We start from the raw sequence: 115,343 nt of genomic DNA on the forward strand, positions 1-115,343 counted from the left end.
TCACCTTTTACATCCAACTCATAACTTTGTTTATTCTCATCAAAAGATAAATTCTCTTTATTGATTTCCGGATTTTCCGTAGTACTATGTATTTTATCTTGTGATCCTTTGTTTTCGTTAATTGACATGGTTATATCTCCTATTTTATTTATGATGATAACAAATGGTCTGGCAGATGGTTTTTGAGAGATTATGTATTTTAAAAGAATCTATCAACTAATATAAGTGAATTATCAGGGTATCTAATTCCAAAATACTCTTTATACTAGCATACCCATCCCTATAAATCAAGCATAATCAAATGATTTATATAGACAAATCACTTCACGCTATCATGAATGAAAAATATCAAAAACAATACAGAATTCCTTCTGCACGTTTACAAACTTGGGATTACGGCTGGGAAGGTAAATATTTTATAACCATTTGTACAAAAGATAAGTTACATTATTTCGGTAAAATTTTAAACGGAAAGATGATATTATCAAATATTGGTGTGATTGCCAATTTAATGTGGTACGAAATCAGAAATCACCAAAAAAATGTAGAATTAGGTGAATTTGTTGTGATGCCAAACCATGCGCATGGGATCTTGATTTTAAATAATATAAATCCTTTGTCTGTAGCTCCTGGACAACAACGCTTTCAAAATCAGGGAAAAAACACGATATCATCTATAAGTGGCTCTTACAAATCTGCGATGACTAAACATTGTAATCGATTAGACTTTGACTTTGGATGGCAGACCCGCTTTTACGACCGCATCATTCGTGATGAAACGTCTTTTCAAAATATTTCAAACTACATTATTAACAATCCCATGAACTGGGAAAAAGATAAATTTATTAAAGATGAATAGCATCTTTTAAATAAAAAATTAAGATATAGAAACAAAAAATCCCCAATTGAAAATTAATTCAATTGGGGATTTAAATTTATTTATGAAGCCTTACAATCCAGCCAAAGCTGCATTTAAAGTTGCACTCGGACGCATTGCTTTATTTGTCAATTCATCATTTGGATGATAATAACCACCAATATTTTGAGGCTTACCCTGAGCACCAATTAATTCTTCATTAATTTTCGATTCGTTCTCTGTTAAAGCTTTTGCCAATGGCGCAAATCTGGCCTGCAATTCAGCATCTTTCGTTTGAGCGGCTAATGCCTCCGCCCAATATAAAGCTAAATAAAAGTGCGATCCACGGTTATCAATAGAACCTAATTTTCTACCAGGAGATTTATCAGTAGCCAGGAACTTCGCATTTGCCTCATCCAATGCATCAGCCAAAACCTGTGCTTTAGCGTTATTCTGTGTTTGAGATAAATGCTCTAAAGATGCTTGAAGAGCTAAAAATTCACCTAATGAATCCCAACGCAAATAACCTTCTTCAATAAATTGCTCGATGTGCTTAGGAGCAGAACCTCCGGCACCTGTTTCAAACAAACCACCACCATTCATTAACGGAACGATCGACAACATTTTTGCAGAAGTTCCCAGTTCTAAAATCGGGAATAAATCCGTTAAATAATCACGCAATACATTACCGGTAACTGAGATGGTATCTTCACCTTTACGGATACGATCCAAGGTAAATTTGGTAGCTTCGATTGGTGCAAGAATGCGAAGGTCTAAACCAGTAGTATCGTGATCCTTCAAATAAGTATTTACTTTAGCAATAATTTCTCTGTCATGCGCCCTGTTTTCATCTAACCAGAAAACTGCCGGCGTTTCAGATAAGCGGGCTCTGTTTACCGCTAATTTAACCCAATCCTGAATAGGTGCATCTTTTGTTTGACACATGCGGAAAATATCACCTTGTTCCACTTTCTGATCAAAGAAAACTTTACCTTCTGCATCAGTTACCTGTATGGTTCCATTTGCTGTAGCTTGAAAAGTTTTATCGTGTGAACCGTATTCTTCAGCTTTTTGAGCCATTAAGCCAACATTAGGCACAGAGCCTATAGTAGTTACATCAAAAGCACCATGCGCCTTACAATCATCAATAGTTGCAGTATACACACCAGCATAACAACGATCTGGAATTAAGGCAATAGTATCCTGAGATTTACCTTCCTTGTTCCACATCTGACCGGAAGTACGAATCATTGCCGGCATCGAAGCATCAACAATTACATCACTAGGTACATGCAAGTTGGTAATTCCTTTATCTGAATTTACCATTGCCAAAGCCGGACCATTTTCTATTGCTGCTGCAATGGCTGCCTCTACTTCTGCTTGTTCCGGGCGGCCCGCGATCTTGGCATAAACATCACCTAAACCATTGCGTGTATCTACATTAATTTCTTTGAAAAGAGCGGCATATTTAGTGAAAACATCAGCAAAGTAAACTTCCACAATCGCACCGAAAATGATCGGGTCAGAAACCTTCATCATGGTCGCTTTTAAGTGTGCAGATAATAGAACACCTGCTGCTTTGGCTTCTTCAATCTCTTTGGCCACAAAAGATTTTAAAGCAGACAAGCTTAATGCGGAACTATCAATCACTTCACCGGCTTTTAGGGGCGATAAACCTTTTAATTCTGTAATAGCACCATCTTCTGCTACAAATTCAATTTTAAACTGACTGGCATCCTGAACAGTTACCGATTTTTCTGATCCGTAAAAATCACCTTCGGTCATGCTGGCTACCTTTGTTTGCGAATCAGCAGACCACTTACCCATTGAGTGCGGGTTTTGTTTGGCATAATTCTTAACTGCTTTAGGTGCGCGGCGATCGGAGTTACCTTCACGTAAAACCGGATTCACTGCAGAACCTAATACCTTTGCATATTTCGCTTTAATCGCTTTTTCTTCTTCGGTCTGCGCATTATCCGGGTAATTAGGAATGGCAAAACCCTGCGCCTGTAATTCCGTAATTGTACCTGCAAGTTGCGGAATAGATGCTGATATATTGGGTAATTTAATAATGTTGGCTTCTGGAGTGGTAGCCAATGCACCAAGCTCAGCCAAAGCATCACCAATTTTTTGATCGTCTTTTAAATACTCCGGAAAGTTTGCCAAAATCCTTCCCGCTAAAGAAATATCTCTGGTTTCTACATCAATACCCGCTGATGCGGTAAAAGCTTGTACGATAGGTAAAAGGGAGTAAGTTGCCAACATGGGCGCCTCATCGGTTTTGGTGTAGATAATTTTTGATGTATTTGACATGTTAATATTGATTTTGCTTTATAAAGGTTAACTATTTAATCGGTTAAAATTGTAAACCGACCTTTTCTTAAAATCGCCTAAAGATAAAATAATCGGATGAATTAAGGAACATCCTAATGTTATTTGTGTTTTCCTGGAACTTAAATATTGCGGATATTTTTTTAACTAAAATCTGATTGTATCTATTTCTCGCACTTAAAAATACGACTACTCTCATTGGCACGTTTTTATAAATGGATCAGGATTTGTTATTAAGAAGACAATTCATATGAGCAAATAAACATGGGAGAATGATCTCCCTGATTTAGCGCGTTACAACGCATAGCTCTTAAGTTAAACCTATATCATTTTCTATATGAGTGAACAGAATTTAGAACAACTTTTGATGCAGGGTCATTTTGATCAGGCGCTGCCATTATTACAATCAGGTGAAAAATTATCAAAAAATATTCCTGAACACCAAAAATCTCAAATTTTAGAGCGATTGTTCAGTAAGGAGCAATATGAGTTAATCGATCAACTGGTAGAAAGCAAATGGATTGAAACAGATGTGTACGAATTTGACAGTTTTGATAAAAGTATCTTCGGCAAGATCATCTGGAATTTAAAAAATGACGATCAAGCACTTGCTTTCTTTGAGAATTTCATTTCAAAATTTGAGAACCTCAACGATGAAGTTGAAGCAAAAACCTTGTTAGGTTATTTTCTGGAAAAAGGCGTAAGTGTAGAAAAGATTAAAATATTGATTGCTGCCGGATGCGATGTGAACTTCACCAATAATGCTGAAGAAAATTTCATTCATCAGGTCATTAGAACGAACCTGATGAAACCGCAGCTTTCCATCTCCTATCTGGAACTGTTAATTCATGAGGGCTTAGATGTAAACGCTACTAACATTGTAAAAAAAACGCCACTAATTGCAGCCATAGAATTTAACAAACCTGAATACCTGGATATCCTGCTGGAAAATGGCGCCAATCCTAATGAGCTGGACCAGGATGGAAATTCGGCATTTTACTACGCTGTTGCACATAAACAAGACTTAAATATGTATCTCAAATTAAGGGATTTTGGAAGTCCTGATTTTGATACTGTTAATAAAAGTGGCGTAACCACACTTTTTGAATTCTTGAGGATGATGTACGTAAGTGATAAAAATCTTGAACTTTTAAGTCACCTGATTACTGATGGTGCAGATATTTATCAGGCCAGCATTTATTACAGTAAGGAGAAAACCCCTGTAGATCTGATCGCTGAAAAACAACCCGAAGTGCTTCAGGCCATTTTATCATCCGGCAATCTTGATGTTAACAGACAAGATGATCACGGCAACACCCTTCTGCATAAAGTGTGCGCATACAATGTAAACTTTGAAGCAGAAAAAGCAAAAGAGACCTATAAAAAAGTAAAATTATTATTGGAAAACGGAGCGGATACGTCAATCAGTAATGATGAAGATAAGACACCGCTGATGCTTGCATCTGACGATAATCTTAAAATAAAAACAGTTGAACTATTAATGAAAAATTCTTAATCTGATCAAAGGAAAAATATGTCGATGTCATTTATAATTGCATGCGAAAGCGGCAAAAGAAAAATAGCCGAGCTCTTATTGGCAAATGGTGAAGTTGAAGTAGGTTATACAGATGAAAAAGGTAGAACAGCATTGCATTATGCTGCTCATCGCGGTTACTTAGATCTGGTTCAGCTTCTAATTGCTGCCGGAGCTGATCTAAATTATGAAGACCATGCAGGTGAAACACCGCTTTATTTCGCCTGTTTACAAAAACAAAAGCAAACAGCGCTTTACCTGCTCTCGCAGGATGCCAAAGCAGAAATTAAGGATTTAAAAGGAAACGGCTTACTTCACCTGACAGCACAAAGCGGCCAAATTGAAGTTTTAGAAAAATTGCTGGAGAAAGGACTTGAGGTAGATAGCGAAAATAATGAAGCTGAAACACCCCTTCTGATTGCTGCAAGCTGGAGAAATAAAGAAATTGTAAAGCTGTTGCTCAATCATGGTGCAAACATAAACACCACCAATAAAAATGGTGACTCACCTTTACTTTTTGCTGTAGCATCTAAAAATTTACCTGTAACAGAACTGCTTCTGGAAAACGGGGCAAGTATTAATCATGTTAACCATAACGGGGTAAGTGCCTTATTACAGGCTTGTTATGATAGCAATAGAATGCTGATTAAACTATTGATGGACAAAGGTGCAGATGTGTTCGCCTCTTCAAAAAACGGACAATCTCCGATTTGGTATGCCTGTTCAAACAATCAAAAAGAAATAGTTTCTTTATTCCTGGAGAATGGTGTGGATGTAAATTACTCAAAACCAGCTTCCGGAGATGAAGCATCCATGTATTCTTATCTCGACTGGGTGGAAACAGCAACCAACTTGTCTGCATCAAGTTCTTTTTCCTTAGATACAGATTACGGATATGGTGGCGAAAGTTTACTTCATGTAGCTGCCAAAAGCGGAAACTCAAGCATGGTAAAACTGCTGCTTGATAAAGCAGCCAACATCAATATACAGGATGAAAGTGGTAATACGGCCTTACACTATGCTGCCGCAAATGGTAAAAAAGATATTGTTAAAATGTTATTGGAGCAACAGGCCGATGGAAATGTGGTTAACGCGAAAGAACAAAAAGCGATAGATTATGCCAATATTAAAGGCTTTAATGAAATTACTGCTTTATTACTCCAGTTTAATCCATCTGCACAGGCCAGTTTTAGTAAGCCCGAAGAACCTGCAGCAGATGAAAAACCAAAGCCAGACCTGGCCAGCAAAAAGCAGGCTTTACTGGATTTAAAAGAGTTGCTGGATATGGGGATTCTCTCACAGGCAGAATTTGATGTGGAAAAAGGAAAGATTTTAAGCAGTTAAATTATCAGGTATAGTTATTCGTTTTAGTGATTTAAATAGAACTTATTTAACAAACATCTCTGCATATATAATGTTATCAGACTGAAGATCTCCTTATTCACGAAAAATTGAAAAACATGAAAAGATATTATTTTTACGCTTCCATGCTCTCTGCAGCTTTCCTGGCGAGTTGCCAGTCGAACTCAAAGTCAGGCCCGCAGGGTACGGATACCACTGTTACCACAAGTAGCGAATCCCTTACTTTACCTGCTCCGGATACCACAGCTTCAAAAAATAAATTCAGTAAAGTAATTGGCTGGCCGGAAAATAAAACGCCCGTAGCTCCTGAAGGTTTCGTAGTGACCAGATTTGCCAGTAACATCAAAAGTCCCCGGAATATGATTGTTGCGCCTAATGGTGATGTGCTGGTGGTATTGTCCAATTCAGAACGCAGCACAAAGGAGAAAGTAGCAAATGCAGTTACCGGAAAGTCAAAATCTGAAGTAGCCGGACAAAGTGCCAATACCATACTGCTCTACAGAGACGCAGATAAAGATGGCAAGCCAGAATTAACCACTACATTCTTAACTGGCTTAAACCAGCCTTATGGTATGCTGATTATTGGCAACGCATTTTATGTCGCCAATACAGATGGTATATGGCAATATCCATACAAAAGCGGAGATACAAAAATCACCAGTACCGGAAAAAAAATCATGAGTTTGCCTGCCGGGGGGTATAATAACCACTGGACCAGAAACCTGATTGCCAATGCTGATCAAAGCAAAATTTATGTAACCGTTGGATCGGGGAGTAATGTTGGTGAAAATGGTATGGAAAACGAAATCCGCAGGGCTAATATCTTAGAAGTTAATCCTGATGGGACAGGGGAAAAAATTTATGCTTCTGGTTTGCGTAATCCGGTAGGAGTTGATTGGGCACCTGGAACAAACATGCTTTGGACAGCTGTTAATGAACGTGATGGCTTGGGTGATGACTTAGTTCCCGATTATATTACGAGCGTAAAGGAAGGTGCATTTTATGGCTGGCCATATTCGTATTATGGTCAGAATGAAGATCCGAGATTGAAAGGTAAAAATCCTGATTTGGTTAAAAAAGCCATTGCACCTGATGTACCGGTAGGATCACATACCGCATCCTTAGGGTTAGCTTTTTACAAGGGAAATAAATATCCTGCCAAGTATCAGGGAGGCGCCTTCGTAGGTCAGCATGGTTCCTGGAACCGCTCTGCCATATCAGGCTATAAGGTGATTTTTGTGCCTTTTAAAGATGGAAAGCCTACCGGTAAACCTGAAGATTTCCTTACTGGATTTATTGCAGACACCGGTAAGGCAGAAGTATATGGAAGACCTGTTGGCGTAACCCTTGCTGCAGATGGTGCCTTATTGGTAGCGGATGATGTGAGTGGCGTAGTTTGGCGTGTAGCTTCGAAATAATTTATTTACACCTGATAAGGGAGTAATTGGCTGATGGTCATTTACTCCCTTATTTTTTAAAAATCGAACAATTGAAAATAACCTTTACTTGTATTTACCTGTTTCTCTCGGTTACAGCCTTTGCTCAAATGAGTAAAACTGATTCTGTTAAAAAATTAAAAGAAGTAGTTGTTCGTGGCTATTATAATAACCAAACACGATTAAGATCAGTTTCATCTGTTAACCTGATCGACACTAATCTCATACGCAACCAGCCCAATACCTCACTCACCAGTACTCTTAATACCATTCCTGGTTTGAGGATGGAAGAACGATCGCCCGGCAGCTACCGTTTATCCCTTCGGGGAAGTTTGCTCCGTTCACCATTTGGCATCAGAAATATTAAAATTTATATTGATGATTTCCCACTTACAGATGCCGGTGGAAATACTTATTTAAATGCAATTGATCCGGAAGCCCTCACCAGTATTGAAGTATACAAAGGTCCTGAGGCGAGTATTTTTGGTGCCAATACGGGCGGTACGATTTTAATTACGCCCCTATCTGCCAATCAAAATGCTATTTCGGCAACTGTTACCGCAGGCTCTTATGGCTTATTTCATCAAACAGCAAACATTCAGCAGAAGTTTAAAAACTATAGCTTCAATTTGATGGAAGGTTATCAAAAAAGCGACGGATTCCGAGAAAACAGTGCCATGGAAAGAAAGTACATACAAACCAATCATCAGTGGGACTATAGCAATAAAGGAAATTTGAAGCTCTATGCTTTTTACAGTGATTTAAATTATGAAACGCCAGGCGGTTTAACGTTAACACAGTTTGAAAACAACCCCAGATCGGCCCGACCTGCAACAGCAACCATTCCGGGGGCAATAACACAGCAGGCGGCCATTTATAATAAAACGTTATTTACTGGTATTGCTAATAATTATCAGATCAGCAAAAGCTTTAAACACGTAGTTGCCTTATTTGGGAGTTATACAGATTTCAAAAATCCGTTTATTACCAATTATGAGAAACGTTATGAGCAAACACTGGGGTTAAGAACTTTTGTTGATTTTCAGCAACTGAAAGACAAACTCAAGTTTAATGCACAGCTTGGATTGGAGAGTGGTGCAACTAAGACCCAGATCAAAAATTTTGATAATAACGCAGGAACTCCCGCTGCGATGCAGGCGTCTGATCACGTGAGAGCGAACCAGAATTTCGCTTTTTTACGCCTGAATTTAGACATTAATGATAAGCTTTTAATTGAGTTGGCTTCCAGCCTGAATTTTTATAGATACCACTATGAGCGCTTTTTTCCAACAGTAGTCGCTGAAAAAGAAAGGAAGTTTGATGTAGAATTGATGCCTAAGTTAGCTGCATCTTATCTGATCACTAATGAACTTTCCATCAGAGGAACCATTAGTAAAGGTTATTCCCCTCCTACTATTGCGGAGGTAAGGGCTTCTGATAATAATATTAACAATAACCTACAGGCCGAATCAGGATGGAATTATGAAGGTGGCATCAGGTATAGTCTACCAAACAATCGGCTTTATCTGGCAGCAAATGTATTTCAATTCAATTTAAATGATGCTATTGTGAGGCGTTTGAATACAAATGACGCAGAGTTTTTCATCAATGCAGGCGGAACTTCACAGCGGGGCCTAGAAGTGGAAACTTCCTTCTGGCTGATCAGAAATCATCGTTCCTTTCTACATGCAATTGAAATCAGCGGTAGTTATACTTACAATCATTTTAGATTTAAAGAATTTTCAACAGGTAATTTAAATTTCGACGGCAATAAACTAACTGGTGTTCCATCAAATGTTGCAGTCTCCAGTTTGGATTTTCAATTTAGCAAAGGTTTGTATTTCTTTGCCCAGCATAATTATACTTCCTCAATTCCGCTGAATGATGGCAATACGGTATTTGCAAAGCACTATCATCTCGTTGAACTTAAAACAGGCATGCGTCATATCCATCTTAAAAAGGTTAACCTGGAGGTTTTTGGCGGGATAAATAATTTACTTGATCAAACCTATAGTTTAGGAAATGACTTAAATGCAATGGCTGGCAGATATTACAATGCTGCCCCAGGCATTAACTTTTACCTTGGCACATCTGTTAAACTCTAAAGGCATAAAGTAATTGAGATTTAGCCAACTCAATTACTTTATGCTACAGTTGCCTAATTTGACAAATCGATCTCTTTAATGGCAACTTCACTCACCACAATGTCTGTTGTAAACTTTTTAGATCCGTCTTTCGCCACGTATGATCCTGATAATAATTTACCTTCAATGGTTAATCTGGTTCCTTTCTTGATCTGAGCAGAGGCAAGGTCGGCTTTATCATTCCAGAATGTTAGTGTAAACCAGTTTGTTTTTTTAACCTCTTCACCTGATGCATTCTTGTAATATTCATTTACGGCTAGATTTACTTTCGCCAATCTTTGATTTCCAGAAATGTTTCTTACCTCAGCGTCTGCTCCTGCAAAACCACTTAATACTACTTTGTTAATTGCACTTTCCATAATCTTTTAAATTTAAGTTTCTTAATCATTAATGAACAATAGCTTTCCTCGCTATCGACAGAACAAAGGTGCAGACAGTGAAAAAATTTATTCGGATGTTAAACAGTTATAGTCGTTTATAAACGTTTATAAACGGATTTAGCAGGCCATTACCCTTCAATTTGATTTATAAGCCTTATTTAATTTATGATGAAAGTAAACAGCGTAGGTATTTGTGTATGTTGTATTTCAATCATTATCAGATATTCAGATTCAGATAACTTTGTGGTAACGATCATTTCAAGCTTAAGCATCAATTAACTGTATGATATGCTGCTGAACATTTTTTTAAGATGACTGAGGTAACGGATTTAGTATGCAAACGGGAAAACAGAGGATTTATATTTCTTAAACCATTTCATATGCTTACATTTAGTGGTGAGATCACAAATTAACAGGCAAAAAAGTATTCAAAGAGGTCGATTAGTATTTCATTTAAATACTGGATTATTGATAAATAAAGTTTTTGAAAACCTCGTCTGGTTAATTTTCTTAGCCTTGCCTCTTTTGCCATTGATGAATAAGAGCAATAAACTAACATTTACTTCGCTTTGCCTCACTGTGGCTTTTGTTATCTTCATGCTCGTTAGTCTTTATTTAATGAATCATTTGATCCTGATCAAGGGATCAAACCCTACCTTAAACCGGTTAAAGATGGTTCAAATTTTAAAACATAGATATCCATCGCTTAAAATAGATGATTCGGGGCAAAACATTATAAAATTTAAAAAGGAAACAGGACTCTTTACCTGGGGAAAGGAAATTACAGTGCTCTTTGAAGAAAAGCAGGTTTACATCAATTCGACCACATTAGGACGTTACCACATGAAATCTCCTGTTCATTCTATCTTCAACACCATCTCTATGCTACAAATCAAGAAAGATTTTCAACAGGCAGAAGCCAAGGGTAAATCTACAGCCCCTAACTAAAAGGATGTAATGCGTCATGATCGCATTTTGTACAGAGATAAAATTTTATTATTTTTAATCATCATCCCATAATATAAACCTGATTATATATATGGAACGCTTGTGTTTAGATTGTGGCGAGGCTGTTAAAGGCCGAACTGATAAAAAATTTTGTGATGATAGTTGTCGTAATAATTACAATAATCGTTTAAAGAGTGAAAATGGTATTGTATTTAACAGGATTAATTCAATTCTTAAAAAAAACCGTACACTTCTATCTAAATTTAACCCTGATGGAAAAGTTAAAATATCAAGAAAGAAAATGCTAAACGCCGGCTTCAACTTTGATTACCATACCCACATTTATCAAACTCAAAACGGCAAGTGTTATCTCTTTTGCTATGAATTTGGTTACCTGGCATTAAATGATGATGACTTTCTTTTGGTAAAAAGAGAGGATAAGTTATAGTCAGATGCTGGTCATGCAATGGAACTTAGCAATTATCGGGTATCATCTACTTCATTTCTTTATTAGTTTTGCGGGTAAGAAATGAGGATATGAAAACACAAGAAGACATTAACTACCATAGAATTGCCGATGCGATTAAATATATCCAGTTAAACTTCAAAAAACAACCCAGTCTGGAAGAGATTGCTGAAAAGGCAAATTTAAGCCCATACCATTTTCAGCGGCTATTTAGCGAATGGGCAGGTACAAGTCCGAAGAGGTTTCTACAGTATATTAGCATTGGTTACGCGAAAAAATGCCTCAAAGAAAATCAGGCCTCGTTATTTGAAACGGCAATGGAAACCGGATTATCCGGAACCAGCAGGCTACATGATTTGTTTGTTAATATTGAAGGAATGACTCCCGGCGAATATAAAAACGGAGGTGCAAATTTAAATGTTAATTACAGCTTTGCTGAAACACCCTTTGGAAATATCATTGTGGCCGCAACACCAAAAGGCATTTGTCATCTGGTTTTTATAGAAAATGAGCAAATCGCACTGGCACAATTGATTTCCAAATTTCCAGCAGCAAATTTTCATCACCAGTTAGATCGCATGCAACAAAATGCGCTGTTTATTTTCCAGAATGACTGGTCCAAGTTACAGGAAATTAAACTCCATTTAAAAGGTACTGATTTTCAATTAAAAGTATGGGAAACCTTATTAAAAATTCCGATGGGTAAGTTGTCCACTTATGGCAGCATTGCCAGTAAACTTCAAAATCCAAAAGCATGCCGGGCAGTGGGCACAGCCATTGGTGATAATCCTGTAGCATTTTTAATTCCCTGCCATCGGGTAATCCAGGCCAGTGGTGCGTTAGGGGGTTACCACTGGGGCACTGAGCGTAAAATGGTCATGATTGGCTGGGAGGCCGCAAAAACAGCTGAACAGCAAAATTTAAAGCAGTAAAAATGGATTTGTTTAGTACAATACAAGATGTGAATCACAACTTCCTTCCCTATGATGGAACAGTACGGTATTTCGGGCAATTGTTTTCCATCGAAAAGGCGAATGCCTATTACGAAGCACTCCTGAATACCATTGAATGGAAAAATGATGAAGCTTACATCATGGGCAAACACATCATTACCAAAAGAAAGGTGGCCTGGTATGGCGATAAAAAATATGCTTATACCTATTCAAATGCGACTAAATATGCACTTCCGTGGACCATGGAATTAACTGAACTCAAACAAATTGCAGAGGAAAACACCAGATCAACCTACAATTCCTGCCTGTTAAACCTTTACCACAATGGAGATGAAGGCATGGCATACCACAGTGATGATGAAAAAGCCCTGGGCAAAAATACCAGTATTGCCTCAATGAGTTTTGGTGCCGAAAGAAAGTTTCTTTTTAAACATAAAACAACTAAAGAAACCATTGGCCTGTTTTTAGAAAATGGAAGTTTGCTGGAGATGAAAGATGCCACCCAAACGCATTGGCTACACCGTTTACCTCCAACAAAAAAGATCAGCACGCCAAGGATCAACCTTACCTTTCGATCAATGCTTGCCGGATAATGAACTACTTTTTAAATTCGCTGATGTCTACAATCCGGTCATCATCTGGATTTTGCTTTAGAAAAGATGCGCCTTTTGCATTGGTAGCCCAGCTATAACCCTTTCTGATTTCATTGGCCACATTGCCAGATTGCATCACATTGGCAGGAAGTTTAAGTGTAGCCGTTTCTCCTGTACGGTAATTAACCTGATAAAGCGCGTTGCCGGTTAAAAAAACCAGGGTTTGCTTATCTGATGAATTGAATAAAAAATCGCCTTGAATGCGTTCACTTTCATTTTGTCTTTTGATGGGATAAATCTTCCCATTCACCAAAGCAATGGCAAAATCATTATTCACAATAATATTGCTTAAACTCATCTCCTCTATTCCCTTGGTATATTTTTTATCACTTTTCCCTGCTGATGCCTTGTATAAACTGGTTACACCAACTTTGCCGTCCTTTAAAGAAATCACATAAAATGGAGAAACCAAGCCTGAACCATCTTCAACCTGAACCAATGCAGCAGTTTTCTGTGTATTGATAAACCTGGCTTGTTTAAACTGATTGGCTAAAGACTTAGGCTTATCCTGAATCGCTATAGTGGTATCTTTAAACTGAATGGTAAAAGTTTCCCTGTCTTCAGGTTTTGAGGGTTCAACAGTGACAATATTTAAGATTTCATTTTTAACCTTTGGAAATTCATTAAAATCCTCATTGGTGTAGGCTTTAGGAACATAAGTTTGTTCCAGCTTGCTTTGCTTACAGGCGAATAAACTGATGGAAAGCAGAATGGCGAATGCTGTAGTTTTCATAGATTTTATTGTCGCTTTTTTTTTGCTAATTTATTATCTTTATTTCTTACCTCCGATTAAAAATTTAGTTTTATATCATTTATCCTCAAATAAATTATTGGATTAATTTTTGTTGATCATCAGAAATCGCAATACTTATGAAAAATCTATTTATCCTTGGCATTAGCCTCTGTCTTTTTAGTGCCTGTCTGGAAAAAAACGATCCAAAGAAATTAGCACATACCAAATGGGAATTAACTGAATTGCCGGGACTTACCTTACCTGCGAATGCTAAAGCGACACTTAATTTTGGTGATAGCTTGAAAGTTAGCGGTAAATCTTTTTGTAATTCCTATGGAGGAAAAATTGAAAAAGCAGATCGCAGGATTAAATTGCAAGATGTCATCAGTACCAGGATGTTTTGCCAGGAAACAGATGCGGCCGAACGTGCATATGTACAGGCCATTAACCAGGTAAACCAGGCGAAAGTAACGGATGGGAAACTAACCCTGCTGAATGACGAAAAAGTGCTGCTCGTGTTTAAAAAGGCGGATTAAATAACAAAAACAGATACAAAGGATTACGAATAAAGTATTTTGAGTATTTTCGGGGCTTTAAGAATGAAACATGCTGTTAAAACTAAAGGATAAATTAAGCTTCTTTTTCTCTACTTCGAAAAATGCATTTATCTTATTTCAACAAAACGATCCATTAAGATTAGCTGGCGCAACGGCATTCTTTACCAATTTTGCACTTCCACCGATATTGATTATTCTCATCCGCTTATTTGGTATGTTTACCGACAGGCGTATTTTATTCACTAATATTTTTCAGCGTCTGGCCAACATCCTGGATGAAGACAGTATTAAACAGATCAAATTAACCCTTCGCAATATCAGGGGAATTGATCAGGCCTGGTATATTACTTTATTCAGTTTCGTATTTTTCCTGTTTGTTGCCACTACCCTATTTAACGTGATTAAGAACTCGCTTGAACAAATCTGGAATATTGGCAATAAGGATAAGAAAGGCATCATTAATACCCTTAAATCAAGAGCGATATCTGTTACGATAATCCTCTTTGCCGGAATCTTATTTTTTATCGGCTTACTGGCAGATAGTGTTCAGGCCATTATCGGTGCCTATTTAAAAAGCAGTTCACCGTCATTTAGTCTGATATTAACCTCCATACTGAATCAAATCATCTTTGTTATTATTGTTACTACCTGGTTTACGATGCTGTTCAGATACCTTACCAATGGCAGACCCACCTGGAAAGCAGCCATTTCAGGAGGCTTACTTACCGGCTGTCTTTTTACCGTGGGTAAATATATTTTAAGGATTTTGCTTCCACTGAGTAATATCAGCAACATTTATGGATCAGCCGGATCTATTATTGTGATTATGCTTTTTGTATTTTACTCTTCACTTATATTTTATTTTGGCGCTTCATTTATTAAAGCCTTAAGTGTAGGACGAGAAACGCCAATTGTTCCTAAAAATGGTTCTTATGCGTATGAGCTGACAGAGGTTGATCTCTAAATAAACATCATAAAAAAAGGGCAGATCAAATGTCTGCCCTCTCCTATACTGATTATTTAGTATCAGGTTAAAAAATTCTATATCCCAAACCAACGGTAAACAAATTCAGCTTTGTTCCAGGGTAACCATCTTTATTTAATTTAGACAAGCCCAATTCGTAACGCGCATCGATGCTTAATTTCTTAATATCAAGTGCTGCACCAAATTGCCATGCAAATGCCTGATTTTTAAAGTTTCCATTAAAAACATTTCCGGTAGCCTGACCAAAACTTTGTTTTTCGTCTAAAATAAATGAAACCATTGGTCCGGTGTTTAATCTAACGCCAACACCCAAAGCACCAATTTTAGTTCCAACCAATAACGGAACATCCAAACTGGTAAAACTCACTTTATTTACCTGACCTGTTGCATCACTAACCAGGTTCGTTTTCTTACCTGAGATGTAAAGCTCTGGTTGAAAATGAACGCCTGCCCCACCAATCCTCGCCCACAAACCGCCGTAAAAACCGGCACGATTATCACTACTGAAAGTATTATCGCTATCAAACTTTGAAAAATTTGCTCCGGCTTTTAAACCTAGCTGGAAGGTTGGTAATACCTGTGCGCTTGCAAAAAAACAAGCAAATAAACAGGCAATAGTTAATGATAAAGATTTCATATAAAATAGGGTTAAGTTAAATTAGCCAGTTACATTGTTGATGGCTTCTTGTTCTTTTAAGGCATCAACATTGTTCTTATCGCCAAAATTTTGTGTTTTGCCTGCAAAGTAATCTAAAATTCCTGATATAGTGTCTAAGTTATCTGCTAAATTTTGGTGGATATCCGGTAAATCCTTTTCTAACCTGCCATCGCCTAGTTCGATATTATCCACTTCAATTTTGCCAATTTTTTGGATCAGTGCTGTTTGCGAATTTTGTAAATCCTCTAACTCACGCACAATCTTTTCCATCAATTCGAATTTCTGTAAGGTATTCATAGGTTCTTTATTTAAATTTATACTAATATTCTTATAAACCCACACGCACCCAATTTGTTTTTATTTACCTCATCTTCCAGAAAAATTTGGAATCATCACTTATAACTAATAAATTAGTTTAAAATATTGAAGTGATGAAAAATATATTTTACTTCCTGCTGCTTATGGTATTTTCCCAACAGTGTGATGCTCAGTCTGCGCTTGTTGATAAGGAAAAATTATTCGATCTGTATCAAAATCAGAAATATGCAGATGCCGCTTTATATTTAAAAAGCATATTCACAGACAGTACAACCGATCAAAAAGTGCTCACCCAAATAGGTTATTGTTTTTTGATGGCGGGCAACAATGTAGAAGCCGAGAAATACTATAGCAAGGCATACCAGCTCCAACCGCAAAGTCTGCCTATTCTATTTAGTCTTGGGAGTATCAGCACCCGGCGGGGAAACCAACAAATGGCGAAAAAATACTATGGCGAAATCGTTCAAATAGACAGCAATAATTTTAGTGTTTATAAGCTTCTCGCTAATTTATATCCTTCAGTAAAAGACTCTATGAAGCTGGTTTACCTCCTTAAGGCAAACCGGCTTAATCCCAATGAAGCAGATATTGCGGTTGACCTGGCAGAAGTACACGGCGTGAGCCAGGAATATGAAAAAGCTTATCATGTGCTGGATGTCGCCATTAAGGCAGACAGTGAAAACCTGGCATTGCAAAAAGCAAAACTTCCCCTGGCCAATCAGCTAAAAAAATACCAGGAAGTGATTACTTCCGGCGAAATGTTATTAAAAGACGGAGATGATGCCAGCGTAATTAAAGACGTAGCAAAAGCCTACTATTACACTAAAAAATATAATCAGGCCATTAATTATTTTTCCAGACTTGAAAAACTTTTGATGCAAAATGAAAACACTTTATATTTTACCAGCTTAAGTTATCGATACCTTAAAAATTATAAAATGGCCGCAGTTTACGCCAGGAGAACAATTGAGGAGGCCATCTCCCCAAATACGGCAAGTTACTATGCATTATTAGGCTTAAGTTATGAAGAGAATAATCAATTTAAGTTAGCCAATGCAGCCTATAAAAAAGGATTACAGTTTAAGGTAATGCCAACACTTTACTATCGCCTGGCCACACTTTATGATACCAAACTGAAACAGACTAAACCTGCTCTAAATTATTATAAGCTTTACCTCGGCAGTAAACCTCATGCAGAAGATGATCATTCAGAAATTAAGTTTGCAAAAGAAAGAATAGCACAATTGCACCTGACTGATTAGACCAGATCTTCAAAAACCGGTTTCACATGATCCCAGAAATCATCCAGCGCAATAATTCTTGGCTTAAAAAATGAAATGAGTGCTGGCCAGTGTTGCTGGTTAAAAATGCTTACTCCAGGTAAAGTAATTGATATCTGACTGATCGTTTTTCCGTAATCATCCGTAAAATCTCTCCTCCAGTCCCACTCCTCTTCTAAGGTATTGGTGAGCATTAATTTGAATTCTTCAAACTGATCAAAAATGAGGTGGCGAATATCCTGATCTGAATGAGACAACTGAATAGCAATTGTTGCCTTTTTATTGTCAACATCCATTTTGAAGAAGATATTTTTTACGCCTGTTTTATAATTGATCCAATGAACCGTGCTGCCACTGGCCGAAGGTACAGGTTTCATGTACTGCCCAAAACTAATCCAGAACTGTTGCCTTAACCTGGCCGCTTCATCTTTACTGTACATCCCAATTGATTAAAAGGCAATTATTTATTCATTAATCTGGCCACGTACTTGCCAATAATATCAAACTCTAAATTAACGGTATCCCCAACATGTACTTCCTGCAGGTTAGTATGCTCAAAAGTGTATGGAATAATAAAGACCGAAAATTCGTTATCAGCAGAATTTACAACCGTTAAGCTAATCCCGTTTACACAGGCCGATCCTTTTTCTACAGTTACATTTCCTGTACCTGCATCATATTTAAAACGATATTCCCAGCTACCGTCCAGTTCTTCCCGTTTAACACAAACAGCTGTCTGGTCAACATGCCCCTGCACAATATGGCCATCCAAACGCGCATTCATTTGCATACACCTTTCCAGGTTTATCCGGCTACCTACCTTTAAATTAATTAAACTGCTTTTGCGCAATGTTTCGTCAATAGCCGTTACCGTGTGCGCCCCATCCTGAAGCGATACCACTGTAAGGCACACACCATTATGCGCCACACTCTGATCTATTTTGAGTTCGTGGCTAATGGCTGATGAAATGGTAAAATGAATATTGGTATGATCATTTTTAATGGCGGTAACTTCGCCCAGTGTTTCTATAATTCCGGTAAACATGTGTTATCAGTGTTGAGATTTCATTTTGCCATTGATAAAGTAACGGTTGATGAAACCTGAATTAATATTTTAATCTGTTTTTTCTCCAGTTGGATGATGGTGGAGACACCTGCACAGGCGCTTCCTTAAATACATCCTTTTTAAAGAATTTTGCAGCAATAATTGCAGCAATCATAGCTTCCTCTTCATTTATTGCTTTTAATTCATCTGGTCTGAAATAGTTAGCAACAAAATGGGTATCAAAATTTCCGCTTTTAAAGGCTTCATGCTGCATGACAAATTTACCAAAAGCCAGTGTAGTTTCTATCCCGGTAATCTCATATTCTGCTATTGCCCTCAACATTCTGGATATGGCTTCCTCCCGATCCTTTCCATAGGTAATCAGTTTGGCAATCATCGGGTCATAATAAATCGGGATTTCCATGCCTTGTTCAAAACCATCATCCACCCTTACACCATTGCCTTTTGGTATTTTATAGGTTTGAAGCGTTCCGATATCCGGAAGAAAGTTATGATTGGGATCTTCTGCATATACGCGAAGTTCAACTGCATGGCCATTAATTTTTAAATCATTCTGACTAAAACTTAGAGGCTTTCCTTCAGCAATTTTGATTTGCTCTTTTACCAAATCAACACCGGTAATAAATTCCGTAACAGGATGTTCCACCTGCAAGCGCGTATTCATTTCCAGAAAGAAAAAATCGTGATTTTCATCGAGGATAAATTCTACAGTTCCGGCACCGGTATAATGTACAGAGCGGGCTACATCAATTGCACATTTACCCATTTTTTCCCTGATTTCAGGTGAAAGAACAGATGAAGGGGCTTCTTCCACCACCTTCTGGTGCCGGCGCTGCACGGAACATTCCCGTTCAAACAGATGAACAATGTTGCCATGATGATCTCCAAGAATTTGAATTTCGATATGTCTTGGTGAAGTAACATAGCGTTCTATAAACACGGCCCCATCACCAAATGCAGATGTAGCCTCGCTCACGGCCAAATCCATCTGTTCTTCAAAATCAGACACACTTTCCACAATCCGCATACCTTTTCCACCACCACCTGCAGCAGCTTTGATCAGAATAGGAAAGCCTACTTCAACCGCCCTTTCTTTTGCTTCATTCACATTGGTAATGGCTTCTTCCGTTCCGGGAACCATGGGGATGTTATATTTCAATGCAGCTGCTTTTGCCGATAATTTATTGCCCATGATTTCCATGGCCACTGCAGATGGGCCAATCAAAATTAATCCGGCGTCTGCTACCATTTTCGCAAAGCCTGCATTTTCAGATAAAAAACCATAACCAGGATGAATGGCTTCAGCACCGGTTTTTTTACAGGCATCAATAATTTTTTCACCAACCAGATAACTCTGGTTAGATGGTGCCGGTCCGATAAATATGGCTTCATCGGCATAACGTACATGCAACGCATTGCGATCAGCTTCAGAAAAAACAGCTACCGTTTTAATCCCCATTTCTTTTGCCGAACGCATAATGCGCAGCGCAATTTCGCCCCGGTTGGCAATGAGGATTTTTGAAATCGATATCGGGAGGTTAGAATTTTCAGGCATTTGGCAATTTACTTTATTTAATACAATAATTGGTGAGCAAGCGATGCCATAACTACTGGCTGTCAACTTTACTACAAATGTAATATGATTTCAATGGCACGGTCAATCATTTCAGCGCTCAGATCCAAATGCGTTACCAGCCGCACTGTACTGGCACTCGTTGTACCGCACAGCAATCCTTTATCTTTGAGCTGATTTGCAATTTTCTCTGCCGTTCCCGCAGCCACCTCAAAAATAACAATATTGGTTTCAACCGGCATTACAGAAAGCACATATTTTGTACGTAACAGTGCTTCAGCTATTGCCCCGGCATGTTGATGATCCTCCTGAAGGCGCTCGATGTGATGATCCAGCGCATAAATCCCTGCTGCAGCCAAAAAGCCTGCCTGGCGCATTCCACCACCAAAGGCCTTTCTAATTTTACGGGCTTTCCTGATCATATCCTTATTGCCCAGTAATACCGATCCCACCGGCGCACCCAAACCTTTTGATAAACAAACCGACATCCCATCGAAATACTTGCCATACTCATGTGCCTTATCGCCTGTGGCCACCAAGGCATTAAAAATCCGGGCACCATCCAGGTGCAGTTTTAACCCTTTAATATTACAGAGATGATGAATAGGTGCAATCTGCTTCAGGTCATAACATTTTCCACCACCTTTATTTACCGTATTTTCCAGTACCACTAAACTGGAATCCGGATAATGGATATTATCTTCATTAATTTCAGGCTCAATTAATTCAGGCGTCAGAATGCCCCTATCGCCATACAGCAACCTAACGGAAGCACCAGAATGAAAGGCAATGCCACCAATTTCATAACGGTAAACATGTGCCGTTTGGTCGCAGATAACCTCATCCATGGGTTTCGTAAAACACTTGATCGCAATTTGGTTGGTCATGGTACCTGACGGACAAAACAATCCTGCTTCCATATTAAAAATCTGGCAGAGTTTTTCTTCCAATGCAGCAACTGTTTCATCTTCACCAAAAACATCATCACCTACCCGGGCAGTCATCATGGCATCCAGCATCCCTGGCGTTGGCCTGGTTACCGTATCGCTCCGAAAATCTAAAAAGTTATTATTCATTTGCACTTAAATTGTAAAATATTCTTGACGATTAAAAAAAAGCCTAATGCCTTTTCAAGTATAATAATAAGGTTTTAAGGCGATTAAAGCCCCTATATAGTGTATTTTTTACACACTTAAATTTCAACAACAATAAATTGTTAAAAAATTATTAAAAAAAAAGATACAAAATATAAGAGTTTTTATACTTTTATCGTGCTAAAACCAAAAAATAAATAAAATGATAGTAATTGCAGACGGTGGATCAACCAAAACAAATTGGTGTCTGATCAACGAAGCCGGCAGAAAAATCTACTTTAATACCGAGGGTTACAATCCATATTTTTCTAAGGGAGAATACATTGTAAAGTCTTTAAATGAAACCCTTCCAGACCACTTGGAAAGAGAAAAATTAACTGCTGTTTATTATTACGGTGCTGGATGCTCTACCCCTGGTAATGTAAAGATTGTGACTGATGCCATGAAGCAGATTTTCACCAATGCCGAAATTTTTGTTGGTCATGATCTTCTAGCTTCCTGCAGAGCACTTTTGGGTAACGAGCCCGGATTTGCAGCTATATTAGGAACCGGTACCAATTCCTGCCTGTATGACGGAAAAGATATTACCCTTAATATAGATTCATTAGGTTATTTCCTGGGTGATGAAGGTAGCGGTTCATTTATTGGGAAACGCATTTTAAGCGACTATATGAAAGGCTATATGCCAAAAGGCTTACGTGAAGCTTTTTATGATAATTATGCTTTAACAAACGAAGATATTTTTGATAATATTTACAATAAGCCTTTGCCAAACCGTTTCTGCGCCAGCTTCAGTAAATTCTTATATGACTTCAAAGATAACTATGAAGACTATGCTTTCAGCACTATAGATTATGCCTTTACCTCATTTTTTGAAGCTTTGGTGATTCACTATCCAAACTATAAAGACCACAAATTAAACTGTGTAGGTTCTGTAGGTTACAGCTTTCGCGACATTTTAAGTATTGTTGCTGACCGTTATGAAATGGGTGTTGGTAAAATTATCCGTTCACCTATAGATGATTTAGTTCATTACCATTTGGAAACAGCTAAGAAGGGGTAGTTTAGAGTACTGAGTTTGGAGTCTTTAGTCTGGAGTCATGAGTTTCAAGTAATTAGTCAAAGTTCTTAAAACCATAAAAAGGTCCCGATTGAAAATTCAACCGGGACCTTTTTCTTTTTATAGTAATGTGGTCTTTATCCTTTGCTCTTTAATCCTTCTCTTAAAAGGAAATTTCCTTGCCAAACAATTTGGCGTATTTGCGTTTATCAAAACGATAAAGCGTAGCTGCACGATAAGATACACCTTTTTGTTTTTCGTCGAGTTCTTTCAACACGCCAAAGCTTACAATCTTTTTTCTAAAGTTGCGCTTATCCAGTTTTTTACCGAGAATCAGTTCATATACATGTTGCAACTGGGTGAGGGTAAATTTTTCCGGCAGCAACTCAAACGCGATCGGCTGGTGTTTAATCCTTCGCTTGATTTTTTCCAGGCCCTTATCATAAATCTTCTGGTGATCGAAAGCCAGTTTAGGTAAATCCGTAATGGGTAACCATTTGGCACGTTTCGCATAGGTACTGATCGGACGGGGTTCTTTATCACCACCTAAACGGATAAGTGCATAATAGGCCAGGGTAATTACCCTACCCTGCGGGTGCCTGTTTGGATCACCAAAAGCATAATATTGCTCCATGTAAATTCCACGCAGACTGGTCAGCTCATATAATATACGCGATGCGGATTGATCTAAACTTTCATCTGCACCCACGATATTACCAGGCAAGGCCCACCAATCTTTAAACGGCTCTTCATTTCTTTCGATGAGTAAGATTTTAAGTTCCTTGCCATCAAACCCAAACAACACGCAATCTATCGAGAATACAGAATCTAAATGAGGTAAAATTTGTTCCAAAGTAAAATTTAATTATTTTAAACAGATAAAGGTATGACTTTCAATATTAAGTAAAAAAAATAAAAAAAATTACTTAGTGTAAAAATTACACACTATATTCGTATCATAGATGGAGCCAAATATTAAAAACATAGCTGTACTTACTTCCGGTGGCGATGCCCCGGGAATGAATGCAGCCATTAGAGCTGTTGTTCGAACCGGAATTTACCATGGCATCAACATGTTTGGTGTAATGCAGGGATACCAGGGTTTGATTAAGGACAATATAAAATCGATGGACGCCCGTTCTGTAAGTAATATTTTACACTTAGGGGGTACCATTTTAAAAACTGCACGCTGCCTGGAGTTTAAAACTGATGAAGGTCAGCAAATTGCCTACCAGAATTTAAAGAAAAATAACATTGACGGTTTAGTGGTTATTGGCGGTGATGGCACTTTTACCGGCGCAAAACGTTTCTCAGAAACTTTCGGCGTAAAGGTAATTGGTATACCTGGAACGATTGATAATGACCTTGCAGGTTCTGATTTTACATTGGGTTATGATACCGCAATCAATACTGTCATTGAAGCAATAGATAAAATCAGGGATACCGCAGATGCGCACGACAGGTTGTTTTTTATAGAAGTAATGGGCAGGGATTCGGGATGTATTGCACTAAGAAGTTCAATAGCCAGTGGTGCCGAAGCTGTTTTATTACCTGAAAGGGCAACCAGTGTGGATGAACTGATTACTAAACTTGCCCTGGGTGCGGCTACAAAAAAATCATCAAGCATAGTTATTGTTGCCGAAGGACATAAACAAGGCGGTGCTTATGATATTGCCAAGAAAGTAAAAGAAACTTTTGACCATTATGATACTAAAGTTACCATACTTGGACACCTTCAGCGCGGCGGCAGCCCGAGCAGCTTTGACCGTATTTTAGGAAGCAGACTTGGTTTTGCAGCCGTAAATGCACTCATTGCCGGAGAAAGCGGACAAATGGTAGGTTTACACGGCAATGCAGTTAAATTAACCAGCATCACAGAAGCGTTAACTGCACACAGCTTCAAGCTTGAGCCGGATTTAATGGAAATGACAGAAGTTTTATCAATTTAATATGGTGGCGGTTGTTTATAGTGGATCAAAAACTGCATTTTGGAAATTAACCCAAAATGGCAAAGTAGTGGCACACTGCAATACGACCGGAATTAATCCGACTTTTGTTGATGCCAAAATGATTTTGCAAATCCTGAACAAGAAAATTGTTCTGGTTAATCATGCAGAAAATATTAAAAAAATCTATTTCTTTGCAGCAGGAGCATCTTCAGCAGAAAGGAAAATAGAATTGGCAAATACTTTATCATCATTTTTCAGATACAGTAAGGTTTTTGTTGAAAACGATTTATTCGGCGCTGCAAAAGCCGCCTGTTACGAACAAACCGGGATAGTGGGCATGTTGGGAAGTGGTTCAAACTGTGCGTATTTTGATGGTAAAAAACTCCTCAACAATTGCTTTGGACTAGGCTATATTCTGGGAGATGAAGGGTCTTCAAACTATTTTGGCAAAGTACTTTTAAAAAGTTTTTTAAGTAAAACACTGCCCGAAGATCTTGAAACCAAATTTGTCAGAAACTTTAATCTTGATCGCCCTCAAATTTTGGAAAGAATATATAATAAGCCACAGGCCAATATATTTCTGACCTCTTTCTTTGACTTTTTTACACAAAATATAAAGCACGAGTATATCCTCAAATTAATTGATGAAGGCTTTGAGAAATATTTTCAGACTTATGTATTACCTATGGCAACTAAATATCAGGGTGAAGATATACACTTTGTTGGAAAAGTAGCTGCAGAACTGGAAGAACAGTTGCAACTGGTAGCAGACAGGCATCAGCTTAAAATTAAAACCATTATTAAAGAACCAATACTAAATTTATTAAAACATTACACTAATTAACAAAAACAATGAGCAAAATTGGAATAAACGGCTTTGGCCGTATCGGCAGACTGGTTTTCAGAGCTGCATTAAAAAGAGGATTGGATATCGTAGCAATTAATGACCTGATTGAGCCTGATTATATGGCTTATATGTTAAAATATGATACTACACATGGCAAATTTGACGGCACAATTGAGGTTGTAGATGGTAATTTAGTTGTTAATGGCAAAACAATTCGCGTAACAGCAGAAAGAAATCCTGCTGACCTGAAATGGGATGCAGTTGGTGTTGAAGTGGTTATTGAATCTACAGGTTTATTCTTAACCCGTGCGGATGCAGAAAAACACATCGCAGCAGGTGCTAAAAAAGTAGTTTTCTCTGCTCCGGCTAAAGATAGTGACATCCCTACTTACGTAATGGGTGTTAACCACCATAAATTAACTGCAGATCAAACAATTGTTTCTAATGCATCTTGTACAACAAACTGTTTAGCACCTATCGCTAAAGTTTTAAATGATAACTTCGGAATTGTTGAAGGCTTAATGAGTACCATTCATGCGGTTACTGCAACTCAAAAAACAGTAGATGGTCCTTCAGCTAAAGACTGGAGAGGTGGCCGTGGTGGTTTCTCTAACATCATCCCTTCATCAACCGGTGCTGCCAAAGCAGTAGGTATGGTATTACCAGAATTAAAAGGCAAATTAACCGGTATGTCATTCCGTGTTCCTGTGGCCGACGTTTCTGTTGTTGATTTAACTGCCCGTTTAGAAAAACCAGCAACTTATGAGCAAATTAAGGCAGCCATGAAAGCAGCATCAGAAGGTGAATTAAAAGGCGTATTGGCTTACACTGAAGATGAGGTTGTATCTTCTGATTTCATTGGCGATGACCATGCATCTATTTTTGATGCCAAAGCAGGTATTTCATTGAATGACAACTTTGTAAAGGTGGTTTCATGGTACGATAATGAGTGGGGATATTCATCTGCACTTGCTAAATTTGTAGAATATTACGCAAGTTTATAATACAAAATAGCCATAAGGCTAAATACTGTATTCAAAAAGCGACATTAACCTTTGGTTTTGTCGCTTTTTTATTTTAAACCTGAATTTCATTTATAAAGCCGATTTAAAATGAAAGGTAAAACTACTTAAGCGCATAAAAAAATGCTAATAAAAATACTTTATCTATAAATAAAGCTTAAAAAAGATTTAAAATGCACTTTTATTTTATAAATCATTCAAAAATTCAACTGACTATAACCATCCAAGCTAAAATTTAATACTATTTAACAATTACTTAACATATTTTGGATGTATATTTGCAATACGGTCATTTTAACAACGATTTACCAGTTAAAAGATAGTTGCAGATAAAAATGACAAAAAAAATATATAAAAATTTCTTAGTGTATTTTTTACACTATCATTTTTTTTACTATATTTGTAGAGTAATAAACGGAACGATGTTTATGCAGATTAAAAAAGATAAATCATTCTCCTTAAAAAATATTTTGACGGAGGATTAAAGACAAAGCCTGGCTCATAACAGGTTTATATTTGGTTAGAAAAAAAGGAGACGCTCGGATGAGGTCTCCTTTTTCTTTATATCAAAATTTAGCATTCACAAACTTTGAATCCATAAAACAAAATATGATGAATATTTAGGGTGAAATACAACCTACGGAAACATCAGCCGCCAAACACCGCTGATTTTTACAGTTGATGAAGATTGATCTGGCGATTGGTAATCTGATGCAACCAGGTAAAGATTTTGAATTTAGTTTCATCATATCCTGATATAGAATTCCAGAAATCTAAAAAGATTTTCTCAAGGATAATTTCTGCAGCATGTTCATCGGCAATCTTGCTGCGGATCATGCCGTATATTGCAGCTGCATATTGCTTATAAATGGTTTTAAAAGCTTCAGGATCACCAGATCTTAAATTATTAAGAAAAATTTCATGCTCAGAAAGCTGAATATTGAGGCCATAGCCTGCTTCCTGCTGATTAACTATCTTTAATAATTGCATTTTACTGATCTGTATAATTAGCTAACATTACATTTTTTTATTTGTTCGGTTTACCAACTAACTATCAAACAACCCAATGGAATATAAGTATAAAAGATACCACAGAACCACATTTTTATTCTTTTGCTAATCCCTTAATAAATTAAAATCATAACTGGTTTGGTTGCCAGAGGTTTTGTACATTTGACTGGCCAATGAAAATCTTAGTCTACTTTTTGAGTATCACCATTTTGCTTTTATCTTGCATTACCTGCGAAGACGTTATGGCGGTGGAAATCAATAGGCAAACCAATGAGGCTATTCTAACAATTTCAAATACGAACACTGTACCGGATAATGATCATTGTTCGCCGTTATGCACCTGCAATTGTTGCGGGCAGCCTATTGTAAATATATGTACCGAATTATTGACGCTTCAGTCAAAATCTTTATCTTCCAATCAGATAAAGCCTGGTTACCAAAGCAGAAATGTATCCGACTATATCCGAAACATCTGGCAACCGCCAAAGTTGAATAAAAATCCTATCGGTTAACCGATATCGTTAAGAACCTATCTCAAGGTTTAATTATTCAATTTATACTATACAGATGCAAAAAATAATATTATTGCTATGCACATTTTTGTGCTTAGGAAGTGCTTACGCACAAAACAGTCTTGAAATATCAGTCAGGAATAAAACGGACAAAACCATTATTAGTGATGCAACAGTGCTGATTAAGGGCACTAATCTTATCATAAAAACCAAAGCAGATGGTACTGCCAGTTTTGAAAACATTCCCGATGGTTCTCAGACCATAATCATCAGAAATGTAGGATTCCGGGAACAACGCCTTATCGTTACTTTCCCGTTAAATCAGGTGAAGACGTATGAAATTTTCCTGGAACCGGCAGAAGATGAACTGGATGAAGTTATTGTTTCTTCTACCAGAACCAGCCGGAGTATTCAAAACACCCCCACTCGCGTGGAAACCATTGAACTGGAAGAAATTGACGAGAAAAGTAATATGCGGCCAGCCAATGTTTCGATGATCCTGCATGAAAGCACGGGTATTGCCGTGCAGCAAACTTCGGCCACCAGTGCCAATGCCAGTATCAGGATTCAGGGCCTGGATGGACGTTATACCCAGCTTTTAAAAGATGGGTATGCCAGTTTTGGCAATTTTGCCAGCGGATTGAGTATCCTCGAAATTCCACCGCTCGACCTGGCGCAGGTAGAAATTATTAAAGGTCCAGCCTCTACGCTTTATGGTGCAGGGGCAATTGCCGGTGTAGTCAACTTTATTTCCAGAACACCGAGGGAAAAAGCCGATTTCAACATGATCCTTAATCAATCAAACGTAGGCCAAACCAATATCGGGGCTTTTAGCATGCAGCGAAAAGGAAAACTGGGCTACAGCCTGCTTGCACTTACCAATTTTCAGAAAGCTTATGATGTTGATCAGGATGATTTTACAGAACTCCCAAAAACAAATGATTTTACCATTCACCCGAAAGTATTTTATTATCCGAATGAAAAAACAACTATTGTAATTGGCAATGCTTTTACCAGAAGCAACCGCACAGGTGGAGATATTTTTGTGATTAATAATGGTGCAAACGCCAACCACCGCTATTTTGAAAGCAACAAAAGCCTTCGCAATACCTCTACCCTCGATTTTGGCTACAAGGTAAATGCATCAGATTTACTGAAGATCAAAACCAGTTTCAATTATTTTAAACGGAATATTGCCATTCCTGACTATACTTTTAACGGGACTAACTATAATGCTTATACTGATATCAGTTATTTGAAAAACATCAAAAATCAAAGCCTGATTTTTGGGTTGAACATCGTATATGATAAGTTTGCAGAGCAAGATCAGCTCCCGAATCTGTCAAAAAACTTTACGACCAGAACGGCCGGCCTTTATGCACAGCAAACCTGGGATATCTCCGATCGTTTTAAGTTAGAAAGCGGTATGAGGCTTGACTTTGTTAATTATTTCAATGCATTTTACCGCAGGAATGAAGCCTTCGTTTTACCTAGGATTTCTGCTTTGTACAAAATCAATGATCATTGGAGTTCAAGAATTGGTGGCGGCCTGGGTTATAAAACACCAACACTCTTTACCGAACAAACCGAAACTTTTCAATACCAGAACCTATTGCCGCTAAACCAGGTTAAAGCAGAAAAAAGTTATGGAGGTACGGCAGATATTAATTATAAAACGGCTATTGGCGCTGACTGGTTATTCAGCCTGAACCAAATGTTCTTCTATACAAGGATCAATAATTCTACTATCCTGCTTCAAGACAATCAGGGCGCATTTCACTTTGAAAACACCACACAACCTGTACAAAGCAGGGGTTTCGAAACCAATGCAAAGATTATTTTTAAGGAAAACTTTAAGCTTTTTGCCGGTTATACTTTTACCGATGCCAAGGCAGATTACCTGCCGGTTATTCAAAATATCAGGCTTTTACCTCAAAATAAGGTGAACCTGGCTTTGCTTTATGAAAAGGAACGCAATTTTAAATTAGGGCTGGAGGGTTATTTTACCGATCGTCAATACCTTTACAATAATCAATTAACCAGTGCATTCTGGGAGTTTGGTTTCATGGCAGAAAAGGTTTTTGGCAAAATCTCCATATTTATTAATGCCGAGAATTTTACTGATACCAGGCAGAGCCGGTATAAAAGTGTGGTTAACGGATCACATCTTAACCCCAGTTTTGACGACATCTGGACACATACAGAAGGCAGAACTTTTAATGGCGGGATTAAATTAAAGCTTTAAACAGATAATCAAACTAATTTCTAAAATATCTATTGTCAAAGAAAACAATTTTTATATCTTTGCAGCCGCTCTGGAAGCTTCCACTCCAGAGTTTAAGAAAGCCTTCCAGCAATGGAAGGCTTTTCTTATTTAAGCCTATTTGCTTTTGAATATGATTACGGCTAATGGTGGCAAGGTAATGTTAACCGAATATTCCTGCCCGTTATATCCCTCTTTCCGGGGAATAATCTCTCCCCTGTTGTTAATTCCGCTGCCGTAAAACAGAATATCATCCGTATTAAAAATTTCTTTCCATTTGGTTTTAAACGGCACACCAATGCGATAGTGTTCACGAACTACAGGTGTTAAATTAATGGCAATTACCAGTGTATCTTTGGCCTTTGGCCCTTTCCTCATAAAAACAAATACCGATTCATTGGCATTATCAGCATCAAGCCATTCAAAGCCTTCATAACTGAAGTTAAAATGGTAAAGTGCAGGTTCCTTTTTGTAGAGGAAATTCAGTGCTTTCACCGTTTCCTGCATCCCCTTATGTCCAGGATACTGAAGCAGGTGCCAATCTAAAGATTGGGTAAAGTTCCATTCACTGGTATCGGCAAATTCATTTCCCATAAATAGGAGTTTTGCACCCGGGTGAGTAAACATGTAGCCATACAGCGCCCGCAGGTTAGCAAACTTTTGCCAGTCATCACCAGGCATTTTATACAGCATGGGCGATTTTCCATGCACCACTTCATCATGTGAAAAGGGCAGCATAAAATTTTCAGTAAACGCATAAGTCATGCTAAAACTTAGCTGATGGTGATGGTGTTTGCGTTCCAGCGTATTAATTTTAAAATACTTCAGGGTATCATTCATCCAGCCCATCATCCATTTCATGCCAAAACCCAGTCCACCGGCATGAACAGGATGTGTTACACCCGGATAAGTACTGCTTTCTTCAGCGATGGTTTGAACACCTTCAAAATTACCATAAATGGCCACATTGAGGTCTTGCAGAAACTGAATGGCACCAAGGTTTTCGCTGCCCCCATATTCATTTGTTGCCGCATCACCGTCTTCTCTTGAGAAATTGTAGTACAGCATAGAAGCCACTGCATCTACACGCAAACCATCCGCATGATACTGGTCCATCCAGAAAACAGCATTGCTGATTAAAAATGAACGAACTTCATTGCGGTCGTAATTAAATATATAGGATTTCCAATCGGGATGAAATCCCTTTTTCATATCAGCATGTTCATAAAGATGCGTTCCATCAAATTCATATAGCCCGTGCCTGTCACCTGGAAAATGTGAGGGTACCCAATCCAGGATAACCGCAATATTGGCCTGGTGCAGGGCTTCAATCAGGAACATTAAATCCTGTGGTGACCCATAACGTGAACTGGCACCAAAATAGCCGGTAATCTGGTAGCCCCAACTCGGAAAATAAGGAAATTCCATTACCGGCATCAGCTCTACGTGGGTAAAACCCATTTCTTTAACATAAGGTACTAACCGGGTAGCCACTTCCCTGGCGTTGAGCACCCGTTCAGGGTTTTGCGGATCACGCTCCCAGGAGCCTAAATGCAATTCATATACTGAAATGGGCTGATCAAGTGCATTCAGTTTTGCCCTTTTGGCCAGCCACGATTTATCTTTCCAACTGTAATCTGTATCCCAAACCACACTGGCCGTTTGCGGAGGATGTTCCCACTTTCTGGCATAAGGATCGCCCTTTAAATGTTCAGAAGCATCAAAACCCTTTACAAAATATTTATAAACCTCTCCTTTTGAAACCCCAGGGATAAATCCTTCCCAGATCCCTGATTTATCCAGTCTTTTATACAGCGAATGCGAAGTTCTGTTCCAATCATTAAAGTTACCGGTTACGCTCACTTCCTGTGCATTTGGTGCCCATACCGAAAAATAGGTTCCATTTGTTTTTTCTACACTGATTAAATGAGAACCCATTTTTTCGTACAGCCTGAAATGCTTTCCAACCGAAAAAAGATCAATATCATAATCGGTGAAAAGGCTATGTACCCAAACTGACCTGCTTTTATCTATCGGTGTTACGGCTATATTTTTTTTGGAAACTTTTTTTGCTGGTATCATAATTTGACTGGATAGGTTTAGCCCAAACACTAAACAGCGTTTGGGGCTAAAAGATTTACAGACTTAAAATCTGTATTTCAGTAAAGTTTTTAAGGCACTTGAAATGCAGCACACTTCTATCATCAATATGATAGTCGGTTACTTCTTTATTATCAACGATAATTTTCTTCACCTGAAATTTCATACCTATAATGTGGCAGCTATAAAATTCATAGTTTGGCGTATAAAGCCCTTCAATTCTTTGGTTAATTTTCAGTCCCTGTGCATCATTTGCTTTTACCGTAAACTTTTTCTCCAGGTAAATATCCTGTTCAAAAGCAAAGGTATCTCCATGATCTTCATACATATAGGAGTTAACTTCGTAATCGCAACTATAAACATTTAATGCCACCTCGGTAATTGCTTTTTCATCTACATATTGCATTACCGGGTATTCCGGAATGACAGATCCTGCTCTTACAAAGATCGGCATACTGTCAATCTTTGCTTCGATGTTGTATTCATTTCCGCCATCTAAAACTTCATTGGTCCAGAAATTATACCATAATCCTTTAGGCAGGTACACTTGTCTGGATATTGCGCCCTGCTCCAGAACAGGACAGATCAATAATTTATCACCATAGCAGAACTCATCCTGGCGGAAGCTGTTGCTAATATTTTCCTGCTCCAGCATCACCAATGGTCTTAAAATCGGAAAACCATAACGGTGATGTTCCCAGAAAACAGAATACAGGTAAGGCATTAAACGGTATCTCAGTTCAATAAATTTACGGTTAATATCTTCGAAAAACCCGCCAAAACTCCAAGGCTCCCGTTCAGCTGTATCACCCGCCGAGTGTGCACGCATAAATGGAGAAAACGTTCCCAACTGGATCCATCGGGTAAATAATTCACCATCAGGTTCGCCGCTAAATCCGCCGATATCTGTTCCGCAGAAAGGCACCCCTGAAACTGATAGTCGCTGGCATTGGATATTGCCTATTTTTAAATGTTCCCAGGTGGCAATGTTATCACCGGTCCATACACTTGCATAACGCTGCATCCCCGAATAGCCTGCACGGGTAATGGTAAATGGCCGCTTATTGCGCATGAGTTTTTTCAATCCTTCATAAGTAGAGCGCACCATCTGCATGCCATAAACATTATGTGCTTTGCGGTGCGAGCCACGGTAACCATCGTAATTGTGGCGAACATCATTCGGAAACGTTCCGGAACCAAAAACGGCCGGTTCATTCATGTCATTCCAGAAACCTGCAACACCCATATCCACCAGTTCTTCGTACAATTTACCCCACCATTTTCTTACTTTTGGATTGGTAAAATCCGGAAACTGGCAACGGCCAGGCCATACATGGCCTTCCATAAAATAATCATCACTTCTTCTGCAAAAGTATTTATTGTCTTTTCCTTCTTTAAACACCCAGTAATCATCATCCACCTTAATGCCCGGATCAATCATTACCACGGTCTTGAAACCATCGTTAGCAAGTTCCTTGATCATGCGGCGTGGATCGGGAAAATATTTTTTGTTCCATGTAAAGCAGCGGTAGCCGTCCATGTAATCGATATCAAGATAAATGGCATCGCAGGGAATTTTCCGATCCCTGAACTGTTTGGCAATTTCCTTAACCTTGGTTTCCGGGTAATAACTCCAGCGGCATTGCTGATAGCCTAATGTCCACTTCGGGGGCATAGGATGTGTTCCGGTTAGGCTGGCATAACGTTTAACCACGTCCATAATATGCGGACCATGAATATAGTAATACTGTAATTCGCCACCATCAGCCCAGAAACTGGTTTTATTTACATCTTCACTACCAAAATCAAAATATGATTTAAAGGTATTGTCAAAGAAAATACCATAAGCTGCCTGGTTATGTAACCCGATATAGAAAGGTATGGTTCTATACAAAGGATCCTGATTCCAGCCATAAGAATAGGCATCCGTGTTCCAGTTTTCGAAGCGACGACCGCGAAGGTTAAAGTTCCCAGATTTATCTCCTAACCCGAAAAAATTCTCTTCTGAATGGCATTTTTTGGTTGCATAAATATAGTAGCCACCAAAATCCACATTTTCTTCCCAGTGCATGGAGTTGGCCTCATCTACCATTACCAAATTGGTGATGTTATCAGAAAAGGAAATATGAAAGTTTTCTTTCTCTATTTTACAGGTAACGGAGTGGGTAGAAACCGTATAATACCCTTCGTGTTCCTGCATTTTAAATACCGAAACCTTTTGATCTACTTCCGGTACGGCATAAGAGAAGTCATCCAGAAAAACACCATGTGGCGCCATGCGTACACGAATGATTTCATCACTCACCACACGAACCTCAACTCTTGCATCGCCATCAGAAAAATAAAAGCGGTTTCCCTCTTTCTTTACCTTCTTTACGGCCCCCAGATATTGCTTAACAATTGGTTTAACCGATATATCAACAGGATTGTTTAAATGTTGTACTTCCTGTGCCTTTTCAACCAGTTCATTTACCTCATTAGGCTGATCATTTTGCTCTTCCATCCTTATTTATTCAAATTTGCTTTAAACCCATTCTTAAACCGGGATTGTGCTTAAGAAAGTACTATTATACAAATTATTTTATAGAAGCGGTTAAAAAACCTATTGCATAATCAAATGCCTTCTTATCTGCCCGTCGGCAACTTTATCCTGAAAGAAAAAGGATTGGAAATAAACCTTCGCTACGCACACCCCCGCTATTACCTCTGTGCCATCAAACCTGAGAGACACTATCCAAACACTTCATAGCAGCATTACCCCCGGCTCCTTTTTAAAAAAGGGGCCGGGGGGGCGGCTCTAAAACATCAGCAATAAAATCTGTCTTGTTTCTTAGCAGGTGGGTTTTGCCCATCAACTGCCGGCTGCAGCGCGTTAAAATGCCCCTTGCATAAACTTTTCGCCAAATCCAAAAAAGCTTCTGTTAGGTCTACAAATTGAAATACAGATTTAATTTCAAGATCCTGATCAGCCTGAAAACCAGCTTGACAATAATTTTCCATTATTTTTTTCAGCAGCTGTTCATTTTCTGTACAACCTAAAAAATGTTGCAGCTTACTTTAGCGAAACACGCACATAAATAAAGCAATTGTTTTAAGTTGTAGCTTTCGGCTTTGTAATCCATAAAAACATAATGATTTATGCCCCCTTTATTGTTATTTCATCGGAGGGCATACTTTCGCTGCGCTCAGGTTTGGTTACCTTTTTATCAAGAAAAAGGTAAGAGCTCCTCGGCTGCGTTGAGCCGAGGCAAGCCAGAGCAAAGGGCAAAGATCTCTCCGCTGCGGTCGAGATGACGATTGATCTCGATTGAATTACGCATAATATCCCTCTGCACGACCGCTACCGGCCTGGGAGATGATGGCAGGAGAAGCCGTTGAAATTTTTGCACCTCCGTTCAAATGACCCCACTGCCCAAGGTAGCGCACACGGCTCCTTAGAAATTAATCTTGATTACCAAACAAAATCGAGTCCTTGTACTACCGCTTTTAAAATTTCGACGAGCTAATCCAACATCAGGTCCAAGCCTTGATTGTTTGCTTCTTTGTTATCAAGAACAAAGAAGAAGAGGCCACAGCAGCCAGCCGAAAACAACTCCTGTCAGTAATTACGGCAAAGATTGCTTCGCCGGCTGAAAAAGCCGCCTCGCAATGACGATTTAACTGATCATCTGCACCCCGCTACCAGCCTCTGTGCGTATAATATCGATTTCATTAAATCATAACACTTATAAACGCAGAGCATAACCAGCCCGTTCTTCTTTTTTAAAAACCTATAAGGATTTGAAAACCTTATAGGTTTAGGTATTACTAAGGATTAAAAGAATAAGCAATATAATAAATGGCCCCTGCAGCAGGGTTACCATAAGAGGTGATGTAATATTTATTCATCACATTCGATCCACCCAGTTTAATAGCCGATTTTACTGAAGGGATTTGTAAACTCACCTGCGCATCAAGCGAGCTGTAAGCCGGTACATCTCCTGAAGCAAAGGAAGAGTTCCAGTAAAATTTATCCTGCCAGCGGTAAGACACATTAAACCCAAAGTTTTTAATCACTTCCCTGTTGCCTAAACCCAGGTTAAAACGAATTTTCGGCGTATTAAAATCGTTAATATAGTTGACTGGCAAATCGCCAATCTGGTTATATGAAACGTTTCCGCTTAAGGTCCACTTATTGATCAGGTAATCAAGCCCCAGGGCGGCACCGTAAGAACTCACTTCCCCCTCAGCATTTACCGGAACGCCAAATTTAACAAACGTAGGGCTGGCCGCTGTACCCACATTTTGATACACATCAACAGCAGTAATAAAATCTTTATAAATATTATAGTAACCATAAGCATCAACCAGGAGATTGGGCAAAATCAGTCCTTTATAACCTAACTCATAAGACTGAACACTTTCAGGCCGAACGCCCCTGCTATCAAATGTATATTGCTGCAATAATGCCGGATTTGGCGTACCCGTGGCCGCTGAAGCCAGGAAAGCACGGTAGCTTACATCGGTATAAGGTTTATTCGCATCTAAGTGATATTTATTGAAAATGATTTCAGGCAAGCCGCCAATTAAACGTTGCGACCCACCGCCAACAGCCAGATCAATGTACTGATTTTGTGTGGTTGGGTTGCGGTACCCTGTTTGGTATGATGCCCTGATGTTATTATTCCTGGCCACGGTAAACACACCGGTAATCCGTGGTGTAAAACGGCCTTCAAAATTCTGGCTTTTATCATACCTGCCGGCAAAAGTAATCTTCAGTTTATCATTCAGTATCTTTTTACCTACCTGTGCAAATGCACCATATTCATTAATATCAATCGATTCATTTAAATCATTAAAGATGGTTCCGGCAGAATTCAAATCATATAAACGATAGGATGCACCCACCTGAAACTCCACGACCTTATTAAACGCATTGGTGAAATTGTACATGCCCTCATAATGATAAAGATTGGATTTATCATCAAACCTGGCTCCATAAACACTTTTTGTTGGATCAGTGCTATTGATAGATGTAGCACTGATGGTGGTATTCATAATGGTATTTTTAGCATTTTCATACCCCGCGCTTCCAGGTGCAAACCTTCCCTGGTTGGCGGCATTCCGGGCAAGTACATGTGCGGCCGCATCGTTTTGTCCGGCAGCCCTTGCCCCTATGTAATTACCGATATACTGTGGAAACCAGGTAGTAGAGGGTTTTGAAACTTCGTTGATGTAACTACCCAAAATAGAGGAAATATAAGAATCGCCTGAACGCTCCTGCGTGGTATATCCTTTTAAATAAAAATCCTCCCCTTTTAATTCCAACTTATACTGACCAATGTTGAAATTACGTAGCGAATAACGATCTGATCCGGTATAAACTGAAGTACCTGTGCCCCAGTTCGCCTGTGCTACCGCCTGAATGGTATTGGTGAAATTATAATAAACTGCACCAGATGCCTTGAGCGATTTAGTATCATAATCAACCAGATCAGATTCCTGATAACCTGTCCTGGAAACATTCTGATCCGGGATAAGATTAGCTTTTAAGCCCACATAAAAAGGAAGATAATTCTGAACTGCAGGCCTCAATGCAGCGGGCAGTCCGGCCAGGAAACCAGCTTGTTGTGCGGCATTTGGAATAGCGGCACCAAAGGTACCATCCATTAAAGCCTTGATGTTTGGGATTGCGCCACCTGAACCTGCATTAATTCCGGAAATGGTAGCATTTTGTACGCTCAGTGCCACGTTCCGCATATTCTGGCTCACTTCATCCCCATATACGTTGATCCCGTCATAATTGGTATCACTGCTACGGTCACCCGTTTTTGCTGTCCTGGCATTCCGGTCAAAGTTTGAATAATTGTTTCCAAACCAGTCTTTGGCCTGCAAAAATGAAAATGCGGCCTTCACACCAAATTTTTTATTCCATGATTTCGCCAGACGGACATCCAGCTGATTAAAGGGCTGCACGCTGCTGTTTTCATCATTTACATGATTTACACCCGATTTATACTGAAAACTGGCACCCTGATATTTAAAAGGATCTTTCGAAGTCATCAATAAGGTTCCGTTGATACCACCGGCACCATATAAGGCTGACGATGCACCCGGCAATAATTCTACATGATCAACATCCAGCTCAGTGATGCCCACAATATTACCTACTGAAAAGTTTAAGCCTGGGGCCTGATTATCCATTCCGTCGATATACTGATTGAAACGTGTATTTCCATTGGAGTTAAAACCACGTGTATTGATGGATTTAAAAGTTAGACTCTGCGTGCTGCTTTCTACACCTTTCATATTGTTTAAAGCATCATAAAATGAAGGTGCCGCAATATCGCGGATAGAAGCAGCACTCATCCGCTCAATGGAAACCGGCGATTCCAGAATGCGCTCAGGTGTCCTGGATGCAGAAACAACCACATCACCACCCAAAAGCACAGCAGCTTCCATCTCCACTACAATTCCGGTAGCCGTACTATTAATTAACTGTTCCACAGTACCATAACCTACATAAGACGCAACCAGGGTAAATGGAAACTTTGCAGCAGTTGAAAAACTAAAGGTACCATCAGCAGCAGATGCCGTACCGCCAGGTTGCCCTTTAACCATCAGGCTCACACCTGACAATCCTTCTTTTGATTGCTTATCTTTTACAGATCCACTGACCGTAATGCGCTGTGTCTGTGCAGTTAAATTCATCGTGCACATCAATAATAACGCAAATAAAATTTGTGTAAAAATCCTGCTCATAAATAAATTGCTATTTGGTTTGTATTATTAGTTATATAAACTTAAATATTATTTTTGACTTCACCAGTATGGTGTGTAATATTTATGATTGAATATATAATTTTGATTGACATTCTGTTTGTTGTATTTTGCAGTCCTTATAAACGATCAGTTAAATAGATACTGTAATTTCTGAGATTTTTGCGAACCCACATGAACAAATTAAGAGCATTATTCTGCATCATCATACCTATAAGCCTGGCTTTCTTTTTCAATACAAAAATTGGAAGTACTCCACCCCTGCTGAAGTTCTTAAACCCTTTTATGGGATTTTGGCAAAATGCTGAAAACAATCATTTTATGTTTAACCATAAGGTGAAAATTAAGGGTGCTACAGATCAGGTCGAAATTTTTTTTGACGACAAAATGATCCCGCATATTTTTGCCCAGAATGATCATGATCTTTACCTGGCCCAGGGTTATGTAACCGCCATGCACCGCCTTTGGCAAATGGATTTTCAAACGCGTTTTGCAGCAGGCAGAATCAGTGAGGTAGTTGTATCTGAACCTGCACGCGAAAGCGACCGTTATCAGCGCAGAATGGGCATGGTATATGGTGCAGAAAACTCGCTTAAGGGCATGATGGCTGATCCAAAATCAAAGGAAATGATATTGGCGTATACCGAAGGGATTAATGCCTATATCAAAACACTCTCCCGTTCCAATTATCCTATCGAATATAAAATACTGGATTTTAAACCGGAACAATGGACCCCGCTCAAATGTGCGCTTTTGCTCAAACAAATGTCGGCCATTTTAGCCATGGGATCTGATGAATTTTATATGACCAACATCCTGAAAAAATTTGGTCCTGAAATTACCAAAAATCTTTTCCCGGATTATCCTTTTAAAGAAGATCCGATTATTCCGGTGGGTACTAAATGGAATTTTTCGCCATTACCCATTCCCAAAACCCCTGAAAGTTTCACCGTAAGCCAAACCGGCGATGTACAAACCAAACAAAAAGTAGAAGGCATCGGAAGTAACAACTGGGCCCTTTCCGGAAGTAAAACCGCTTCAGGCTATCCGATTTTAGCCAACGACCCGCATCTGGAACTGAGTTTGCCATCCATCTGGTATCAGATTCAATTGCATGCACCCGGTATCAATACTTATGGTGTTTCACTGCCCGGTGCACCAGGAATTATTATTGGCTTTAACCAGAAAATTGCCTGGGGTGTGACCAATGTTGCAGCAGATGTGCTCGATTTCTATCAGATCAAATTTAAAGACAGTACACATAATGAATACTGGTACAACAACAAATGGAATAAAACAACTAAACGCCTGGAGCTGATTAAAATCCGCGGAAGCAAGGATCTTATTGATACCGTTTACTACACCCATCAGGGACCTGTGGTTTATCTTCAGAAATCAAATTTCGTTAAAGCAAACAGTGTGCCTGTGGGTGATGCCTTAAGGTGGATTGCACATGACCGTTCAAATGAACTCATGACATTTTACTACCTGAACAGGGGTAAAAACTATAGTGATTACAGAAAAGCATTAACCTATTATACCGCACCGGCACAAAACTTTGTGTTTGCCAGTGTGGATAATGATATCGCCATCACGCCAAATGGAAAGTTTCCGCTGAAATGGAAAAACCAGGGAAAATTTATTCTCGATGGTACCGATCCGGCATACGACTGGCATGGCTGGATTCCCGCTTCACAAAACCCTACTGTGAAAAATCCACCTAGGGGTTTTGTAAGTTCAGCTAACCAATCTTCTACTGATCAGACTTATCCTTACTACCTCAATTGGGAATTCGCACCTTATGAACGCGGAAAGCGAATTAATGACCGTTTAACGGCGATGAATAAGGCTACGATGGACAGCATCAGACTCATGCAGACTGATAATTACAGCATCCTGGCCCAGAACCTGATTCCGGCTGTATTGCCACTTTTAAATCCGGAAAATTTAAACGCTACCCAAAAAGAAGCATTGAATTATTTAACTAAATGGAATAAACGTTATGATGCAGGTGAAATTGCAGCCAGTATTTTTGAAATCTGGACTAAGCGCCTCGCATTCGATATTTGGGACGATGAATTTACAGTTAAAGGTATTCCAATGCGTTATCCATCAAGAGACCGCACAGTTGAAATGATATTGAAAGAACCGGCTGCCAAATGGTACGATAATGTAAATACCAGTCGGAGGGAAAACCTCGCTGATCTGGTTAATGAATCGTTCAAATACAGTTGCGATAGTTTGGAACGCAGATTCGGGCCGATCAATAAAGACTGGAGATGGTCTAACGTGAAACAAAGCAATGTTCCGCACCTGGCCAAAATACCAGGTTTTGGGTCTGAAGTATTACAGATTGGCGGAGCAAAAAGCACCATCAATGCCTTAAGTGAAACAAATGGTCCATCCTGGAGAATGGTAATCGAACTTGGCAAAAATCCTAAAGGCCATGGTGTATATCCAGGCGGGCAATCTGGTAACCCCGGAAGCAAATTTTATGATAATATGATTGATACCTGGGCAAAAGGTCAGTTATACGATTTGTTTTATATGCAAACGCCGGATGATCAGTCTGGAAAAATTATCTCTCGTTTAAAAATTTCTAAATAATTTAAAATGGTTTTTATTGTTATCGTCATCATCTGCTTTTTCCTTCAAATGATTGCACCCTGGTGGGTAATTATTGTGGTGGCCTTTGCCACTTGCGGCATTATAGGTAAAACGGGCAAAATTGCTTTCTGGCATTCCTTTTTTGCTATAGGCTTACTATGGATTGGCTATTCGCTATTTAAAAGCTTACCAAACGATAATTTGTTAGCCAGCCGGGTGGCAGTGATGACAGGTGTAAAGCTCTGGTGGGTACTATTATTGGTAACGGGAATACTTAGCGGATTAGTGGCCGGAATCAGCGGTTATTGCGGCTATCAATTTAGAATGGCGATGCTGGCTAAAAAAACTGACGATAAAATAGCATAAGGCTTCGTACTTTTGCAACGTGGATTTGACAAATACTGATATTTTTACAATAAACAATGCTCAGTCTTTTCAAGACCAGGCTTTAGCAACCTTTAAATTACAGGCAGCAAACTGCCAGGTTTACCGGGAATATATTCATCATTTAAAAATTGATGTCAATCAGGTATCCGCCATCGAACAGATTCCGTTTCTGCCCATTGGTTTTTTCAAAACGCATCAGATCGTGAGTAATCAACATCCTGCTGAAGTAATTTTCAGCAGTTCTGGTACTACAGGAATGAGTCATAGCAGCCATTACGTAACAGATGTGGCTTTATATGAGCAAAGTTACCTGCTTGCTTTCAATCATTTTTATGGCAAAGTATCAGATTACTGTTTTCTGGCTTTACTTCCCTCCTACCAGCAAAGATCAGGTTCTTCTTTAATTTATATGGTTAATGATCTGATTGAAAAAAGCGGTCATCCACAAAGTGGTTATTTTTTGGATAACCATCATGACCTTTTGCAAACCTTAACAGATCTTAAAATTAAGAATCAACCAACTGTTTTAATCGGTGTAACTTATGCCTTACTGGATTTTGTAGAGAAATTCGATCTTAATTTCCCTGAATTGATTGTAATGGAAACAGGCGGTATGAAGGGCAGAAGAAAGGAAATGGTTCGGGAAGAACTTCACCAGCAATTAACAGAAGGTTTTGGCGTACCTGCTATTCACAGTGAATATGGCATGACAGAATTGCTTTCACAGGCTTATTCTTTGGGTGAGGGCATTTTTCAATGTCCGGGCTGGATGAAAGTACTGATCCGGGATACCAATGATCCTTTAACATTGATTCCTGAAGGAAAAACAGGAGGAATAAATGTAATTGACCTCGCCAATATTAATTCTTGCTCATTCATCGCCACGCAGGATTTGGGTAAAATAAATGCTGACCAAAGTTTTGAAGTGTTGGGCAGATTTGACAATGCCGATATTAGAGGCTGTAATTTGCTTGTGCAGTAACTGAATTAATTCCAAAACTCAATTAGCTAAAACAATTACCTGCTAAAAAGGATTATTTATACAAAACCTTATACTATGAAAAATATCTTCTTGGCAGCACTAACCCTAACAGGTTTATTTGTGGCCTCATGTAACGGAAAACAAGCAGATCAGGAAAATGCAGATAGCACCTATAAATATTCAGATACGAATAAAAAAGATTCAGCAGCTATGGATACCACAAAAGGTAAAATGCTGGCTGACTCTATATCGAATACCCCTGCCGATGCTAAACATTAGCATTCTAATTGGAAACTGATCATTAATCAGTATACAAACAATAAAGGCTCAATCAGATTGAGCCTTTATTGTTTAGCGTTTATTCTGCAATCAGGAGAAAATAGTTTTTCTTTCCCTTTTGTACGACAATAAATTGATCATTAATCAGGTTTCCGGTATTAAAAACCTGCATGGCATCAGTTACTTTTTCTTTATTTACCGCAACGCCTCCACCCTGAATGAGTTTCTTGGTTTCGCCTTTGGAAGGAAAAACGGCAGCCTTTTCTGCAAGCAAAGTTGCCGCATCAATACCAGCACTTAATTCTGATTTAGAAATATGGAACTGCGGAATACCTTCAAACATTTCCAACACCTGGTTTTCTGATAAGCTTTTTAAAAAATCAAGTGAACCGTTTCCGAACAAGAACTCCGAAGTTTTAATAGCAGTTTCCAAAGCTTCTGCTGAGTGCGTTTTCACTGTAATGTCTTCGGCTAAAGCTTTCTGAAGAATGCGCAAATGTGGTGCTCCATCATGTTCCTTTTCCAGGGCTTCGATTTCTTCTTTATTTTTTAGCGTAAAAATCCTGATCCATTTCTTCACATCATCATCAGATGCATTTAACCAGAACTGGTAAAATTTATATGGAGAGGTTTTCGCCGGATCTAACCAAACGGCACCACTTTCTGTTTTGCCAAACTTAGTTCCATCAGCCTTCTTAATTAATTGAGTAGTAATGGCATAAGCCGTTCCGGCATCTTTCCTTCTGATTAACTCGGTACCGGTTACAATGTTTCCCCATTGGTCTGATCCCCCCATCTGCACCAGACAGTTTTCGTTTTTCCATAAATGATAGAAATCATATCCCTGAATCAACTGGTAACAAAATTCGGTAAAGGATAAGCCAGAATCACCTTCCAGGCGTCTTTTAACGCTATCCTTAGCCATCATATAGTTTACGGTAATGTGCTTGCCCACGTCTCTGATAAACGTAAACAGGTTCATATCCTTAAACCAGTCTGCATTATTTACCATTACTGCACCATTGCCACCCTCTTCAAATTTTAGAAATTTGGATAGTTGACTTTTCATGCCTTTCAGGTTATGTTCAATCATTTCCGGTGTTTGAAGGTTACGTTCATCCGACTTACCGGAAGGATCGCCAACCATACCAGTAGCTCCTCCAACCAAAGCAAATGGCTTATGCCCTGCATTTTGGAAGTGAATGAGTGTCATGATTTGCGTTAAGTGACCAACATGAAGGGAATCAGCAGTAGGGTCGAAACCAATATAACCAGATGTCATCCCTTCATTCAACTTTTCTTCTGTATTTGGCATTATATCATGCAGCATGCCGCGCCACCTTAACTCTTCAACAAAATTCGTCATTGTATAGGCAATTTATTTTCGTGCGTGCAAAGATAAAATTTTCACTTGCTTTAATGCAAATTAGTTGATGACGCTAAACCAGCTTTTAAATCTGCACCCCCAATCAGCCGTTTATTTAGAAATAGCTGATTATGGGTTCCATTATGTACATAAAACTCCAGATATATTGGTAACACCTTTTATCAACTGATATTTTGCATCACTAAAGAAAATATTACCTTGCAACATGAACTTTCTATCCCATTATTATTTCGAAAGATTAACGCAGGATGCTAACATAGTAATGGGAACGGTTTTGCCCGATCTGATCAAAAATGCTTCGAAAGAATTTAATCTTTATCCACAAAAAAATGAGTTTCTGTTTATAGGAAATCCGGATGAGGAAAACTTGCTTAAAGGCTGGAAAAGACATTTAGCCGTTGATTTATATTTTCATTCATCTGATTTTTTTCTGGAAAAAACCGCTCTGCTAAAGGAGCTTATTAAGCCCATCGTAACTGATACGCCGATTCGCCCCTCGTTTCTGGCTCATATCGGTTTAGAATTATTGTTAGATCATTTATTAATTGAGCAGAATCTCATTCAGGTCAATCATTTTTATGATAAGCTGGTGGCTGTTAATCCAAATTCGTTAACTGATTTCCTGGAGCATTGCGGACTTAAAAACCAGATCGTTTTCACGAAATTCCTGGAAAATTTCATCAGCAGCAAATATTTACTAAGCTACCAAAAGCTGGAAAACATTAGCTATGCCTTAAATAGAATCTGCATGCGCCTGTGGCCCGAAACTTTAAATGAGCTTCAGTTACGGGAACTGACCTTTCAATTGGGAATTTTCAAACCTGTTCTAGCCAAAGATTTCATGGATATTTTCGATGAAATTGAGGGCAAATTAATGTAAGTAACTATTAAAATTACTTTACCAACCTTGTAATTTGAAAGTTACACTTTCAAATTACAAGGTTTAAGAGTATATTTGTTTGTAATCTGAAAGCAAAGGTTTCAAATTACAAGGTTATGATTGAAAGATTAATTAAAGAAAAAGTTGTTAAAGGTTTAAAAAGCGTTCCAATTGTTGCGCTTTTAGGGCCAAGACAAGTTGGTAAAACAACGTTGGCATTTCAAATCTCCGGTGAGTTTTCAGCTAAAAAAACCAGTTATCTGGATCTCGAACTAGATACGGATATTAATAAGCTTCAGGATTCTGAAAGCTACTTAAAAAGATTTGAAAATGTCATCCTGATTATTGATGAGGTTCAGCGTAAACCAGATCTTTTTCCTAACCTAAGGGGAATTGTCGATCTGAGAAAGCGAGCAGGTGAGCAAGCCGGTCATTTTCTGCTGTTGGGCTCAGCATCAAGAGACCTGCTACAACTATCATCAGAAACGTTAGCAGGCAGAATCAGGTACATAGAACTTACCCCCTTTAATGCACTGGAAATCTACAATCATGATTCACTTGGTTTTAGCGTAGATAAAATTTGGTTTAGAGGTGGGTTTCCAGGAAGTTTTCTTGCTATTGATGCTGAAGAAAGCTGGGAATGGTTAAATGATTTTATTTCGACTTATGTAGAACGTGACATTCCATTAATGGGACCAAGTTTACCGGCAAACCGATTAAAAAGATTTTGGTCTATGCTAGCTCATTTTAACGGACAACAGGTAATTTATACAGATTTAGCCAAAAGCCTGGAAGTAAGCCATCCAACAGTGAAACTATATCTGGATGTATTAACGGATTTTTATATGGTGAGGCAACTGCAACCCTGGGCAGGAAATACTAAAAAAAGATTGGTAAAGTCTCCTAAAATCTATATCCGCGATACAGGAATTCTGCACAAATTACTTAACATATCTAGCTTAGAAGACCTTCTAGGGCACCCTGCATTAGGTTCAAGCTGGGAGGGCTTTGTGGTAGAAAATATTATTGGTCAGTTATCCAGTAAATGGCAATACAGTTATTATAGATCGGCCACACAAACAGAAATTGATCTTGTTTTGGAAGGCCCGAATCATAAAATCTGGGCGGTTGAGGTCAAAAGATCAGCCTCACCAAAAATTGCGAAAGGTTTTCATATCGCCTGTAAAGATATTGGTGCCACCGAAAAATTTGTAGTTTACTCGGGTACCGAGAGGTATCCTCTTCCTAACAACACAGAAGCTATTGGTTTGATTGAATTTCTTCAGCTACTAAATAAAAACACCAATCAAGATCCGGCTTAATGGTAATTGCACCTGTTATCTATAAAAAATTAAGTTAAGGGTAATGTCACTCATTTCCCACAGCTTTTTGTGCTTCAAAGTATAAAAGCGAGTTAACCTTTTTTATCTTTGTGTCATGTCGCTGTTTAAAATAAAAGAGGAAATGGATGCGCTGGTTGCCGAACTCAACCAGCATAATTATAATTATTATGTGCTGGCCATGCCAACTATCGGCGATTTTGAGTTCGATAAAAAATTAAAGCACCTGGCTGAACTGGAGCTGGCGAACCCAGACTATGCAGATCCAAATTCACCTACTCAACGCGTTGGTGGCGATATCACCAAAAATTTTATCACTGTTCAGCATAAATATCCCATGCTTTCGCTGGGCAATACGTATAATGAGCAAGACCTCCGTGACTTCGACGAACGGATTCGAAAAGCCCTAGGGGATAATTTCGAATATGTTTGTGAATTAAAATTCGACGGTTTATCCATCAGTTTAACTTATGAAAATGGAAAACTGATTAGGGCCGTAACCCGTGGTGATGGCACCAAAGGTGATGATGTAACCAATAATGTAAAAACAATTCACACTATTCCCCATCAAATTAAATCAGACCAGGCACCGGCACATTTTGAAATTCGGGGAGAAATTTTTATGCATAAAGCTGCCTTTTTGCGTTTAAATGCTGCACGTGAAGAGCTTGGTGAAATCCCTTATGCCAACCCCAGAAATTTTGCTTCCGGAACCATCAAAATGCAGGACAGCAAGGAGGTAGCTAAACGACCATTGGATGGTTTTATTTACTTTCTTTATACTGATAAAAATGAATTTAAAAACCATTGGGATAGCCTGATGGCTGTAAAAAATTGGGGATTTAATGTCTGTGAACACAATAAACTGGTTCAAAATATTGATGATGTATTGGCCTTTATTCACCATTGGGAAAATGAGCGCTTTAAACTCAGCTATGATATTGATGGGATCGTAATTAAGGTAAACAGTTATGCGCAGCAACAGGAATTGGGTTTTACGGCCAAATCTCCGCGTTGGGCTATATCCTATAAATATAAAGCTGCAGAAGTAGAAACCATTCTCGAAAAGGTAACTTATCAGGTTGGTCGTACGGGAGCAGTTACACCGGTTGCTAATTTAAAGCCGGTTCTGCTAGCAGGTACGACGGTAAAAAGGGCCACCCTTCATAATGCCAACGAGATTGAAAGACTGGATTTACATGAAGGCGATGCTGTTTTTGTAGAAAAAGGCGGAGAAATTATTCCGAAGATTATTAAGGTAAACCTAGATAAACGTCTCGCCGGCTCGAAAAAGGTTCATTACCTGCACAATTGTCCTGAATGTGGCACTGAACTCATCAGAAAAGAGGGTGAAGCCGTTCATTATTGTACAAATGATGAAGGTTGTCCGCCACAGATTGTAGGAAAAATACAACATTTTATTTCCCGCAAGGCGATGAATATTGATGGCCTTGGCGATGAAACCATTGAAACTTTTTATAAACATGGCCTGGTAAATCATATTAATGATTTGTATACCTTGTACCAAAAGGCAGATCAGCTGAAAACATTGGATCGCTTTGGCGAGCGTTCTATTGAAAACATGCTGATGGGCATAGAAAAATCAAAAGAGATGCCTTTCGAAAAAGTACTTTTTGGCTTAGGCATTCGCTATGTAGGCGAAACTGTAGCTAAAAAGCTGGCTGCCGGAGTGAGGAATATCGATCGTTTATCGAAAGCAGCCGTTGAGGAATTAATTGCTATAGATGAAATCGGACAAAGAATTGCTGAAAGCATTGTTGAGTATTTTGCAAAAAAAGAGCATCTCGATCAAATAGAATTATTAAAATTAGCCAATTTACGCTTCGAAATTGAAGAAAAGCTAATTGAGCTGTCCAGTGATAAACTTATTGAAAAAACATTCGTAATTTCGGGCGTTTTTGAAAATTATAGTCGTGAGGAACTTAAAGACCTCATTGAGGCCAATGGTGGCAAAATTTTAAGCGGAATATCCGGTAAATTAAACTATCTGGTAGCCGGAGATAATATGGGACCATCCAAACTGGAAAAGGCAACCAAACTAAAAGTTCCGATCATTAGTGATCAAGAACTTATAGATATGTTAAAATAAAAAATAAGGGAATGATTAGATTTAATGAATGGCAGAATGTGAGCGTTCGGTCAATCTTTCATTCAAAATTCAATAATTACAATATATAATGAACAAATTTCAGGGTACTGGTGTGGCATTGGTTACACCTTTCAATGCAGATGGATCTGTTGATTATAACGGTTTAAAAAACCTGATTAATCATTTGATCGACGGAGGGATAGATTACCTCGTTTCTTTAGGCACAACCGGCGAAACCGCCACGATGACCAAGGATGAGAAGAAGAAGGTGTGGGCTTACACTGCTGAAATTAACAATAATAGATTACCATTGGTTGCCGGCATTGGGGGCAACTATACCTTAGCTGTTGCTGAAGAGATCAAAACTTTTGATGCGACGGGATATAGTGCAATTTTATCTGTAAGTCCTTATTATAACAAACCAACACAAGAGGGGATTTATCAACATTATAAGCACCTGGCGGAGGTTTCGCCTTTGGATCTTATTTTATACAACGTACCCGGGCGCACCATGAGCAACATGAGCCCGGAAACCACCTGCAGGTTAGCGCATGATTTCAAAAACATCATTGCAACTAAAGAAGCCTCAGGAAGTTTTGATCAGTTTAACCAGATCATGAGGGATAAACCCGAAGATTTTCTATTGATCTCAGGAGATGACCCGATTACATTACCCATGATTGCTTTAGGTGCATCAGGGATAATATCTGTCATAGCCAATGCAATCCCCAAACAGTTTTCTGATATGGTAAGACAATGCTTGGCTGGCGACTTTAAGGCTGCTGTTCCTGCACACTTAAGTTTGGTTGAGTTCACACGTTTGGCTTTTGCAGAAGGAAATCCTGCCGGGATTAAAGCTGCATTGAAACATTCAGGCATTTGCGGTGATACAGTAAGGTTACCTTTGATTAAAGCTTCTACTACCTTAGATCATGCCATTGAAAACGAATTGGCAAAGCTTACTCAACTGGTATAACTAAATAATAAACATTGCTTTATTTGAAGCGTGTATTTAAATGGAAACAGGTTCGTTCTTTTGCTCTTCAGCAATGGAATTAACCTGTTTTTTTATGCGTATTTAAAATATTACAGTAGGTTATTCCACTACCTGTCAACAACTTACCGGCACACTTTAACCTATTAATAAAAACAGACACCAACATTCTATTAAAGAATACTATGCAGGCATAGAAATTGAATACAGCATTCTACACACAAATTAAACACAAAATGAAAAAGCTACTATTAATGTGCCTATTAGCCGCAACGCTGATGGGCTGTAATGCGATTCAGTATTACGAACCGAAATTTACGATCGGTATGACCGAGCAGGAATTTAAAAATCTCAACAGATCTGCCGTCCAGGTTTATGGAGATGATAGAGATATGCTGATTTACAGAACCTATAATGGCATGACAGAAAACTTCAAATTTTTCCGTTTCTCCAAACAAAAACTGGTACAATTTGGTGAGGGAGTTTATGCAGATGACTATAAGCTTATGCTCTTGAAGTAACAAAAAACCTGCCTTCGGGATTTCCTCAAAGGCAGGTTTATCAAATATCTAATATTGGTTTAAGCTTTATTTTTTGCATCTTGTACTTCCAAACGAATGGCCTGGGCTAAGTTCTTTAAATCTTGCATACCTTTACGAACACGGGTTCCAGCGGCGCTATTCCCCTTGTTATAAAACTTGTCTGCATCAGCTTCCAAAGCTGCAACTAAACTTTTCACTTCTTCAAATTTTTTCATTTTCTTGTACTCCTGTAGTTTAAAGGTTTGATTTTTAATTATCTAACTCTAATTTAAATGGTTTGTTGCACAAACAAAAATATTCCTAAATAAAAATAGCTGTTTAAAGTGCTTTTTTTCTTCTCCACGCAGATCAAAGTTAACTTAAGAAACACTGGTAAAGCAAAAAGCCAATTATCTTAAATAATTGGCTCCTGTACTCTAACACTATAACTGCTTATGCAATTGCAAACTGATTTTCTTTATAATAACCGTTTTCCAATTTTTCTGAAACTTCACTGAATGCATCCAATGTACGTTGAACATCTTCTAATGTATGTACAGCTGTTGGAATTAAACGCAATTCGATCATTCCTTTAGGAATTACCGGATACACTACGATTGAGCAGAAAATACTATAATTTTCACGTAAATCAAAGGTAATGGCGGTAGCATCCGTTAATTCGCCCTTTAAGAAAACAGGGGTCACAACTGAATTGGTTACCCCTAAATCAAAACCGCGTTCACGTAGTCCTTTTTGCAAAGTGGTGGCTATTTCCCATAATTTATCCTTAAGCTCAGGCTTTCCTTTTAACAGTTCTAAACGTTTTAGAAGTCCTTTAACCATTGGCATAGGTAATGCTTTTGCAAAGGTTTGAGAACGCATGTTGTACCTTAGGAAATTAGTGATTTCTTCTGTAGACGCTACAAATGCACCAATACCAGCCATAGATTTGGCAAATGTACCAAAGTAAACATCAATGCCTTCAATGCAATCCTGTGCTTCATGTGTACCCGCGCCTGTTTTACCCATGGTTCCAAAACCGTGTGCATCATCAACCAGGATCCGGAATTCGAAATCATTTTTAAGGTCGACGATTTCTTTTAGTTTACCTTGCGCACCACTCATGCCGAAAACACCTTCGGTAATTAATAAAATACCACCTCCAGATTCTTTAGTCAGTTTGGTCGCACGTTCTAATTGTTTACGGGCACTATCAATATCATTGTGTTGGTAAACAAATCTTTTGCCCATGTGCAAACGCAGGCCATCTATAATACAGGCATGAGATTCTGCATCGTAAACGATCACATCATTTCTATCAACCAGGGTATCAATAATCGAAACCATCCCTTGATAGCCATAATTCAACAAAAATGCATCGGGTTTACCAACAAACGCAGCAAGTTCCTGCTCCAGTTGCTCATGATATTTTGAGTTACCGCTCATCATCCTGGCACCCATTGGGTAAGCCATACCAAATTCGGCCGCGGCCTCTGCATCAGCTTTTCTAACCTCCGGATGATTGGCTAAACCTAAATAATTGTTTAAGCTCCAAACCAAATGCTCTTTTCCTTTGAATTGCATGTGCGGTGCAATCTCTCCCTCTAATTTTGGAAATGAGAAATACCCATGTGACCATTTTTGGTGCTGACCAAGCGGGCCCATGTGCTTTGCTATCTTATCGAATATATCCAATGTACTGTGTATTTTGTATAATAAAATTTTGCGAATTTAAGCTTTATTCGTCTTAAAATCAATTAGATTAATCTTTTGCCTGTCAATTAAGGTTTTAACGATCTAATTTTATGCCAAAAAAGCCCCCGATATTGTATCGGGGGCTCAAAATTATATGTGGTCAGACTTAGTCAACGTTATCATGTAAAAAAGAATTGTTTGGTCTGATCTCTGTACCACCATCCTGATCGTTGCTGAGTGTAAAACGACTCACCTGTGATTCTGAAGAATGCTGAACTTGCTGCAATTGCATTTGTTTACGTTTATAAGCAGGTTCATTTTCCAATTCCTGTAAACCATTGGTTGTACGCAGTTTCATGCTCAAATCTTTCAGACGTAAAATACGTTCTTTAGATTTTTTCAACTGCTCTTCCATTGATTCGTCACTTTTATCATCATCTAAACCAACCACCGGCATTTCTGGTTCAGGAGTTGGTTCAGCAACCGGTGTATCAAATACGTAATTAGGTTCGGCCAACTTCACTTCAAACTCAAACCCGGTTTCTTTCGGCTCTTCTACCTGAGGTTCTTCCTCCATCAGGGTATGACGAACGATATGGTTATCCGGCTCCTGCTGTTTTTGAGCTTCTGGCTTGTTGAACATTCCACCAAAAAGATCTGCTTGTGAAACTTCTTCTTTTGCTTTTAAAACAGGCTCATAAGATGGCGCTGCTTTTGGCTGAATAAAAGAGTTTACCGGTTCAATCGGGCGAACCAATGGTGCTTCTTCTGGTGTTAGCAGTGAGATTTTCTTCTTATTTTTTTCTTCATGAACGCGCTCTTCTGAAGTCTGGAAGCCTGTAGCAATAATGGTTACCGATAATTTATCTTCCAGAGATTCATCCGTACAGTTACCCCAGATTAAATCTGCTGATAAACCAGCTTTATCCTGAATGTAATCTGTAATAATAGAAACCTCATCCATGGTTACTTCACGAAGACCAGAACTGATGTTCAATAAAATATAACGGGCGCCTTCAATTTCATTATCTTTCAATAATGGAGAAGCTAAAGCACCTTCCACCGCTTCTAATGCACGATCTTCACCATCAGCAGAATGACTACCCATAATGGCTACGCCACTATCTTTCATCACGGTACGCACATCCTTAAAATCCACGTTGATATAACCTGGAACAGTAATGATTTCGGCGATGCCTTTAGCTGCAGTAGTTAAAATATCGTCAGCCTGCCCAAATGCAGAACCTAAGGTCAGGTTTCCAAAAATCTCACGTAAGCGATCATTTGAAATAACCAGATAGGAATCTACATATTTCTTTAACTCTTCCATTCCTTCATCAGCCTGAAGACGACGTCTTTTCCCTTCGAATGAAAATGGAGTAGTAATGATGGCAACAGTTAAAATATCAAGTTCTTTAGCAGCTTTCGCAATAATTGGCGATGCACCTGTACCGGTACCGCCACCCATTCCTGCTGTAATAAAAAGCATTTTGGTTGTACTACCCAGCATAGCTTTAATATCATCTATATTCTCTATTGCCGAGTTTTTACCCACCTCAGGAATAGAACCAGCACCCATTCCTTCGGTTAAGCTAGCCCCTAATTGCACCTTGTTAGGGATAGGACTAGATTCCAAAGCCTGGGCATCTGTATTACAAATAATAAAATCTACACCAGTAATACCTGACAGGTACATATGGTTTACTGCGTTGCCGCCACCGCCTCCAACACCAATTACCTTGATAATTGAAGACTTATCTTTTAACATTTCGAACTGCATATCTTTATGAATCAGTTGTTTAAAAATTTTTAAATTCTGTTCATTACTCAATGTAATATTAACACTTTTTCAACATACGTTTTCCACATTTGTTAAGAATGTGGAAAACTCATTTTTTGTGGAAAAGTTTTAGCTTTTTAAGTAATCTTCATCACTCACATTCATATCGTCCTGAATGAATGTTTTCGTTTTCGCCAGTAATTTATCAAACAAACCTGGTCCACGTTTTTCTTTCTCTTTTACCGTTTTTGGCTTCTCTACAAATACCCCTGGTTGCTTCATTTCTTCAATCAGCTCTTCTGCTTTCTGGATACCTTTAATCAATAATCCAACACTGGTGGCATACATCGGGCTTTTCAAGTCATCATAAATTGTTTTTGGCATATCTTCATATTTAGATAAATGCTCATTCGGATATCCGATGCGGCAATCTAAACCTGTTACATACTCTACTGCCTGAGATAAGTGCTTTAACAGTGCGCCACCACCTGTGATGACAATGCCACCAATTAATTTTTTCTCATATCCGGAAGATTTGATTTCGTAATATACATGCTCAATAATTTCTTCCATCCGTGCCTGGATTACATATGCCAGGTTTTTAACTGATATTTCTTTCGGTTCGCGTCCACGTAAACCTGGTACACAAATGATTTCATTTTCTTTGTTCTCCTCAGCAAGGGCAGAACCAAAACGTGTTTTCAGCAACTCAGCCTGGTTACGCATGACAGAACAACCCTCTCTGATGTCTTCAGTTACACTATTACCACCAAATGGAATTACCGCTGTATGGCGAATAATGCCTTCATGGAAAATAGCAATATCTGTAGTACCACCACCAATATCTACCAATGCGATCCCCGCTTCTTTCTCTTCATCGCTCAACACCGATTCAGAAGACGCCAATGGCTCAAGAATTAAATCCTGCGTTTGTAATCCTGCATTGTTTACACATTTAATGATGTTTTTCACAGCGGTAACCTGACCGGAAATGATATGAAAATTAGCTTCCAGACGTACGCCAGCCATACCTATAGGATCTTTAATTCCCGGTTCGTTATCAATGGTGAATTCCTGTGGCAATACATGGATGATCTCCTCTCCTGGAGGCATCACCAGTTTAAACATATCGTCAATCAGCTTATCGATATCTTTTTTACCAATTTCGTTGTTTAATTCTCTTCTTGTTAAAATCCCTCTATGCTGTAAGCTTTTGATGTGCTGACCAGCAATCCCTACATTTACCACCTGTATTTCTACGTTGGATTGTCCGCTTGCGATTTCTACTGCCTGCGCGATGCCTTGCACGGTTTTTTGAATGTTAGAAACCACTCCACGTGTCACACCTGCCGATTCTGCTTTGCCTATTCCTAAGATTTCTATCTTACCATGTTGGGTTCTGCGGCCAACGATAACACAAATTTTTGTAGTACCGATATCTAATCCTACTACAATGGGAGACTGACTGGTAAATTTTGCCTTGTCCATATTTGTTAATTTTGCTGAGTTTTATATTGTTTTTCTAGGGCTCTGATTTCTTTTTCTCTTGCTTCTTTCTGCTTTTTAAGCTCTTGTGCACTTAATACAGGTTTTGCCTTAGTTGTTGCTTTTTGATTTTCTTCTTTTTTGGTTTCTTTCGCCTTTGCCGCCTGAACTACAGGCTTTTTGGGTTCAGTCTTATTTTCAACCTTTTTCACCTCAGTTTTCTTGGTTTCAGTTTTTTTGACTTCGGGCTTTTGTGGCTCCAGCTTCCGGGGTTCTGTTCTTTTTACTTCAGTTGCTGATGCAGTCTGAACAGGTGTTTTTTTAATGGCCGCCGCGATTACATCCTTCACCAATGAATCAGAAACCCTTTGCTGTACACGAACGCTATCCATCTTTGATAAACGCTTTAAATTCCTTGCGATTTCTGTAGAGTCGCGCCTTTGGCAAACAATCTGATTGGTATACTTGATATTAATGGTTTTATAAGCTTCCCATCCTACCTGCGGCATTGCTTTTTTATAGAAAATAAGCAGGTTATTCATTTTCTTTTCCAGCGAATCAGCATTACCTAAAATTATACGCTGATTACCCACCCTTGGAATGAGTTCCATATCATTTTGCTGATCTACCACGACCTGTTCAATCTGGGCATCCCAAAGTGTATCCTTTTTGATGTACTGAGCAGTTTTATAAAGGTCGCGGGCCAATTTAGTATGTAAGGTATCTACACGGCTACCAAAAACCTCCGAAATATGACCTGTAGCCACCAGCACATTTGCGGTAAAATTAGAAGAGGTAGGCATTTTTAATCCATCATTGTCTATATAGAAATCTTGTCCAGTTTCATTTAATATACGTACAATGGGCTGTCTTTGTTTGACTTCGATGTTTAAAATTCCATCCATATCTACATAAACCTTTGCAAATGCGATATAAGGGTTGGATTGTAATTTCTTTTCTATTTTATGGATGTTAATGTTTTCCAGATTTCTTCCTAAAAGCACACCCTGATCTTCTTTCAGGATGGCATCAATTTCTTCTCTTTCGATAAAATTATCTGCACCGGGAATTAAAATTTTTACATCAGTACATTTTACCGTCTGCTTTTTAACATTAATAAAACTTAAAAGCACCACCACTCCAGCCAGGCTGATTAGCCAGGCAAAGCCGGTAAATATTGCGCTCCAGTTTATTCGCTTAAGCATGGTTTAATGTATTTTTAATGGGTTCAATAAGGGTATCAATATCGCCGGCACCAACTGTTAAAATCAGTTCAGGCTTTTCTTGCGCGATGTATTCGATCACGGCATCTTTTTCAACAATTCTTTTATTTCCCAGTGTGATTTTATCCATTAAGAACTGTGCATTTATACCTTCCAAAGGCAATTCTCTGGCCGGGTAAACATCTAATAATAAAAGTTCATCGGCGGTACTTAAAACGCGGGCGAAATCATCTGCAAAATCCCGTGTCCGTGTAAACAAATGCGGTTGAAAAATCACTGTCAGTTTTTTCGTTGGGTATAGCTGCCTAACCGCATCAAAACATGCCCTAAGTTCTTCAGGATGATGCGCATAATCATCAATATAGATCTGCGATTCGTTATTGACAATATATTCAAAGCGACGTTTAACCCCTTTAAAATTGGCAACGGCCAGTTTTACTTTTTCGGTATCAATCCCCAGCTGTAAAGCGATGGCTATGGCTACGGTTGTATTTTCCACATTATGCTTACCAGGCAGCATTAAGCTTACATCTGTCAGCTGATGATTGGGGTCAACATAATCAAAAACAAATTTCGCTCCTTCAACCCTTAAGTTTATTGCCTTTGCATCAGCGGTTGAGCTTGCGGCATAGGTGATGCTATTTTCTAAAGGCAAACCTTCGTGAACATACAGTTTGCCCTCAGCCTTTAACTGACCGGCATATAACCGGAAAGATTCTTCCAAATGGCTTTTATCACCATAAATATCCAGATGATCGGCATCCATTGAGGTAACAACAGCAATATCAGGGTGTAAGGTCAGGAATGAACGGTCATATTCATCCGCTTCTACAACCACCACATTATTTTTTCCGAAAAGCACGTTGCTGTTGTAGTTACTGGCAATGCCACCCAAAAATGCAGTACAATCATATCCTGTATCTTTCAGAATATGTGCTACTATAGAAGATGTGGTTGTTTTCCCGTGTGTACCCGCTATCCCGATACAGAACATTCCCTTGCTAATAATTCCTAACACTTCAGATCTCTTCTTCAGCACAAATCCGTGGTTTCTAAAATGATTGAGTAATTGAGCATCTTTCGGAATGGCGGGGGTGTAAACCACCAAAGTATCTTCTTGTGGATGGAGAAATGCTTCGGGCAATTCAGATACTTCATCAGCATAAGTGATCTGTATACCTTCCTGCGCTAATGTTTCAGTAAGTCGGGTTTTAGTTTTATCATAACCACAAACGTCCTGACCACGTTTAGCAAAATAACGGGCGAGCGCACTCATGCCGATACCACCGACACCTATAAAAAAGACCCTATTTATTTTACTTAATTCCATTTTTATTAGATTTGAGATGGGAGATATGAGACACTAGACAAATGGTCTAATCTCAAATCACACATCTAGTTTCTCATCTCTTTACTTAATCAATTTCAACACTTCACCCGCTATCATTTCATCAGCTGCCGGCAAGGCCATTTTCCCTATGCTTTCTGATAACTTAATGCGCTGACTTTCATCTTTCAACAATTCCAAGGCTGTTTTAACCAAAGTATCTTCAGCAGAACGGTCATTGATGAGCAAAGCAGCACCATTTTTAACCAGTGCCATTGCATTTTTAGTCTGATGATCTTCTGCTACATTTGGAGAAGGCACCAGTATTACTGGTTTTTTGATCAGGCAAAGTTCTGCAATGGTTCCTGCTCCGGCACGGGAGATGATTACATCTGCCGCTGCATAAGCCAGGTCCATTTTATTTAAAAATTCCAGGATGCGCACGTTGGGGTGATATTCAAGCCCTAACCTTTCAATAATTCCTTTATAATAGAACTTACCGGTTTGCCAGATCACCTGAACATCCTGAGCTAAAATTTCAGGCAGGTGTTTTTCAATCGCTTTATTTAAGGTTCCTGCGCCTAAACTCCCCCCCGTAACCATAATGGTTTTTTTCAATGGATCAAGTTTCAAAAGTTCAGCACCTGCATGGTGTTTACCTTTAATATCCACCACCTCTTTACGTACCGGATTACCTGTTTTCAAGATCTTATCTGCCGGGAAAAACTGATCCATTTCGTCAAAAGCGACACAAATCTTGGCCGCTTTTCTGCCCAGCCACTTGTTGGTAACACCTGCATATGAATTTTGCTCCTGTATTAAACTTGGAATTCCTTTCAATGAAGCCGCATACAATAACGGACCAGAAGCATATCCCCCTACACCCACAACAGCATCAGGTTTAAAATCTTTAATAATTTCTAGGGCTCTTTTTACACTTCCGATCACTTTAAATGGCAATGCCAGATTTTTCATGATCGAACCGCGCTGCATACCACTGATATTCAATCCTATAATTTTATATCCGGCAGCTGGAACTTTTTCCATTTCCATCCGGCCGTTTGCGCCCACAAACAAAATTTCACAGGAAGGAACCAAGCGTTTAAGCGCATTGGCTATGGCTACGGCGGGAAATATATGCCCGCCGGTGCCACCACCTGATATGATAATTTTTGGGGAATTATTCATTTTGTTATTTAATTATTGAATGAGGGAATTTTGAATGAGGGAATGTTCAATAAAGATAGCTACATTCAATCATTCGTTCATTCTATCATTCTTTATTTCTATCTCTAATTATTGAATTTGTGAATTTTGAATGAGTAAATGTTTACTAGCGACAATTACATTCTACAATTCAATCATTCTTTCATTTAATCCTTTATTTATGATTACTTACTTTTTTTCTTGCTTTAGCTACAATTGCTAAAATTTCATTTACTTCTTTCAATAATGGTTGAGCTTCCATCGTATTTGTAATCTTCGATTCTGCTAGGATCTCAATCCAGAACGCAGTTTCATCCGCTTCCTCAACAACAATACTCAGCTTAGAAAAAAATTCTGCCCTGGACCTACTTCTGCATGCAGCTCTATAATTTGCTCCGACTGATGATGCTGATCGTATAAATTGCCTACCTATTATTTTTCCTTCTTCAGTTTTTGGCAGTGCTTGATAAAACTTTATTGAATCCAAAACGAACTGCTTTGTTCTGGCTTTTATCGATTCTACAAAATCAATTTTAGTTACATTCTCCATTATTTATTAATTTCTAACTATTAAACTTTGGGATGTTCACTTCAATAGGGAATTCTATCACTTCATCATTACAACAATCTTATTCAATCATTCAAAATTCTGTCACGCTCTCAATCATTCATTAATTATTGTCTCACTCGCTAATTCAATCATGCTATCACTCACTAATTATTAATTAAGCCATCGCCGGAATCTCTCCTACAATCACTTTATTCTTTACTTTTTCTTTCTCCTCTTTAGCTCCTCCAATGGCATTTTCTTCCACATCTCTACTTACACTCAGGATAATACCAAAGGCTACACTGGTAAAAATCATTGATGTTCCACCCATACTCACCAATGGTAAAGGCACGCCCGTTACCGGTCCCAAACCTACGGCTACTGCCATATTTGCAAAAGCCTGAATGGTTAAACTAAAACTCAAACCGGCAGCCAGCAGTGCCCCGAAAGCCTTCGGAGCCTTGGTCACTATTTTTATGCATCGGTATAAAAGCACCAGGTAAAGCACCATAATGACAATTCCGCCCAGTGTTCCCCATTCTTCAATAATAATGGCGAAAATAAAATCGGAATACGGATGGGGAAGGAAATTGCGCTGTGTACTATTACCTGGTCCTTTACCAAAAACACCACCAGTGGCCAGGGCAATTTTTGCCTGATCGGCCTGGAAAGTTTTATCTGAATGCTGCATCTCCGGATGCATGAACGTATTAATCCTCGACATGTAAGTCTTCCGCCTCGGCCCGAGGAAGAATACAAATAACAATAACACAAGACCACCCGCACAAACAATAGCTATTTGCTTGATACTAATCCTGCCGATAATTAACAGCAAAATACTTACACCGAAAAGCATTAGTGCCGTTGAAAGGTTAGCCAATGCAATCAGTACAAAAACCACACAAACGGAGCCCATGATTGGTAAAAAGGACTCTTTTACATCTTTAATATTCTCCTGTTTTTTCGTCAGCATCCTGGCCAGAAATGTTATTAAAGCCAATTTTGCCAAATCGGATGTTTGAAAAGTCAATCCGATTACCGGAATCTTTACCCAGCGTGACGCATCGTTTAAATTTGTTCCAAAAATTAAGGTGTAAACCAGTAATGGAATCGTGATAATCATTAATATTTTAGATATACCTGCGTAATACCTGTAATCCAGCAAATGTGCAATGTAAATCATCCCAATCCCCATCAACACAAAGATGAGGTGTTTGGTTAACAGCAATTTCTCTACGGCTTCGCCTTTTTTATAAGCCAAAGTTCCCGTTGCACTATAAACTGCCATTACAGAGATAAGCGAAAGCAAGATGATGATCAACCAGATCCATCTATCGCCTTTTGTTTTATCAAGTAGTGCTTGGAACATATATTAGCCTCCTATATTATAATTCTTTAACTGCTGCTTTAAACTGGTTGCCGCGGTCTTCATAGTTTTTAAATAAATCAAAACTGGCACATGCAGGTGAAAGTAAAACTGCATCGCCGCGTTTGGCCAGGTGAAAAGCAATCTGAGTGGCTTCATCAGCAGAAAACGTATTTACAATAACTTCCACATCATCTTCAAAGGCATCATGAATCCGTTTGTTATCCTTACCTAAACACACAATCGCTTTCACTTTACTTTTTACCAGATCTTTTAGCATGTTGTAATCATTGCCTTTATCAACTCCGCCCATAATCAACACCACATCGGCTGTCATACTTTCCAGCGCATACCAGGTAGAATTCACGTTGGTGGCCTTGCTATCATTGATAAAATCAATTCCTGATATCTTAGCTACATGTTCTAACCTGTGCTCAATATTTTTGAAATTGCCCATACTTTCACGAATGGTCTCATTTCTTAACTCTAAAACCTTCGCAACAATGCCCGAAGCCATAGAGTTGTAAATGTTGTGCTTGCCTTGTAAGGCTAAATCTGAAATAGACATGGTTAGTTCTTTATTAGGTTCTGTTAGGATATGTATGGTTTGTGCTGCTAAATAAGCACCAGGTTCATTCTTTTTAATAATGGAAAACGGAAATACATTTGCTAAAGGCTTAAAGGCCTGCACTGCTTTTACAGTTTCTTCATCATCGGCACAATAAATGAAGACATCATCTGCCGTTTGATTTTGAATAATGCGCATTTTGGATGCAACATAATTTTCCATTTTGTAATCGTAACGATCTAAATGATCGGGCGTGATATTTAAGAGCACAGCAATATCTGCCTTGAATTTAAACATATCATCAAGCATGAAACTGGAGATTTCCAGCACATAATAATCATAGTCCTTATCAGCTACCTGCGCTGCGAAACTGTGACCAATATTTCCTGCAAGTCCTACATTTAAACCCGCATTTTTCAAAATGTGGTACGTAAGCAAACTGGTGGTTGATTTACCGTTTGATCCTGTAATGCAGATGGTTTTCGCCGTGGTATATCTTTTGGCAAATTCAATTTCTGAAATGACAGGCGTTCCCTGGGCGATTAATTTTCTAATGATCGGTGCAGTTGGCGGAATACCAGGGCTTTTGATTACTTCTGTTGCATTTAAAATCAATGCTTCAGTATGTTTTTCTGATTCAAAAGGAATGTTCAGTTTCTCTAATGCTGATTTATATTTATCGGCAATTACGCCGAAATCTGAAACGAATACCTCAAAGCCTTTGGCCTGTGCAAGTTTCGCTGCACCAACGCCACTTTCGCCTGCGCCCAAAATAACCACACGGCCCTGCCCTGCCATTGCTGACTGCGGGTTTTGTAATGTGTTATTTTGAATTGTGCTCATTTTTAATTAGTATTTAGTATCAAGTCAAGAAGCTTAATAGCCAATTTTTTATTAATCTTTATTTATTTAAGAAGGCTAGCATTTTTTTTACCTTCTATCTTGAAGCCTTCCGCCCTAGGTTTATCTCAATTTTAACGTTACTATTGTGATGATGGCCAGCATGATTCCGATGATCCAGAAGCGCGTTACAATCTTTGCCTCATGATATCCCTTTTTTTGATAGTGGTGATGCAAAGGCGACATCAGAAAAATCCTGCGGCCTTCTCCAAACCGCTTCTTCGTGTATTTAAAGTACGATACCTGCATAATGACAGACACCAATTCTACCAAAAAAACGCCGCATAGAACCGGAATCAACAGTTCCTTGCGGATCATTAAAGCGAAGGAAGCGATGATTCCTCCAATGGCCAAACTTCCGGTATCGCCCATAAAAATCTGAGCCGGATAAGAATTATACCAAAGAAAACCTACACAAGACCCAACAAATGCGCCTGCAAAAATCATCAGCTCTGCTGAATTTGGAATGTACATGATGTTCAGGTAATCGGCCATTACCGTGTTACCCGAAACATAAGCCAAAATCCCTAAGGTAATCCCGATGACAGCGGATGTTCCAGTGGCTAAGCCATCTATCCCATCAGTTATATTGGCTCCGTTTGATACCGCCGTAATAATGAAAACGGTAATGAGCAAAAAGATGATGAAGGCAAACTTTTGATAATCACCACCTAAAAACTTCAATACCTTTGCGTAATCAAATTCATTATTCTTATAAAAAGGCATGTTGGTTTTGGTCGATTTCACATCTTGTGTATAGTAAAAAGTCTCCCCTTTCTGACGCAATACCATCGGGGCCGGCGAGGTCACTTTTACATCATCCTGAACCGTTTCTCTCACCACAATATTGGGATGAAAATACATCGTCGTACCAACAATTAAACCTAAACCTACTTGCCCAACAACCTTAAACTTGCCCGCTAAACCTTCTTTATTTTTTTTGAAAACCTTAATATAATCATCCAGGAAACCAACTGCACCCATCCAGATGGTGGTAATGATCATCAGGATCACATAGATATTGGAAATATTGGCAAACAATAAAGTTGGAATCAGAATCCCCAACAAGATGATAATCCCTCCCATCGTTGGAGTGCCTTGTTTTTGCATCTGCCCTTCCAAACCAAGATTTCTAACCGTTTCTCCAACTTGCTTTTTATGGAGATAATCGATTAACCTCCGTCCGTAAACGGTTGTAATGACCAAAGACAAAATAATAGAAATCGACGCACGGAACGTGATATACTGGAACAACCTTAATCCAGGAATGTCATAATGCTTATGCAAGTATTCGAATAATAAATATAACATTAGCTGTTCGGGTTTAGTTGTGCTAGTAAAATTTCTTTATCATCAAAATGGTTCCTTACGCCATTAATTTCCTGGTATTTTTCATGTCCTTTTCCGGCGATGAGGATAATATCACCGCTTTTTGCCAAATGACAGGCTGTTTTAATGGCTTCCCTTCTGTCTAAAATGGATAAGGTTTTACGTTTATTGGTAGGTGAAACACCTGCTTCCATCTCTGTAATAATACTTTGAGGATCTTCCGTTCTTGGATTATCAGAAGTTAAAATCACTTTATCACTCCAATCGCAGGCCACCTGTGCCATCACCGGTCGTTTGGTTTTATCCCGATCACCACCGCAACCAATTACCGTAATTACCTGTTCTGTTCCCTTGCGGATATCTGCAATTGTGCCTAATACATTTTGAACCGCATCTGGTGTATGGGCGTAATCTACAATACCAATAATTTTATCTGAAGAAACAATATAATCAAAACGACCTTCAGCGCCGGTTAAACGACTTAAAGAAGTTAATACTTTCAATTTATCCTGTTCCAGCAAGATGGCTGTTCCGTATACCGCCAATAAATTATAGGCATTGAATGAACCAATCAACTTGAAATACACATCTTCATTGTCGATATCCAGGTGCAATCCGCTAAAACCGTTCTCCACAATTTTAGCTTTAAAATCTGCCAGTTGTTTCAAGGCATAAGTTTTTTTATGCGCCTTTGTATTTTGCAGCATCACCAAACCATTTTTATCATCAATGTTGGTCAGTGCAAAGGCTGACTTTGGAAGCATATCAAAAAAGGATTTCTTAGCCTTTAAATAGCTTTCAAAAGTTTTGTGAAAATCAAGGTGATCATGGGTCAGATTAGAAAACACACCTCCTGAAAAGCTTAAACCTTCAATTCTATGTTGAGAAACCGCATGTGAACTCACTTCCATGAAACAATAATCACATCCGGCGTTTACCATATCACTTAGTAACTGGTTAAGCGCAATCGGATCTGGAGTAGTATGTGTTGCCGGTATAACGGTATCATTTATATAATTTTCTACCGTTGAAATTAATCCGGTTTTATAGCCTAAATCTTTAAATAATTTAAATAGAATAGTGGCAATGGTGGTTTTACCATTTGTTCCAGTAATGCCAATCAGCTTTAAATCGGCAGAAGGATTACCAAAATAATGACCTGCCATAATACCCAAAGCTACAGCCGTATTTTCTACCTTAATATAGGTGACGGTAAAATCATGAACTTCAGGAAGATTTTCACATACAATTACAGTTGCTCCCTGCGCAAGGGTTTGCGCTATAAACTGATGGCCATCAGCCAGCGTTCCCACTACTGCAAAAAAAACATCGTCTTTACCAACCTTGCGTGAATCAAAGTGGAGCGCATTGATTTCCCTATCGGTTTTCCCAACCAATTCTTTAATCGTTACGCCATATAGTAAATCTTGTAATTGCATTTTGTTTTTTTAATTAGAGAAGGATTGAATTAGAGAATAAAAGAATGTGGCTATCGCCTTTAGCACTCACTTATTCAAAATTCTATCATTCAATCATTTCATTTAATTAGAGAATAAAAGAATGTGGCTATCGCCTCTAACATTCACTCATTCAAAATTCTATCATTCAATTATTTCATTTAATTAGAGAATAAAGGAATGTGGCTATCGCCTTTAGCACTCACTCATTCAAAATTCTATTATTCAATCATTTCATTTAATTCAACTCTATCTGTACGCCTAAACCTCTTCCTACTTTAGGGCCGGCGGCGATGGACTGGCTGATGACCTTACCGGAACCTGCCACTTTCGTTTTTAAGCCTGCATTACCCAAAAGGTATAGTGCATCTTTCAAACCCATTCCTGCCACATTTGGCATGACTCCTCTTCGTTCTGTATTTTCCTGGTAAACGGCTCCTGCACTGGTATCAATGATGTTATAATACTCCGATTTAGATGCAAACAACGGTTTGTAACCAAATGATTTATATACCTTTTGCGTAGCTTTACTTTGCCCAGCTTTTGTTGGTGGATTACCAGTGTTCCCAACTAACCTTGTCGGCATATCATTGTACATCTGCATATCACTGGCATAAATCCGGTCAGCTACTTCACGAAACACTGGTCCGGAAACCAAGGCACCATAATATCCACCTCTGGGATCATTAATCACGACAATCATCGAATATTTAGGCTTATCGGCAGGGAAATACCCAACAAAAGAAGCCTGATATTGCTTTTTAGCTTTGTAACCTTTATTGGCATCCGCTACCTGTGCGGTACCCGTTTTACCTGCAATTTTATATAAAGGGTTGCGTACATATTGCTTTCCACTACCTTCAGTCACCACACCCTCGAGCATTTTCTTTATTTTACTTAAGGTTACATCCGAGCATATTTTATCATTGATCACCCTGGCTTTAAATTGTTCAATCGGATTTCCAAGTCTCCTGACTTCCTTTACAAAAATTGGTGCAATATATTTACCATTATTGGCCACCGCATTATAAAATGACAGCATTTTTAAGGGCGTAAGCTGCATTTCATAACCATAAGCCATTTGCGGGAGGGTCATTTTCCCCCAGCTTCTATTTGATGGATTTTTAATAACAGGTTTTGCTTCTCCGGGAATCTGCAATTCCAGCTTTTCATTCAAATGCCAGTTATACAGATGGTCCGTAAAACGTTTTGGATTTTCACCATACCGGTTATTGATCAGGTAGGCGATTGCGGCATTTGATGATTGCTCAAAAGCTTTCTTAACCGTAACAACCCCAATACTTCCATGCGAATCTTTAATCATATGCCCAGGAATCTTATAATTTCCTGTGCCTACCATGGTATTCGTATCCACTAACTGATCTTCCAGCAAAGCCATATAGGAAGCCAGTTTAAAAGTTGAACCAGGATCCTGATTACCAGCTATGGCATAGTTAAACTTCTCTTTATAAACACCTTCTTCTACTTTAGAGAAATTGGCTACTGCCCTGATTTCTCCTGTGGCCACTTCCATTACAATCACCGCACCATGATCTGCATCATAGGCAATCAGTTGTTTTTCAAGCGCACTCTGCGCCAGATCCTGCATATTCACATCAATGGTGGAGATAATATCCGCGCCATCTTTCGGTGCCACCTCAGCCTCTTCATTTACCGGAATATAAACGCCTCCGGCAATCCGCTGCATTAATCGCTTACCTGTTTCGCCATTGATATACTCCTTATAAGCACCTTCCAAACCTACACCGTTGGCGACATTTTCATTTTTATAACCAATGGTACGGGCAGCCAGTGCCTGAAACGGAAGAATTCGCTTGTTCTGCTGCACAGCAATTAAACCACCACTGAATTTACCAATGTTATAAAGCGGAAAAGTCCTGATCGTTTTCAGATCGGCATACCCCACTTTACGGTGAATCAATAAATACCTGGCGCTATCTTGCCTGCCTTTACGTAGCATCCGGGCATAATCCTTAGCGGTTTTATCATTAAAAATCTGCGACAATTTGAGCCCCAGAGAATCGACCTTTTCATTGAAAACCTTATCATCTGCAATTCCACCTGCATACATATCCATACGAAGTTCGTATTCCGGAACAGATGTAGCCAGCAAACTCCCGTCGTTAGAATAAATATTCCCGCGGGTAGCCTCTACATTAACATAGCGTGTTGACAGGCTATCAGCCATTGCCTTCCATTTTTTACCTTGCACAAACTGCACCTGACCGAGGCGTAAAAACACCGCAAAAGCAAAAAGCACAATTAAGCCAAATGCCAGGTATACGCGAAGCAAGATGTTTGCTCTAATATTCATCGCTTTTAACAATTATTTTTTTTGGTGGTTCAATCAGTTCCTTTATTCCGAGGGTATCTACCTTTTTGGCTACTTCTGTCAACTTACTCTTGAACATCAGATCTGCCTTTAACGATTTATACTCCCATCTTAATTCTTTTACTTCTTTATTTAACTTATCAATACGGCGAACATTATTTACCGCAAAGTGGCTGTTGGCAATGTAAATCATCCCCAAAAAAGCCAGAAAACACAAATAAGGCAAAGCATCTGTTGCCGCCTCTTTTGATACCAAGCCATCATTAAAAAGCTTACTGATAAACGAATTGCTATCCATTTTTTCTTCAGCTGTTTTTGGTTTTTTAGGCGCAGCCTTTAGCTCCGGCTCAGGTCCGATCTCCTCTTCTTCTATATCTTCCCTGAACTTGTTCATATCTTCTCTGCTATTCTCAATTTCGCACTTCTAGCCCTGTTGTTCAGCACAATTTCCTCATCCGAAGCTACAACAGCTTTACGCGTAACCACATTAAAAGGCTTCTGTTGATTTCCAAAAAAATCCTTTTCAACCTCTCCCTGAAATTTACCTTTTGCCATAAAATTCTTTACCGGCCGGTCTTCCAATGAATGATAAGACATCACCACCAGTCTGCCACCAGGCTTTAAAACATCGGCAGCCTGCTGTAAAAAATCTTCCAGCACTTGTATTTCGGCATTCACTTCAATACGTAAAGCCTGAAAAACCTGCGCCAGGTATTTATTTTCTTTTCCTTTCGGGATGTAGGCAGAAATAGCAGCCTTTAAACTATCAATATCTGCAAATGGCATTTCCAAACGAGCAGTTACAATAGCACGCGCCAATGATTTTGCATTTTTAACCTCTCCGTATATCCCAAAAATTTTATGAAGTTTATCTTCAGTATAAGTATTTAACACTTCTGCAGCCGTTAAATGACGGTGCTGATCCATCCGCATATCCAGATCGGCATTGTGCCGGATCGAAAACCCACGCTGAGGAACATCAAACTGATGAGATGAAACCCCTAAATCAGCCAAAATGCCATCAACCTGCCTTACACCGTTTAAACGAAGATTATTTTTTAGAAATCCGAAATTCTGATCGATAAAAACCAATCGTTTATCATCCGGAATATTTTGTTGCGCATCAGGATCCTGATCAAAAGCAATCAATTTACCTTTATCACTGAGATGCTTTAAAATTTCTCTCGAATGCCCGCCACCACCAAAAGTAACATCAACATAAACCCCGTCAGGATTAATATTAAGCCCCTCAATACAAGGTTGCAACATCACCGGAACATGGTAATTATTCTCCATCAACGCCTCCTTTCTTATTACCCATTACCTTTTGAGCAAGATCTGCAAAGTTTGCAGGCACGTCATCAAAAATATCTTCGTAAGATTTTTTATCCCAAACCTCAATCCGGTCTAACTGACAAGCTAAGACCAGATCACTACCAATACCCGCATACTCTACCAATGATTTAGGCAGCAATACACGACCAGCCGCATCAAGCGAAAGCTCGGTGGCACCACGGGTAAAAGCCCGAACAAAAGCACGGTTTTCCTGATCGTAAATATTTAGCTTGGCCAGATCGGCCACAACGGCATCCCAAACATTCTTAGGATAGATCACCAGATTTTTTTCGAAACCACGGTTAATAATAAGCCCTTCCTTCTCGGCATCAGGCAATTGCTTCTTAAGCGCAGCGGGTACCATAAGGCGTCCCTTTGCGTCAAGTTTACAATCGAATTCTCCTAAAAGTTGGGTCATAGTGGTATCTACACTTTTTATCTAGTGTAAAAGTAAAGAGTTCTACCACTTTTTACCACATTTTACCACAAAAAAGTTTTCAACATCTTTTTTGTTACATTAAAGCATACTCATTGAATCAAAAAATATGTTGAGCGATATACATAACCCACCATAAACACTAATAATCAGCACTTTAAAAACATTGGTTTATTGAAGTGGGAAACAAGCCCAAAATTTAATTCTTGGCTCCAAATTTAGGCTAATTAATTCCGAAATGCATGAGTAAGGCTACAAATTGGCTAAATGATCCTGATCAATATCGATTGGAAGATATTTTTTTTGATGGAAATTCAGATTAAACTTCTATATAATTTTATGGCCGTAATTATTACTTTGAAGCGAAATGATATTAGTAATCCTTACTTGAGGTCATTTCAAGACTAACGATTTAATAATACCTTAGAAATTTTATTTAGATCTTATACCCAGGCTTTTTTCCAAAAAAATTAAATCCAAAGAAATAATAGATAAAAACTTATAGGAATTTTATTTTTTCCCCCTTATGACATCTGTCAAATATCACTATATAAGGAATGAGAGAAAGCATAAGACCATGCATCTTATTCTAGAAGATTAAAAGAAATTGTTTTTGGAGCTAAGCGAAATGAGAAGGGATGAGTGTGTTAAAGAGAATGAAGCTAAGCCAGATTTTTAAATAGTTATCGGATGAATATAACATATTATCCATCCGATAACTAAATTAACTATCCGTTAATTGCTTTAACGCCAGGTAATTCTTTACCTTCCATATATTCTAATAAAGCACCGCCACCTGTTGATACGTAGCTAACTTGATCTTCCATACCGAATTTAGCAATTGCAGCAGCAGAGTCGCCACCCCCAATTAATGAAAAGGCACCATTCTCAGTTGTAGCAGCCACCACAGCATCAGCCACTGCTTTTGTACCGACCTGGAAATTTTCCATTTCAAAAACACCCATCGGACCATTCCATAATAAAGTTTTAGAGTTCTTAATCACATCCTGAAATAATGCAACTGATTTCGGACCGATATCTAATCCCATCCAATCAGCAGGAATCTGACCAGAATCTACATCTTTCTTATTAGCGTCGTTCGCAAACTTATCAGCGATTACCGTATCTACAGGCAAAATTAAATTTACGCCTTTAGCTTTTGCTTTCTCCATTAACTCCAATGAAAGTTCTTGCTTATCCGCTTCCAAAAGCGAAGTACCAATTTCGCCACCTTGTGCCTTAGCAAAAGTATAGGCCATACCGCCACCGATGATCAGGTTATCTACTTTATCCAGTAACTTTTCGATTAATAAGATTTTATCCGAAACTTTTGCGCCGCCCATAATCGCAGTAAAAGGACGTTCTGCATGGTTTAAGATTTTCTCTGCATTTTCTACTTCCGAAGCCATTAAATAGCCAAAGTATTTCGCATCAGGGAAAAACTGGGCAATAATTGAAGTAGAAGCATGTGCACGGTGAGCCGTACCAAATGCGTCATTCACGTATACACTACCCAGTTGAGATAATTTCTCGGCAAAAGCTACATCGCCTTTTTCTTCTTCTTTATAAAAGCGGAGATTTTCTAATAACAGCACTTCACCCGGAAAAAGATTTTTTGCCTGGTTAACAGCATCTTCACCAATACAGTCGGCAGAAAATTTCACTTCCAGATCAAGCATCCGCGATAAGTCGCCCAGAATATGTTTTAAAGAGTATTTGTTAGTAGGGCCATCTTTTGGTCTGCCCAAGTGAGACATTAACACAACAGAACCGCCATCATTTAAAATTTTAGTGATGGTTGGCAATGCCGCACGCATTCTTTTATCATCGGTAATTTTAAATTCTTCATCAAGAGGCACGTTAAAATCTACCCTGATAAGCGCTTTTTTATCTTTAAAATTTAACTGATCGATTGTTTTCATGTTTATATATTATTTTAGTTTTAGTCGCATTTCATAATGGAAACCAATGCCTGGAATGTCAAATTCAGGTGATTCATTGATAAAGCCTATTTTTTTATAGAAAGTTACAGCGGCAGATCTTGCATTGCACCAAAGGTAATCGGTATGATATTCTTTCAGATATTCGACCGCAAAATGAATCAATGCTGCGCCGTAACCCCGGCCACCATAATCAGGATGTGTAGCCATTCCGCGGAGTTGATAACCTTCACCATCTTCCGGAAAAAAATCATTCCGCATAAAGGTAGCTACAGAAAGGATTTGATCATCTTCCACGTAACCGAGATGAAAGGTATCATAGGCTTGATCTCCATCAAAAACACATTCATTCAATGGCTTACCATTTCTCAACATCAGGCTTCTTAGCGGGAGAACTTCTTCAGGAAGAATGAATTTAACCATATTTTACTTTAACAAAAGTGTTGTACTTACTTACAAGGCAAATACAAGGATGTTTTTCAAGAGCCTTGGCAAAGTTAGCAAAGCATTTGAAACCTGATTAAAATTGAGGTAAGAATTTTGTTAATGACTTTTATTATCACCAGCAAATTGTGGTATTGACGAGGATGTCAGGAATATGTTTAGATGAGCGAATAATGCATCTTTTTGAAAAAGCAGTCATAAAATCCCATGAAAAGGATTCTATGACTGCCTTAAATTTATTTACTTTTCAGTTCGTTAACCGGTGTGGTTAATGTAAAAGCTTTGTGTACTTTTTCTACTTCCAGTTCTTTAGCCAAAGAAAATTCTGCAGATTGTTTTATTGATAATGATGAGGTACCAATGTTAACTTTATAGGTTCCTGCTTCAGCTACCCATGCACTTCTGCTTTCCATAAACGAAGCGAGATCTTTTGGAGACAGTGTAAGTTGAACAGTTTCTGACTGACCAGGTTTTAACAACTTTGTTTTAGCAAATGCTTTTAATTCTTCTGCCGGTTTATCAACGTCTTGATGTGGTGCTGAAAGATAGAGTTGTACAATTTCCTTCCCGGCAACCTTTCCCGTGTTCTTAACGGTAACTGAAGCCGTCAATTTTCCTTCGAAAGTTTTGCTGCTTAATTTTAGGTTGGCATATTCAAAACGGGTATAAGATAATCCGTAACCAAACTCAAAAGATGGTTTTACTTTGAAGGTATTAAAATAACGGTAGCCTACATAAATACCTTCGGCATAAGTTACGTTTTCAGGGTTGGATGCAGGTGTACCTAACCAGTTTTTGGCTGAGGGCGTATCTTCATATTTCACCGGGAAAGTCATGGTTAATTTCCCTGAAGGTGTTACTTTACCACTAAAAATATCAGCTACAGAGTTTCCACCTTCCTGACCAGGCTGCCAGGACAATAAGATGGCATCTACTTTATCTTTCCAGCTAGCCGTTTCAATCACGCCGCCAATATTTAAAATTACCACCACTTTTTTGCCTTTTGCATGAAAAGCTTCAGTTACATTATTCATTAGGTTTACCTCATCCGCAGCCAGGTTAAAGTCATTATCTACAGTACGATCGCCTCCCTCACCAGAATTTCTTCCGATAGTGATCACCGCCAGTTCAGTTGATGCTGCCTTTTTTGCAATCAGCTCTTTATTTAAATCCAGCTCGGGCAATCTTTGCGGCAATGCCAGAATTCCCCGTTTTTTACGGCTTTCCAATTCTGCTGCCTTTTCTTTTGCTGCAAATGGCGTGTATAACGTTTTAAGCTCATCATCCAATTTATATCCGCCCTTTTCCAGCCCCTCGATCAAGGAAACCGTATAAGATTCATTCACATCACCACTTCCGGTTCCGCCCGAAATGAAATCGTATGAGGTTACCCCAAAAGCTGCAATTGGTTTTCCTTTGGTCTGATAAGGCAATAAATGATCATTATTTTTCAATAAAATCATGCCTTCGGCAGCCGCACTCCTGGTCACCTCAGCATTAGCTTTTAAATCCGGGTGATCAGTATATTTATATTTCGCCATGGTTGGAGATTTGAAGACCAGCTCCAAAATTCTTTTAATGTTTGTTTCTACTACAGCTTTTGAAAGTTTACCATTTTTCATATTTTCAAGAATGGCTTTTTTCTGTGCAGGGAGGCCGGGCATTAATAAATCATTTCCTGCCTCAAGCTGGGCAACAACATTACTGGTACCACCTTGCAATGAACTAAATCCAGCGTAACCACCAAACCAATCCGTCATTACAATTCCTTTAAAGCCCCATTCATCGCGAAGAATATCTGTTAACAAATCTTTTCTTGCTGAAGTATAAGTTCCGTTAATCAGGTTATAAGATGACATCACTGTCCAGGGATTGGATTCTTTAACAGCAATTTCAAAGCCTTTTAAGTAAAGTTCACGCATGGCTCTTTCGGTAATGTGTTCATTAATAGAAAGGCGATTGGTTTCCTGATTATTAGCGGCAAAGTGCTTAATGGATGTCCCTACACCGTTAGACTGGATGCCATTTACCATGGCTGAAGCAATTTTACCAGACACTAATGGATCTTCGGAGTAGTATTCAAAATTCCGGCCATTTAAAGGATTGCGGTGAATATTTAAGGCAGGAGCCAGCAGCACATCTACCCCATATTCTTTCACTTCATTTCCCATGGCTTTACCAACAATCTGGATTAATGCCGGGTTCCAGGTAGAGGCGAGCGCAGTGCCCACCGGAAAAGCTGTACAGTAATAGGTATTCTTATCCTTTTCACGAATGGGTTTAATGCGTAATCCGGCAGGGCCATCGGCTACAATAATTTCCGGAATCCCTAAACGCTTGATGGCATAGGTGCCACCGGCTGCTCCCGGAACACGACCTTCTATTGCACCAACCACTGGTGTTAAACCATCAAAACCAGGCATGCCTGTGCCCATTAACATAGATGCTTTTTCTTCATCAGTCATTTTGCTGATCAAATCATCAATGCGCTCACTGACCGGTAAACGGTAATCTTCATATTTGTCTAACCTTCCGTTTCTGTTTAAATCTTCGAAAGTAAAACCATTTATGGTAATCCTAAGTGGTTTTTCTGTGTGTTTCGGGGATGCATTTTTCCAGGAAAGATTTGAAAATACCAATGCTGCCATCAGCGATAGCTTTAAATTCTGATTTACGTGATGCTTTTTCATATTTTATCTATTTGGCTATGATTAGTTTAATAATTTGTGATATTTTAACCAGTCTTCAAACCGGTCAACCCAGCTATCAACAGGCAGATTTTGCTTTCCCATTCCGAAGCCATGACCACCCTTTTCATACATGTGCAACTCTGCCGGGTAACCACCTTCCAGCCATTTATTATACAACTGAATACTTCTGGGTGCAAGTTTTAGCTGATCATCTGTTGCGGCACATACAAATAAAGGAGTGCTGAGTTTAGGTAAAGGCTTTTGTAACAGTGCTGCAGAAACACCACCATAAATGGACGCCGCAAAATTTGGAACGAAGTTGCCGTTATTGTTCAATACGGTTTGCATGGCAACAGTACTGCCTGCGGAAAAGCCAATAATGCCAATCTGATTGGTTTTAATACCATATCTTGACGCATTTTCATAAACGTACTGAAGGGCTTTTTTTCCATCTTGTGACGACATTTCAATTAATGGTGCAGTACTTTTTTCGAAAGCAGCCCGGTCTTTCAGTTTATCCATCATTTCTTTTGCAGGATCATTCGAAATGGTTTCGAGTAAACGATATTTTAAAACAAAAGCAGTAATTCCCTTTTCACTCAATCTTTTGGCTAAATCTATCCCTTCCCTGTTGATGGATAGACTCTGGAAACCACCACCAGGTGCAATTACCATGGCTGTACCTGTATTTTTCACACCTTCGGGCACTTTATAAACCAAAACCGAGGGATCAGTCACATTGTAAACCACTTCTGTTTTAAAGAGCTCGGAATAAACCTGTGCTTCTTTCTGCTTCCAGTTTTCAGACCCTGGCGCCTTGCCGTTATAGAGTTTTATAACTTCCTGTGCCTGAATGGAGAAAGAAAAGCCAAGGGCGGTAAGTAGTAATAAGGGGATTTTATTTTTCATGGGATTCTATTTTGTTATTGTCAATCTAAATTTCAAAGCACTATCTTAAATGAGATAGCATCAGCATAAAATTTCTGTTCGTTATTTTTTATATTTTTCTGTTCTTGCATCTTTGATTACGCCTTTCCAGTTTAAGCCATAAGCAAAATCATAGCGGTTCCCATCTGTATCCTGATATAGAATTAAATCAAACGGGACGTCCTCTTTCTGTTTTTCCACGGTTGCCATATTTGCCGGCATTTGCAAAGGCAACAAACCTGATGGTTCAGTTTTGCCTGAAATAATATCTAAAACAGCTTGTGTGGAAACACCAAAATTCAGTACAATGCCATTTACACTTTTCTCAAACTCATTAAAAATCATCGGTTTTGAAGCGGTAACTGAAACGATAACCGGTTTTTCTTTCATCATTTCACGGGTATCGAGAATGGTCCGCAAATCCATGGTATTGGATGCAGTAACCGTTTTGTCCTTATAGTTCCGGTCTTTAATAGTTGGGTCGATTACAGGATCGCCGGCAGCAATGCTTTTGGATCTGGCACTTTCTGCAGTATAGGTTCCGTATTGCAAGCTGATGGGCACATAACCATTACTGCCACTCTTGCGATCATTGATATCATAACCACCTTCAGCACTTTGCGGACTGCTTACAAATACGATAGCGAAATCTGCCTGATCAGGTACATCTGTTACGTTGTAATATTTTTTAACCAGTTCTATATTAACCGGGTATTCAAACTTTGCAGCCGTATAAATGCCCCACCAGTCTTTGGTGGCCGCAGTGTATATTTTGGGGATATAAACCGTTTGTTTTGTTTTTACCGGAAGTACGTTAGCACTATTTTTTAACAGTATAACAGATTTTAACTGTGCGTTATATCCTGCTTTCATAAATTCAGCATTGCCAACAATTGCTTTGGTTTCGGCTACATTTAAGTAAGGGTTTTCAAAGAGCCCGACACGGAATATGTTTTTAAGTAAGCGCACGGCAGACCTTTCAAAACGGGCCCGCATAAATTTTTCGCCGTATTCTTTTATGCCCATTTGATAGGCTTCCAAAACAGGTTTCTGATCATTATTACCGCCAAACTGATCTACGCCTGCCATTAAAACTTTATAATGTCTCTGGGCAATGGTTAAAGCTTCGGCACCCCAGGGTTTACCGGCAAAAAGATTTGGCGTTTTTCCTTCATCACCAGTAACGAGCCAATCGGTACATACTACGCCATCGTAGCCATATTGATCTCTCAATAAATCGGTAATTATATACTTACTGAAGCCATTGGCTACATTTTCCTTATACTTTTTATCCTGATCAAAAGTGATGGTATAATAAGGCATTACTGCTGATGCTTTTGCTGTTTTTCCTTTTAGTTTAAAAGCACCATTTACAAAGGGATCAATATGTTGCTGCAAATTATTGCCGGGGTAAACCGTAAATTTTCCATAAGCCCAATGCCCGTCTCTGCCCCCTTCTTCTGCCCCGCCACTTGGCCAGTGTTTTACCATTGCATTTACACTTTGATAACCCCAGCCATCCTTAATTTCATCTTTTCCATAAGAAGTTTGAAAACCATCAATGTAGGCGCGCCCCATATCTGTGGTTAATAACGGGCTTTCGCCAAAAGTCATTGCAATGCGATACCAGCGGGGTTCGCTTCCAAGATCAATCTGTGGAGACAATGCCGTTGCAATGCCAAGGGCGCGGTATTCTTTCGCTGCGATTTGACCAAACTGTTCCACAATTTCCGGATCGAAGGTTGCCGCCATGCCCAAACCATCAGGCCACATGGAAATTTTACCACCCGCACCAGCATTAAACTCACTTGTGGCTATTGCGGTATGCCGCGGATCCGAACTGTTATTTGCCGGGATGCCTAAACCAATGCCTTCAACAAAAGCCTGAACATTGTTATTCCAGGTGGCTGCAATTTCCGGCGTTTGCACACTGGTTAACAAGACATGGCGCAGGTTATCATTTTTTAAAAAAAGCTTTTGCTGATCAGTTAAATCTGATGCCTTCGCCTTACTCTCCGGAAACACCTTACCACCGTAAGTACCCATATTGTATCCGGCTACACCTGCCGGCAATGCCTGGTGCCTGCTGTAAAGCATTAAGCCGGCAATTTGTTCTACCGTCATTTTCGAAGCCAGGTCTTTTGCCCTTTCATCTGCGGTTAAACGCCAGTCTTCATACCGGTCTAGTTTGCCGTTTTGATTTAGATCTTTAAACTTTAATCCGTTAACCGATAATATTTTAACACCCGAACTGGTGGAATAGCCAAGCATGGCACCACGGTTATTTTTAACGATGGAGAACTGTTGCGCATTTAATGAAAAATTCGTCAACAGGGCTATAGACAGGGTTACTGTAATTTTCTTCATTTGGTTAGAATTTGAAATTTAATGAGGCCTCAACGGTAAACGGACGGATATAGGAACCTACTAAAATCTGGTTGTAATAAGCAGATGCATCTGTAATTAACTCGGCACCGTTAATGGTCCCTTTCGCACCGGTCTGGTTTAAGAAGTTAACTGCAGTTACACCGAAGTCAAAATGTTTGTTCACCTTATAATTTATACCACCAAAGGTTTCCCAGCGTGCAGCAAAGTAAAGTGCATTCGTTAAGTTAGCAAATTGCTTGCTGAAATAGCGAAAACTGGCCCAAACTTTAAAATCTTTGTAGGTATAACTTGGATCAATCTCCATTAACACTTTAGAAATCTCCAGTACGTTTTTATTATCGTATGAGTAGTTATTTCCAAAGGCGGTGAAGTTGTAATTCTTATAAATTGGATTTTGAAAAGTAACGAGATAGTGGATATTGAAACCTTTAAACGGATTGGCTACAATGTCGGTAGTCCAACCCAATGTTTGTATGTCATAGTTCACTGTCGCCACCTGCGACTCGCTGGCATTGCCTGGATTCACCAGGTTTAAACGAGAGAAGTAATTGTTTCTGGTTAAATAAGTAGCCTGAGAAACGACACTAAATTTGTCGTGATTATAGTAAATACCAAAAGCACCCAGCGGACTTTTAGTTTTAGACATGTTTGGCACTACCGCACCTGAATAGCTTTCCAGTCGGCCGTTATTCTCCGCATAGGTAAAATCAGCCAGTAAGCCAAGCCTATTGGTAATTTTGTAAACGGCATTTACTGATCCCCCAAAATGGAACCAGTTGTTATTAATTGGGCTTGTTTGTGTAGGATCGAATACAAAGCCTGCGGTACGTGGTGTTTGGTAATAATTTCCGCTTAATTTCTGGTATCTTAAATTAATGCCATAGTTGAGAGAGAATTTATCTGAAATGCTCCAGTTGTCTGAAAAATAGGTAGACAATTTATTTTCATAGCCATCATGATATTCTCCGCCAACATTATAGTTGTAAAAACCATCGGCATCTGTATTTGAAGTTCCGCCTGGTGTATTCCGTACCAGCTTTTCCGGGTTAGCTGAAACGGTTTGATAATAGAATGACCGGCTGGAAGTGTATTGATCCACATTATAATAATATTCGGTTAACCCTAGTCTTAAATTGTGGTCATTTACTTTTTTTGTTAATTCAAATCTTGAAAGAAAAGTTTGGGTAGGCGTTTTTGGTGTAGATAAGCCTAGCATAGAATTTACGTTTCCGGTATATGCTTGTCCGTTGTTTACATAAGAAAAGCCATCGTTTGATCCAGCCTGAAGAATGCCTAAAGGAATATTGGTTAGCGTTGTAGCTTTCGCAAATCTTAAACGCGTACTGAAATTAAATTTCCAGTCGTTTTTGAGCTTGTAATTTCCAAGCACATCAAAACTGTGAGAGCTTGATGCAGCATCATTTCCACCTTCATTCTTAAAAGAAAACGCACCTGTACGGATATCCTTAAACTTCATGATCCCATCATTGATGATGTAAGAATCCCTGCCAATTCTAAAGTTATCCAGCTCTTCAACCTGCCCGTTTTCTTTATATTTAAACACGGCATAATTGGTTAACGAAATGGAATTGGCATATTTATACAGAAAACTGATCTCACCTTTATCTTTTTTGAATCGTTTGGTTAACCCGGCACGATAAATTTGTGTTTTATCCGAATAATTGGAAAATTGCACGTCAAAAGAATTGGGATCATAGTTTTGGTAAATGCCGGCAACATATGACCAACCATTTGACATTGGCCCCGAAACATTTACATCCCCTTTTAACCAACCATAATGGCTGCCAGATAAATTACCAACAACTTCTAATTTTGGTGTACCCAGTTTTGTATAGGAATTAACCGCAAAACCCAGATCACCTGTGGTAATCACTGATTCTCCTATTTTTAATAAACCTGTTTTTTGCAGGCTCACACTTTGGCGCCAGGTTCTGTTAGGCAATTCAGGCCAGAAAAAGTAAACGACAGGCAGGTTATTTTCCTGAATGGTAATGCCGCCTACCGTTGATGGCAAACCGATATTGACATCCCTCGGACCAGTATTATTTGCGGCATTCAGCATCACATTTCTATTATCCTCTTCTTTTTTCTCTCCTATTTTTTTCTGTGGAATAGAATCTCTTTTTATTTTTTCCTGCGCATAAGACGAAATGCATAATACAGAAAGTATTAATACCAGGGTATTCTTTAGGGTGCTCATAGCCAACTCGGATTAAGTATGTAATATTTATAATAGTTTTTAGCAAAAAAATGAAGGAAAGCGATATTGGTTAGCATAAATCAGCATATTTATCATTGCTTCATTATGAAGCAATATTAATATGTTTAATTAAGAAAAACAAATTATTAATTTTAGAAGTCATTAATTCATATAAAATAAACCTATGATCAATCAGGATATTAAAGATAAAAGTGTGGAGTTATGGCGAAGTTCAATCCCTCATATTTCAATAGACAGCGTGGTATTCGGCTTTCTGAACAACCAGTTAAATGTGTTGTTGCTGAAGCTTAAAGAGGAAGAAAACTGGATTTTACCTGGTGGATATTTGCAAAAGGATGAAAGTATTGATGATGCAGCAAAAAGAATTTTATATGAAAGAAGTGGTGCCGATAAAATATTTCTGAATAATTTTTGTGTGTTTGGAGACCTCAACCGATCTGAAGAATATTTTATGGATTATCCTGATGACCTGTGGCATAAGCAGCGTTTTATTACCATCGGTTATTATGCATTGGTTGACCAGACCAAGGTAAAACCGGTACCTGATAACTTCACCGACCGTTGTGAATGGATGCCGGTTAATGCCCTTCCCAGATTGGTAATGGACCATGAAACAATCATCAAAAAAGCATTGAGCACCTTAAGGGAACATATCAGTTATAAACCTATCGGCTATAATTTACTTCCTGAAACTTTTACACTTCCTGAATTGCAGGGACTTTATGAGGCTATTCTCGGAGAAAAACTAAACCGGGGGAATTTTTATAGAAAGATGATGCGTTATGATATCCTCATTAAACTTGACCAGCAGCGAAGAGGTGGTGCCTATAAAGCACCTGACCTATATAAATTTGATGAAGCAAAATATAAAAAAGCGCTGAGTGGATTAAACTGGTAAATCATTCAGGCTTGATCATAATACTCAAGCCTGAATAATAATATTGAAGAACCAGGGGGAAACCAATTGTTAATTATATTCGTTCAACTGGTTTATTTTCTTTACAATATCAACCAGGCGTGAACTGTAGCCAAATTCATTATCATACCAGCCCACCACCTTTACCATATCGCCAACAATAGAAGTTAAAAGCGAATCAAAAATGCAGGAATGCGGATTATTGATAATATCTACCGATACAATCGGATCTTCAGTATATTCAATTACACCGGTCAGTTCATTCGATGCAGCACTTTTAAATGCAGCATTAATTTCACTGATGGTGGTTTTCTTTTTTAATAAACAGGTAAAATCAGTCAGCGATCCGTTCAACACCGGAACCCTTATTCCAGCTCCGCCTAAACAGCCATCCAACTCTGGAAAGATGTGAGTAATGGCTTTCGCCGCACCTGTAGTAGTGGGGATTATGGATGAAGATGCAGCCCTTGCCCGGCGCAAATCTTTATGATTGGAATCATGCAGGTTCTGATCACCTGTCATAGAGTGAATGGTAGTGATATAGCCTTCTTCAACACCCCAATGATCATTCAGGATTTTTATCATGGGCGCAATATTATTGGTCGTACAGCTGGCATTAGATAAGATTTCACTTTTAAGGTCAATCTGATCATCATTTACGCCCAGCACCACCATTGGAATATCATCTGCTGCAGGTGCTGAAATTAATACCTGCCTGGCGCCGGCCTTAATGTGTTGTCCTGCCGTGTCTGTTGTCAGGTTTTTCCCTGTGCAATCTATTACGAGGTCAACCCTAAGGGCAGACCACGGTAATTCTTCAGCTTCTTTAATGGAAAAAACAGGAATGGTAAGTTTATCAATAACCAGTGCATCAGGTTTCGCGGCTACTTCGCCATTAAAAACACCATGTACAGAATCATATTTAAAAAGATGGGCCATGGCTTTGGCATCAGCCAGGTCATTGATGGCTACTACCTCAAAGCCTTCAAGCAATGCTAAACGCAAAAAAGTTCTGCCTATTCTCCCGAAACCATTTATCGCAAGCCTCATATTAAAAATTTAGAGGGCAAAATTAATGTTTATTTCCAGATTATAGCCCCATCATATGCTCTACGTTCATTTTATTTTTGTCTGTTTAATCAGTTCGTTTTGAAAGCTGTCTTGAGATCAGTAAATTGAATACCATGCAGATGCCGATTAAAAGAAATATCAGGAGAAAGCTTCCCAGATGTTGCAAAATCATGGTACAACACATGGCACTGAAATTCAGAATTACAGTTAGCATAACAATTTTATCCGGTTTAAAACCTAGGTCTTCCAGCCGGTGGTGAATGTGATTCCGGTCACCAAGAAAAGGTGATTTTTTCTTTAAAATACGAACGGTAAATATACGGAGTGAATCAAAAATCGGAACAATTAAAATAGATACAGCAATGGCTGGTGCCGAATAAAATGCTGGTGTATTCAGGCCTGTAAACTTATTTAACTCTATAAATTTAATGGCTAGTGCAGCTGTGGTTAAACCAATAATCAGTGCGCCGGTATCGCCCATAAATATTTTAGCCGGAAACCAGTTATACCTTAAAAAGCCGGCAAGGGCACCCGCCAGGGCAAAAGCAATAAATGCATAAGGCAGCTCATCCATGATGGCAAAGCAGATACCAAAGCTTAGACTGGCCAGGATGCCAATGGTACCTGCCAGGCCATCAATCCCGTCAATCAGATTAAAGGCATTGTTTAAAAAAATAATCAGGATGATGGAAAATATTCCCCCGCCCAGGTAATTGATTTCATTGATTCCTAATACACCATACAGACTGGTAAGCCGGAAACCACCAAAAAAAACAAGTATGGCGGCAACAACTAATTGCAGCAAAAATTTTGTACTGGTATTGATACCATAAACATCATCTTTTAGGCCCAGGCCCGCCAGGATAATACAGGAAACAATTAAATAATTAGCCTCCTCAAAATTGATCAATGCGGAGAACAATAAGGTACAAATAGTAAAAATAGAAACGATTGACAATCCGCCCAGCCTTGATATATTTTCTGCATGATTTTTACGATGCAGATCGCTCACATCAAAAAGTTTATATTTCAGTGAAGCATGAATGATAGAAGGAATACTTAATATGACCAGGAGCAGTGCCAATAAAAATATTGCACAATAGAATACTTCTGGAGCAGTTATTAAAAAATTTTTGAACAAAACGGGGAACTATTTTAACAAATATAGCCAATGATTGTAGACAATCCTGTTCTTTTTGTTCTTTACGGGTAATCATATCATTTACTTTACAATAACTTAACCGCTATACCGTGATAATTAACGGGCTGAAACTTAATTTTTAATGTATCACATAAAATTTGTTTTTAATTTTGCTTACAGGCGCAAAGATTACAGGTACTGAATAATTTTAGATACTTTTTTCCGCCATAATACCATTAATGGATTCGGGATTCTATTTCTTTTTAAAGCTTTATAATCATTCTTCAATGCCGCCATTAAATTCATGAAATTTTTATTGCTGACCCCTCCGGTCCTCATATTCACCATCAGCATTGGCAGGTAAACGGCTTTTAAATGGTGAACAAAAAAATACCGCAGGATGAGATCATAATCTGCGGCAGTACCTAAATCAAGTGCATAATGTCCATACCGGAGAAAAAGTTCTTTTTTGATGTACAATGTAGGATGAGCCGGCATCCAGCCTTTTGCAATATCTTTTTCATCGGCCTGTTTGGATTTCCATCTTCTTAAAACCTGGTTATTAACCGGTTTAATATAATGAAGATCGCCATAAATGGCATCTATTTCAGGATTTTCGGAAAACTTCGCAGCTACATGTTTAATCACATGACGGTCAGCCAGCATATCGTCAGCATTTAAAATACCGATTACTGTTCCTGATGCCATCTGAATACCTTTATTTATGGCATCATATAATCCACGATCAGGTTCAGAAATAAAATGTTTTACAGCATATTGATAGGTTTCAATAATCTGAAGGCTTCCATCTGTTGATCCGCCATCTACGATAATATATTCAATATCGGGATAAGATTGATTGACAATTGATGCAATACACTCTTTCAGATAAGCCTCCCCGTTATAAATGACCGTGATAATGGATATTTTCATTTTTAAATGGCAGAAGCCTTTTACTTATGGTTAAAAAAGATATTCCTGCGGTAAATATAAATAATAAGGGAATAAAATCATCAATTGGGCATGCCTGGTAATAGGTACCTTTTTTACCGGCTTTACCATGACCAACGCAACCAGCAGAAGGCATTGACATATCCAGTGTCCAGGCACAATTGGCTTCAGGATAAATTTCACCTGGCGTGTTTGAAAATGTTCCGCCTGGCGGATTACTCTGATGAGTAAGCAATTCCGGATATCCGGGAACAAGACAGCCATATTCAGCAAAAACGAAAAACGGGATAAGATAAAGAGGGATGATTAAACATAACTTTTTCATAAGCCATTGGATTAATCATACACGAATGTAAGAAAAAAAAATCAATACCTAAATATAGGTATAATCAAAAATTCATTCTTTTTATAATTATGTTTAAACTTTAAGGTAACGAATCATATTTTTATTTTGCTTACCCCACTTAGTCTTATCATTTTAGAAGCCATAACGATTATTGGCTAAGGCATTGGAATATCTCTACCATAATCTTTTATATAATGAATTGCATTTTTTATTTCACAATCACTTAGTGTGTCCATTCGGTTTGTCTTGAATGCTCCCTTCATACTATAGTTACCGTTATGTCTTTTGATAAAAACAAAATTTACAAGTTTTGAACTGTCCATAGTCGCAAGCTCATCAAATGATAGTATGTTATTTAACCTTTCACCTCTCCTGATATGGCAATTATAGCAACTGAGGTTAGAAATTATTTGCCTGGCATCATAGGCATAATACCTGCAAGAATCTGGCAAGCTATTTTTTTTTTGTGCTTTTATGTTTATTTTGTTTTCATTTATGCAAGCAACAAATAAAAAAAATAGAATGCTACCTAAACTTAGCTTTATTGTATTTGAAACCATTCGTTGTATCTTTTAAAAATCTGCTCAATAAATTTAAGGTGTTATAATTTAAGTTTGTATATGAATAGGTACCTTTTGTCATATCACTAATATTTCGCATAAGAAAATTCATCATATCTCCTCTTTCATTATCAGATATATTATAACTAGTGTTATCTCCTAAATGGTACATTAATCGGCCCTTTTTACTAACATCTTCAATGTCCCCCAAACCTAGAGTATGAAAAAACTCGTGTACACCTATATATTTATTCTTCCTCCATTCATTGTAACTTACAACTGCTGGCCCTCCATCTCTTTGGGCAAGTCCCCCTGAATTGTGCTTTTTCCCATATTGATCAGTAAACTGATAGCCAATACTATCTACTACAGCCAATACAAAATCATTTCCCTTTAATTGACTTAGCATATTTATCTGCACAACACGAGCATTACAACTAAAATTATAGCGGATAGAATATGTATGATTTTTTCGAAAATTAAATGACTTAGTTGATGAATTATATTCAAAATAAATAACGCCACTCTTATACCCGCCGCCCCTTAATTTGGAGGTTATCACCTGCTGGGTAAAAGTCATCAGGCTGTTTAAATTAGGCGCACCACCCGTAGTGAGATCAAGCACCTTTAAGGTAATGGTGAAATCGCCGTATAGTGTTAACTCTCCACTACCATTATCGCTGATATGAAGGTTTTTGGCTACAATTCCTCCAGATAAGGCTTGATTTTGCAGCAATGAAATTTTGGTTTTAAATAAGTCAATTAAGTCATCAGCCATCATGAGTACAATATACCCATATAAATATAGCCATAAATCATACAAACAACAAAATAGTGCTTACAGGTTAATTTGAAATTATTAATGGCTTATTGGATAAATGATTATCCTATTGCCTGATCAATCTTTATCCTAATTGCTTTCCCTACCCATGGAATTTACCAAAAGGTATGTCGGTTTAAATTAAATTTCTGGTGATTTTTCCCTTGATTATATATAGCGAAGTGATGTTGCTTTTTTCGATGATGGTATCGCCTTTAAAGTTGGGGTTGGATGAACGCAAAATCAGTTTATTCCGGTCGGTATGTTCATAAATCATTTTGATGCTCCGCAGGTAGTTGGCTTTCGCATCAGCCATCACCACATAAGCTTCTCCCCATTGCAGCACATCGTAATTTGTTACTTCACGAACAGCAATAATTTCACCGGATGCATATCTGGGATACATGCTGTCGCCGTAAACCGGAAGATAGGCTGTACAATCATTAAAAGGTTTATAATTTACAAAATACTCCGCCTTTTCTTCCATCAAAATCAGGGTATCGGTATCTGATAAACTGATATCATAATAAGGTACACCTTCCTTAATTTCAGAAATTACCGGACCGATTTTCTTTACTGCTTCCCCTACGCCGGTTTCCAGCCATTCGATGTTGATATTTAACTTAAAATTCAGCCTATCTTTAATAGCGTTAGAAATTCCGGTACGCCCGCGTAATATATCAGAGAGTGAACCATCCTTAATATTTAATGCCACAGCAAAATCTCTCTGGGTTTTGAAACCCAATATATCCATTAATAATTTAAGGCGATCCAGTTCATTCATAATTAAAAATGTTGATAAGTTTACCTAAAACTATTTAGAATAACTTATTTTTTTAATATTTTTGTTATACCTCTCGCAAGATAAATAAATTTTAAATTAAAAATAAGCTCATGAAAAGTATCGAAATTAATATGCATCCTACCTTCGCATTTTATGAAAGATTTTTCGAACTGAAAAGTGTTTCCAATTACCTGTATTTTATGGATGAATGGATGGAACTCATGCTATCAGATTACTCATCTGAACAAAAGTATGCACCTGCCGATTTACTTTTTTTCTACCGGCTCCTGGTTGAACTTTATGAAATTTCATTTGCAACAAATAAGGAAGTATCTGCAGTAAAAGACTTCATCAGTAAGCACAGCAGTGTAACGGAAGATTTGCTCGAATATGAAACATATTGTTACTTTTTCAATAGCCGTTATTTAACAGCTGAGGAACTGATGCAGCCGCTTAAAACACTGAACTTTCTTTATGATGAAGAACAATTATTTAAATACAAAAATTTTCTGTTCGAATGGCTCAGCTACTCATTGGAGCAAGGCATCACTGATGGTTTTGACTCTTCCATTTACTCGCTTTATCGCAATACCAAGAGGTTAATTGAAGCCAGCTGGCTAATTTATGAACGGTTATTGAGGGCATTAGAAAGGCCATCCACCGTAATTAAAATCAATCACTTTCAGGATACCTGCCCTACCTTACTGAGAAATGAATACCTAAAAAATCCCTATCATCAAATTATTCAGTTTTTTAGAGAAGGAAGCCTGGGCAGTTACCGCGATCAGCTCAAAGCATGGTTTAAAGCGGTTATAGCAAACAACCTGACAATGGCACCACCGGATTTTATATACCTACATGACCAGCTGACCAGGCTTCTGGAAGCCTGTTACCTTATTTCAGCCTATCAAATTCCGGTTTCAACGCCTACTTCAGCTTCAGCGCAACCCCATCTCTTTTCCAGTTGGCTTGCCCTGCAGAACATCATCCATACCTCGCCGGAAGAGAACGATCCTTATGCCATTTTAACATTGCAGGAAGATGAAAAGACCAGCCCCCTTGATGTCTTCCACCCAATACTCACCCTTGAAAACATTTTTAACATCAGAGAAGACTTAAAAGAATGGAGTTATTGCGGTTCAAAGGCAGGCCATATTGCGCCAGCTACAGGCAGTGCCTTTAATTTATACGAAATATTGATCAAAATCATGGAACTTGCTTTATTACTGGTTGCGGTTGATGAAGACAAGTTATACTTACATTTTCAAAATGAAACATTTACAAACCGATAAGATGAACTTCAACGCCTTGGAAACGAACAGAACCCTTGCTGCTTTTACTCAAAAGCAGTTTACGCATCTGCTGGAACTCATCACCAGCCTGATTCCGCTGGCCTATATTTTCCAGCGCAGGGCCGATGCAGGGGGCATCACTTTAATTATGGTTTTAGACCGCTTTCAATACCAACCGAGTGATGTCACCAGAAACATGCTGGAATTTATTGCCCTGGCCAAGATTAATATAGAAATCAGGTATTTCCCTTATGGAACCATGCACGATATGTTAGCGCGTGGCAATATATTTTATTCCAGCTATTGCCGTCGCGAACATTGTATCTATCAATCTGCCCCGCAATACGAATTGATTGAAACCCCTGCATGTACATTATCCGAAATCCGGGAACAGTCTGCCTTGGTCATTCATCATGGACTAGAAAAGGCCAAGAGTTTTCAGGAAGGTGCATCAGTATATTTTAAGGAAGGTAAATTCCAGCTGTCAGCTTTTATGCTTCATCAGGTGTGCGAACAAATGTTTAAGCTGATCATCAATTTATCCGAAGAGAAAATGTGCAAAAGTCATCAGTTAGTATTATTGCAGCAAACAGCTGGTTTTTATGTTCCTGAAATCAGGAATATCTTTGATGTAAGAAAAAGCAAAGAATTGAATTGGCTGGAGTTATTGCAAAGCGCTTATCTTGGTGCACGCTATGATGATCATTACGAAATCAGGCCTCAACAGGTTATTTACCTCCAGGAGAAAATTGCTTTCATGCTGGAAAAATTAGGGCAAAAATTACAGGTTTGCTAATCATGAAGCAATAAAATAAATCTACTACAGGATTTTCCTACTCCTGATCATAAACACCCCAAAAGCACTAGCCACGGCAGCCAGTGGAAAAGTATAATCATCCAGGTTGCAGTATACCACAGATTTGGTTACGATAAAACCATCAAGAGCTGTACCATTACATCCAGAACTCGATATAGCATACCCATTGGGGCAGACCCTGCAGCCACCGCTCGCAGCGACCCATTTGGTCTGACTATTATTAACGCAGTTAGAGGTTTGTGGTTCGGTTGGAGAATTTTTATACGCCGATCTAGTTCCAAAAAGCAATCTTATGGCGTTATCTACTAACCCTAAATCATCAACCGAGGTATAAACTGTAGACCCAACCTGGCATCCATTTGTTTGCGCATTAGAAATGCACGTACAGAATAGTAGTAAACAAAAACAAATAAAACCTTTCATATGCAGCGCATTACAGCTGCAAAACTACATGGTGTTACGTTCAATATTAACGTTCATTTTATTCAATATCAGGCAGTTAAACTTATTCAGTTAATGAACAGCAAAGATTTAAAATGAATGAAAATGAGTAAATGTGATGTAAGAAAAAACAAAAGCCTGGCAACTTCAGCAGTGTACTCAGCACATGCAGCACTTCAATTATAAAATTAAATAAATTGAAGTGCTATTGGTTACATATTGAAATCCCCATCATACCATTATCAAAATATCCTGGTTAAATTTAAATGAGTTTTTTGCGAATAACGGGCAAAGAAATTACCCCGGTTATCACTACTAAAAAAGAAAAATGATCATCTAAAGGAAGATTGTCAGGACGTGTAGAAGTACACTTATTCGGATCTCTATAGGTATAGCCAACAATTGTTCCCTCGCCATCGGGTGTAGCATAACGTGATGATGCCACCACACATTCATGCTGCCGCGATGATGGATTTCGCCTGATATCATGACTGGCAGGAACAGTTATAAATCCACCATATGGCTTTATGGATGAATTCCAAACCTGAAATTCATCGTAATCATTTATGGCACCACAATCATATGACCTGCCATTTCCCTTGTTAATTGAAACTGCTGATGAGGTGCTGTATACCTCAACAACATCGCTTACATTACCATAATATGTGGCTTTACCCAAATATTGAATAGCGATACGCCCACCAAAATCGCAACCATTTCCTTTAATCTGGGCATCACACTTCAGCGTAATTATGGATAGCATTACAGTTGATAATCCAATTAACTGATGCTTTAAACTAATATATTGATAGAAATGATTTAATCGTTGATAGGATAGTTTGATCATTAACACCAACTGTTGAGAGATACTAAGAAATGAGGACATCAAAATAAATATTAAAACGTATTACTTATTTTACAAAATTATTCAAAACAAAACTATTAGCCAAATAAACAAGTCTCCATAAGTATTGTTTTTAAAATCAAAAAAAGTAGATTTTTATTTAAAAAACCCAGTCATTTTACTTTAAACGAATATTTTTTAATATATCACATAACAATTTGTACTCCAAAAACATTGACCATTGTCAATCTTAAAATTTTCAATAACAAAAAAACAGGGCATTCTTCTTTTTATCTTGACTATGCAAATTAACCATATAAAAAAAAGTTAACTTATACTACACAATTACTGCTATAAAGGTTAAAAAAGGAAGTACTGATTTGAAAAAATGATTTAATCCGAAAAAGCCATATTGACTTTCAGGTACATTTATTTTCACGCTGCACCTTGCTGGATAACATTTAAATAAAAAGCACAGATACTATAGCAAGAGTTATCGGCAGAAAAATATACAATCAATGCTTTTCACCTGCAACTTGTGCTAAAGACATTTTAAATTGTATTTTTATCCTAATTTTACATTTCAGCAAATACACCACACTTAGCCTTATGCCATATCTGAAATCGCATCTCCATTTTCTATTGATCAGCTTAATCATGGCCAGCCTTTTTGGTTGTGGTGTACGCAAAGAGCGTACTTTGTTTAATGCCCCTTCAGATATTGTGACTGACACCATTAAACAGGTATATGTGGTAAATGACCAGGGCATTAGCGATGCTTATTATAAAATCAAAGTAAATGACCAGCTCGCCGTTCGTAATGTTCAGAATTTTGAATTTGGTGCAACAACTAATAGTGGCTCAGCTACTGGTTCGGCGAATCAGAATGCATCCGGAGGCGGTATCCAGAATGTACTTTCTTATCCGGTAGATTTGGATGGCAAAGTGAATTTACCTGCCATTGGAAAAGTTGAAGTAGCTGGCTTAAGCAGAAGGGAAGCAGCCATTAAAATCCAGGACATTTATAAAAATAAATTATTGAAGGAACCTATTATAGAACTTAGTGTGGTAAACCTTAAAGTTACCTTGCTGGGTGAGTTTGGGAAGCAGGGTAATTTTCTGCTGGAACGCGACAATACCACGCTAATTGATATTATCGGAGAAGCCGGTGGAATCAGTAAAACAGCAGATCCGAAAACCCTGAAAATTATCCGCGGCGACAGAACGCATCCTGAAATTATTTACGTTAATCTTAATGATATTAATAGCTTGGCCAGTAAAAAGCTGATCCTTCAAAATCATGACATTATTGTATTGCAACCTACTAAAAGCGCGGCCACGAGTGATAAACTTCAGAGTTTAAATAATATTTTGCAGCCATTGTTAGTGGTGGTGAATTTAGCTGTGCTTATTTTTACAGTAACCAGGTAAGTGTTCTTAGTCTTTAGTCTTTAGTCTTTAGTCTTTAGTCTTTAGTTAAAACACAGATTCCAGTTCATGGTTTTGATCAATTGCCGGCATGCTTTAAAATAATTCTACTGATGGCTTTAGAGAACTATTCATCTGACATTCGAAATCAGTGAATCCTTGTTGCATACCTTTTTTCATTATCGCTGGAAGTACAAACGGGCAGAGACTTTTCAAAATGAAACTCAAAACATTTCCAATTAAATCATCTCTTTTTCAAAATTGATTTTATCTTTATACTTTAATTGATTGTTCCCAAACTTCAAAATCAAAAAACATTGACAGAGTTAGTGCAAGAGAAAAAGGGTGTTAGCCAGAGTATTGATTTTTATAAAATATTCAGGGTATTTTTAAGCCGTTGGTACTGGATTACCGGAACAGTTGCCCTTGCGCTCTTCGGTGCCTGGCTTTATTTATGGTATACTCCACCTATTTATCAAACAGGCGCATCTCTTAAATTGGAAGACAGTAATCCCAATCTCGGAACAAATGCCGGTATCGTTGCCTCACAAAACTACAATTACACGGATAAAATCCAGGCAGAAAGTTTTACTATCCGCAGTAATGAAGTGATTGCTAACGCTGTAAAAACACTGGATTACAAAATCAGCTATTACCTTAAAGGCCGTGTACGTACCACAGAACTGTACCCCAATGTTCCGTTTGTGATTGAAATCCTCAAACAGGATAGCGTAAATTTCAGTCGCTCACTTTATACCGTAACAGGCAAAGACGAACAGCATTTTGAACTTTCTACTGCTGATAATGAAGATAAAAAGACCACTTATCAGTATAATGCGATAATCAATATTGGCAATATGTCTTTCCGGATTAAGGATAAAATACCGGTAAAGAGTACCTATCAATTTAAATTTAACAGTCAGGAAGATTTTATTGGCCGTGCGATGGGTGGTTTAAATATCGGCGAAGCGGCACGTTTCACAAATGTAATGGGCTTGAATCAAACAGATGGAAATGCCGTTTTTGCTGCTGATATTCTGAATGCCATCATGAAAGCGTATGTAAAATATGATGTGATCCAAAGGAGACGATCAGCCAGACAGACAGTTGATTTCATCAATAGCCAACTGGGCTTCATTGATACTGCAGCAGGAAAATCAGGCAGTACCCTCGCCAGTTATAAAGCTAGAAACAATATGCTGGATGTCAGTTCTTCTACTTCCATGACAGTAGGAAAACTATCTGATTTTGAAAAGCAAAAAACCGAGCTCAACCTGAAACAGTTAGGTATCAGGCAACTTCAGGAACAGGTTAACAGCAATAAATCGAAGATTGAAATCGGTATGGATCTTGATGGGGAAATCAATTCAGGCATGGGTACCCTGGTTACGCAGCTCAATAACCTGCTCGCCAGCCGGGAAGCAAAACTCAGCCAGTTTAATAATGATTCACAGCCCGTCAGGCAAATTGAACAACAAATTTCAAACGTGAAGGCCGGCATCAGAAACGCCGTGGCCGGTATGCTTCGCAAGAATGAGCAAACCATTCGTTACATAGATAGCCAGATTGCCGGTGTAACGCAAAAAATGAGTACCATACCGCAGAAAGAACAAAACTTTGTAAAACTGCAAACCAATTTTGAAGTCAACAATAAAGTCCGTTCTTATCTTTCCGAAAAAAAGCTGGAAGCAGAAATGAATGCAGCCGCCATAGTACCGGGTGCATCCATCGTCAACCCTGCTTATCCATCTTATTATGCTATTTCGCCAAACAGCAGCAAAGCCTATACCACTGCACTGATGTTAGGCCTGGCATCTGGTTTTGGCTTAATCTTGCTGGTACGGTTCCTCAATCCTTATATTTACGATAAGGAAACGGTTGAAGGCTTAACCCATACACCCATTATTGGCGTTATCCGTAAGTTCCCCGATTATATTGACCAGGACAGCAGACAGGCTTTATCGCTTTCGAAACCAAAATCGGTATTTGCTGAATCGGTTCGCTCCGTGCGGACAAACCTCAGTTTTCTGGCCAGTCATAAAGAAAGTAAAGTCATTTGCATCACTTCAGAAGTTTCGGGTGAAGGAAAATCATTTGTAACCATTAACCTGGCCGGAACCCTTGCACTGATTGACAAGCGCATTATCCTTATAGCTGCCGATTTAAGACGTTCCAAGCTGCATAAGGCATTCGGCAATGACAATAAGAAAGGATTAAGTTCCCTGTTGTCTGGCCAGGCTAGCCTGGAAGAGGTGATTAGTCACGATGAAGTGCATCATATCGATTTTATCCCTTCAGGTCCAGTACCCCCTAACCCTTCAGAACTCCTTCACTCCGCTACAATGAAAGAACTATTGTTAAAACTGGAACAACAGTATGATTATGTTTTGGTGGATACGGCACCTGTAGGATTGGTATCAGATGCGATTCCGTTAATCAGAAATGCTGATATTAATTTATTTGTTATCCGTTCCGGTGTTTCACAGCAAAGAGCTGCCAATATCCCTGAGCGTTTATCAAGAGAATATGGCTTAAGCAACCTGGCCATTATCCTTAACGCCTTTGGTGACGATGCCCTGTATGCAAATTATTATACCACCGATTATTCACGCGGAGGGGGCAACAGCACTTATTATTATTCTGATTATAGTGGTTATTCCGGATCGGGTTATTATGATGATGAAAACCGCAAATGGTGGATGTTCTGGAAAAAGAAGTAATAGCTTTTGGCATTAACAATTTTAGGGGCAATTTTCAGATTTATACTAAAAAATATCACCACTCAGGTTTCAAAAAAAATGATGATACATCCCTTTCCTATCGAGAAAAAGCTGAAAGGCAGATTGAAACTTATCACGGCATTTAATTTCAGACATGATCGACAATAATTACCGGTGGTATCCTGTTTATACACGCTCAAGAGCAGAAAAAAAAGCATACGAAGAACTAATCCGGAAAGGGATTAATGCTTACCTTCCGCTCAGGAAAACCCTGAAGCAATGGAGCGACCGTAAGAAATGGGTTGAAGAACCCCTCCTGAAGTCATATCTCTTTGTCTATATTTCCAGTAAGGAATACGCAGAAGTAATGATGACCAATGGCATTGCCAGGTTCCTCTATTTTTCAGGACATATCGCTGCTATGCCCAGCCAGCAAATTGAACATTTAAAATTATTACTGGCAACGGAACAAGACCTGGAGGTATTTGATCATGACATTAAACCAGGGCAGAAGGTATGGGTTAAAGCCGGACCATTTAAAGATATGGCAGGAGAGCTGGTTTCGATTCATAACAAACAACGCATCATATTACGCCTGGATAACATCGGTTATTCCATCGAAATCAATACCTCAATGGCATTTGTCGCACCTTTGTAATTCTGGAAATACATATTTAACAAAAATCTGTTGCTTTCATTTAAATGAGAATAAAATTGCTTGTAAATACTTCTTTGCAAGTACCCGGTTTTCGCACAGATTTAGCATATTTGGGCTTAAAGCCTGCGGGGTACATGAAAAGATTAAGGTCAATCATTAATAGAAAAACACAAAAGGATTAATAGTTAACCTCCTTATTGATTAGTTTTGCAAAGGGTAAACCTTTTGGAATTGAAACTCCGGGCATCAGATTTAAATATACTCGTCAGTTCATTTTTTTTCAAGAAAATGTGACTGAAGGGGCGAAGCTGTGCCAGGCCGGCATCAAATGACTTCAATCCATCAAAAAATAACTTTGAAATATCTGGTCTGGATAAAACCAGGAGCATAAAAATTGGGGCGTGTGTAGAATTGCGGGTGTCATAGATAAAAAAGCATATCCTGATCAACTCAGACAGGATGTACAGCAGATGTGCGATGTTATGCGCCATGGTGGACCTGATGATGAAGGATTTTACACTGATGAGGCTGGAGGTTTAGGCTTTGGCCATCGCAGACTGGCCCTTATTGACCTCACTGCCGGTGGACACCAGCCTATGTTCGGACCGGAAGAAAAATTAGTCATCACCTTCAATGGCGAAATCTATAATTTTCCGGAATTGAAAAAAGAATTGTCCGCAGCAGGCTACCCCTTCCATACCCAGAGTGATACTGAAGTAATCCTGGCCGCTTATCAAGCCTGGGGTGTAAATGGTTTTAGGAAACTTAACGGGATGTTTGCTTTTGCACTGTATGACCGCTCCAAACAACTCAGTTACCTGGTTCGGGATCAATCAGGCATTAAACCCCTGTATTACGCCATTCAAAATCAGCGGCTGATCTTTTCATCTGAAGTAAAAGCCTTTAAAGAAACCTGTTATCCATTTATTGAAAATAAGCACTGGAAAATGTATTTCCTGGCTTTTGGACATATCCCCCAACCTTTTACAACGTTGCAGGATGTATTTTCATTAAAACCCGGGCATTATCTGAAATGGGATCATCAGCAACAGCTTCATGAAATCATTTCTTTTGAACAAAGTCCCCCTTCCCCATCCGTAACGTCTTCCTTACAGGCTGCGGCCGACTTGGGTAAAAGCCTTGAGGCGGCAGTTCATCGCCATCTGATTGCCGACGCCCCCATTGGGGTATTTTTGAGTGGCGGCATAGATTCCAGTATCATTACCCTGCTCGCCAATCAACACACGGGTAAACACCTCCAAAGCTTATCTGTCAATTTTACCGATCAGGCTTTCTCTGAAGAAAAATATCAAAAAATCATTACCGCAAAAACCAGTGGCATTCATCGCACTTACCTGGTTGAAGCACAGGATTTTGATGCAGACTTTGAAAAAATTATGGGGGCAATGGATCAGCCCACCAATGATGGCATCAATTCGTGGTTTGTAAATAAATATGCCAAAGAAAATGGATTAAAGGCTGTTTTATCCGGAGTTGGTGCTGATGAACTGCTTGGCGGATACCCGTCATTCAGCAGAATGAAGATCATCAATATATTAAAAAAAATACCCCGCTTTCTTTTAAGGTTATGTAACCGGCTGCCTTCAGAAAAACTGAAAAGAATATATTACCTCAGCTACCGGAATCCGATTGGAGAATATCTTTTTCTCAGGGGATTTTTTACTCCGGAAACCATCGCCCGAATATTAAATATCGAAAAAAAAGAAATTGATCAGTTGTTTGAAAACTTTCCTATGGATGAAGAAATAAATGCTTTAAGTGGTGCAGAAAGGATTTCATGGCTGGAGACCCGTATTTTTATGCAAAACCAATTGTTAAAAGATACCGACTTTATGAGCATGAGCCACGGAGTAGAAGTCCGCGTACCTTTCCTTGATCAGCATTTCTTAGAAACCATTAATAGCATCGCTACCCCGCAACGCTTTCCTGCAGAAAAGAAAGGTTTGTTAATCCAGGCGTTTAAAAAAATCCTGCCTGAAGCAATATGGAAACGGCCTAAAATGGGTTTCAGTTTTCCGCTTCAACAGTGGTTTATACAAGGCGGACAGATTACAAATGAACAAATTTATGCCGATCATGATTTCGCCAGGCACCTGATGGAAAGATTTAAATCCGGAAAGATACATTGGTCTAAAGCCTTTGCGCTCTACCAGGTATGTAAAAAGGGTTAAGGGATAGTCAGAATGGGAAATAGAGAATAGAATTGGGGAATAGCGGATTGAAAAGTGAAAAGGTGTTATTTTTAAGTTTACATACTTTCAGCCTAACAGGTGGGATAGAAAAGGTATGCCGGTGCATCAGTAAAATTCTTAGTGATTTAAACATCACAAAAAATAATACGCATCAGCTAATGAGTCTCTACGATGATCAGCCGGATCTGCGTTATGTAAACACCGGAGATTTTAAAGGCTTGCGCGGAAAACGTTTAGCCTTTCTGCTCAATACCATCAGATTAGGCCGCAAGGCAAACACCATCCTGCTCAGTCACATTAATCTTTTACTATTTGCCTGGATCCTGAAAAAAATTCAGCCGCAAAAGCGAATCATTCTGCTGGCCCATGGTATTGAAATTTGGGAGAAACTGCCTAAATGGAAAACAACGTTTCTTCGTAAACACACAGAAATTTGGGCAGTCAGCCACTTTACGGCACAACAGATCGAAAAAACACATCAGTTAAATCCATCAATGATTAAGGTACTCCCTAATGGCCTGGATCCATTCTTTCCTATACCAACCCATTTTGAAAAACCAGGTAAACTGCTTCAACAGTATCGGCTTTCCACATCCAATAAAATACTTTTTACCTTAACCCGTCTTTCTTCACATGAACAATATAAGGGTTATGATCAGGTGATTCTGGCATTAAAAAATCTGCCTGAAGAAGTGGTTTATGTTTTGGCAGGTAAAGCCGATGATACGGAAAAGAAAAGGGTATTGACCTTAATTGAACAGCATCACCTGGCCCATAGGGTAATACTCACTGGTTTTCTCGAAGAAACAGCTTTGCAGGATTATTTCCTGCTGTCCGATTTATTTATCATGCCCAGCCAGGGTGAAGGTTTTGGGATTGCTTTCATAGAAGCGGCCGCCTGTGGTCGGTTTTCCATCGCCGGAAATGCTGATGGTAGCCGGAACGCCCTCCTGAACGGGAAACTTGGCTGCTTTGTTGATCCGCATCATATACATGAAATTGAAACAGCCATTTCTAAACAACTGGAAGATTCAAAATCCACTGCTGATGCCTCGGGCTTACAGCAAGCCTGTTTAAATGCTTTTAACTTTGAACAATACAGAATAAACTTTCTTAATCTATTATCCAATTAGATGAATCCTGACTACCAATTTTACACAGTTTTATCTGTTTATGGAGCATAAAGAAGAGTACAGCTGGACCATTGAAGCAAAAGCTTCGCTTTTTGACCTGAAGTTTGGTGAGATCTGGGCGTATCGCGATTTATTGTGGCTGCTGGTGCGTCGCGATTTTGTTTCCTTTTACAAACAGACCATTTTAGGTCCGCTATGGTTTTTCATTCAACCCTTGTTTACCACCATTATTTTTACTTTTATTTTTGGTAACCTGGCGGGCATATCCACCGATGGACTGCCTAAACCTTTGTTCTACATGGCCGGCATTACCGCCTGGAATTATTTTGCAGATTGTTTGACTAAAACATCTACCGTATTTAAAGATAACGCCGGTATTTTCGGGAAGGTATATTTCCCCAGATTGATCATGCCGCTCAGCATTGTGGTGAGCAACCTGGTGCGTTTTGGTGTACAGATGTTGCTGTTTATGCTGATGATGGCCTATTACCATTTTTCGGGTGCGGCCTTCCATATCACCTGGGCGATTTGGCTCTTTCCTGTTATAGTGGTGCTGATGGCTTTACTGGGATTAGGTACCGGCATGATGATCTCAGCCATGACAACCAAATACCGCGACCTGGCTTTCCTGGTCACCTTTGGCGTGCAGCTTTTAATGTATGCCACCACTGTGATTTATCCGCTATCAGAAGCTTTAAATAAATATCCTGACTATGCCTGGATCATTGAATATAACCCCATGACACCCATTATTGAAACCTTCCGGTACGGATTTCTGGGTGAAGGAAGCTTTAGCTGGGGAAGTTTAGGCTATGCTACCGGCCTTACCGCTACCCTGCTCCTTTTCGGCGTGGTCATTTTCAATAAAGTAGAACGGAATTTTGTGGATACGGTTTAGGAAGGGAAGTGGATTAGATGGTTAGAATTTTGACTAATATTATATAATAAGTGATCATCCTTTATTTATTAATTCGTCTATAATAAAGATGACGCACGTTTATTTAGTGGAGAAACTGGAAGTTTGGACATGATCAATGTTGTTCAGAAAAGACATTTCCAACTGACTAAAAAATTTCCAAAAGAAGAGACTTTTGGCCTGACCAGTCAGATCAAAAGATCAGTGAACAGTATGGGAGTATGCTTAGCTGAAAGATCCGGGAAGATTGCATTTGAACAGAAGACTCATTACACCAATATGGCTATTCTACTACGTTTGAACCTTAAATCATTTCATTGGGTTTACCTTTTGTTTACCCTTTCTCTACCCCTTGTTAACCCTTAGTTAACCCTTTGGTAACCCTTTGGTAACCCTTTGTTAACTCTTTGGTAACCCTTTGTTAACCCCCTGCTTACCCTTTGGTTACCTGTAAGGTAAAGCAGGAGTAACCAGGCAGTAATGAAATGGCAATGATTTAGCCCGTTTATATTAACTTAGTCAGGAGGATTATATATTGTACAGACATCAGATAGAAAATATTATCCTTAAACTTACCCATCTGTGAAATTCACAGCTCAATGGTAAGAACTGACATTTGTACATCACTAATCTAAATTAATCAACACATACGCTAACACCCATCTCTTGTTGTCACACATCGCCATAAAAGTAGAAAACCTCAGTAAAGCTTACCAGTTAGGTCAAATCGGTACCGGCACCATCAGCCGGGATCTGGAACGCTGGTATGCCAGAATGCGTGGAAAAGAAGATCCCTTCCTGCGAATCGGGGAAAGCAACAACCAGCACACAAAAAGTGAAAGCGATATCGTTTGGAGTCTGAAAGACATTAATTTCGAGATTGAAAAAGGCGATGCTGTTGGTATTATTGGCCGCAATGGCGCAGGAAAGAGTACACTGCTTAAAATTTTAAGCAAAGTTACAGCCCCCACGACCGGAAAAATTTCAGGTAAAGGCCGGATTGCCAGTTTGCTGGAAGTAGGAACGGGATTCCATCCGGAGCTATCTGGCCGGGAAAATATATTCCTGAATGGAGCTATCCTGGGCATGCGTAAAAGGGAAATCCAGCGCAAACTGGATGAAATTGTCGATTTCGCCGGAATTGAACGCTACCTGGATACGCCTGTGAAACGGTATTCATCCGGCATGTACGTGCGACTGGCCTTTGCCGTGGCCGCACACCTGGAATCTGAAATCCTGATAGTAGACGAGGTACTGGCTGTAGGTGATGCAGAATTTCAGAAAAAGTGTTTAGGCAAGATGGGCGAAGTAAGTAAGGGTGAAGGACGGACGGTGCTGTTTGTGAGCCATAATATGGAAAGCATCCAAAAATTATGTGATAAAGGATTACTGTTATCAAATGGTCAATCTCAATATTATGGACAGATTAAAAATGTAATTGAGCATTATTTAAAGCGAAATGAGAAAATATCACAAAGATTTTTCGAGCCTTCTTTGGGACGCGTTGCAAATGTCCTGTCAGTAGAATTGAAGAATAATCAAACTAGGCTCGCTTCTGAAATATGTATTGCTGAAAGCTGGACGGTAAACTTCAATTTTAATGTTAGTGAAGACATAAAAGGCCTTATCTGTGCTATTGGGATTGTAAGTGTTTCTGGAATTCCGATAAAAACGACCTGGCATGAACCTTTAGATTTAAAACAAGGAAATTATAAAGCTGAGTTTTTAGAGGATTACACCCATTTGGCTTTAGGAACTTATTTTGTTCATGTTGGATTGTCAAGAGGTAATGAAAGTATTCAATATATTGAAGAAGCTATACAATTTGAAGTTGTTATAGGAAATTCGGACTTGAATAAGAATGTATTAAAATTCAATGCAAATACTGGGATAATCCTAAATCAACTCAAATCTTCTGTGTACAAAAATGATTAAAACGATCTATAGAAAATTATTTAAGCGTAAGCCTGATCAAAGTTTGGACTGGTTTAAGGAACAATTCTCACTTTTTAAAGAAAAGACAAAGGAAGTAAGATTTGAATGTAGTGAAGATGACTTATATCCATGTTTAAATGACAGTACCGAAAGTACCGGTTTCGATGCGCATTACATTTATCATCCAGCATGGGCAGCCAGAATTTTAAAAGAGATTAATCCAGTTAAGCATATTGATATATCTTCAACATTGCATTTTTGCTCCATTATTTCAGCTTTTATTCCTGTAGAATTTTATGATTATCGGCCTGCTGATCTCAATCTCAGTAACCTTTTAAGTCAAAAAGCAGATTTAACTCAGCTTTTTTTTGAATCTAATAGCATAGAATGCTTATCCTGTATGCATACCATCGAACATATTGGCTTAGGCAGATATGGCGATCCTATTGATCCAGATGGGGATTTAAAAGCAATAAATGAAATTAAAAGAGTAGTCAAAAAGGGTGGATCAATACTATTTGTAGTTCCTGTTGGTAAGCCTAAAATTATGTTTAATGCTCACCGAATCTACGATCCAAAAATGATAATAGATTATTTTAGCGGCTTCGAACTCAGAAAATTTTCTCTGGTAACAGATCAAAACGATTTTATTGATCAGGCAGAAATAAATGAGGGTACTGCCCAGACTTATGGCTGCGGATGCTTTTGGTTCATTAAAAAATAATGATTATTGTAAAACTACAAGGCGGTTTGGGCAACCAGATGTTTCAATACGCGGCTGCCAGAACTTTATCTAATTCTGGGAAAGTATATCTGGATTTTTCTTTCCTGAATAAGAATAATATCACGACAGATTCTTTCACCGCACGTCAGTTTGAACTGGACATTTTTAAAAGAACGAAGACTCACATTTCAAACCCCTATTTTATCAGATTAATTCGTTCAAACAGAAAGATTTTTAAAATGCTTTCACCAAGATACCAGGAAGTAAAAGATGAAAACATTTTTGATTTTCTGAATAACAATTCATCAAACCTCTACTTAGACGGTTATTTTCAAAACCCACTCATTTTTCAAGACATCCGGAATATTTTAATGGATGAATTTACATTTCCTGAATTATCAAAACTGTCAAAAGAAATTGAATTAAATATTTTATCAACTACAAATCCTGTCGCTATACATATCCGTAGAGGGGATTATACCAAGCCGGAAATTCAGAGTTACCATGGAATACTACCTCTAAATTATTATAAACAAGGCATTGAACGTATTAAGTCCAAAGTAGAAAACCCAATATTTTATATTTTTTCTGATGATCCTGAATGGTGTGAACATAACCTGTCATTTATAGATAATAAACATATTATAGCTGGAACTAAACAGGCTTGGGAAGATATGTTTCTCATCTCAAAATGTAAACACCAGATCATAGCAAACAGTAGCTTTAGCTGGTGGGGGGCCTGGCTGAATGCTAATCCCGAAAAGATCATAGTTGCACCTAAAAAGTGGTTTAATAATGTTGACATCAATATTTTACCCAAAGCATGGATAAGCCTTTAGTATCCGTGATCATGCCTGCCTTTAACGCCGCATTATATATTGGCGAAGCAATAGAAAGCGTGATCAACCAAACTTTTAGAAATTGGGAACTCCTCATCGTGAACGATGGGTCTACCGATGCCACAGAGGAAATTATTTTAGATTTTGAAAAAAAAGACAGGCGCATCAAGTATTTATTTCAGGAAAACGGGAAACAGGGTAAAGCCAGAAATCTGGGAATAGCGCACAGTGTTGGAAAATATATCGCTTTCTTAGATGCAGATGATTTATGGGTTAGCAATAAACTTGCAATACAGGTCACATATTTAATTGCTAATCCAGAAATTGACCTCATATTTTCACAAGGATATTCTTTGAATCAGAATGAGCCAACTGATTTCGATGTATTAGTGAAGCCCCTTTGGACCATCCAAGATTTACCTTTATTTATCGAAAAAAATCAAATACCTATCTTATCGGTCGTGGTAAAGAAAAAATGTTTAAATGAGGTTTCAAACTTCATTGAAGACCTAAATATTCAATATGGAGAAGATTATTATTTGTGGTTAAAACTTCTATACAACAATGATACTTTTTGTTCAATAAATAATCGGCTATTTTATTATCGTTTACATAGAGACCAAAGCACCTTCAATAAGAATATAGCGGCTCCGTTGATTAAAATGTTTGAACTAGTCTTCGATTCGTATGAAAATCATAGTCATGGCAAATATATTGCAAGAAGAATAAAATGGTTTTTATTTGAAGAAGCCACATTTAATTCAACTTTTGAACTTCTTAAAAAAATATTTATCCAAAGATCTATGACCTCCTTTGTTTTGTTATCACTTTGTAGCAGAATACCATTGCGAAGACTTAAAACGAAAATTCTTTTCAAATTATGCCCATAAATATTTATCCAGACTTTTCTATTGTAGTCCCCTGTTATCAACAGGCAGAATATCTAAACGAGGCATTATTATCTGTTCAAAATCAAACCTTTATCAACTGGGAATGTATCATTGTAAATGATGGCTCTAATGATGAAACTGAAGAGATTGCTGAATATTGGTGTAAGTTGGATGATCGGTTTCTCTACATTAAGCAAGAAAACAGAGGTCTCTCCAATGCTCGTAATGAGGGTATAAAAAGAGCTCTCGGATCTTATATCTTACCATTGGATGCCGATGACAAAATAGGAGAGCATTATTTGGAAAAGGCATTTCCATTTATAGAAAATAATGAAGTTAAATTAGTCTACTGTAAAGCAAAAAAATTCGGATTAGAAAATATCAACTGGAACCTTCCGACATATTCCTACAGCCAACTACTCATAGGGAACATCATTTTCTGCTCTGCAATTTTTAGAAAGGCAGATTTCTTACTCACTTCGGGATATGATGAAAGCATGAAAAATGGCTATGAAGACTGGGACTTCTGGTTACAATTTCTTAGTAAGGAAGATAAGGTACATCAACTAAATTCTATCGAATTCTTTTACAGAATAAAATCCAGTTCAATGCTCAAAATGATCGACGAAAATAGCAGCAGAGTGCTCAGGAATATAATTTTCAAAAAGCATATTAATAAATATTTAATTGATTGGGATCCAATTTTAGAGCATAGAGAGTATAACAAAATTATATCAATGTACAAAAACTCCATAGATTATAAATTTGGCAACTTTATATTTGCTCCTCTGAGAAAGATCTATTATATGGTGTCGCCTAAATAGATGATTTATTTTATTATTTGTTCAAATAACTTTCTTATTAAGAAAATTAATCCTACACCATTTTCCCTTGCAAGAATTGGATACCGATATAGTATGTGAGAACAAATTTCCCATACTTAAGGAGGCATTTGCCATGATATGACAATACAAGCAAAAAAATCAGTTGAACAAATATATTATGACAACACTGCCGGGATATCTTCTTCATGGCATTCAAGTAAAATTAAAATATATGACCCCAACCTATGATCTCGATAATAATTTGTTCAAGAAATCAAAGTCTGTTAAATGATATACAGATAAATATTTCACAGACTATCGGAACTAATTATGAAATAATAGCACAAAAAAGCCCGAACGGTGAAATGGGGATAGCGAAGGCATATAATTTGTCGGGTGCCACAGCTAAATATCCTTATCTGGTTTTCGTTCATGAAGATGTACAATTTCATTCTGAAAATTGGGGTCAGAAAGTTATTAAGCACTTGGAAAATGAGGCAACTGGTCTGATTGGTGTAGTTGGCACTAAAATTAAGACTTCAGCCCCATCAGGCGCATGGTTGAATAATTCTTTACTTGACAGATTTTTTATGATTCAAAGGAATCCATCAGGAGATAACTATATTAAATATGCAAATCCATTAAACGAAGAAATTTCAGAGGTAAAGATTTTAGACGGTTTGTTTTTATGTTGCAGAAAAAATGTATGGAAAGAAAATAAATTTGATGAATTGAATTTTAATAACTTTCACGGCTACGACATCGATTTTTCACTTCAGATTCAACAGCTATATAAATTATATGTAGTATATGATATTGAACTGGAGCACTTTTCTAATGGTGGAAATTCCAAAGCCTGGATAGTGGCCATGATTAAAATCACTAAGAAGTGGAATAATGTCCTGCCAACCTACATAACTGGAATTGATGACATCTTAAGTATTGAATATAATGCAATAGATTATTACATTAAAGCACTCATTCAAAACAGATACTATTCCATCCATACAATATTAATCTATGTAAAAATGCTGTACCTTGATATATTTAATCTAAATAACCTTAAAATAATTAAATATTTCTTAAAGAATATTCATAAAAATAAGATATGAATCTATACATGTTTAATATTCATAAGTTTAAACAAATATTTTCAATTTTGATGACCTTCAAATCAGTATAGTATTGGAAGTTATTTATCTTCTTTCCGATGTCATAGATTATGATAAGTTGATTTGTGATGATGCAGGACCTGGATATTCGAGAAACATGGGGTGGAGGCCTGTATATTTGAAGGACATGGATTTGCCTATCTCTGGTAAACAGAGCATCGTTGTTGTTGACAATAGAGTACAAACAACTGACATAGAAAAGATTAACTATCTGATTGAGAACAACCCGACATCCATCTTTTTTTTAAAGATTGTAGATCCATATTATGAAAACTGCAATGGTCATTGCTACTATTCCTTTTTGGAACACGCATCTCGAAATAGAAACGCCTTTTTGCTTTCTGTATACGAACCAAAAGAAATTACCTTAGATCTAAAAGAAAAATTTAGTGATAGATTTCTTCATTTACCTTATCCCTATCTCAGCTCAAAAGAAGTAGATATCAATACCTCTAAAAAGAAGAAAATCATAATATCAGGAGCATTAAACGAAAACGTTTATCCTTACCGATATTCGATATGGAAAAAAGTAACCAGAACGTTTTTTAGATTTTTATTCAAGATTTTGAAACATCCTGGCTACTTAGATTTAAATCGAGAATATTATTTTAAACATCCTTTCGTAAAGGATAGTTATATTCAATATATATCCAAATATAAGTACATGTTATTATGTCCCAGTAGGTGTGAAATTGAACTTTTAAAATATAACGAGTGCATGTATGCTGGTGCTCTTCCTGTCGGTCTACCACCAACGAGCTATCCTACTGAAATTCAAGCACTATTTTTAAAATTAGATAGTTACTCTTTTAACCGGGATTTAATTAAGATTTTTTTTAGTAGACAAAACAGTTTAATAGTTAATCGGTTGAGGAGATTTTTGCATGAAACCCGAAATCCCAAAATCTTGAATAACAATCTTTTGAATTTTGTTAGTAAATATCATTATTTAAATCCTAAGGACGAGTGCATATGACCTCACAAACTTCCGAGCAAATTGTTCTTTAAATACTTTTAATATTATTCAGTACTATGGTACCACAACCTTATTATAACAACCTATATAAATACCTATCAGACAATCCGATACAAGAATATTAATTATTTCCATCTATAAATTTCCTAAATAGTTATCTATGAATATTTTGTTTATCCTTCCAGAGTATTATCCACATTCTGGCGGAGGTATATCCACTTATTATTTACATTACATTAAAGCATTGCGCAACTATTGCTCTTCTATACATGTAATGGTTGGAAGTGGTTATACGCAGGATGAAATAACATATACTATAGAGGATGGTATTCAAATCGAATATTTAAAACCATCAATTTTCGATTCTTATCTAAAAAAATTTACGAAACTTTCGCTTTTCCCAGAATATCAAAGAAACGTTGCCGCAGCATGGGCCATGTGGGATCAGGCAGATCAGGGGAAAAAATATGATCTTATTGAATGTACAGATTTTGGTTTAGGTTACATTCCCTGGATAATCAATCATCATAAACCTGTAGTGACAAGACTTCATGGAAGCTTTGGACAAATAGAGTTAAAGGAACCTCAGCTGAAACAATATTTAAACGGAGACTTGAACAGGCAAACGGAATTAAATTTACTGTCTCAATCTGATGTTCTCATCACCCATAGTGAAGCAAATCAACAGTTTTGGAAAGAGATGATAAATAAGGATGTGACGATGTTATATCCTGTTTTTATTCCGCCCATTATTGAGTTTAGTTACAATGAAGAAAAATTAGACTTTGCCATTGTATGCGCAAGAATTCAACAATGGAAAGGCCCGGATATACTTTGTAAAGCGATCCAGGAACTTGGGAATAATGCACCTAAAGTTAAGTGGTACGGAAAAGATACTGCATTCAGCAAAACAAGTTCTAAATCTGAAGAACTCAAAAATGAATATCCCACTGTTTGGGGTAGTAAAATAACCTGGCACTCTGCCTTGCCCAACAACCAAGTTCTCGCTGAACAAAAAAAAGCTAAATTCGCCATTGTTCCATCCACATGGGATATGTTTAATTTTACCTGTTTGGAGTATATGAGTGCGGGCATTACGGTGATCTGTTCGGATGGTGCAGGGGTTTCTGAGCTAATTGAAAATGGTGTAAACGGATTTAATTATCCTAAAAATGATTTCAGTTCACTTGCCAAAAACATCAACTATGTAAATGCACTTCCTGAACATGAGCGAGAAAACATAGCAGATTCGGCAATGGTCACTATCAGAACTTTACTGTCGCCCGAAAAAATTATTCCTCAAAATCTTGATCTTTACCATCATGGTATAAATAATTTTAAGGATAAGTCGTCTAACGATTATTTAAATGCAATTTACAAACCTTCAGATACACCATTTGATATAGGAGATTTTTTAGATGTTCAGCCATTAAGACCCTTATTGCAGTATATTTTTAAAAGAATTAAAAAAAAAATTAGCTTGTGAGCTCTATTTCACTATGTATTCCGGCATTTAATGCAGCAAAATATCTTCCTCGTTTGCTCCAATCAGCCCTTAATCAAAAAATTCCATTTGATGAAATAATAGTTTATGATGATGCAAGCACTGATAATACGGCTGAAATTGCTAAGCAATATGGCGCAACAGTGATTTACGGAAAAATCAATAAGGGCTGTGCACATGGTAAAAACACCATGGCACTGGCATCAAAATCTTCCTGGGTTCATTTTCACGATGCCGACGATGAGCTACTTCCTAATTTTACCACTGTGACAAAAAAGTGGATTGACACCCCATTGTGCCCCGACATTGTATTATTAAATTTTGAATATAAAGACGGTGTTACTCATGAAATACTCGGTTATCCAAATTATAATAGAGCTAAGCTTATTGAAAACACTGAAAAATTTGTAATCGAAAATAAGTTGGTGAATTTTGCCATACTCTGTAAAGATAAATTTAATGCCATCGGAGGCTTTAATACCGATCCTGATGTTTTGTATAACGAAGACCGGGCTTTCTATTCGAAAGCAATTGTCAATCGACTTTCTTTCGATTACGAAAGCGAGGTTACCTGTATTAACTATAGGCAAAACGAAAGCATGTCAAATTCTAATCTCTTAAAATGTTGTTGGGCACACTATCATGTTTCAGAATATCTTAAAAATTACTTCGGACAAATATACTACAGAGAGATAGCGGCCTGTTATTGGGAAAATGCTACACAATCTGCTGCTTGCAAGGATTGGACACTTGTGAGAAAAAATATTGAATCTGCCAGAAGGTTAAAAAGCTTCGCTCCTCCTAAAGAAAAAACTCTTTTCACTACAGTTTGCAAACTGAATCCTTTTGCGGCATTTTGGTTGAGAGAAAAAATGATCCGTTTATTCAAACCATATTTAAGACGTGGGTAAACCCTTAGTTTCTATAATTATTCCGCTCTATAACGCCTCACCATTTATAAGTAAATGTCTTGAATCTGCAATAAATCAAACATGGCCACAGAAAGAGATCATCGTAGTGGATGATGGTTCTACGGACGATTCATTTGAAATTGCAAAAACTTACCAAAGCAAATCGGTACAAATTCACCAACAACAAAATAAAGGTGCAAGTGCTGCCAGAAATCTTGGCCTAGCTCATGCTAGGGGCGATTATATACAATTTTTGGATGCTGATGACTTTTTGAGTGAAAATAAGATAGAATTGCAGGTAGAAGTGCTTGAAAAAAACCCAGGGTACCTGGCACTTTGTGAAACTATTCATTTTTTTAATTCCTCAGATATCTTACAATCGAATCGTGACAAAAGCTGGTATAATCAAACAACTGATCAACCATTTGACTTTTTATTAAAGCTAATTGGTGGTGAAGTTATTGGGAAAGGTTACGGAGGAATGATTCAACCTAATGCCTGGCTCGTTCCATCATCCATTATAAATAAAACAGACCCATGGAATGAAGAATTGAGTGTAGATGATGATGGAGAATATTTTTGCAGAATTTTATTGAACACAAAAGGCATTTGTTTCGTGCCAGAAACCTTTAATTATTATCGTAAATATCTTGTTTCAGGTGCAAATATAAGTTTATCGCAACAATTAACATATAAAGGATATAGCTCAATGATCAAAGCAATTGACTTAAAATATGAATATTTACAAACGAAGGTGGCTGTGGATTTATTAAATAAAATGTTCATTGCACCCTATGTACGAGTTGGTATAGCAACTTTCCCGAAATTCAATGACCTTTCGAGATATGCGATAAACAAAGCAAAACAACTCGGTGCAAAAAAAATGACTTACTCAGGAGGTCCAGTCAGTTTGAAGCTAAGCCGCTACTTTGGCTGGCGAGTAATAAGATTAATCAGCTACTGGAGATTTGGCTTTTAGACAAATATACTGTACCCCATTGTATTGAAGTGCTTAGAATCGCTAAAGATCTTTTTAGAATTTTACACCCCAATTCACTTTATTATTATAGCTATTAAACAGATAAACATGCAAAGAAATGTTTTAACCATTGCCACAGGAAAAGAAGTATATTGGAAAATGGCTATTAATTTAATACGCTCTTTTTTATGGTGGAACAATAATTACGATATTAATTTCCAAATCGTTACTGATTTAGAAAATCCGTTACCTACTGATATAAGTGGCAAAATAGAAATTATTAAAATAAACCAAAAAGAATATGGCACTGGTTTTTCGACGAAGTTACATCTAGATAAGTTTATCAAAAACGGTTCAACTTTGTTTATTGATAGCGATTGTTTAATTTTTGAACCCCTAGATTCTATTTTCAAAAGGTTTAAAGGCTTATCCGTTTCAGTGGTTGGCAATTACATAAATGGAGGTGAATGGTTTGGGAATATTTCCGAAATACTTACTCGCTTTTCCATTTCTTCAATGCCAAAATTTAATGGCGGCATTTACTATATAGAGAAGAACGAGATCAGCAATAAAGTATTCGAAACAGCCAGGGTGTTAGAGAAAGAATATGATAATATAGGTTTTACCCGTTTAAGATCTCAACCTAATGATGAAGTTATTATTTCACTGGCTATGCAGCTAAATGGTCAAACTCCATTGATAGACGACGGAACAATAATGAGTGATCCACAAGCCTGTAGAGGACCATATCATATTAATGTTCTTAAAGGCACCAGAGTCTTGATAAACCCTAAATTTCCTGATCGGCTTAATCAAGATTGGTATCCATTTAATGAGGTTCAACCGGTTATTGTACATTTTCTAGGAGAATTCACCAAAGACTTTCATTATAAAAAGGAGGTTTATCGGTTACATGCAAAATCAAAAAATAGGCCTGAATTATGGATTAATCTGGTTTGTAATTTATCCATTAAATATCCGGCAACCATTAAAAATAATTTTAAAGCTATGTTTAGGCCATTATATCATAAGCTTTGGGGTTTCAGATCAATTAAACAATCGGAAAGGATTTTATGATTACTTACGTAACACACTATTTTAACGTTTATGGATAAACTCAAGTTATGCAGAAAATCTTTTTGGAAAAGATCGCATTTCTTATATTAAGTATTACAACTCAAATTTTTATAAAAAAAGGAAAACCAATTATTTAAATTATCCTGAAAATAACAGCACGTGATATTGAGAAATAAAATAATTACTTCTGTAAATGGTTGATGTTAGCATTATAATACCAACCTACAATCGTTTATGGTGTTTACCAAGAGCTATAAGTAGTTGTTTGAATACGAAATGTAATGTAGAAATAATTGTTGTAGATGACGGAAGTACTGACGGAACGTGGGATTGGCTTTCAACTCAAACAAAAATAATAGCTCTTTACCAGCAAAATCAAGGACAAACATATGCTATAAACCGAGGAGTTAGTATTGCTTCCGGCAAGTATATAAGATTTTTGGATAGCGATGATTTTCTAACAGAAAGCACAATAGACGACCAGTTTAAAGTAGCGGAAGATAATTTCGCTGACCTTGTTTATTCAAAGGTGGATATCTATAACAACGATAATGGTCAGATATTCAAATCACCTGGAATTGAGAAATGGAACGACTTTTTAGAAATTCAATTGAGTAATAGACCTGGAAGTCACTTTTTAGGCATGCTATTTAAAACGAACCATGTTAAAAATATACCTAGAAGAGCAGATTTTGCTTTAAGGGAAGATAGAATGTTTTTACTTGAATATGGTCTTTTAGAACCAAAAACTGTTTTTTTAGATATTTGTGCTGGATATTGGGTTAAGCATAATGACCAAATGCAAGCGAATTATCAGGGATTGAAAGCTCAAGTAACAAATTGGCAACACTTAAATATTTATAAAAATATAGTTCAACACCTTCAATCTAATAACAAATTAACGCAGGGCAGAAGAAATGCGGTGAGTGAATCCCTTTGGCCATTAGCACACTGGATTGCGAAAGCTCACCTCAAAGAAGCTATTGAAATTGTTAAATGGATATATGAGCTTAATCCGGATTTTCAAATCCCTGAAACCGGGCTTTTGGGATGGTGCTACAGAAAATTAGGATTCACAACTACTGAAAAGATTTTAGTTATTAGAAGATTATTATTTGGAAATAATTTTATCAGGTATTAAAGATATATGTCTCATATAAATCTCTTCTATTCAGAACCAGATCCGGATCGATGGATAAAATTTGATCGTTATCCGAGGAGATGGATTCGCAGAATACTGAGAGGTAAGCCCAAACCTGGTGGTGTGATGATGGTAGCGCTTGAGCTTATAAAGGGACTGGAACTATTAAACATTCCCTACCGGTTCAACGACTATAAATATGCTAAACAACATCCAGAAGAATTAATTGGGGTTATCGGCAAGCCACATCTAATATTTGAAAGAAGATTCAAAAATCCAATTCTGTTTGGTGCTGGTGTTTTCTCACATCCAATCGAATGTCCTGACTTATTTCAAAAATATCCCAATGTCAAAAAAATATTGGTACCTGGTGAATGGATGAAAGAAATGTGCGAACCTTATTATGGCAATCAAGTAAAAAGCTGGGCAGTTGGTATTGACAGCAACCTTTGGGAATCTACCAACAATAAACCAAAAGAATATGATTTCCTCATTTACGATAAAGTGAGATGGAATTATGAAAGCCTAAAAGACGAACTTATTAATCCAATCTATAAAATTCTTAAAGAAAAGAATTTGTCTTATCACATTATCAAGTACGGCAATTATATACCAAGCCAACTAAGGGATATGATTGAGATGAGTAAAGCAGTAATTTTTCTTTGTGAACACGAAACGCAAGGCATTGCCTATCAGCAAATCCTTTCAACAGATACCCCAATTTTTGCATGGGATAGAGGCGGATTTTGGCAAGACCCTTACTATTACCCGGAAAAGGTTAAGTTTCAGCCCGTGAGTTCTGTACCATACTGGGATAATAGATGTGGACTGAAGTTTAGAGATATAAACCAGTTCAATGAGCTATTGCCTCAATTTCTTGACCAGCTCCAAAATCATAACTTCGAGCCCAGGCAGTATATTTTAGAAAATTTAACATTGAAGATTTGTACACAGCAATATGTCGATATCTATCAATCATTACTTTAGATGAGAATTTTAGTTATAATGGATCCTGGAATTCCAATTCCCCCACCCTTATATGGCGGGCATGAACGTTTAGTAGATATGTTTGTTAAGGAGTATATCAATAAAGGGCATGATGTAAGTTTACTGGCGGGACCAGATTCCAAATCACCTGGCAAGACATTCCATTTTGGCATTAATGACCTTAAAAGATCCAAATGGCAGAAAATAAAAGAAGTGATGTACGCGTGGAGATTCCTGATTCGCCGCAGAAACGATTTCGATCTGATCCACAATTTTGGTCGGCTTGCATATCTCCTGCCCATTATCAATACTAAACAAACAAAACTTATGACCTATGGCCGTGAAGTTTCGCAGCGTGGAATCAGATTGACCAATTTATTGCCTAATAATAAACTCACTTTTACCGGTTGCAGCGATTATTGTGTTTCCACCGGTAACATCGCAGGGAGTTGGAAAACAGTATACAATGCAATCGACTTTTCGAAATATGAATTTCAAGATCAGGTTGAGGAAAATGCTCCTTTGATGTTTCTAGGTAGAATGGATAAAATAAAAGGCTTACATCATGCAATTGATGTTGCCTTGGCTACACATAACAAACTTTGGATTGGAGGTAATATTCCGAATACACCTGACAATCTGAGATACTACGAGCAGGTGATAAAACCCAGAATAGATGGCCAGCAAATTATTTATTTAGGAGCGCTGGATGATTGTGCAAAAAATACATACTTAGGAAAATCGAAAGGACTTCTTTTCCCTATTGAATGGGACGAACCTTTTGGAATGGTAATGGTTGAAGCAATGGCCTGTGGAACACCCGTTATTGCTTTTAAAAAGGGTGCTGTTCCAGAAGTTATAAAAGAAAGTATAAACGGCTTAGTGGTAAATAATATAGTTGAAATGATTTACGCTATTAAAAAACTGCCTAGTCTTTCACGTAGGACGTGCCGGGATGATGCGTTTAAGAGATTTGATACCAAAGTAATCGCAGAAGCGTATTTAAAATTACATTCATGATTAAAAAGCTAATCCCCCAAAAGCTGATTAACTACTTAAAAATTAAACTTGGTGTGCCGAGTCAGAAATCGAGCCTTACTAAGTTAAAAAATTTAGGTTTCGAACCTAAAAACATACTTGATATCGGTGCCTATGAAGGAAATTGGGCTATAGAAATCGCAGAGATATTCCCTGAAGCACGTATTTTAATGATTGAAGGACAACGCTCAAAAGAAGATAAACTGCTTAAAATTGCAAAAAACCTTAAAAATGCAGAAGTCTTAATTGCTTTGCTTGGTGCAGAAGTTAAAATGGTGAATTTTAATATTTATGAAACAGCCAGTTCTGTATTTACAGAAAACAATGTTACCAATGCAAAGATTGAAGAAGTACAACTAAATTTATTAGATGATATTCTTGAAAATCAGTATACGAATGCGATTGATTTTATTAAAATTGACACTCAAGGGTATGAGCTTGAAATATTAAAAGGCGGACTTAAAACGTTACATAATGCTCAAGCAGTCTTGCTTGAAGTTTCACTCCTAAATATATATAATGATGCTCCATTGGTTGATCAGGTTATGGCTTTTATGAGCGAGAACGGGTACGCGCTTTATGATATTTGCACTTTAATGCCCAGACCATACGATAAAGCGCTTTTCCAATCTGACTTTTTGTTTCTCAAAAAGGATCATTTATTAAGATCTTCTAGCAGATGGGATTGAATTCATCCAAGATAGTTTTAATTACTTCCGGCCAGCCTGCACTAAACCCAAGGTTGGTTAAAGAAGCCGATTTGTTAGCCGAAGCAGGTTACGAAGTAATCGTGATCTATCAGCACTGGAATGACTGGGCAACAGAAGTGGAAAAAACTTTGCTTCCTCAAAAGCAATGGGAAGCTATTCAAGTTGGTGGTTCTCCAAAAAACCAGGCCATCTTATATTGGTACACCAGGATAAGATTTAAAATAGCACGCCTGTTGTATAAATATTTTAAATTATTACCAGATGAAGCAATTGCACGGAGTACAACCTTGCTGCTTAGCCATGCAAAAAAACATGTAGCAGATCTTTACATTGCCCATAACCTTGGAGCATTATCTGCTGCAGTAAAAGCAGCACAAGCCCATCATGCAAAATGTGGCTTCGATGCTGAAGATTTTCACAGGTATGAGAATGCGGATAATCAAAATCATCCTATTGTAAAGCTAAATACACTCATCGAAAATACATACATTCCACAAATTGATTATTTAACCGCATCAAGCCCGCTTACCTCGGCCGCTTACTCACAAATATTCAACAGGGGATGTCCCGTAATATTAAACGTCCTCCCAAAAACTAAAAACAAACA

At 38.2% G+C, this 115,343-nt stretch carries 97 protein-coding genes (2 of these 97 cut by a window edge); 52 read left to right on the plus strand and 45 right to left on the minus strand.

The features are described 5' to 3' along the window. Nucleotides 1-128: the 5' portion of a hypothetical protein gene (locus CBW18_RS04180; protein WP_088300017.1), read on the minus strand. It extends 280 nt beyond the left edge of the window; only the first 128 of its 408 coding nucleotides appear in the window; its start codon is at nucleotides 126-128; the stop codon falls past the left edge of the window. 206 nt (nucleotides 129-334) lie between these two features. Between CBW18_RS04180 and CBW18_RS04185 the strand changes: the two genes are divergently transcribed. After that, nucleotides 335-859, plus strand: a complete 525-nt coding sequence (locus CBW18_RS04185; RefSeq protein ID WP_088300018.1) for a transposase — start codon at nucleotides 335-337, stop codon at nucleotides 857-859. Between the two features lie 90 nt (nucleotides 860-949). Here the strand turns inward: CBW18_RS04185 and CBW18_RS04190 are convergent, their stop codons facing one another. Continuing rightward, a complete protein-coding gene (locus tag CBW18_RS04190) occupies nucleotides 950-3,169 on the minus strand; it encodes an NADP-dependent isocitrate dehydrogenase (protein ID WP_088300019.1) in 2,220 nt (739 codons plus the stop codon). A gap of 355 nt (nucleotides 3,170-3,524) precedes the next feature. Between CBW18_RS04190 and CBW18_RS04195 the strand changes: the two genes are divergently transcribed. The 4 genes from CBW18_RS04195 (at nucleotide 3,525) to CBW18_RS04210 (ending at nucleotide 9,624) form a co-directional block, all read left to right on the plus strand. Continuing rightward, nucleotides 3,525-4,703 (plus strand): ankyrin repeat domain-containing protein, encoded by a 1,179-nt coding sequence (locus tag CBW18_RS04195; protein WP_088300020.1) that lies wholly within the window; start codon nucleotides 3,525-3,527, stop codon nucleotides 4,701-4,703. Nucleotides 4,704-4,727: 24 nt separating this feature from the next. Beyond that, nucleotides 4,728-6,065, plus strand: a complete 1,338-nt coding sequence (locus CBW18_RS04200) for an ankyrin repeat domain-containing protein (protein ID WP_253248962.1) — start codon at nucleotides 4,728-4,730, stop codon at nucleotides 6,063-6,065. Nucleotides 6,066-6,181: 116 nt separating this feature from the next. Continuing rightward, nucleotides 6,182-7,501 carry a sorbosone dehydrogenase family protein gene (locus CBW18_RS04205; protein ID WP_088300022.1) on the plus strand — a complete coding sequence of 440 codons (1,320 nt, stop codon included), beginning with the start codon at nucleotides 6,182-6,184 and terminating at the stop codon, nucleotides 7,499-7,501. A gap of 71 nt (nucleotides 7,502-7,572) precedes the next feature. Further along, complete coding sequence (locus tag CBW18_RS04210) at nucleotides 7,573-9,624, plus strand: TonB-dependent receptor (RefSeq protein ID WP_253248963.1); 2,052 nt, start codon at nucleotides 7,573-7,575, stop codon at nucleotides 9,622-9,624. Between the two features lie 53 nt (nucleotides 9,625-9,677). Here the strand turns inward: CBW18_RS04210 and CBW18_RS04215 are convergent, their stop codons facing one another. Continuing rightward, complete coding sequence (locus tag CBW18_RS04215) at nucleotides 9,678-10,022, minus strand: single-stranded DNA-binding protein (protein ID WP_088300023.1); 345 nt, start codon at nucleotides 10,020-10,022, stop codon at nucleotides 9,678-9,680. A gap of 693 nt (nucleotides 10,023-10,715) precedes the next feature. Between CBW18_RS04215 and CBW18_RS04220 the strand changes: the two genes are divergently transcribed. From CBW18_RS04220 to CBW18_RS04235, 4 genes are all read left to right on the plus strand, one after another. Next, the gene (locus CBW18_RS04220; RefSeq protein WP_140418625.1) at nucleotides 10,716-10,991 is read left to right on the plus strand and encodes a hypothetical protein; all 276 of its coding nucleotides are present in this window, start codon (nucleotides 10,716-10,718) and stop codon (nucleotides 10,989-10,991) included. A 91-nt stretch (nucleotides 10,992-11,082) separates the two neighbouring features. Continuing rightward, nucleotides 11,083-11,439 carry a hypothetical protein gene (locus CBW18_RS04225; protein ID WP_088300025.1) on the plus strand — a complete coding sequence of 119 codons (357 nt, stop codon included), beginning with the start codon at nucleotides 11,083-11,085 and terminating at the stop codon, nucleotides 11,437-11,439. 89 nt (nucleotides 11,440-11,528) lie between these two features. After that, the gene (locus CBW18_RS04230) at nucleotides 11,529-12,389 is read left to right on the plus strand and encodes a methylated-DNA--[protein]-cysteine S-methyltransferase (protein WP_088300026.1); all 861 of its coding nucleotides are present in this window, start codon (nucleotides 11,529-11,531) and stop codon (nucleotides 12,387-12,389) included. 2 nt (nucleotides 12,390-12,391) lie between these two features. After that, the gene (locus CBW18_RS04235) at nucleotides 12,392-13,003 is read left to right on the plus strand and encodes an alpha-ketoglutarate-dependent dioxygenase AlkB (protein WP_088300027.1); all 612 of its coding nucleotides are present in this window, start codon (nucleotides 12,392-12,394) and stop codon (nucleotides 13,001-13,003) included. Nucleotides 13,004-13,007: 4 nt separating this feature from the next. On the opposite strand, the gene CBW18_RS04240 is transcribed toward CBW18_RS04235, so the two are convergent. Continuing rightward, nucleotides 13,008-13,796: a hypothetical protein gene (locus CBW18_RS04240; protein ID WP_088300028.1), complete on the minus strand. Its 789-nt coding sequence runs from the start codon at nucleotides 13,794-13,796 to the stop codon at nucleotides 13,008-13,010. Between the two features lie 137 nt (nucleotides 13,797-13,933). Here CBW18_RS04240 and CBW18_RS04245 point away from each other — a divergent pair, with 137 nt between their 5' ends. Both CBW18_RS04245 and CBW18_RS04250 read left to right on the plus strand, forming a co-directional pair. After that, complete coding sequence (locus tag CBW18_RS04245) at nucleotides 13,934-14,332, plus strand: META domain-containing protein (RefSeq protein WP_088300029.1); 399 nt, start codon at nucleotides 13,934-13,936, stop codon at nucleotides 14,330-14,332. 70 nt (nucleotides 14,333-14,402) lie between these two features. Beyond that, the gene (locus tag CBW18_RS04250; RefSeq protein ID WP_088300030.1) at nucleotides 14,403-15,317 is read left to right on the plus strand and encodes a YihY/virulence factor BrkB family protein; all 915 of its coding nucleotides are present in this window, start codon (nucleotides 14,403-14,405) and stop codon (nucleotides 15,315-15,317) included. A 67-nt stretch (nucleotides 15,318-15,384) separates the two neighbouring features. Here the strand turns inward: CBW18_RS04250 and CBW18_RS04255 are convergent, their stop codons facing one another. Further along, the gene (locus CBW18_RS04255) at nucleotides 15,385-15,975 is read right to left on the minus strand and encodes a porin family protein (RefSeq protein WP_088300031.1); all 591 of its coding nucleotides are present in this window, start codon (nucleotides 15,973-15,975) and stop codon (nucleotides 15,385-15,387) included. A gap of 21 nt (nucleotides 15,976-15,996) precedes the next feature. After that, the gene (locus CBW18_RS04260) at nucleotides 15,997-16,293 is read right to left on the minus strand and encodes a hypothetical protein (RefSeq protein ID WP_088300032.1); all 297 of its coding nucleotides are present in this window, start codon (nucleotides 16,291-16,293) and stop codon (nucleotides 15,997-15,999) included. Between the two features lie 134 nt (nucleotides 16,294-16,427). On the opposite strand from CBW18_RS04260, the gene CBW18_RS04265 reads away from it, so the two are divergent. Continuing rightward, nucleotides 16,428-17,576 (plus strand): hypothetical protein, encoded by a 1,149-nt coding sequence (locus CBW18_RS04265; RefSeq protein WP_088300033.1) that lies wholly within the window; start codon nucleotides 16,428-16,430, stop codon nucleotides 17,574-17,576. Here CBW18_RS04265 and CBW18_RS04270 read toward each other — a convergent pair. The 4 genes from CBW18_RS04270 to CBW18_RS04285 all read right to left on the minus strand — a co-directional run bounded on the left by CBW18_RS04270 (nucleotide 17,573) and on the right by CBW18_RS04285 (nucleotide 21,309). After that, nucleotides 17,573-18,034, minus strand: coding sequence for a DUF4268 domain-containing protein (locus tag CBW18_RS04270; RefSeq protein ID WP_088300034.1), 462 nt, complete (start codon nucleotides 18,032-18,034; stop codon nucleotides 17,573-17,575). The two genes, CBW18_RS04265 and CBW18_RS04270, sit on opposite strands and share 4 nt — an antisense overlap. 20 nt (nucleotides 18,035-18,054) lie before the next feature. Further along, nucleotides 18,055-18,639 carry a riboflavin synthase gene (locus CBW18_RS04275; RefSeq protein WP_088300035.1) on the minus strand — a complete coding sequence of 195 codons (585 nt, stop codon included), beginning with the start codon at nucleotides 18,637-18,639 and terminating at the stop codon, nucleotides 18,055-18,057. 61 nt (nucleotides 18,640-18,700) lie between these two features. Continuing rightward, a complete protein-coding gene (gene accC, locus CBW18_RS04280) occupies nucleotides 18,701-20,215 on the minus strand; it encodes an acetyl-CoA carboxylase biotin carboxylase subunit (protein WP_088300036.1) in 1,515 nt (504 codons plus the stop codon). Nucleotides 20,216-20,286: 71 nt separating this feature from the next. After that, complete coding sequence (locus tag CBW18_RS04285) at nucleotides 20,287-21,309, minus strand: low specificity L-threonine aldolase (protein ID WP_088300037.1); 1,023 nt, start codon at nucleotides 21,307-21,309, stop codon at nucleotides 20,287-20,289. A gap of 220 nt (nucleotides 21,310-21,529) precedes the next feature. Here CBW18_RS04285 and CBW18_RS04290 point away from each other — a divergent pair, with 220 nt between their 5' ends. Continuing rightward, the gene (locus tag CBW18_RS04290) at nucleotides 21,530-22,390 is read left to right on the plus strand and encodes an N-acetylglucosamine kinase (protein WP_088300038.1); all 861 of its coding nucleotides are present in this window, start codon (nucleotides 21,530-21,532) and stop codon (nucleotides 22,388-22,390) included. Nucleotides 22,391-22,550: 160 nt separating this feature from the next. Here the strand turns inward: CBW18_RS04290 and CBW18_RS04295 are convergent, their stop codons facing one another. Beyond that, nucleotides 22,551-23,240: an NUDIX domain-containing protein gene (locus CBW18_RS04295; protein ID WP_088300039.1), complete on the minus strand. Its 690-nt coding sequence runs from the start codon at nucleotides 23,238-23,240 to the stop codon at nucleotides 22,551-22,553. Nucleotides 23,241-23,349: 109 nt separating this feature from the next. Between CBW18_RS04295 and pfkA the strand changes: the two genes are divergently transcribed. Genes pfkA through gap (CBW18_RS04310) form a run of 3 tightly spaced genes read left to right on the plus strand, consistent with a single transcriptional unit; the run spans nucleotide 23,350 to nucleotide 26,187 of the window. Then, nucleotides 23,350-24,336 carry a 6-phosphofructokinase gene (pfkA, locus tag CBW18_RS04300; RefSeq protein ID WP_088300040.1) on the plus strand — a complete coding sequence of 329 codons (987 nt, stop codon included), beginning with the start codon at nucleotides 23,350-23,352 and terminating at the stop codon, nucleotides 24,334-24,336. 1 nt (nucleotide 24,337) lies between these two features. Further along, nucleotides 24,338-25,180, plus strand: coding sequence for a hypothetical protein (locus tag CBW18_RS04305; RefSeq protein ID WP_088300041.1), 843 nt, complete (start codon nucleotides 24,338-24,340; stop codon nucleotides 25,178-25,180). Between the two features lie 8 nt (nucleotides 25,181-25,188). Then, nucleotides 25,189-26,187 (plus strand): type I glyceraldehyde-3-phosphate dehydrogenase, encoded by a 999-nt coding sequence (gene gap, locus CBW18_RS04310; protein ID WP_025144555.1) that lies wholly within the window; start codon nucleotides 25,189-25,191, stop codon nucleotides 26,185-26,187. 690 nt (nucleotides 26,188-26,877) lie between these two features. Here gap (CBW18_RS04310) and CBW18_RS04315 read toward each other — a convergent pair. Then, nucleotides 26,878-27,195: an RNA polymerase sigma factor gene (locus CBW18_RS04315; RefSeq protein WP_088300042.1), complete on the minus strand. Its 318-nt coding sequence runs from the start codon at nucleotides 27,193-27,195 to the stop codon at nucleotides 26,878-26,880. 588 nt (nucleotides 27,196-27,783) lie between these two features. On the opposite strand from CBW18_RS04315, the gene CBW18_RS04320 reads away from it, so the two are divergent. Further along, nucleotides 27,784-29,973, plus strand: a complete 2,190-nt coding sequence (locus tag CBW18_RS04320) for a TonB-dependent receptor domain-containing protein (protein ID WP_088300043.1) — start codon at nucleotides 27,784-27,786, stop codon at nucleotides 29,971-29,973. Between the two features lie 135 nt (nucleotides 29,974-30,108). Here CBW18_RS04320 and glgB read toward each other — a convergent pair whose 3' ends face one another. The 3 genes from glgB to CBW18_RS04340 form a co-directional block, all read right to left on the minus strand. Further along, entirely contained in the window at nucleotides 30,109-32,073 is a 1,965-nt protein-coding gene (gene glgB / locus CBW18_RS04325) for a 1,4-alpha-glucan branching protein GlgB (protein WP_088300044.1), read from the minus strand. 55 nt (nucleotides 32,074-32,128) lie between these two features. Further along, nucleotides 32,129-34,594 (minus strand): glycoside hydrolase family 31 protein, encoded by a 2,466-nt coding sequence (locus tag CBW18_RS04330; protein ID WP_088300045.1) that lies wholly within the window; start codon nucleotides 34,592-34,594, stop codon nucleotides 32,129-32,131. Between the two features lie 1,304 nt (nucleotides 34,595-35,898). Beyond that, on the minus strand, nucleotides 35,899-38,832 hold the full coding sequence (locus CBW18_RS04340; RefSeq protein WP_088300047.1) for a TonB-dependent receptor: 2,934 nt from the start codon (nucleotides 38,830-38,832) through the stop codon (nucleotides 35,899-35,901). 192 nt (nucleotides 38,833-39,024) lie between these two features. Between CBW18_RS04340 and CBW18_RS04345 the strand changes: the two genes are divergently transcribed. The 4 genes from CBW18_RS04345 (at nucleotide 39,025) to CBW18_RS04360 (ending at nucleotide 43,105) form a co-directional block, all read left to right on the plus strand. Next, entirely contained in the window at nucleotides 39,025-41,457 is a 2,433-nt protein-coding gene (locus CBW18_RS04345) for a penicillin acylase family protein (protein WP_088300048.1), read from the plus strand. A 6-nt stretch (nucleotides 41,458-41,463) separates the two neighbouring features. Continuing rightward, nucleotides 41,464-41,823 carry a hypothetical protein gene (locus CBW18_RS04350; RefSeq protein WP_088300049.1) on the plus strand — a complete coding sequence of 120 codons (360 nt, stop codon included), beginning with the start codon at nucleotides 41,464-41,466 and terminating at the stop codon, nucleotides 41,821-41,823. A gap of 25 nt (nucleotides 41,824-41,848) precedes the next feature. Further along, the gene (locus tag CBW18_RS04355; RefSeq protein ID WP_088300376.1) at nucleotides 41,849-42,826 is read left to right on the plus strand and encodes an acyl transferase; all 978 of its coding nucleotides are present in this window, start codon (nucleotides 41,849-41,851) and stop codon (nucleotides 42,824-42,826) included. A gap of 75 nt (nucleotides 42,827-42,901) precedes the next feature. Beyond that, nucleotides 42,902-43,105: a hypothetical protein gene (locus CBW18_RS04360; RefSeq protein ID WP_088300050.1), complete on the plus strand. Its 204-nt coding sequence runs from the start codon at nucleotides 42,902-42,904 to the stop codon at nucleotides 43,103-43,105. Nucleotides 43,106-43,184: 79 nt separating this feature from the next. On the opposite strand, the gene tyrS is transcribed toward CBW18_RS04360, so the two are convergent. Next, the gene (gene tyrS / locus CBW18_RS04365) at nucleotides 43,185-44,471 is read right to left on the minus strand and encodes a tyrosine--tRNA ligase (protein WP_088300051.1); all 1,287 of its coding nucleotides are present in this window, start codon (nucleotides 44,469-44,471) and stop codon (nucleotides 43,185-43,187) included. A gap of 226 nt (nucleotides 44,472-44,697) precedes the next feature. Between tyrS and CBW18_RS04370 the strand changes: the two genes are divergently transcribed. The 5 genes from CBW18_RS04370 (at nucleotide 44,698) to CBW18_RS04390 (ending at nucleotide 50,337) form a co-directional block, all read left to right on the plus strand. After that, nucleotides 44,698-45,372: a hypothetical protein gene (locus CBW18_RS04370; protein ID WP_088300052.1), complete on the plus strand. Its 675-nt coding sequence runs from the start codon at nucleotides 44,698-44,700 to the stop codon at nucleotides 45,370-45,372. A 116-nt stretch (nucleotides 45,373-45,488) separates the two neighbouring features. After that, entirely contained in the window at nucleotides 45,489-46,694 is a 1,206-nt protein-coding gene (locus CBW18_RS04375; RefSeq protein WP_088300053.1) for an ATP-binding protein, read from the plus strand. Between the two features lie 115 nt (nucleotides 46,695-46,809). Beyond that, entirely contained in the window at nucleotides 46,810-48,822 is a 2,013-nt protein-coding gene (ligA, locus tag CBW18_RS04380; RefSeq protein WP_088300054.1) for an NAD-dependent DNA ligase LigA, read from the plus strand. Between the two features lie 88 nt (nucleotides 48,823-48,910). Continuing rightward, nucleotides 48,911-49,798 carry a 4-hydroxy-tetrahydrodipicolinate synthase gene (gene dapA, locus CBW18_RS04385; protein WP_088300055.1) on the plus strand — a complete coding sequence of 296 codons (888 nt, stop codon included), beginning with the start codon at nucleotides 48,911-48,913 and terminating at the stop codon, nucleotides 49,796-49,798. Between the two features lie 254 nt (nucleotides 49,799-50,052). Beyond that, nucleotides 50,053-50,337 (plus strand): hypothetical protein, encoded by a 285-nt coding sequence (locus CBW18_RS04390; RefSeq protein ID WP_140418626.1) that lies wholly within the window; start codon nucleotides 50,053-50,055, stop codon nucleotides 50,335-50,337. 59 nt (nucleotides 50,338-50,396) lie between these two features. Here the strand turns inward: CBW18_RS04390 and CBW18_RS04395 are convergent, their stop codons facing one another. From CBW18_RS04395 to CBW18_RS04500, 22 genes are all read right to left on the minus strand, one after another. Continuing rightward, entirely contained in the window at nucleotides 50,397-50,573 is a 177-nt protein-coding gene (locus CBW18_RS04395; protein ID WP_088300057.1) for a histone H1, read from the minus strand. 217 nt (nucleotides 50,574-50,790) lie between these two features. Beyond that, entirely contained in the window at nucleotides 50,791-52,032 is a 1,242-nt protein-coding gene (locus CBW18_RS04400) for an aminotransferase class I/II-fold pyridoxal phosphate-dependent enzyme (RefSeq protein ID WP_088300058.1), read from the minus strand. A 166-nt stretch (nucleotides 52,033-52,198) separates the two neighbouring features. Further along, nucleotides 52,199-53,812, minus strand: coding sequence for a cell division protein FtsZ (gene ftsZ, locus CBW18_RS04405; RefSeq protein WP_088300377.1), 1,614 nt, complete (start codon nucleotides 53,810-53,812; stop codon nucleotides 52,199-52,201). A gap of 129 nt (nucleotides 53,813-53,941) precedes the next feature. Then, nucleotides 53,942-55,300, minus strand: a complete 1,359-nt coding sequence (ftsA, locus tag CBW18_RS04410) for a cell division protein FtsA (protein ID WP_088300059.1) — start codon at nucleotides 55,298-55,300, stop codon at nucleotides 53,942-53,944. Nucleotides 55,301-55,305: 5 nt separating this feature from the next. Continuing rightward, nucleotides 55,306-56,502, minus strand: a complete 1,197-nt coding sequence (locus tag CBW18_RS04415; RefSeq protein ID WP_088300060.1) for a cell division protein FtsQ/DivIB — start codon at nucleotides 56,500-56,502, stop codon at nucleotides 55,306-55,308. Continuing rightward, on the minus strand, nucleotides 56,495-57,850 hold the full coding sequence (gene murC, locus CBW18_RS04420; RefSeq protein ID WP_088300061.1) for a UDP-N-acetylmuramate--L-alanine ligase: 1,356 nt from the start codon (nucleotides 57,848-57,850) through the stop codon (nucleotides 56,495-56,497). The genes CBW18_RS04415 and murC overlap by 8 nt, the downstream gene beginning before the upstream one ends. Before the next feature lie 81 nt (nucleotides 57,851-57,931). After that, the gene (murG, locus tag CBW18_RS04425) at nucleotides 57,932-59,035 is read right to left on the minus strand and encodes an undecaprenyldiphospho-muramoylpentapeptide beta-N-acetylglucosaminyltransferase (protein WP_088300062.1); all 1,104 of its coding nucleotides are present in this window, start codon (nucleotides 59,033-59,035) and stop codon (nucleotides 57,932-57,934) included. A gap of 193 nt (nucleotides 59,036-59,228) precedes the next feature. Next, complete coding sequence (locus CBW18_RS04430) at nucleotides 59,229-59,603, minus strand: four helix bundle protein (RefSeq protein ID WP_088300063.1); 375 nt, start codon at nucleotides 59,601-59,603, stop codon at nucleotides 59,229-59,231. A gap of 175 nt (nucleotides 59,604-59,778) precedes the next feature. Next, nucleotides 59,779-60,972 carry an FtsW/RodA/SpoVE family cell cycle protein gene (locus tag CBW18_RS04435; protein ID WP_088300064.1) on the minus strand — a complete coding sequence of 398 codons (1,194 nt, stop codon included), beginning with the start codon at nucleotides 60,970-60,972 and terminating at the stop codon, nucleotides 59,779-59,781. Nucleotides 60,973-60,988: 16 nt separating this feature from the next. Beyond that, nucleotides 60,989-62,380, minus strand: coding sequence for a UDP-N-acetylmuramoyl-L-alanine--D-glutamate ligase (gene murD / locus CBW18_RS04440; protein WP_253248964.1), 1,392 nt, complete (start codon nucleotides 62,378-62,380; stop codon nucleotides 60,989-60,991). A gap of 120 nt (nucleotides 62,381-62,500) precedes the next feature. Next, the gene (gene mraY, locus CBW18_RS04445; protein ID WP_029282979.1) at nucleotides 62,501-63,748 is read right to left on the minus strand and encodes a phospho-N-acetylmuramoyl-pentapeptide-transferase; all 1,248 of its coding nucleotides are present in this window, start codon (nucleotides 63,746-63,748) and stop codon (nucleotides 62,501-62,503) included. Beyond that, the gene (locus CBW18_RS04450) at nucleotides 63,748-65,205 is read right to left on the minus strand and encodes a UDP-N-acetylmuramoyl-L-alanyl-D-glutamate--2,6-diaminopimelate ligase (protein ID WP_088300065.1); all 1,458 of its coding nucleotides are present in this window, start codon (nucleotides 65,203-65,205) and stop codon (nucleotides 63,748-63,750) included. Before CBW18_RS04450 ends, mraY begins: the two co-directional genes overlap by 1 nt. 256 nt (nucleotides 65,206-65,461) lie before the next feature. Then, nucleotides 65,462-67,558 carry a penicillin-binding protein gene (locus CBW18_RS04455; protein WP_088300066.1) on the minus strand — a complete coding sequence of 699 codons (2,097 nt, stop codon included), beginning with the start codon at nucleotides 67,556-67,558 and terminating at the stop codon, nucleotides 65,462-65,464. Continuing rightward, entirely contained in the window at nucleotides 67,548-67,970 is a 423-nt protein-coding gene (locus CBW18_RS04460; protein WP_029282973.1) for an FtsL-like putative cell division protein, read from the minus strand. Before CBW18_RS04460 ends, CBW18_RS04455 begins: the two co-directional genes overlap by 11 nt. Next, the gene (rsmH, locus tag CBW18_RS04465; protein WP_088300067.1) at nucleotides 67,967-68,872 is read right to left on the minus strand and encodes a 16S rRNA (cytosine(1402)-N(4))-methyltransferase RsmH; all 906 of its coding nucleotides are present in this window, start codon (nucleotides 68,870-68,872) and stop codon (nucleotides 67,967-67,969) included. Before rsmH ends, CBW18_RS04460 begins: the two co-directional genes overlap by 4 nt. Beyond that, nucleotides 68,862-69,329, minus strand: a complete 468-nt coding sequence (mraZ, locus tag CBW18_RS04470; protein ID WP_088300068.1) for a division/cell wall cluster transcriptional repressor MraZ — start codon at nucleotides 69,327-69,329, stop codon at nucleotides 68,862-68,864. The genes rsmH and mraZ overlap by 11 nt, the downstream gene beginning before the upstream one ends. Before the next feature lie 746 nt (nucleotides 69,330-70,075). Continuing rightward, the gene (gene pgk, locus CBW18_RS04475) at nucleotides 70,076-71,269 is read right to left on the minus strand and encodes a phosphoglycerate kinase (RefSeq protein ID WP_088300069.1); all 1,194 of its coding nucleotides are present in this window, start codon (nucleotides 71,267-71,269) and stop codon (nucleotides 70,076-70,078) included. 9 nt (nucleotides 71,270-71,278) lie between these two features. After that, nucleotides 71,279-71,710 carry a GNAT family N-acetyltransferase gene (locus CBW18_RS04480; protein ID WP_088300070.1) on the minus strand — a complete coding sequence of 144 codons (432 nt, stop codon included), beginning with the start codon at nucleotides 71,708-71,710 and terminating at the stop codon, nucleotides 71,279-71,281. A gap of 257 nt (nucleotides 71,711-71,967) precedes the next feature. Next, complete coding sequence (locus CBW18_RS04485; protein WP_088300071.1) at nucleotides 71,968-74,421, minus strand: glycoside hydrolase family 3 N-terminal domain-containing protein; 2,454 nt, start codon at nucleotides 74,419-74,421, stop codon at nucleotides 71,968-71,970. 21 nt (nucleotides 74,422-74,442) lie between these two features. Further along, nucleotides 74,443-75,330: an alpha/beta hydrolase gene (locus tag CBW18_RS04490; protein ID WP_088300072.1), complete on the minus strand. Its 888-nt coding sequence runs from the start codon at nucleotides 75,328-75,330 to the stop codon at nucleotides 74,443-74,445. An 81-nt stretch (nucleotides 75,331-75,411) separates the two neighbouring features. Then, nucleotides 75,412-77,715 carry a glycoside hydrolase family 3 N-terminal domain-containing protein gene (locus CBW18_RS04495; RefSeq protein ID WP_088300073.1) on the minus strand — a complete coding sequence of 768 codons (2,304 nt, stop codon included), beginning with the start codon at nucleotides 77,713-77,715 and terminating at the stop codon, nucleotides 75,412-75,414. A gap of 4 nt (nucleotides 77,716-77,719) precedes the next feature. After that, the gene (locus CBW18_RS04500) at nucleotides 77,720-79,957 is read right to left on the minus strand and encodes a TonB-dependent receptor (RefSeq protein WP_088300075.1); all 2,238 of its coding nucleotides are present in this window, start codon (nucleotides 79,955-79,957) and stop codon (nucleotides 77,720-77,722) included. A 184-nt stretch (nucleotides 79,958-80,141) separates the two neighbouring features. Here CBW18_RS04500 and CBW18_RS04505 point away from each other — a divergent pair, with 184 nt between their 5' ends. After that, entirely contained in the window at nucleotides 80,142-80,876 is a 735-nt protein-coding gene (locus CBW18_RS04505) for an NUDIX domain-containing protein (RefSeq protein WP_088300077.1), read from the plus strand. 69 nt (nucleotides 80,877-80,945) lie between these two features. Here CBW18_RS04505 and gap (CBW18_RS04510) read toward each other — a convergent pair whose 3' ends face one another. The 6 genes from gap (CBW18_RS04510) to CBW18_RS04540 form a co-directional block, all read right to left on the minus strand. Then, nucleotides 80,946-81,944: a type I glyceraldehyde-3-phosphate dehydrogenase gene (gap, locus tag CBW18_RS04510; protein ID WP_088300078.1), complete on the minus strand. Its 999-nt coding sequence runs from the start codon at nucleotides 81,942-81,944 to the stop codon at nucleotides 80,946-80,948. A gap of 85 nt (nucleotides 81,945-82,029) precedes the next feature. Beyond that, on the minus strand, nucleotides 82,030-83,106 hold the full coding sequence (locus CBW18_RS04515) for an MraY family glycosyltransferase (RefSeq protein ID WP_088300080.1): 1,077 nt from the start codon (nucleotides 83,104-83,106) through the stop codon (nucleotides 82,030-82,032). A gap of 189 nt (nucleotides 83,107-83,295) precedes the next feature. Beyond that, entirely contained in the window at nucleotides 83,296-84,039 is a 744-nt protein-coding gene (locus CBW18_RS04520) for a glycosyltransferase family 2 protein (RefSeq protein ID WP_088300081.1), read from the minus strand. Then, the gene (locus CBW18_RS04525; protein WP_088300083.1) at nucleotides 84,008-84,382 is read right to left on the minus strand and encodes a hypothetical protein; all 375 of its coding nucleotides are present in this window, start codon (nucleotides 84,380-84,382) and stop codon (nucleotides 84,008-84,010) included. Before CBW18_RS04525 ends, CBW18_RS04520 begins: the two co-directional genes overlap by 32 nt. A 546-nt stretch (nucleotides 84,383-84,928) precedes the next feature. Then, nucleotides 84,929-85,744: a hypothetical protein gene (locus CBW18_RS04535; protein ID WP_088300085.1), complete on the minus strand. Its 816-nt coding sequence runs from the start codon at nucleotides 85,742-85,744 to the stop codon at nucleotides 84,929-84,931. Nucleotides 85,745-85,919: 175 nt separating this feature from the next. Further along, the gene (locus tag CBW18_RS04540) at nucleotides 85,920-86,567 is read right to left on the minus strand and encodes a S24 family peptidase (RefSeq protein ID WP_088300087.1); all 648 of its coding nucleotides are present in this window, start codon (nucleotides 86,565-86,567) and stop codon (nucleotides 85,920-85,922) included. A gap of 110 nt (nucleotides 86,568-86,677) precedes the next feature. Here CBW18_RS04540 and CBW18_RS04545 point away from each other — a divergent pair, with 110 nt between their 5' ends. Continuing rightward, entirely contained in the window at nucleotides 86,678-87,859 is a 1,182-nt protein-coding gene (locus tag CBW18_RS04545) for a hypothetical protein (RefSeq protein ID WP_088300089.1), read from the plus strand. Beyond that, a complete protein-coding gene (locus CBW18_RS04550; protein ID WP_172406441.1) occupies nucleotides 87,837-88,655 on the plus strand; it encodes a HEPN domain-containing protein in 819 nt (272 codons plus the stop codon). The genes CBW18_RS04545 and CBW18_RS04550 overlap by 23 nt, the downstream gene beginning before the upstream one ends. Before the next feature lie 724 nt (nucleotides 88,656-89,379). Here CBW18_RS04550 and CBW18_RS04560 read toward each other — a convergent pair. Further along, nucleotides 89,380-90,003 carry a hypothetical protein gene (locus CBW18_RS04560; RefSeq protein ID WP_140418627.1) on the minus strand — a complete coding sequence of 208 codons (624 nt, stop codon included), beginning with the start codon at nucleotides 90,001-90,003 and terminating at the stop codon, nucleotides 89,380-89,382. Nucleotides 90,004-90,618: 615 nt separating this feature from the next. Here CBW18_RS04560 and CBW18_RS04565 point away from each other — a divergent pair. The 23 genes from CBW18_RS04565 to CBW18_RS04680 form a co-directional block, all read left to right on the plus strand. Further along, complete coding sequence (locus CBW18_RS04565) at nucleotides 90,619-91,392, plus strand: polysaccharide biosynthesis/export family protein (RefSeq protein WP_172406442.1); 774 nt, start codon at nucleotides 90,619-90,621, stop codon at nucleotides 91,390-91,392. A gap of 314 nt (nucleotides 91,393-91,706) precedes the next feature. Then, complete coding sequence (locus CBW18_RS04570) at nucleotides 91,707-94,109, plus strand: polysaccharide biosynthesis tyrosine autokinase (protein WP_172406443.1); 2,403 nt, start codon at nucleotides 91,707-91,709, stop codon at nucleotides 94,107-94,109. A 154-nt stretch (nucleotides 94,110-94,263) separates the two neighbouring features. After that, a complete protein-coding gene (locus CBW18_RS04575; protein ID WP_088300099.1) occupies nucleotides 94,264-94,767 on the plus strand; it encodes a UpxY family transcription antiterminator in 504 nt (167 codons plus the stop codon). A gap of 401 nt (nucleotides 94,768-95,168) precedes the next feature. Then, nucleotides 95,169-96,959, plus strand: coding sequence for an asparagine synthase (glutamine-hydrolyzing) (asnB, locus tag CBW18_RS04585; protein WP_088300103.1), 1,791 nt, complete (start codon nucleotides 95,169-95,171; stop codon nucleotides 96,957-96,959). A gap of 179 nt (nucleotides 96,960-97,138) precedes the next feature. Then, the gene (locus CBW18_RS04590; protein ID WP_088300104.1) at nucleotides 97,139-98,113 is read left to right on the plus strand and encodes a glycosyltransferase family 4 protein; all 975 of its coding nucleotides are present in this window, start codon (nucleotides 97,139-97,141) and stop codon (nucleotides 98,111-98,113) included. A gap of 40 nt (nucleotides 98,114-98,153) precedes the next feature. After that, complete coding sequence (locus CBW18_RS04595; RefSeq protein WP_088300105.1) at nucleotides 98,154-99,011, plus strand: ABC transporter permease; 858 nt, start codon at nucleotides 98,154-98,156, stop codon at nucleotides 99,009-99,011. 129 nt (nucleotides 99,012-99,140) lie between these two features. Beyond that, nucleotides 99,141-99,395, plus strand: a complete 255-nt coding sequence (locus CBW18_RS21815; protein ID WP_088300106.1) for a four helix bundle protein — start codon at nucleotides 99,141-99,143, stop codon at nucleotides 99,393-99,395. 300 nt (nucleotides 99,396-99,695) lie between these two features. Further along, a complete protein-coding gene (locus tag CBW18_RS04605; protein ID WP_216359194.1) occupies nucleotides 99,696-100,964 on the plus strand; it encodes an ABC transporter ATP-binding protein in 1,269 nt (422 codons plus the stop codon). Then, a complete protein-coding gene (locus CBW18_RS04610; protein ID WP_088300109.1) occupies nucleotides 100,957-101,688 on the plus strand; it encodes a DUF268 domain-containing protein in 732 nt (243 codons plus the stop codon). Before CBW18_RS04605 ends, CBW18_RS04610 begins: the two co-directional genes overlap by 8 nt. Next, nucleotides 101,688-102,527: an alpha-1,2-fucosyltransferase gene (locus CBW18_RS04615; RefSeq protein ID WP_088300110.1), complete on the plus strand. Its 840-nt coding sequence runs from the start codon at nucleotides 101,688-101,690 to the stop codon at nucleotides 102,525-102,527. The genes CBW18_RS04610 and CBW18_RS04615 overlap by 1 nt, the downstream gene beginning before the upstream one ends. After that, on the plus strand, nucleotides 102,512-103,417 hold the full coding sequence (locus tag CBW18_RS04620) for a glycosyltransferase family 2 protein (RefSeq protein WP_088300112.1): 906 nt from the start codon (nucleotides 102,512-102,514) through the stop codon (nucleotides 103,415-103,417). The genes CBW18_RS04615 and CBW18_RS04620 overlap by 16 nt, the downstream gene beginning before the upstream one ends. Then, nucleotides 103,408-104,241, plus strand: a complete 834-nt coding sequence (locus tag CBW18_RS04625; protein ID WP_088300114.1) for a glycosyltransferase family 2 protein — start codon at nucleotides 103,408-103,410, stop codon at nucleotides 104,239-104,241. Before CBW18_RS04620 ends, CBW18_RS04625 begins: the two co-directional genes overlap by 10 nt. A gap of 245 nt (nucleotides 104,242-104,486) precedes the next feature. Further along, nucleotides 104,487-105,353, plus strand: coding sequence for a glycosyltransferase (locus CBW18_RS04630; protein WP_088300116.1), 867 nt, complete (start codon nucleotides 104,487-104,489; stop codon nucleotides 105,351-105,353). Between the two features lie 73 nt (nucleotides 105,354-105,426). Then, entirely contained in the window at nucleotides 105,427-106,389 is a 963-nt protein-coding gene (locus tag CBW18_RS04635; protein ID WP_088300117.1) for a hypothetical protein, read from the plus strand. Between the two features lie 160 nt (nucleotides 106,390-106,549). Continuing rightward, the gene (locus CBW18_RS04640) at nucleotides 106,550-107,875 is read left to right on the plus strand and encodes a glycosyltransferase family 4 protein (RefSeq protein ID WP_088300118.1); all 1,326 of its coding nucleotides are present in this window, start codon (nucleotides 106,550-106,552) and stop codon (nucleotides 107,873-107,875) included. Next, nucleotides 107,872-108,804 carry a glycosyltransferase family 2 protein gene (locus CBW18_RS04645; protein WP_088300119.1) on the plus strand — a complete coding sequence of 311 codons (933 nt, stop codon included), beginning with the start codon at nucleotides 107,872-107,874 and terminating at the stop codon, nucleotides 108,802-108,804. The genes CBW18_RS04640 and CBW18_RS04645 overlap by 4 nt, the downstream gene beginning before the upstream one ends. After that, nucleotides 108,797-109,783 (plus strand): glycosyltransferase family A protein, encoded by a 987-nt coding sequence (locus CBW18_RS04650; protein WP_088300120.1) that lies wholly within the window; start codon nucleotides 108,797-108,799, stop codon nucleotides 109,781-109,783. Before CBW18_RS04645 ends, CBW18_RS04650 begins: the two co-directional genes overlap by 8 nt. Before the next feature lie 108 nt (nucleotides 109,784-109,891). Beyond that, on the plus strand, nucleotides 109,892-110,860 hold the full coding sequence (locus CBW18_RS04655) for a hypothetical protein (protein WP_088300122.1): 969 nt from the start codon (nucleotides 109,892-109,894) through the stop codon (nucleotides 110,858-110,860). Between the two features lie 193 nt (nucleotides 110,861-111,053). Further along, nucleotides 111,054-112,001 carry a glycosyltransferase family 2 protein gene (locus tag CBW18_RS04660; RefSeq protein WP_088300124.1) on the plus strand — a complete coding sequence of 316 codons (948 nt, stop codon included), beginning with the start codon at nucleotides 111,054-111,056 and terminating at the stop codon, nucleotides 111,999-112,001. Between the two features lie 6 nt (nucleotides 112,002-112,007). Then, the gene (locus tag CBW18_RS04665; RefSeq protein WP_088300125.1) at nucleotides 112,008-112,988 is read left to right on the plus strand and encodes a glycosyltransferase; all 981 of its coding nucleotides are present in this window, start codon (nucleotides 112,008-112,010) and stop codon (nucleotides 112,986-112,988) included. Beyond that, complete coding sequence (locus CBW18_RS04670; RefSeq protein ID WP_088300126.1) at nucleotides 112,989-114,008, plus strand: glycosyltransferase; 1,020 nt, start codon at nucleotides 112,989-112,991, stop codon at nucleotides 114,006-114,008. Further along, nucleotides 114,005-114,715: an FkbM family methyltransferase gene (locus CBW18_RS04675; protein ID WP_088300127.1), complete on the plus strand. Its 711-nt coding sequence runs from the start codon at nucleotides 114,005-114,007 to the stop codon at nucleotides 114,713-114,715. Before CBW18_RS04670 ends, CBW18_RS04675 begins: the two co-directional genes overlap by 4 nt. Before the next feature lie 137 nt (nucleotides 114,716-114,852). Further along, nucleotides 114,853-115,343 carry the beginning of a glycosyltransferase gene (locus CBW18_RS04680; RefSeq protein WP_140418628.1) on the plus strand. The gene runs 580 nt beyond the window's last position, so only the first 491 of its 1,071 coding nucleotides appear in the window; its start codon is at nucleotides 114,853-114,855; its stop codon lies off the right edge, out of view.

The organism is Pedobacter sp. AJM (assembly GCF_002197755.1).
Classification (GTDB): domain Bacteria; phylum Bacteroidota; class Bacteroidia; order Sphingobacteriales; family Sphingobacteriaceae; genus Pedobacter.

Excerpts from the sequence above, each read along its gene's own strand:
- CBW18_RS04185 (WP_088300018.1), top strand. The coding sequence starts at position 335 with ATGAATGAAAAATATCAAAAACAATACAGAATTCCTTCTGCACGTTTA.
- CBW18_RS04190 (WP_088300019.1), bottom strand. The coding sequence starts at position 3,169 with ATGTCAAATACATCAAAAATTATCTACACCAAAACCGATGAGGCGCCC.
- CBW18_RS04195 (WP_088300020.1), top strand. The coding sequence starts at position 3,525 with ATGAGTGAACAGAATTTAGAACAACTTTTGATGCAGGGTCATTTTGAT.
- CBW18_RS04200 (WP_253248962.1), top strand. The coding sequence starts at position 4,728 with ATGTCATTTATAATTGCATGCGAAAGCGGCAAAAGAAAAATAGCCGAG.
- CBW18_RS04205 (WP_088300022.1), top strand. The coding sequence starts at position 6,182 with ATGAAAAGATATTATTTTTACGCTTCCATGCTCTCTGCAGCTTTCCTG.
- CBW18_RS04215 (WP_088300023.1), bottom strand. The coding sequence starts at position 10,022 with ATGGAAAGTGCAATTAACAAAGTAGTATTAAGTGGTTTTGCAGGAGCA.
- CBW18_RS04220 (WP_140418625.1), top strand. The coding sequence starts at position 10,716 with ATGGTTCAAATTTTAAAACATAGATATCCATCGCTTAAAATAGATGAT.
- CBW18_RS04225 (WP_088300025.1), top strand. The coding sequence starts at position 11,083 with ATGGAACGCTTGTGTTTAGATTGTGGCGAGGCTGTTAAAGGCCGAACT.
- CBW18_RS04230 (WP_088300026.1), top strand. The coding sequence starts at position 11,529 with ATGAAAACACAAGAAGACATTAACTACCATAGAATTGCCGATGCGATT.
- CBW18_RS04235 (WP_088300027.1), top strand. The coding sequence starts at position 12,392 with ATGGATTTGTTTAGTACAATACAAGATGTGAATCACAACTTCCTTCCC.
- CBW18_RS04240 (WP_088300028.1), bottom strand. The coding sequence starts at position 13,796 with ATGAAAACTACAGCATTCGCCATTCTGCTTTCCATCAGTTTATTCGCC.
- CBW18_RS04245 (WP_088300029.1), top strand. The coding sequence starts at position 13,934 with ATGAAAAATCTATTTATCCTTGGCATTAGCCTCTGTCTTTTTAGTGCC.
- CBW18_RS04250 (WP_088300030.1), top strand. The coding sequence starts at position 14,403 with ATGCTGTTAAAACTAAAGGATAAATTAAGCTTCTTTTTCTCTACTTCG.
- CBW18_RS04255 (WP_088300031.1), bottom strand. The coding sequence starts at position 15,975 with ATGAAATCTTTATCATTAACTATTGCCTGTTTATTTGCTTGTTTTTTT.
- CBW18_RS04260 (WP_088300032.1), bottom strand. The coding sequence starts at position 16,293 with ATGAATACCTTACAGAAATTCGAATTGATGGAAAAGATTGTGCGTGAG.
- CBW18_RS04265 (WP_088300033.1), top strand. The coding sequence starts at position 16,428 with ATGAAAAATATATTTTACTTCCTGCTGCTTATGGTATTTTCCCAACAG.
- CBW18_RS04270 (WP_088300034.1), bottom strand. The coding sequence starts at position 18,034 with ATGTACAGTAAAGATGAAGCGGCCAGGTTAAGGCAACAGTTCTGGATT.
- CBW18_RS04275 (WP_088300035.1), bottom strand. The coding sequence starts at position 18,639 with ATGTTTACCGGAATTATAGAAACACTGGGCGAAGTTACCGCCATTAAA.
- accC (WP_088300036.1), bottom strand. The coding sequence starts at position 20,215 with ATGCCTGAAAATTCTAACCTCCCGATATCGATTTCAAAAATCCTCATT.
- CBW18_RS04285 (WP_088300037.1), bottom strand. The coding sequence starts at position 21,309 with ATGAATAATAACTTTTTAGATTTTCGGAGCGATACGGTAACCAGGCCA.
- CBW18_RS04290 (WP_088300038.1), top strand. The coding sequence starts at position 21,530 with ATGATAGTAATTGCAGACGGTGGATCAACCAAAACAAATTGGTGTCTG.
- pfkA (WP_088300040.1), top strand. The coding sequence starts at position 23,350 with ATGGAGCCAAATATTAAAAACATAGCTGTACTTACTTCCGGTGGCGAT.
- CBW18_RS04305 (WP_088300041.1), top strand. The coding sequence starts at position 24,338 with ATGGTGGCGGTTGTTTATAGTGGATCAAAAACTGCATTTTGGAAATTA.
- gap (WP_025144555.1), top strand. The coding sequence starts at position 25,189 with ATGAGCAAAATTGGAATAAACGGCTTTGGCCGTATCGGCAGACTGGTT.
- CBW18_RS04315 (WP_088300042.1), bottom strand. The coding sequence starts at position 27,195 with ATGCAATTATTAAAGATAGTTAATCAGCAGGAAGCAGGCTATGGCCTC.
- CBW18_RS04320 (WP_088300043.1), top strand. The coding sequence starts at position 27,784 with ATGCAAAAAATAATATTATTGCTATGCACATTTTTGTGCTTAGGAAGT.
- glgB (WP_088300044.1), bottom strand. The coding sequence starts at position 32,073 with ATGATACCAGCAAAAAAAGTTTCCAAAAAAAATATAGCCGTAACACCG.
- CBW18_RS04330 (WP_088300045.1), bottom strand. The coding sequence starts at position 34,594 with ATGGAAGAGCAAAATGATCAGCCTAATGAGGTAAATGAACTGGTTGAA.
- CBW18_RS04340 (WP_088300047.1), bottom strand. The coding sequence starts at position 38,832 with ATGAGCAGGATTTTTACACAAATTTTATTTGCGTTATTATTGATGTGC.
- CBW18_RS04345 (WP_088300048.1), top strand. The coding sequence starts at position 39,025 with ATGAACAAATTAAGAGCATTATTCTGCATCATCATACCTATAAGCCTG.
- CBW18_RS04350 (WP_088300049.1), top strand. The coding sequence starts at position 41,464 with ATGGTTTTTATTGTTATCGTCATCATCTGCTTTTTCCTTCAAATGATT.
- CBW18_RS04360 (WP_088300050.1), top strand. The coding sequence starts at position 42,902 with ATGAAAAATATCTTCTTGGCAGCACTAACCCTAACAGGTTTATTTGTG.
- tyrS (WP_088300051.1), bottom strand. The coding sequence starts at position 44,471 with ATGACGAATTTTGTTGAAGAGTTAAGGTGGCGCGGCATGCTGCATGAT.
- CBW18_RS04370 (WP_088300052.1), top strand. The coding sequence starts at position 44,698 with ATGAACTTTCTATCCCATTATTATTTCGAAAGATTAACGCAGGATGCT.
- CBW18_RS04375 (WP_088300053.1), top strand. The coding sequence starts at position 45,489 with ATGATTGAAAGATTAATTAAAGAAAAAGTTGTTAAAGGTTTAAAAAGC.
- ligA (WP_088300054.1), top strand. The coding sequence starts at position 46,810 with ATGTCGCTGTTTAAAATAAAAGAGGAAATGGATGCGCTGGTTGCCGAA.
- dapA (WP_088300055.1), top strand. The coding sequence starts at position 48,911 with ATGAACAAATTTCAGGGTACTGGTGTGGCATTGGTTACACCTTTCAAT.
- CBW18_RS04390 (WP_140418626.1), top strand. The coding sequence starts at position 50,053 with ATGAAAAAGCTACTATTAATGTGCCTATTAGCCGCAACGCTGATGGGC.
- CBW18_RS04395 (WP_088300057.1), bottom strand. The coding sequence starts at position 50,573 with ATGAAAAAATTTGAAGAAGTGAAAAGTTTAGTTGCAGCTTTGGAAGCT.
- ftsZ (WP_088300377.1), bottom strand. The coding sequence starts at position 53,812 with ATGCAGTTCGAAATGTTAAAAGATAAGTCTTCAATTATCAAGGTAATT.
- ftsA (WP_088300059.1), bottom strand. The coding sequence starts at position 55,300 with ATGGACAAGGCAAAATTTACCAGTCAGTCTCCCATTGTAGTAGGATTA.
- CBW18_RS04415 (WP_088300060.1), bottom strand. The coding sequence starts at position 56,502 with ATGCTTAAGCGAATAAACTGGAGCGCAATATTTACCGGCTTTGCCTGG.
- murC (WP_088300061.1), bottom strand. The coding sequence starts at position 57,850 with ATGGAATTAAGTAAAATAAATAGGGTCTTTTTTATAGGTGTCGGTGGT.
- murG (WP_088300062.1), bottom strand. The coding sequence starts at position 59,035 with ATGAATAATTCCCCAAAAATTATCATATCAGGTGGTGGCACCGGCGGG.
- CBW18_RS04430 (WP_088300063.1), bottom strand. The coding sequence starts at position 59,603 with ATGGAGAATGTAACTAAAATTGATTTTGTAGAATCGATAAAAGCCAGA.
- CBW18_RS04435 (WP_088300064.1), bottom strand. The coding sequence starts at position 60,972 with ATGTTCCAAGCACTACTTGATAAAACAAAAGGCGATAGATGGATCTGG.
- murD (WP_253248964.1), bottom strand. The coding sequence starts at position 62,380 with ATGAGCACAATTCAAAATAACACATTACAAAACCCGCAGTCAGCAATG.
- mraY (WP_029282979.1), bottom strand. The coding sequence starts at position 63,748 with ATGTTATATTTATTATTCGAATACTTGCATAAGCATTATGACATTCCT.
- CBW18_RS04450 (WP_088300065.1), bottom strand. The coding sequence starts at position 65,205 with ATGCAATTACAAGATTTACTATATGGCGTAACGATTAAAGAATTGGTT.
- CBW18_RS04455 (WP_088300066.1), bottom strand. The coding sequence starts at position 67,558 with ATGAATATTAGAGCAAACATCTTGCTTCGCGTATACCTGGCATTTGGC.
- CBW18_RS04460 (WP_029282973.1), bottom strand. The coding sequence starts at position 67,970 with ATGAACAAGTTCAGGGAAGATATAGAAGAAGAGGAGATCGGACCTGAG.
- rsmH (WP_088300067.1), bottom strand. The coding sequence starts at position 68,872 with ATGGAGAATAATTACCATGTTCCGGTGATGTTGCAACCTTGTATTGAG.
- mraZ (WP_088300068.1), bottom strand. The coding sequence starts at position 69,329 with ATGACCCAACTTTTAGGAGAATTCGATTGTAAACTTGACGCAAAGGGA.
- pgk (WP_088300069.1), bottom strand. The coding sequence starts at position 71,269 with ATGAAAACAATCGATCAGTTAAATTTTAAAGATAAAAAAGCGCTTATC.
- CBW18_RS04480 (WP_088300070.1), bottom strand. The coding sequence starts at position 71,710 with ATGGTTAAATTCATTCTTCCTGAAGAAGTTCTCCCGCTAAGAAGCCTG.
- CBW18_RS04485 (WP_088300071.1), bottom strand. The coding sequence starts at position 74,421 with ATGAAAAAGCATCACGTAAATCAGAATTTAAAGCTATCGCTGATGGCA.
- CBW18_RS04490 (WP_088300072.1), bottom strand. The coding sequence starts at position 75,330 with ATGAAAAATAAAATCCCCTTATTACTACTTACCGCCCTTGGCTTTTCT.
- CBW18_RS04495 (WP_088300073.1), bottom strand. The coding sequence starts at position 77,715 with ATGAAGAAAATTACAGTAACCCTGTCTATAGCCCTGTTGACGAATTTT.
- CBW18_RS04500 (WP_088300075.1), bottom strand. The coding sequence starts at position 79,957 with ATGAGCACCCTAAAGAATACCCTGGTATTAATACTTTCTGTATTATGC.
- CBW18_RS04505 (WP_088300077.1), top strand. The coding sequence starts at position 80,142 with ATGATCAATCAGGATATTAAAGATAAAAGTGTGGAGTTATGGCGAAGT.
- gap (WP_088300078.1), bottom strand. The coding sequence starts at position 81,944 with ATGAGGCTTGCGATAAATGGTTTCGGGAGAATAGGCAGAACTTTTTTG.
- CBW18_RS04520 (WP_088300081.1), bottom strand. The coding sequence starts at position 84,039 with ATGAAAATATCCATTATCACGGTCATTTATAACGGGGAGGCTTATCTG.
- CBW18_RS04525 (WP_088300083.1), bottom strand. The coding sequence starts at position 84,382 with ATGAAAAAGTTATGTTTAATCATCCCTCTTTATCTTATCCCGTTTTTC.
- CBW18_RS04535 (WP_088300085.1), bottom strand. The coding sequence starts at position 85,744 with ATGATGGCTGATGACTTAATTGACTTATTTAAAACCAAAATTTCATTG.
- CBW18_RS04540 (WP_088300087.1), bottom strand. The coding sequence starts at position 86,567 with ATGAATGAACTGGATCGCCTTAAATTATTAATGGATATATTGGGTTTC.
- CBW18_RS04545 (WP_088300089.1), top strand. The coding sequence starts at position 86,678 with ATGAAAAGTATCGAAATTAATATGCATCCTACCTTCGCATTTTATGAA.
- CBW18_RS04550 (WP_172406441.1), top strand. The coding sequence starts at position 87,837 with ATGAAACATTTACAAACCGATAAGATGAACTTCAACGCCTTGGAAACG.
- CBW18_RS04560 (WP_140418627.1), bottom strand. The coding sequence starts at position 90,003 with ATGTCCTCATTTCTTAGTATCTCTCAACAGTTGGTGTTAATGATCAAA.
- CBW18_RS04565 (WP_172406442.1), top strand. The coding sequence starts at position 90,619 with ATGGCCAGCCTTTTTGGTTGTGGTGTACGCAAAGAGCGTACTTTGTTT.
- CBW18_RS04575 (WP_088300099.1), top strand. The coding sequence starts at position 94,264 with ATGATCGACAATAATTACCGGTGGTATCCTGTTTATACACGCTCAAGA.
- CBW18_RS04590 (WP_088300104.1), top strand. The coding sequence starts at position 97,139 with ATGAGTCTCTACGATGATCAGCCGGATCTGCGTTATGTAAACACCGGA.
- CBW18_RS04595 (WP_088300105.1), top strand. The coding sequence starts at position 98,154 with ATGGAGCATAAAGAAGAGTACAGCTGGACCATTGAAGCAAAAGCTTCG.
- CBW18_RS21815 (WP_088300106.1), top strand. The coding sequence starts at position 99,141 with ATGATCAATGTTGTTCAGAAAAGACATTTCCAACTGACTAAAAAATTT.
- CBW18_RS04610 (WP_088300109.1), top strand. The coding sequence starts at position 100,957 with ATGATTAAAACGATCTATAGAAAATTATTTAAGCGTAAGCCTGATCAA.
- CBW18_RS04615 (WP_088300110.1), top strand. The coding sequence starts at position 101,688 with ATGATTATTGTAAAACTACAAGGCGGTTTGGGCAACCAGATGTTTCAA.
- CBW18_RS04620 (WP_088300112.1), top strand. The coding sequence starts at position 102,512 with ATGGATAAGCCTTTAGTATCCGTGATCATGCCTGCCTTTAACGCCGCA.
- CBW18_RS04625 (WP_088300114.1), top strand. The coding sequence starts at position 103,408 with ATGCCCATAAATATTTATCCAGACTTTTCTATTGTAGTCCCCTGTTAT.
- CBW18_RS04630 (WP_088300116.1), top strand. The coding sequence starts at position 104,487 with ATGATCTCGATAATAATTTGTTCAAGAAATCAAAGTCTGTTAAATGAT.
- CBW18_RS04640 (WP_088300118.1), top strand. The coding sequence starts at position 106,550 with ATGAATATTTTGTTTATCCTTCCAGAGTATTATCCACATTCTGGCGGA.
- CBW18_RS04655 (WP_088300122.1), top strand. The coding sequence starts at position 109,892 with ATGCAAAGAAATGTTTTAACCATTGCCACAGGAAAAGAAGTATATTGG.
- CBW18_RS04660 (WP_088300124.1), top strand. The coding sequence starts at position 111,054 with ATGGTTGATGTTAGCATTATAATACCAACCTACAATCGTTTATGGTGT.
- CBW18_RS04665 (WP_088300125.1), top strand. The coding sequence starts at position 112,008 with ATGTCTCATATAAATCTCTTCTATTCAGAACCAGATCCGGATCGATGG.
- CBW18_RS04670 (WP_088300126.1), top strand. The coding sequence starts at position 112,989 with ATGAGAATTTTAGTTATAATGGATCCTGGAATTCCAATTCCCCCACCC.
- CBW18_RS04675 (WP_088300127.1), top strand. The coding sequence starts at position 114,005 with ATGATTAAAAAGCTAATCCCCCAAAAGCTGATTAACTACTTAAAAATT.